At 70.8% G+C, this 115,343-nt stretch carries 104 protein-coding genes and 6 tRNA genes (1 of these 110 only partly in view); 26 read left to right on the top strand and 84 right to left on the bottom strand.

The window, feature by feature from the left end; translation table 11 throughout:
- Positions 1-186, bottom strand: the 5' portion of a protein-coding gene (locus P0L94_05445; protein ID WES65511.1) for a DUF308 domain-containing protein. 372 nt of this gene lie to the left of the window's left edge; 186 of the gene's 558 nt are visible here — the first part of the coding sequence; it begins with the start codon at positions 184-186; its stop codon lies off the left edge, out of view.
- A gap of 167 nt (positions 187-353) precedes the next feature.
- Positions 354-1,274, bottom strand: coding sequence for an AEC family transporter (locus tag P0L94_05440; protein ID WES65510.1), 921 nt, complete (start codon positions 1,272-1,274; stop codon positions 354-356).
- A gap of 90 nt (positions 1,275-1,364) precedes the next feature.
- Between P0L94_05440 and P0L94_05435 the strand changes: the two genes are divergently transcribed.
- Complete coding sequence (locus tag P0L94_05435; protein WES65509.1) at positions 1,365-1,619, top strand: type II toxin-antitoxin system VapB family antitoxin; 255 nt, start codon at positions 1,365-1,367, stop codon at positions 1,617-1,619.
- Between the two features lie 8 nt (positions 1,620-1,627).
- Positions 1,628-2,017, top strand: coding sequence for a type II toxin-antitoxin system VapC family toxin (locus tag P0L94_05430; protein ID WES65508.1), 390 nt, complete (start codon positions 1,628-1,630; stop codon positions 2,015-2,017).
- 162 nt (positions 2,018-2,179) lie between these two features.
- Here P0L94_05430 and P0L94_05425 read toward each other — a convergent pair whose 3' ends face one another.
- The 6 genes from P0L94_05425 to P0L94_05400 all read right to left on the bottom strand — a co-directional run bounded on the left by P0L94_05425 (position 2,180) and on the right by P0L94_05400 (position 7,267).
- Positions 2,180-2,938, bottom strand: coding sequence for an MBL fold metallo-hydrolase (locus tag P0L94_05425; protein WES65507.1), 759 nt, complete (start codon positions 2,936-2,938; stop codon positions 2,180-2,182).
- A 110-nt stretch (positions 2,939-3,048) separates the two neighbouring features.
- Positions 3,049-4,719, bottom strand: coding sequence for a SulP family inorganic anion transporter (locus P0L94_05420; GenBank protein ID WES65506.1), 1,671 nt, complete (start codon positions 4,717-4,719; stop codon positions 3,049-3,051).
- Complete coding sequence (locus tag P0L94_05415; GenBank protein ID WES65505.1) at positions 4,716-5,093, bottom strand: metalloregulator ArsR/SmtB family transcription factor; 378 nt, start codon at positions 5,091-5,093, stop codon at positions 4,716-4,718. Before P0L94_05415 ends, P0L94_05420 begins: the two co-directional genes overlap by 4 nt.
- A 79-nt stretch (positions 5,094-5,172) precedes the next feature.
- The gene (locus P0L94_05410; protein ID WES65504.1) at positions 5,173-5,919 is read right to left on the bottom strand and encodes an SUMF1/EgtB/PvdO family nonheme iron enzyme; all 747 of its coding nucleotides are present in this window, start codon (positions 5,917-5,919) and stop codon (positions 5,173-5,175) included.
- Positions 5,920-5,960: 41 nt separating this feature from the next.
- On the bottom strand, positions 5,961-6,938 hold the full coding sequence (locus P0L94_05405) for a cysteine synthase family protein (protein ID WES65503.1): 978 nt from the start codon (positions 6,936-6,938) through the stop codon (positions 5,961-5,963).
- Positions 6,939-7,003: 65 nt separating this feature from the next.
- Positions 7,004-7,267 carry a DUF6458 family protein gene (locus P0L94_05400; protein ID WES65502.1) on the bottom strand — a complete coding sequence of 88 codons (264 nt, stop codon included), beginning with the start codon at positions 7,265-7,267 and terminating at the stop codon, positions 7,004-7,006.
- Between the two features lie 174 nt (positions 7,268-7,441).
- Here P0L94_05400 and P0L94_05395 point away from each other — a divergent pair, with 174 nt between their 5' ends.
- From P0L94_05395 to P0L94_05385, 3 genes are all read left to right on the top strand, one after another.
- Complete coding sequence (locus P0L94_05395) at positions 7,442-8,356, top strand: pseudouridine-5'-phosphate glycosidase (GenBank protein WES65501.1); 915 nt, start codon at positions 7,442-7,444, stop codon at positions 8,354-8,356.
- Positions 8,353-9,189: a PfkB family carbohydrate kinase gene (locus tag P0L94_05390; GenBank protein WES65500.1), complete on the top strand. Its 837-nt coding sequence runs from the start codon at positions 8,353-8,355 to the stop codon at positions 9,187-9,189. The genes P0L94_05395 and P0L94_05390 overlap by 4 nt, the downstream gene beginning before the upstream one ends.
- 63 nt (positions 9,190-9,252) lie before the next feature.
- Positions 9,253-9,837 (top strand): dihydrofolate reductase family protein, encoded by a 585-nt coding sequence (locus tag P0L94_05385; GenBank protein WES65499.1) that lies wholly within the window; start codon positions 9,253-9,255, stop codon positions 9,835-9,837.
- On the opposite strand, the gene P0L94_05380 is transcribed toward P0L94_05385, so the two are convergent.
- Positions 9,807-10,574: an SGNH/GDSL hydrolase family protein gene (locus tag P0L94_05380; protein WES65498.1), complete on the bottom strand. Its 768-nt coding sequence runs from the start codon at positions 10,572-10,574 to the stop codon at positions 9,807-9,809. The two genes, P0L94_05385 and P0L94_05380, sit on opposite strands and share 31 nt — an antisense overlap.
- A gap of 90 nt (positions 10,575-10,664) precedes the next feature.
- Between P0L94_05380 and P0L94_05375 the strand changes: the two genes are divergently transcribed.
- Positions 10,665-12,776: a DEAD/DEAH box helicase gene (locus P0L94_05375; GenBank protein WES65497.1), complete on the top strand. Its 2,112-nt coding sequence runs from the start codon at positions 10,665-10,667 to the stop codon at positions 12,774-12,776.
- A gap of 40 nt (positions 12,777-12,816) precedes the next feature.
- Here the strand turns inward: P0L94_05375 and P0L94_05370 are convergent, their stop codons facing one another.
- Positions 12,817-13,062: a hypothetical protein gene (locus tag P0L94_05370; protein ID WES65496.1), complete on the bottom strand. Its 246-nt coding sequence runs from the start codon at positions 13,060-13,062 to the stop codon at positions 12,817-12,819.
- A gap of 226 nt (positions 13,063-13,288) precedes the next feature.
- On the opposite strand from P0L94_05370, the gene P0L94_05365 reads away from it, so the two are divergent.
- A complete protein-coding gene (locus tag P0L94_05365) occupies positions 13,289-13,912 on the top strand; it encodes a phosphoribosyltransferase family protein (GenBank protein WES65495.1) in 624 nt (207 codons plus the stop codon).
- A 19-nt stretch (positions 13,913-13,931) separates the two neighbouring features.
- Here the strand turns inward: P0L94_05365 and P0L94_05360 are convergent, their stop codons facing one another.
- Positions 13,932-15,605: a DUF885 domain-containing protein gene (locus P0L94_05360; GenBank protein WES65494.1), complete on the bottom strand. Its 1,674-nt coding sequence runs from the start codon at positions 15,603-15,605 to the stop codon at positions 13,932-13,934.
- A 47-nt stretch (positions 15,606-15,652) separates the two neighbouring features.
- Entirely contained in the window at positions 15,653-18,292 is a 2,640-nt protein-coding gene (gene polA, locus P0L94_05355) for a DNA polymerase I (protein ID WES65493.1), read from the bottom strand.
- 59 nt (positions 18,293-18,351) lie between these two features.
- Here polA and P0L94_05350 point away from each other — a divergent pair, with 59 nt between their 5' ends.
- Both P0L94_05350 and P0L94_05345 read left to right on the top strand, forming a co-directional pair.
- The gene (locus P0L94_05350; protein WES65492.1) at positions 18,352-18,777 is read left to right on the top strand and encodes a hotdog fold thioesterase; all 426 of its coding nucleotides are present in this window, start codon (positions 18,352-18,354) and stop codon (positions 18,775-18,777) included.
- A gap of 82 nt (positions 18,778-18,859) precedes the next feature.
- Complete coding sequence (locus tag P0L94_05345) at positions 18,860-19,315, top strand: hypothetical protein (GenBank protein ID WES65491.1); 456 nt, start codon at positions 18,860-18,862, stop codon at positions 19,313-19,315.
- A gap of 6 nt (positions 19,316-19,321) precedes the next feature.
- Here the strand turns inward: P0L94_05345 and P0L94_05340 are convergent, their stop codons facing one another.
- Positions 19,322-19,942 (bottom strand): response regulator, encoded by a 621-nt coding sequence (locus P0L94_05340; GenBank protein WES65490.1) that lies wholly within the window; start codon positions 19,940-19,942, stop codon positions 19,322-19,324.
- Positions 19,943-19,980: 38 nt separating this feature from the next.
- On the opposite strand from P0L94_05340, the gene P0L94_05335 reads away from it, so the two are divergent.
- Positions 19,981-20,063, top strand: a tRNA-Leu gene (locus tag P0L94_05335).
- 41 nt (positions 20,064-20,104) lie between these two features.
- On the opposite strand, the gene P0L94_05330 is transcribed toward P0L94_05335, so the two are convergent.
- From P0L94_05330 to pyrR, 28 genes are all read right to left on the bottom strand, one after another.
- Positions 20,105-20,293, bottom strand: coding sequence for a hypothetical protein (locus tag P0L94_05330; GenBank protein ID WES65489.1), 189 nt, complete (start codon positions 20,291-20,293; stop codon positions 20,105-20,107).
- Between the two features lie 93 nt (positions 20,294-20,386).
- A complete protein-coding gene (gene pyk, locus P0L94_05325; GenBank protein ID WES65488.1) occupies positions 20,387-21,829 on the bottom strand; it encodes a pyruvate kinase in 1,443 nt (480 codons plus the stop codon).
- Between the two features lie 51 nt (positions 21,830-21,880).
- A complete protein-coding gene (locus tag P0L94_05320) occupies positions 21,881-23,347 on the bottom strand; it encodes a glutamate synthase subunit beta (GenBank protein WES65487.1) in 1,467 nt (488 codons plus the stop codon).
- A complete protein-coding gene (gene gltB, locus P0L94_05315) occupies positions 23,340-27,860 on the bottom strand; it encodes a glutamate synthase large subunit (GenBank protein WES66294.1) in 4,521 nt (1,506 codons plus the stop codon). The genes P0L94_05320 and gltB overlap by 8 nt, the downstream gene beginning before the upstream one ends.
- A gap of 174 nt (positions 27,861-28,034) precedes the next feature.
- Complete coding sequence (lgt, locus tag P0L94_05310; protein ID WES65486.1) at positions 28,035-29,021, bottom strand: prolipoprotein diacylglyceryl transferase; 987 nt, start codon at positions 29,019-29,021, stop codon at positions 28,035-28,037.
- A 53-nt stretch (positions 29,022-29,074) separates the two neighbouring features.
- The gene (gene trpA, locus P0L94_05305; protein WES65485.1) at positions 29,075-29,869 is read right to left on the bottom strand and encodes a tryptophan synthase subunit alpha; all 795 of its coding nucleotides are present in this window, start codon (positions 29,867-29,869) and stop codon (positions 29,075-29,077) included.
- Positions 29,866-31,074 carry a tryptophan synthase subunit beta gene (gene trpB, locus P0L94_05300; GenBank protein WES65484.1) on the bottom strand — a complete coding sequence of 403 codons (1,209 nt, stop codon included), beginning with the start codon at positions 31,072-31,074 and terminating at the stop codon, positions 29,866-29,868. The genes trpA and trpB overlap by 4 nt, the downstream gene beginning before the upstream one ends.
- Positions 31,071-31,847, bottom strand: a complete 777-nt coding sequence (gene trpC, locus P0L94_05295) for an indole-3-glycerol phosphate synthase TrpC (GenBank protein WES65483.1) — start codon at positions 31,845-31,847, stop codon at positions 31,071-31,073. Before trpC ends, trpB begins: the two co-directional genes overlap by 4 nt.
- Positions 31,848-31,849: 2 nt before the next feature.
- Positions 31,850-32,080 (bottom strand): hypothetical protein, encoded by a 231-nt coding sequence (locus tag P0L94_05290; GenBank protein ID WES65482.1) that lies wholly within the window; start codon positions 32,078-32,080, stop codon positions 31,850-31,852.
- A gap of 42 nt (positions 32,081-32,122) precedes the next feature.
- Positions 32,123-32,722, bottom strand: coding sequence for a Trp biosynthesis-associated membrane protein (locus P0L94_05285; GenBank protein ID WES65481.1), 600 nt, complete (start codon positions 32,720-32,722; stop codon positions 32,123-32,125).
- On the bottom strand, positions 32,719-33,072 hold the full coding sequence (gene hisI, locus P0L94_05280) for a phosphoribosyl-AMP cyclohydrolase (protein ID WES65480.1): 354 nt from the start codon (positions 33,070-33,072) through the stop codon (positions 32,719-32,721). Before hisI ends, P0L94_05285 begins: the two co-directional genes overlap by 4 nt.
- Positions 33,069-33,842, bottom strand: coding sequence for an imidazole glycerol phosphate synthase subunit HisF (hisF, locus tag P0L94_05275; GenBank protein ID WES65479.1), 774 nt, complete (start codon positions 33,840-33,842; stop codon positions 33,069-33,071). The genes hisI and hisF overlap by 4 nt, the downstream gene beginning before the upstream one ends.
- Positions 33,842-34,684: an ATP phosphoribosyltransferase gene (gene hisG / locus P0L94_05270; protein ID WES65478.1), complete on the bottom strand. Its 843-nt coding sequence runs from the start codon at positions 34,682-34,684 to the stop codon at positions 33,842-33,844. Before hisG ends, hisF begins: the two co-directional genes overlap by 1 nt.
- A 40-nt stretch (positions 34,685-34,724) precedes the next feature.
- Positions 34,725-34,988 carry a phosphoribosyl-ATP diphosphatase gene (locus P0L94_05265; protein ID WES65477.1) on the bottom strand — a complete coding sequence of 88 codons (264 nt, stop codon included), beginning with the start codon at positions 34,986-34,988 and terminating at the stop codon, positions 34,725-34,727.
- 69 nt (positions 34,989-35,057) lie between these two features.
- Positions 35,058-35,750 (bottom strand): ribulose-phosphate 3-epimerase, encoded by a 693-nt coding sequence (gene rpe / locus P0L94_05260; GenBank protein ID WES65476.1) that lies wholly within the window; start codon positions 35,748-35,750, stop codon positions 35,058-35,060.
- Between the two features lie 35 nt (positions 35,751-35,785).
- Complete coding sequence (locus P0L94_05255; protein ID WES65475.1) at positions 35,786-37,156, bottom strand: transcription antitermination factor NusB; 1,371 nt, start codon at positions 37,154-37,156, stop codon at positions 35,786-35,788.
- Positions 37,153-38,076, bottom strand: coding sequence for a methionyl-tRNA formyltransferase (fmt, locus tag P0L94_05250; protein WES65474.1), 924 nt, complete (start codon positions 38,074-38,076; stop codon positions 37,153-37,155). The genes P0L94_05255 and fmt overlap by 4 nt, the downstream gene beginning before the upstream one ends.
- Positions 38,077-38,084: 8 nt before the next feature.
- Positions 38,085-40,046 carry a hypothetical protein gene (locus P0L94_05245; GenBank protein ID WES65473.1) on the bottom strand — a complete coding sequence of 654 codons (1,962 nt, stop codon included), beginning with the start codon at positions 40,044-40,046 and terminating at the stop codon, positions 38,085-38,087.
- 25 nt (positions 40,047-40,071) lie between these two features.
- Positions 40,072-41,265, bottom strand: coding sequence for a methionine adenosyltransferase (gene metK / locus P0L94_05240; GenBank protein ID WES65472.1), 1,194 nt, complete (start codon positions 41,263-41,265; stop codon positions 40,072-40,074).
- Positions 41,266-41,379: 114 nt separating this feature from the next.
- The gene (gene rpoZ / locus P0L94_05235) at positions 41,380-41,634 is read right to left on the bottom strand and encodes a DNA-directed RNA polymerase subunit omega (protein ID WES65471.1); all 255 of its coding nucleotides are present in this window, start codon (positions 41,632-41,634) and stop codon (positions 41,380-41,382) included.
- Positions 41,635-41,700: 66 nt separating this feature from the next.
- Positions 41,701-42,624, bottom strand: a complete 924-nt coding sequence (gmk, locus tag P0L94_05230) for a guanylate kinase (GenBank protein ID WES65470.1) — start codon at positions 42,622-42,624, stop codon at positions 41,701-41,703.
- Positions 42,617-43,477: an orotidine-5'-phosphate decarboxylase gene (gene pyrF / locus P0L94_05225; GenBank protein ID WES65469.1), complete on the bottom strand. Its 861-nt coding sequence runs from the start codon at positions 43,475-43,477 to the stop codon at positions 42,617-42,619. The genes gmk and pyrF overlap by 8 nt, the downstream gene beginning before the upstream one ends.
- Positions 43,474-46,761, bottom strand: a complete 3,288-nt coding sequence (gene carB / locus P0L94_05220; GenBank protein WES65468.1) for a carbamoyl-phosphate synthase large subunit — start codon at positions 46,759-46,761, stop codon at positions 43,474-43,476. The genes pyrF and carB overlap by 4 nt, the downstream gene beginning before the upstream one ends.
- Positions 46,754-47,911 (bottom strand): glutamine-hydrolyzing carbamoyl-phosphate synthase small subunit, encoded by a 1,158-nt coding sequence (gene carA / locus P0L94_05215; GenBank protein ID WES65467.1) that lies wholly within the window; start codon positions 47,909-47,911, stop codon positions 46,754-46,756. Before carA ends, carB begins: the two co-directional genes overlap by 8 nt.
- Positions 47,908-48,414, bottom strand: a complete 507-nt coding sequence (locus P0L94_05210) for a hypothetical protein (GenBank protein ID WES65466.1) — start codon at positions 48,412-48,414, stop codon at positions 47,908-47,910. Before P0L94_05210 ends, carA begins: the two co-directional genes overlap by 4 nt.
- A complete protein-coding gene (locus P0L94_05205; protein ID WES65465.1) occupies positions 48,411-49,721 on the bottom strand; it encodes a dihydroorotase in 1,311 nt (436 codons plus the stop codon). Before P0L94_05205 ends, P0L94_05210 begins: the two co-directional genes overlap by 4 nt.
- Positions 49,718-50,686: an aspartate carbamoyltransferase catalytic subunit gene (locus P0L94_05200; protein ID WES65464.1), complete on the bottom strand. Its 969-nt coding sequence runs from the start codon at positions 50,684-50,686 to the stop codon at positions 49,718-49,720. The genes P0L94_05205 and P0L94_05200 overlap by 4 nt, the downstream gene beginning before the upstream one ends.
- Positions 50,683-51,213 (bottom strand): bifunctional pyr operon transcriptional regulator/uracil phosphoribosyltransferase PyrR, encoded by a 531-nt coding sequence (gene pyrR / locus P0L94_05195; GenBank protein ID WES65463.1) that lies wholly within the window; start codon positions 51,211-51,213, stop codon positions 50,683-50,685. Before pyrR ends, P0L94_05200 begins: the two co-directional genes overlap by 4 nt.
- Positions 51,214-51,419: 206 nt before the next feature.
- Between pyrR and P0L94_05190 the strand changes: the two genes are divergently transcribed.
- Positions 51,420-52,067: a hypothetical protein gene (locus P0L94_05190; GenBank protein ID WES65462.1), complete on the top strand. Its 648-nt coding sequence runs from the start codon at positions 51,420-51,422 to the stop codon at positions 52,065-52,067.
- A gap of 88 nt (positions 52,068-52,155) precedes the next feature.
- Here the strand turns inward: P0L94_05190 and P0L94_05185 are convergent, their stop codons facing one another.
- The 15 genes from P0L94_05185 to P0L94_05115 form a co-directional block, all read right to left on the bottom strand.
- Entirely contained in the window at positions 52,156-53,709 is a 1,554-nt protein-coding gene (locus P0L94_05185; protein WES65461.1) for a Rieske 2Fe-2S domain-containing protein, read from the bottom strand.
- Between the two features lie 83 nt (positions 53,710-53,792).
- Positions 53,793-56,756 carry a DEAD/DEAH box helicase gene (locus P0L94_05180; GenBank protein ID WES65460.1) on the bottom strand — a complete coding sequence of 988 codons (2,964 nt, stop codon included), beginning with the start codon at positions 56,754-56,756 and terminating at the stop codon, positions 53,793-53,795.
- Positions 56,757-56,790: 34 nt separating this feature from the next.
- Positions 56,791-57,201, bottom strand: coding sequence for a transcription antitermination factor NusB (gene nusB, locus P0L94_05175; protein ID WES65459.1), 411 nt, complete (start codon positions 57,199-57,201; stop codon positions 56,791-56,793).
- A gap of 19 nt (positions 57,202-57,220) precedes the next feature.
- Complete coding sequence (gene efp / locus P0L94_05170) at positions 57,221-57,781, bottom strand: elongation factor P (protein WES65458.1); 561 nt, start codon at positions 57,779-57,781, stop codon at positions 57,221-57,223.
- A gap of 102 nt (positions 57,782-57,883) precedes the next feature.
- A complete protein-coding gene (locus P0L94_05165; protein ID WES65457.1) occupies positions 57,884-58,342 on the bottom strand; it encodes a 3-dehydroquinate dehydratase in 459 nt (152 codons plus the stop codon).
- Positions 58,339-59,415 carry a 3-dehydroquinate synthase gene (aroB, locus tag P0L94_05160; protein ID WES65456.1) on the bottom strand — a complete coding sequence of 359 codons (1,077 nt, stop codon included), beginning with the start codon at positions 59,413-59,415 and terminating at the stop codon, positions 58,339-58,341. The genes P0L94_05165 and aroB overlap by 4 nt, the downstream gene beginning before the upstream one ends.
- Positions 59,412-59,933: a shikimate kinase gene (locus P0L94_05155; protein ID WES65455.1), complete on the bottom strand. Its 522-nt coding sequence runs from the start codon at positions 59,931-59,933 to the stop codon at positions 59,412-59,414. Before P0L94_05155 ends, aroB begins: the two co-directional genes overlap by 4 nt.
- Positions 59,930-61,144 (bottom strand): chorismate synthase, encoded by a 1,215-nt coding sequence (gene aroC / locus P0L94_05150; GenBank protein WES65454.1) that lies wholly within the window; start codon positions 61,142-61,144, stop codon positions 59,930-59,932. The genes P0L94_05155 and aroC overlap by 4 nt, the downstream gene beginning before the upstream one ends.
- A gap of 4 nt (positions 61,145-61,148) precedes the next feature.
- The gene (locus tag P0L94_05145) at positions 61,149-62,036 is read right to left on the bottom strand and encodes a hypothetical protein (GenBank protein WES65453.1); all 888 of its coding nucleotides are present in this window, start codon (positions 62,034-62,036) and stop codon (positions 61,149-61,151) included.
- Positions 61,994-63,787 (bottom strand): endolytic transglycosylase MltG, encoded by a 1,794-nt coding sequence (mltG, locus tag P0L94_05140; GenBank protein WES65452.1) that lies wholly within the window; start codon positions 63,785-63,787, stop codon positions 61,994-61,996. Before mltG ends, P0L94_05145 begins: the two co-directional genes overlap by 43 nt.
- Positions 63,787-64,254, bottom strand: a complete 468-nt coding sequence (gene ruvX, locus P0L94_05135) for a Holliday junction resolvase RuvX (GenBank protein ID WES65451.1) — start codon at positions 64,252-64,254, stop codon at positions 63,787-63,789. The genes mltG and ruvX overlap by 1 nt, the downstream gene beginning before the upstream one ends.
- Positions 64,251-66,905 (bottom strand): alanine--tRNA ligase, encoded by a 2,655-nt coding sequence (gene alaS, locus P0L94_05130; protein ID WES65450.1) that lies wholly within the window; start codon positions 66,903-66,905, stop codon positions 64,251-64,253. The genes ruvX and alaS overlap by 4 nt, the downstream gene beginning before the upstream one ends.
- A gap of 57 nt (positions 66,906-66,962) precedes the next feature.
- The gene (locus P0L94_05125; protein WES65449.1) at positions 66,963-67,241 is read right to left on the bottom strand and encodes a hypothetical protein; all 279 of its coding nucleotides are present in this window, start codon (positions 67,239-67,241) and stop codon (positions 66,963-66,965) included.
- Positions 67,242-67,363: 122 nt separating this feature from the next.
- Complete coding sequence (gene rpsD, locus P0L94_05120) at positions 67,364-67,993, bottom strand: 30S ribosomal protein S4 (protein WES65448.1); 630 nt, start codon at positions 67,991-67,993, stop codon at positions 67,364-67,366.
- 194 nt (positions 67,994-68,187) lie between these two features.
- Complete coding sequence (locus P0L94_05115; protein ID WES65447.1) at positions 68,188-69,519, bottom strand: replication-associated recombination protein A; 1,332 nt, start codon at positions 69,517-69,519, stop codon at positions 68,188-68,190.
- 109 nt (positions 69,520-69,628) lie between these two features.
- Here P0L94_05115 and P0L94_05110 point away from each other — a divergent pair, with 109 nt between their 5' ends.
- The 3 genes from P0L94_05110 to P0L94_05100 all read left to right on the top strand — a co-directional run bounded on the left by P0L94_05110 (position 69,629) and on the right by P0L94_05100 (position 71,989).
- Positions 69,629-69,982, top strand: coding sequence for a hypothetical protein (locus tag P0L94_05110; protein WES65446.1), 354 nt, complete (start codon positions 69,629-69,631; stop codon positions 69,980-69,982).
- A gap of 96 nt (positions 69,983-70,078) precedes the next feature.
- Entirely contained in the window at positions 70,079-71,341 is a 1,263-nt protein-coding gene (locus tag P0L94_05105; protein WES65445.1) for a DUF349 domain-containing protein, read from the top strand.
- Positions 71,342-71,410: 69 nt separating this feature from the next.
- The gene (locus P0L94_05100) at positions 71,411-71,989 is read left to right on the top strand and encodes a type IV toxin-antitoxin system AbiEi family antitoxin (protein WES65444.1); all 579 of its coding nucleotides are present in this window, start codon (positions 71,411-71,413) and stop codon (positions 71,987-71,989) included.
- Here the strand turns inward: P0L94_05100 and P0L94_05095 are convergent.
- The 11 genes from P0L94_05095 to pdxS all read right to left on the bottom strand — a co-directional run bounded on the left by P0L94_05095 (position 71,959) and on the right by pdxS (position 82,609).
- Positions 71,959-74,205: a bifunctional (p)ppGpp synthetase/guanosine-3',5'-bis(diphosphate) 3'-pyrophosphohydrolase gene (locus P0L94_05095; protein ID WES65443.1), complete on the bottom strand. Its 2,247-nt coding sequence runs from the start codon at positions 74,203-74,205 to the stop codon at positions 71,959-71,961. The genes P0L94_05100 and P0L94_05095 overlap by 31 nt on opposite strands.
- Positions 74,206-74,256: 51 nt before the next feature.
- Positions 74,257-75,246 carry a protein translocase subunit SecF gene (gene secF, locus P0L94_05090; protein ID WES65442.1) on the bottom strand — a complete coding sequence of 330 codons (990 nt, stop codon included), beginning with the start codon at positions 75,244-75,246 and terminating at the stop codon, positions 74,257-74,259.
- On the bottom strand, positions 75,246-76,970 hold the full coding sequence (secD, locus tag P0L94_05085; protein WES65441.1) for a protein translocase subunit SecD: 1,725 nt from the start codon (positions 76,968-76,970) through the stop codon (positions 75,246-75,248). The genes secF and secD overlap by 1 nt, the downstream gene beginning before the upstream one ends.
- A 36-nt stretch (positions 76,971-77,006) precedes the next feature.
- The gene (locus tag P0L94_05080; protein ID WES65440.1) at positions 77,007-77,369 is read right to left on the bottom strand and encodes a preprotein translocase subunit YajC; all 363 of its coding nucleotides are present in this window, start codon (positions 77,367-77,369) and stop codon (positions 77,007-77,009) included.
- Positions 77,370-77,453: 84 nt separating this feature from the next.
- The gene (gene ruvB, locus P0L94_05075; protein WES65439.1) at positions 77,454-78,482 is read right to left on the bottom strand and encodes a Holliday junction branch migration DNA helicase RuvB; all 1,029 of its coding nucleotides are present in this window, start codon (positions 78,480-78,482) and stop codon (positions 77,454-77,456) included.
- On the bottom strand, positions 78,475-79,101 hold the full coding sequence (ruvA, locus tag P0L94_05070; protein WES65438.1) for a Holliday junction branch migration protein RuvA: 627 nt from the start codon (positions 79,099-79,101) through the stop codon (positions 78,475-78,477). Before ruvA ends, ruvB begins: the two co-directional genes overlap by 8 nt.
- 46 nt (positions 79,102-79,147) lie before the next feature.
- A complete protein-coding gene (gene ruvC / locus P0L94_05065; protein WES65437.1) occupies positions 79,148-79,723 on the bottom strand; it encodes a crossover junction endodeoxyribonuclease RuvC in 576 nt (191 codons plus the stop codon).
- 55 nt (positions 79,724-79,778) lie between these two features.
- Positions 79,779-80,543: a YebC/PmpR family DNA-binding transcriptional regulator gene (locus tag P0L94_05060; GenBank protein WES65436.1), complete on the bottom strand. Its 765-nt coding sequence runs from the start codon at positions 80,541-80,543 to the stop codon at positions 79,779-79,781.
- Between the two features lie 20 nt (positions 80,544-80,563).
- On the bottom strand, positions 80,564-81,085 hold the full coding sequence (locus P0L94_05055) for a hypothetical protein (GenBank protein WES65435.1): 522 nt from the start codon (positions 81,083-81,085) through the stop codon (positions 80,564-80,566).
- A 31-nt stretch (positions 81,086-81,116) separates the two neighbouring features.
- A complete protein-coding gene (pdxT, locus tag P0L94_05050; protein ID WES65434.1) occupies positions 81,117-81,710 on the bottom strand; it encodes a pyridoxal 5'-phosphate synthase glutaminase subunit PdxT in 594 nt (197 codons plus the stop codon).
- Between the two features lie 8 nt (positions 81,711-81,718).
- Positions 81,719-82,609 carry a pyridoxal 5'-phosphate synthase lyase subunit PdxS gene (gene pdxS, locus P0L94_05045; GenBank protein ID WES65433.1) on the bottom strand — a complete coding sequence of 297 codons (891 nt, stop codon included), beginning with the start codon at positions 82,607-82,609 and terminating at the stop codon, positions 81,719-81,721.
- Positions 82,610-82,727: 118 nt separating this feature from the next.
- Between pdxS and P0L94_05040 the strand changes: the two genes are divergently transcribed.
- Positions 82,728-84,092 carry an aminotransferase class I/II-fold pyridoxal phosphate-dependent enzyme gene (locus tag P0L94_05040; GenBank protein WES65432.1) on the top strand — a complete coding sequence of 455 codons (1,365 nt, stop codon included), beginning with the start codon at positions 82,728-82,730 and terminating at the stop codon, positions 84,090-84,092.
- A 7-nt stretch (positions 84,093-84,099) separates the two neighbouring features.
- Positions 84,100-84,951, top strand: a complete 852-nt coding sequence (pdxY, locus tag P0L94_05035; GenBank protein ID WES65431.1) for a pyridoxal kinase PdxY — start codon at positions 84,100-84,102, stop codon at positions 84,949-84,951.
- Between the two features lie 117 nt (positions 84,952-85,068).
- Here the strand turns inward: pdxY and P0L94_05030 are convergent, their stop codons facing one another.
- A complete protein-coding gene (locus P0L94_05030) occupies positions 85,069-85,569 on the bottom strand; it encodes an HIT domain-containing protein (GenBank protein ID WES66293.1) in 501 nt (166 codons plus the stop codon).
- Positions 85,570-85,652: 83 nt separating this feature from the next.
- Positions 85,653-87,677 carry a threonine--tRNA ligase gene (thrS, locus tag P0L94_05025; protein WES65430.1) on the bottom strand — a complete coding sequence of 675 codons (2,025 nt, stop codon included), beginning with the start codon at positions 87,675-87,677 and terminating at the stop codon, positions 85,653-85,655.
- 408 nt (positions 87,678-88,085) lie between these two features.
- Between thrS and P0L94_05020 the strand changes: the two genes are divergently transcribed.
- Both P0L94_05020 and P0L94_05015 read left to right on the top strand, forming a co-directional pair.
- Positions 88,086-89,084 (top strand): hypothetical protein, encoded by a 999-nt coding sequence (locus P0L94_05020; GenBank protein ID WES65429.1) that lies wholly within the window; start codon positions 88,086-88,088, stop codon positions 89,082-89,084.
- Between the two features lie 14 nt (positions 89,085-89,098).
- On the top strand, positions 89,099-90,550 hold the full coding sequence (locus P0L94_05015) for a hypothetical protein (GenBank protein WES65428.1): 1,452 nt from the start codon (positions 89,099-89,101) through the stop codon (positions 90,548-90,550).
- A gap of 40 nt (positions 90,551-90,590) precedes the next feature.
- Here the strand turns inward: P0L94_05015 and P0L94_05010 are convergent, their stop codons facing one another.
- The 3 genes from P0L94_05010 to P0L94_05000 all read right to left on the bottom strand — a co-directional run bounded on the left by P0L94_05010 (position 90,591) and on the right by P0L94_05000 (position 94,707).
- Positions 90,591-91,457, bottom strand: a complete 867-nt coding sequence (locus P0L94_05010; GenBank protein WES65427.1) for an alpha/beta fold hydrolase — start codon at positions 91,455-91,457, stop codon at positions 90,591-90,593.
- Between the two features lie 63 nt (positions 91,458-91,520).
- The gene (locus P0L94_05005) at positions 91,521-92,861 is read right to left on the bottom strand and encodes a cytochrome P450 (protein WES65426.1); all 1,341 of its coding nucleotides are present in this window, start codon (positions 92,859-92,861) and stop codon (positions 91,521-91,523) included.
- A gap of 37 nt (positions 92,862-92,898) precedes the next feature.
- A complete protein-coding gene (locus P0L94_05000) occupies positions 92,899-94,707 on the bottom strand; it encodes a peroxidase family protein (protein ID WES65425.1) in 1,809 nt (602 codons plus the stop codon).
- A gap of 278 nt (positions 94,708-94,985) precedes the next feature.
- Here P0L94_05000 and P0L94_04995 point away from each other — a divergent pair, with 278 nt between their 5' ends.
- Positions 94,986-97,394, top strand: a complete 2,409-nt coding sequence (locus P0L94_04995) for a GMC family oxidoreductase (GenBank protein ID WES65424.1) — start codon at positions 94,986-94,988, stop codon at positions 97,392-97,394.
- Positions 97,391-98,443, top strand: coding sequence for an alpha/beta fold hydrolase (locus P0L94_04990; protein ID WES65423.1), 1,053 nt, complete (start codon positions 97,391-97,393; stop codon positions 98,441-98,443). Before P0L94_04995 ends, P0L94_04990 begins: the two co-directional genes overlap by 4 nt.
- Before the next feature lie 33 nt (positions 98,444-98,476).
- On the opposite strand, the gene P0L94_04985 is transcribed toward P0L94_04990, so the two are convergent.
- The 7 genes from P0L94_04985 to P0L94_04955 all read right to left on the bottom strand — a co-directional run bounded on the left by P0L94_04985 (position 98,477) and on the right by P0L94_04955 (position 103,013).
- Complete coding sequence (locus P0L94_04985; protein WES65422.1) at positions 98,477-100,537, bottom strand: elongation factor G; 2,061 nt, start codon at positions 100,535-100,537, stop codon at positions 98,477-98,479.
- Positions 100,538-100,989: 452 nt separating this feature from the next.
- Positions 100,990-101,553 carry a hypothetical protein gene (locus P0L94_04980; GenBank protein WES65421.1) on the bottom strand — a complete coding sequence of 188 codons (564 nt, stop codon included), beginning with the start codon at positions 101,551-101,553 and terminating at the stop codon, positions 100,990-100,992.
- Between the two features lie 335 nt (positions 101,554-101,888).
- On the bottom strand, positions 101,889-102,545 hold the full coding sequence (locus P0L94_04975) for a DNA alkylation repair protein (protein ID WES65420.1): 657 nt from the start codon (positions 102,543-102,545) through the stop codon (positions 101,889-101,891).
- Between the two features lie 27 nt (positions 102,546-102,572).
- A tRNA-Gly gene (locus tag P0L94_04970) sits at positions 102,573-102,648 on the bottom strand.
- A gap of 55 nt (positions 102,649-102,703) precedes the next feature.
- A tRNA-Val gene (locus P0L94_04965) sits at positions 102,704-102,775 on the bottom strand.
- Positions 102,776-102,802: 27 nt separating this feature from the next.
- A tRNA-Cys gene (locus P0L94_04960) sits at positions 102,803-102,873 on the bottom strand.
- 67 nt (positions 102,874-102,940) lie between these two features.
- Positions 102,941-103,013, bottom strand: a tRNA-Gly gene (locus P0L94_04955).
- A gap of 155 nt (positions 103,014-103,168) precedes the next feature.
- Between P0L94_04955 and P0L94_04950 the strand changes: the two genes are divergently transcribed.
- A tRNA-Val gene (locus P0L94_04950) sits at positions 103,169-103,241 on the top strand.
- Between the two features lie 56 nt (positions 103,242-103,297).
- Here P0L94_04950 and P0L94_04945 read toward each other — a convergent pair.
- The 3 genes from P0L94_04945 to zapE all read right to left on the bottom strand — a co-directional run bounded on the left by P0L94_04945 (position 103,298) and on the right by zapE (position 106,060).
- Positions 103,298-103,486: a hypothetical protein gene (locus P0L94_04945; GenBank protein ID WES65419.1), complete on the bottom strand. Its 189-nt coding sequence runs from the start codon at positions 103,484-103,486 to the stop codon at positions 103,298-103,300.
- Between the two features lie 99 nt (positions 103,487-103,585).
- Entirely contained in the window at positions 103,586-104,809 is a 1,224-nt protein-coding gene (locus tag P0L94_04940) for an ammonium transporter (protein WES65418.1), read from the bottom strand.
- A gap of 216 nt (positions 104,810-105,025) precedes the next feature.
- The gene (gene zapE, locus P0L94_04935) at positions 105,026-106,060 is read right to left on the bottom strand and encodes a cell division protein ZapE (GenBank protein ID WES65417.1); all 1,035 of its coding nucleotides are present in this window, start codon (positions 106,058-106,060) and stop codon (positions 105,026-105,028) included.
- Positions 106,061-106,197: 137 nt separating this feature from the next.
- Here zapE and P0L94_04930 point away from each other — a divergent pair, with 137 nt between their 5' ends.
- Positions 106,198-106,638 (top strand): SufE family protein, encoded by a 441-nt coding sequence (locus P0L94_04930; protein ID WES65416.1) that lies wholly within the window; start codon positions 106,198-106,200, stop codon positions 106,636-106,638.
- A 25-nt stretch (positions 106,639-106,663) separates the two neighbouring features.
- Here P0L94_04930 and P0L94_04925 read toward each other — a convergent pair whose 3' ends face one another.
- Entirely contained in the window at positions 106,664-107,884 is a 1,221-nt protein-coding gene (locus P0L94_04925) for an alpha/beta fold hydrolase (GenBank protein ID WES65415.1), read from the bottom strand.
- 25 nt (positions 107,885-107,909) lie between these two features.
- Here P0L94_04925 and P0L94_04920 point away from each other — a divergent pair, with 25 nt between their 5' ends.
- The 4 genes from P0L94_04920 to P0L94_04905 all read left to right on the top strand — a co-directional run bounded on the left by P0L94_04920 (position 107,910) and on the right by P0L94_04905 (position 113,151).
- On the top strand, positions 107,910-108,497 hold the full coding sequence (locus P0L94_04920) for a DUF3000 domain-containing protein (protein ID WES65414.1): 588 nt from the start codon (positions 107,910-107,912) through the stop codon (positions 108,495-108,497).
- Positions 108,490-109,689, top strand: a complete 1,200-nt coding sequence (locus tag P0L94_04915; protein WES65413.1) for an HRDC domain-containing protein — start codon at positions 108,490-108,492, stop codon at positions 109,687-109,689. Before P0L94_04920 ends, P0L94_04915 begins: the two co-directional genes overlap by 8 nt.
- A gap of 73 nt (positions 109,690-109,762) precedes the next feature.
- On the top strand, positions 109,763-110,992 hold the full coding sequence (locus P0L94_04910; protein ID WES65412.1) for a thiolase family protein: 1,230 nt from the start codon (positions 109,763-109,765) through the stop codon (positions 110,990-110,992).
- Positions 110,989-113,151 (top strand): 3-hydroxyacyl-CoA dehydrogenase NAD-binding domain-containing protein, encoded by a 2,163-nt coding sequence (locus P0L94_04905; protein WES65411.1) that lies wholly within the window; start codon positions 110,989-110,991, stop codon positions 113,149-113,151. Before P0L94_04910 ends, P0L94_04905 begins: the two co-directional genes overlap by 4 nt.
- A gap of 91 nt (positions 113,152-113,242) precedes the next feature.
- Here P0L94_04905 and dxs read toward each other — a convergent pair whose 3' ends face one another.
- Entirely contained in the window at positions 113,243-115,204 is a 1,962-nt protein-coding gene (dxs, locus tag P0L94_04900; GenBank protein ID WES65410.1) for a 1-deoxy-D-xylulose-5-phosphate synthase, read from the bottom strand.
- Positions 115,205-115,343: the final 139 nt, after the last annotated feature.

The following is a 115,343-nucleotide window of genomic DNA, read 5'->3' as shown; positions in this document are numbered from 1 at the left end:
GAGTCCGGCATAGACCAGACCCGCGGCGATCGCGTAGATCGCGATGATCGCGGTGACCACCATGGCGGTCTTGCCGGGCCACACGAGGATGAGGATGCCGATGATGACGGCGAGCACGCCGCCGATGCCGAGAGCCGTCCGGACGGCGTTGACCGCGGACTTCTCGACCGAGGGTTCGGTGGACATGGGGGTCCTTTCTGAGAGTTCCCTGGGAATGATGCACTCGGAGTCTAGTGGCGCCCGGCACGCGAACGGGGGATCGAAGGTCCCGTGTCCTGTGTCGGGGCCGACGCGGCGGTGCCGGGGGAGCGGCTCGGGTGTCGCGGCGGGCCCCGCGGGGCGGACGACCGTGCTCATCCCAGCAGAACAGTGATCACGAGGATGACGGGAACGCACGCGATCGTCGTGAGGAAAACGGTATCCCGTGAGATCGTCTCGCCGAGGCCGTAGCGCTGCGAGTAGTTGAAGACGTTCTGCGCCGTCGGGAGGGCTGCGAGCACCGTCACGACGAGGGTGTCGTGGGCAGGCAGGCCGAAGATGAAATGCGCCACGGCCCACGCGACGAGGGGCATGGCGACGAGCTTGAGCAGGGTCGCCAGGACGATGTCGCGGCGTCGGCCGCTCGGGCCGAGCACGCGCTGGCCGTACAGCGACATTCCGTAGCTGATGAGCAGGACGGGCACGCACGCGTCGGCGATGAGCCGCAGCGGCTCGATGACGATCGGCGGGAACTCGAGCCCGCTCACCGACACGATCGCGCCGAGCGCGGAGCCGATCACGATGGGGTTGGTGACGGTGCGCACCAGCGTGCGGCCCGCAGATGAGCGCCCGAAGGCGACGGCGTCGAGCACCGCCATCGTGACGGGCGTGAACACCAGGAGCTGCATCAGGATGACCGGGGCCGGATATGCGGCGCTGCCGAGCAGATACAGCGACAGCGGGATGCCGATGTTGTTGGAGTTGACCTGGCCGGCGCTGAGCGCTCCGATGACGACGTCGCCGATCGACCGGTGCCACACGAAGCGCGCGACGACGATGAAGACGACGAAGGCCGCCACGGAGGCGATGAAGGACACCGGCAGCAGGGCCGAGAAGAGGGTGCGGACATCCGCCTCGGCGAGCACGACGAACAGCAGGAACGGCGACAGCACGAAGAACGTCAGGCGGGCCAGCACGGGACGCGCGTGCTCGCCGAGGAGATCGATGCGCCCGATGATGTAGCCCACGAGGATCGCGACACCGACCACGACGAAGCCGGTGAGCGAAGCGAGCATGCTCCGAGCCTAGAAGCCCGCGCGCGACGCCATCGCCATGAGTTTCTTCCTCAAGGGATGCTTTTCTTCCTCATCGGGTAGAATCTCGGCATGGCCCTCAACATCAAGGATCCGGAGACCGACCGGATCGCGCGCGAGCTTGCGGCTGCCACGGGGGAGAGCATCACCGTGGCGGCGCGCATCGCGATGGAGGAGCGGCTGCGCCGCGTGCGTGCGAGCGGCGCGGAGCAGGCTGTTCGCGATGAGCTCGATGCGATCATCGCGCGTGGGCGCAGCCGACGCAGTCTCGATGACCGCGGCGCGGATGAGATCGTCGGCTACGACGAGGATGGACTGCCGGCCTGATGGGCCTCGTGGCTGATACGTCCGCCCTCGTGGCCGTCGTCTTCGGCGAGGCCGACGCGCGCGCCTTCGCCTCGGTGCTCGCAGCCCACGCCGGTGACGTCAGCGTGAGCGCCGCCACCCTGGTCGAGGCGAGGATCGTCGTGGAGGGTCGGCAGGGCACGGAAGCGGCTGCCGACCTGGATCGGCTGCTCACGCGACTCGGCGCGCACGTGGTGGCGGTGGACGACGCGCAGGCTTCTCTCGCGACGTCGGCCTGGCGGCGCTTCGGGAAGGGCCGGCACGACGCGGGGCTGAACTTCGGTGACTGCTTCTCGTACGCGCTGTCCAAGCACCTCGACGTCCCGCTGCTGTACAAGGGCGACGACTTCTCGCGAACCGACGTCGCGTCGGCGATGTGAGCGCTCGAGAGGGATTCCCGCACGTGGCGCCGAAACCGCTGGAGCATGGTAATCGCCGATAATGCACATTATGTCAACTCGCGCCGGGAACCCGCGGCAGGCTCGCTCGCAGAGGGTTGCGAGCCCTCCCCTCGGCGCGTCCATCGCGTGCGCACGGCGCGTCTACCGGAGGTATTCCGCGATGAGTTCTCTCAGACGTCCTCCGCTGAAGCTCTCGCCGTGACCCGGATGCACGATGTCGACGTCAAGACGCGCCAGGCGGCGCATGCTCACCCGGTACTGGTCGACGTCGCTGCCGGCGAGGTCGTCGAGCAGGTCCTCGATCGGCTCGTAGACGACGTCGCCGGTGAAGAGGATGCGATTCCCTTCGTCCTGGAGTCCGATACTCCCCGGGGTATGACCGGGAAGGTGCAGAACGGTCAGGGTCCGCTCCCCCAGGTCGATCCGGTCGCCGTCCCGCAGGCGTCTCGTCGGGCGGACCGGGCGGAGCTCGTATCCGTCGATGTCGTAGCCGTCATGCGGAAGCGCCGTGAGCATGACCTCGGCCGGCCCGCCGTCACCCATCGCGTCCGTGCCGAGGATCTGCAGCAGACGGCTGCCGGAAAGCGTTCCCCGACCCGGCTCCTCGGTCGGCTCGCGCTCGTGCGCCCAGCACTCGGCGAACTCGTGGGCGGACCCCATGTGGTCGAGGTGAGCGTGGGACAGGATCGCCACGGGCTCCCGCCCGAACCGCGACACCAGTTCGTCGCGCAGCGAGAGCACTCCCAGGCCGGTGTCGAACACGACATCGACATCCCGCCCGCGCACGTGCCAGCTGTTCGCCGAGACCCACGGGTCGGCGTAGGGCTCCTCGATGCGCGTCACGCGGCTGTCGACGGGCGTCACCCGGAACCACGGTGAGACGACGGGGAGATCGCTCATCGTGTCCTCGTCCCCCGCAGATCGTCGTACGTCGACACGCAGTCATCGTGGCACACTCCGAGCGATGCCGCCGTCGGTCGTCGCCGTCGGCACCTCGCCGGACGCGGAGCTCAGGCCGCTTCGCGCTCGACGTGGCTGCGCGCGTGCGCGATCGCGTCCGGCAGCGTCGTGAACAGGTGCTTGTGGTGGCGCAGCGCGTCGAGGACGCCGACGGTGCGGAACAGCTCCTCATGGCCCTCGCGGACGCCCTTGATCAGCACGGTGACGCCGTCGCGCTCGAGACGCTGCACGATCTCGGTGAGGATGCGGGCGCCGGTGGCGTCGACGAGTTCGAGCTGCGACATCCGCAGGATCACGACCGACACTCCCCCGAGCGACGTGACCTCGCTCTCGACGCGGTCGGCGGCGGCGAAGAACAGGGGACCGTCCAGGCGCACGATCGCGATGCGCTCGTCCCCCGGCTGCGGCTCCCCCGCGATCTGCTCGCGGTGCACGCCGGTCGCCCGCGCCATGCTGCGGATCGCGAAGACGCCGGCGACAGCGATGCCGATCACGACGGCGACGATCAGGTCGACCGAGACGGTCACGATCGCGGTGATCACGAAGGCCGCGGCATCCGCCCTCGTCGACCGCAGGATCGACGACACCGTCGCCACATGCACCATGCGGACGGCCGTGACCATGAGGACGGCCGACAGTGCTGCGAGCGGGATCAGGCCCACCGGCTGCGCCACCGCGAGCACCACGATCAGCAGGACGAGCGCGTGCGTGACGGCGGCGATGCGCGTCCGGCCGCCGGCCCGGACGTTCACCGCCGTGCGGGCGATCGCGCCGGTGGCGGGCATGCCGCCGAACAGCCCCGCCGCGACCGACGCGAGGCCCTGCCCCACGAGCTCGCGGTCGGGGCTGTAGGGGCCGGTGTCGGCGAGGGATGCCGCCACCCGCGCCGACAGCAGCGACTCGATCGCCGCCAGCGCGGCGACGGTGACGGCGGGCAACGCGAGGGCCGAGAGGGTCGTGAGGTCCCACGCGGGGACCGCGGGTGCGGGCAGGGAGTGCGGCAGGTCGCCGATCACGCGCAGCGGCGACGGAACGACCAGCGAAAGCAGCGTCACCACGACGATGCCGACGAGCGACCCCGGGATCGCCCGATGCAGCCTCGGCAGCAGCAGCATGCACGCCGCCACGATCGCGACGGCGCCGAGCGACCACAGGAGGTACCCCGGATCGGCACCGACGACGGACTCCCCCGCTTCGACCGCGACGTTCGTGTGGGACGCACCGTGCGCCTCGGGGCTCGTGAGGGCGGGCACCTGCTGCAGGAAGATGATGACGGCGATGCCGAGGGTGAATCCCTCGATCACCGGCCACGGGATGAACGACACCGCCCGCCCCAGCCGGGTCGCGCCCGCCGCGAGGACGAGGATGCCGGCCATGACGCTCACGAGCGCGACCGCTCCCACCCCGTGCGACGCGACGATGGGCGCGAGCACGACCACCATAGCGCCGGTGGGACCCGACACCTGCACGTTCGAGCCCCCGAAGACGGCGGCGACGAACCCGGCGACGATCGCGGTGATGAGACCCGCCTCGGCTCCCGCGCCCGATGAGATCCCGAAGCCGAGAGCGAGCGGAAGGGCCACGATCCCGACCGTGACGCCGGCGATCAGGTCGCGGCGCCACGTCCGCTTCGCGGTGCGGTAGTCGTCGCCAGAGGGCAGCAGACTGCGCAGATGCGTGGCCATCCTGCGGACGGCCGAGGGCGCGGTGGCGTCCGTCACCGCGCCGGACCCGTGCCTGCGGCGATCTCCGGGAGCGATGCCGCATCCGCGAGCAGGCCCGTGTCGGCCTGCAGCAGGTCGATCAGAAGCCTGCGGGCGACGGCCAGAAGCTCGGCGACGTCCCGGTTCGCGAGCCGGTAGTAGACGTGGCTCCCCCGCCGCTCCGACGTGACCAGTCGGTGCCGCCGCAGGACCGCCAGATGCTGCGACAGGTGCGACGCCTCGAGACCGGTCTCGAGCTGAAGGTCGGCGACGCTGACCTCTGCCGCCGCGGAGAGCAGTTCGAGGATGCGGATGCGGAAGGGATGCGCGAGCCCCTTGAAGAGGTTCGCCTTGACCTCGTAGAGCGGGCGCTGCTCACTGCTGAATGGCATGATGAAGTCATCATATCGGGATCCCGGCGATCGGCCGCGCGTTCCTGAGTGCGGCGTCCCCCCCCCTGCGCGACGGCGGTCAGCGCTTTCGGGGCGTCCAGCCGGGCGGCAGCGGCGCCTCGGTCGCGGCCCGCTCGCGGTCGGCAGCCGCAGACCAGCCCTGGGCGGCATCCGTCGTGTCGAAACCGCCGCGGGCCAGCCGCACCCCGACGTCGTCGTGGTGCATGCGCGGCGCGCCGCCGCGTCGTGTCGATGCGCGGACGCTCCAGGCGTCGTCGGCGAACCCGCCGCCGCGGAACACGCGGTACTCGTCGTAGCGGGCGGGGTCGAGCAGGTCCCAGCACCACTCCCACACGTTCCCGAGCATGTCGAACACGCCGTTGAGATTCGGCAGCTTGCCCCCGACGGCCTGGGGCGACGTGACGCCGTCCGCGGCGGTCCACGCGACGTCCGGGAGCGGGCCGTAGTGCGCTCCCGTCGAACCGGCCCGGCACGCGAACTCCCACTCGGCTTCGGTCGGCAGGCGGAAGCCGTCGGCATCGACATGCCACGTCACGTCCTCGCCGTCGAACGTGTACGCGGGGTCGAGGCCCTCCCACTCCGAGGCCGCGTTGCACAGGTGCACCGCCCGCAGCCAGCTGACGTCGGTCGCGGGCTGGTTCGGATGCCGGGCCGATACGCCCAGCACCTCGGCGAGCTGCTCCTCGGTCACCGGGTAGACGCCGATCTCGAACGGCTCGAGGCTCACCGCCCGCCGCGTGCGGCGGCGGGCATCGTGCAGCGTCACCTCTCCCCCGGCGATGCGGGCCATCTCGAAGTCGGTCACCCGGGAACTCTAGTCGCCCGGGAACCGGCGGGCTCCGCGCGTCAGGGGTAGACCCGTCCGCCGAGGTACTTCAGCCCGCTGTCGCACGCGATGGTCACGACGCGGTGTCCCGGACCGAGCTCGGTGGCGATGTCGACGGCCGCCGCGACGTTGAGCCCGGTCGATGCGCCGCCGAAGATCCCCTCGGCGCGGGCGAGCAGCCGGCACATCTCGAAGGCGCGCTCCTGGTCGATCGTGCGCACCTGGTCGATCTGCTCCCGATCCACGAATGGCGGATCCGGGAAGACCGCGATCCCCTCCACCGCATGCGCGCCGCTGCGGCCCGTGGTCAGCAGGGGCGACTGCTCCGGTTCCAGCGCGACGACGGTGGGATCGATGCCGGCATCGCGCAGCCCTCCGAGGGTGCCCATGATCGCGCCGCCGGTGCCGACGGCGGCGCACAGCACGTCGACCGCGCCGTCGAGTGCGTCGGCGATCTCGGTCCCCAGGGGGCGGTATCCGCGGGGTACGTCCGATGAGCCGAACTGGTCGGCGTAGTGATGGCCCGGCTGCGCGGCGACCTCGTGGGCCCGCCGCCTCATCCGCTCCGCGAGCGCGGTCGAGATGAGCCCGTCGTCGCTGTGCTCGACGAGCACGGTCGCGCCGAAGGCCTCCATCGCCTGCTTCTTGCTCATGGAGAACGCGTCGGAGAAGATCGCCGTGAAGCCCATGCCCAGCACGCCGGCCACGAAAGCCAGCGATGTGCCGGTGCTGCCGCCGGTGTACTCGACGAGCGTGTCGCCGGGTGCGATCTCACCGCGGCCGAGCGCTCCCCGCACGAGCGACAGCGCCATCCGGTCCTTGTACGATCCCGTCGGGTTCGCCCCCTCGAGCTTGACCCAGACCTCCGCGGCGCCGGCCGGAACGACGGCGTCGAGCCGCACGATCGGCGTTCCTCCGATCGCCGAGAGCGCGCCCGGAAGCGCCGTCCGCCCGGCCGCCTGCTCCCCCACGTCGGCGACGCTACGGTACGCGGGCACGCCGCACAATGGCGGAGGGGCGGAGCCCGCAGGCCCCGCCCCTCCGTGTGGTCTTCGGTGCCGGCTCAGAGGCCGGCGGTGTCGTCCGTGGCGCTCGTGGACTGGCGCGTGACACGCTGGTTGCTGGCCGGGTCGACCTCGGTGCGCGTGACGGTCTCGCTCTGGCGGCGGCGGACCATGAGGACGATGCCGATCAGGAAGACGACGACCCCTGCGCCCATCAGGATGTAGCCGATCAGGTCGAGGTTGATCCACTGCACGTCCACGTTCACGGCGAACGCGAGGATGGCTCCGATGACGAACAGGACGATTCCGGTTCCGATGCTCATGCGAGGTTCCTTTCCGGGGCTGCGGGTGTGCTCCCCTGGGCTGGGGCGCTCGTGTGCGCCGCACAGCAGGATGCCAGGCCCGGTTCCGCCGGCCGCCGGGGGTTGACAAGTGGGCCGGGCCTGTGATCGCCCGACCGGTTCGTCGGTGGCACGCGGGTGCGGCAGGATGCATCTGTGAGCAGCCTTCATGTGTCCGACGAGGTGCGTGCGGCCGTCGCCGACGGCCGTGGCGTCCTCGCCCTCGAATCCACGATCTTCACCCACGGCCTGCCCCGGCCGCGCAACCTCGACGTCGCGCTGGAGGCCGATCGCCGTGTGCGCGATGCCGGTGTCGTCCCCGCCACCATCGGCGTCGTCGCCGGCGTGCCCACCGTGGGCATGACGACCGATGAGATCGAGCGGCTGTCGACCGATGACGACGTCGTGAAGGCCAGCGTGCGGGATCTGCCCGTCGCGATGGCCAAGGGACTGAGCGCCGGCACCACCGTGGCCGCGACGGCCTACCTCGCCCACCGCGCGGGGATCGAGGTCTTCTCGACGGGCGGGCTCGGGGGCGTCCACCGCGGCGCGGCCGAGACCTTCGACGAATCCGCCGATCTGCCCACGCTCGCGGGACTGCCCCTCGTCGTGGTCAGCGCGGGCGTGAAGTCCATCCTCGACATCCCGCTGACGCTCGAGCGGCTCGAGACCCTCGGCCTCACGGTGATCGGATACCGCACGACCGACTATCCCGGCTTCTACATCGCCGACTCCGGCTACGACATCGAGTACGCCGCCGACTCCCCCGAGGAGATCGCGCGCATGGTCAGGGCTCAGCACGAGCTCGGCCTGAGCTCGGCGATCCTCGTCGCCAACCCCGTCGGCACCGAAGCCCAGCTGCCCCCCGAGCTGCACGACGCCGTCCTCGAGCGGGCGCTGGCCGCTGCGGCAGCCGCGGGGGTGAGCGGGCACGACACGACCCCGTTCCTGCTCGAGACGATGCAGCGCGAGACCGGTGGGCGAAGCCTCGACGTCAACGTCGCCGTCTACCGGGGCAACGTCGGGCTGGGCACGCGCATCGCGCGCGCCCTCGCGGAGTCGCGAGGGTGATCGTCGTCGTCGGCGATCTGGTCGCAGATCTCGTCGTGCTCGGCCTCGGCCCGCTGGAGCGGGCCACAGACAACACCGCCCAGGTCACGCTGACCCGCGGCGGCAGCGCCGCGAACGTCGCGTCCGCGGTGGCGGCAGGCGGTGGCCGAGCGCGGTTCATCGGCCGTGTCGGCGGGGACCTGCTCGGCCGGATGCTGACAGAGGAGCTCGAGCGCGCCGGGGTGGACGTCCGGGTGCAGCGTTCGGGACGGACCGGCGCGATCGTCATCGTCGTCGACGACGACGGTGAGCGCACCATGATCACCGACCGCGCCGCGGCCGCCGAGCTCGAGGCGCTGGATGCGAGCTGGCTCGAGGGCGCCCGCTGGCTGCACGTGCCGCTGTACGGCATGCTGGCGCCCGCGTCGCGCACGGCGATCGCGCATGCCGTGGCGGCCCTCCCCGGCGACGTGCCGGTCAGTGTCGATCTGTCGAGCACGTCGACCCTGCGCGAGCTGGGCGCGGGCGCCGTCGCCGCCGCGGTCGACGACCTGCGTCCCTCGGTCGTGTTCGCCAATGCGGACGAGGCCGCGTGGATCGATGACGCCGATGTCGCGATCCCCGGCACGTTCGTCGTCAAGCGCGGAGCGGAACCGGTCCTGGTGCGCGAGGGCGACCACGTCGAGATGGTGCCCGTGCCCCCGGTGGACGGCATCGTCGACACGACCGGAGCCGGCGACGCCTTCGCGGCGGGCTACATCCTCGCCGCCGTCGAGGGGGCCGCTGCCCCCGAAGCGGTGCGCGCCGGCGCAGAGGGCGCCCGCGCAGCGCTGGTGCGCGCGGGCGCCCTCTGAGCCCTTTGCGGCCCATCGACAGCGGCCAGGGCGACGTCGCACCCGGCGCGTACGGTGGACGCCATGGACACCACACGACCCCAGGTCGTCTTCAACACCGCGACGACGCTCAACGGTTTCCTCGCCGACGACGGTGACTCCCTCGATTGGCTCTTCGCCGTGCCGGGCGCCGACGATGCCGAGAGCGGGTTCGCCGATTTCCTCGCCGGCGTCGGAACCTTCGTCATGGGCTCGGCCACGTACGAGTGGGTTCTCGCGCACGAGCGGCTGCTCCTCCGGCCCCAGCTGTGGCGCGACATGTACGGCGACCGCCCGGCCTTCGTGCTGTCCACACGCCCGCACGATGTGCCCGCGGACTGCGATATCCGCGTCCGTTCCGGGGCCGCTGCCGATCTGTGGCCTGAGATCGCCGCTGCGGCCGGCGACAAGACGGTGTGGCTCGTCGGCGGCGGCGATGTCGTCGGGCAGTTCGCCGACGCCGGTCTGCTCGACGAGGTGCGGCTGAGCGTCGCGCCCGTGACGCTCGTCTCGGGCAAGCCGCTGCTCCCCCGGGCCCTCGGCTCCGGACGGCTGCAGCTGACCGCCGCGCGCCAGGCGGGGCAGTTCGCCGAGCTCTCCTATGCCGTGGCTCCGCTCGGCACGACCTGATGCCACGCGCCGTACTTGGGCTCCCGGCCGTCGCCCGATGACGTGCCCGTGAGCCGTCGGCGCACCCACGGGCCGACGTGCTCGCGGTAGTACGACGCGCCGCGCATCCCGGCGACGGACAGCTCGGGCAGCGACCACCACTCCGCGGGCGGCTCGAACCCCAGCGCGGTCAGCACGCGCGCCGCGACCCGGTGGTGCCCCCGCAGGTTCATGTGCAGGCGGTCCTCCGACCAGTACGGGGGTGTCGAGAGCTCCCGGTCCGGCCAGTTGAAGGCGCGGATCACATCGGGGCGGTCCTTCAGCACCTCGGCGACCGCTGCGGAGAGCTGGTCGCCGCGGCGCTGGATGACCCGGCTGAGCGGAAGCTGCGGGGAGGGGTTGGCGCCCGACAGCACGATGAGCCGCACGCCCTCGTCGTCGCAGCGCGTGAGCACCCGCTCGAACGCCGTCGTCACCTTGGCGATGTTCGTCCGCGGGCGCAGCATGTCGTTCCCGCCGCCGTTGAACGACAGGTGGGTGGGGCCGAGGGCCAGAGCCTGCTCGAGCTGCTCGTCGACGATCGGCCACACGAGCCTGCCGCGAATGGCCAGATTGGCGTAGTCGACGCTGCCTGCCGTGGCATCGGCCCATCCCTGTGCGACGAGGTCGGCCCAGCCGCGCACGCGGCCGTCGGGAAGGTCGTCACCCACGCCTTCGGTGAAGGAGTCCCCGATGGCCACATAGCGGATGCTGCTCACTCCCCCACCCTACGGTCACCCGCCGCCGCATTCCCCGGCGGCTCGGACGGGCGCTTCGCGATGTCGGTGCCGTGAGAGAGGGTAGGTCGTATGCCGTCGTCGCTCGCCCCCCGCGCCCAAGCCCTCGACGCTCTGCGATCCCTCGTCGGCGCCGACGAGGTCGACTTCCACGACGGACAGTTCGAGGCGATCGAGGCGCTCGTCGAGGACCGGCGGCGGGCTCTCGTGGTGCAGCGCACGGGGTGGGGGAAGTCGGCCGTCTACTTCGTCGCGACGCTTCTGCTCCGCCGACGCGGTGCCGGGCCCACCGTTCTCGTCTCGCCGCTGCTGGCCCTCATGCGCGATCAGATCGCCGCCGCGCGGCGAGCCGGGGTGCGGGCGGTCGCGATCAACTCCACCAATTCGCACGAGTGGACCGACGTGATATCCCGACTCGACCGCGATGAGGTCGACGTGCTGCTGGTGTCTCCCGAACGGCTCAACAATCCGTCCTTCCGCGATGAGCAGCTGCCGCAGCTCGTCACGAGGATCGGGCTGCTCGTCGTCGACGAGGCGCACTGCATCAGCGACTGGGGGCACGACTTCCGTCCCGACTACCGACGCCTTCGCGACCTGATCGCGCGCATACCCGCCGGGGTTCCGGTGCTCGCGACGACCGCGACCGCGAACAGCCGGGTGGTCGCGGATGTCGCCGAGCAGCTGGGCGGGTTCGAGGGCGAGGCTTCCGAGGTCGTGATCATCCGGGGGCCGCTCGCGCGCACCTCGCTCCGGCTCGGCGTCCTGCGGCTGCGCGATGCGCCCGGCCGGCTGGCCTGGCTCATCAGCCACCTCGACGACCTGCCCGGTTCGGGCATCATCTACACCCTCACCGTCGCCGCCGCGAACGACATCGCACGGCTCCTGCGAGAGAGCGGGTTCGACGTGCGGGCGTACACGGGCCAGACAGACCCCGACGAGCGCGAAGAGTCCGAGGCGCTTCTCAAGGAGAACCGGGTCAAGGCGCTCGTCGCGACCAGCGCACTCGGGATGGGTTTCGACAAGCCCGACCTCGGCTTCATCGTCCACGTCGGTGCGCCCTCGTCGCCCGTGTCGTACTACCAGCAGGTCGGGCGCGCGGGACGTGCCACCGCCTCGGCCGACGTGCTCCTGCTCCCGGGCGTCGAGGATCGAGACATCTGGCACTATTTCGCCACCGCATCGATGCCCGACCGGGAGCGCGCCGAGCGCGTGATCACCGCACTGGCGGCCTCCGACGCGCCGCTGTCGACGCCCGCGCTCGAGGCGGCCGTCGACATCCGTCGCACTCCCCTGGAGCTGCTGCTGAAGGTGCTGGACGTCGACGGAGCGGTCGCCCGCGTGCGGGGCGGCTGGGTCGCGACGGGGCGGTCCTGGACCTACGACGAAGACCGCTACGAGCGGATCGCCGCCGAGCGCACCGCCGAACAGCAGCACATGATCGACTACGAGCAGACGCGCGGGTGCCGTATGGAGTTCCTTCAGCGCTCCCTCGACGACGACACGGCGGCGCCGTGCGGGCGGTGCGACAACTGCGCGGGTCCCTGGTTCCCGACCGCCATCGGCCAGGACGCGACGGAGGCGGCATCCACCGCTCTCGATCGCGTCGGCGTGCCCATCGAACCGAGACGTCAATGGCCGACCGGTGCGGACCGGCTCGGTGTGAGCGTGCGGGGCCGCATCCCCGCCGACGAGCAGGCGGACGAGGGCCGGTGCCTCGCACGGCTCAGCGATCTCGGATGGGGAGGAGCCCTGCGCGAGATCTTCGCGGCGGGCGCCGCGGACGAACCCGTCTCGGCGAATGTCCTCGCCGCATGTGTCCGCGTACTCGCCGACTGGGGGTGGGCCGAGCGTCCCGTCGCGGTCATCGCGATGCCTTCGCGGGCGAGGCCGCAGCTGGTCGGCAGCGTTGCGCGCGGCATCGCCGAGGTCGGGCGGATGCCGCTGCTCGGCAGCCTCGACCTCGTGGATGGTGGACCGACCGGACGCCCCGGCGGCAACAGCGCCTTCCGGCTCGCCGGCGTATGGGGGCGGATCGGCGCCGCGAACATCGATGTCCCGACCGGTCCCGTCCTGCTGGTCGACGACCTCGTCGACAGCAGGTGGACGATGACGGTCGCCACGCGCGAACTCAGACGAGCTGGTGCGACCCGCGTCCTGCCGTTCGCCCTCGCGATGCGCGGGTGACGCGGCGTCGACGACGGTCCTCCGTCAACGGGCGGTGCTCTCAGCGAGGACGAGGACGGCGCCGTGCCGCGGCCAGCGCCGCGACCCCCAATCCGAGCATCACGATCGCGATCAGGAACGACGTCACGGCTGGTCCTGCGTGATCGATGAACAGCACGCTGGCGGGCTCGCCCTGCACCGCAGTGAGCGCCCAGTAGCCGATCGACTGGACGGCCGCCAGCGCACCGATCGCGAGCGCCGCAGCCGCTGCCGCGTACCACCATCGACGTCCGCTCCGCGCATCCATGTCGCACCTCCACGTCGCCGCGCGCTTCCCTGTCGCCGAGCGCTCGGCGCCACGATAGCGGCGACCTGGCGGCCCGGAAAGGGTGTTCGCCGCAGATCCGATTGCGGGAACCCGGAAACCGGCGGTGCAGGCGGTTCAGCCGAGCGAGGAGGAAGCCCGCTGGCCGATGGCGGCGCGGAAGCAGGACCTCTCGTCGCCGGGCGGCCGGCGGCGTAACGTGGCCGTCATGGCGCTGTTCGCCGACCGGCGGGCCGCCGGGGACGACCTCGCCTCGGCGCTGACGTCGTGGCGCGGGTCCGACGCCGTGGTGTTCGGCATCCCCCGCGGCGGGGTGGTCGTCGCCGCGCGCGTCGCCGCCGCGCTCGGGCTGCCGCTCGATGTCGTCGTCGTGCGCAAGCTCGGCGCACCGGCGCACGAGGAGTACGCCGTCGGAGCCATCGCCGCGGGAGTCCGGGTCGTCGACGACCGGGCTGCCGGCGGTGTGAGCCAGAGCGACCTCGCCGCCGTCGAGGAAAGCGAGCGAAAGGAGCTCGCCCGACGGAGCACGGCGTTCCCGCGCCGCGTGGCCGATCTCGCCGGCCGCACCGCGCTCGTCGTGGACGACGGGATCGCGACCGGCGCCACCGCCACGGCGGCGTGCCTGGCGCTGCGCGCGGAGGGTGCGTCGCGCATCGTGCTCGCCTCCCCCGTCGCCCCCGCGGCATGGAGTCCGCCACCGGGCGCGGTCGATGAGTACGTGTGCCCGCATCCGATCGCCGATTTCTGGGCGGTCGGGCAGTTCTACGACGACTTCACCCAGACGAAGGACGAGGAGGTCATCGGACTGCTGTCCGACGACCTCCCCGCGTGAGCACGCGCGCCGAGGGGGCTCAGCCTGCCAGCGCCGCGCGCAGCGTGTCGAGGCCGACGCTGCCGAGGTCGAGCGCACGCTTGTGGAACGCCTTGATCGAGAAGTCGGCGCCTTCGCGCTCGGCGACCTCATCGCGCAGCTGCTCCCAGATGCGCTGGCCCACCTTGTAGCTCGGCGCCTGTCCCGGCCAGCCGAGATAGCGGTTGACCTCGAACCGCACGAACGCATCGGGCATGTTGACGTTGGCGCGCATGAACTCCAGCGCGTAGTCGGCATCCCACGTCCCCTTGCCGTCCGGACGCGGCTTGCCCAGGTGCACGCCGAGATCGAGCACGACACGGGCCGCGCGCATGCGCTGGCCGTCGAGCATGCCCAGGCGGTCAGCCGGGTCCTCCAGGTAGCCGAGCTGCTCCATGAGGCGCTCGGCATACAGGGCCCACCCCTCGGCGTGGCCGCTCGTGCCGGCGAGCAGCCGGCGCCACGAGTTCAGCTCGGCGCGGTTGTACACCGCCTGCGCGATCTGCAGGTGATGGCCGGGAACGCCCTCGTGATACACCGTCGTCAGCTCGCGCCACGTGTCGAACTCGGTCACGCCCTCGGGCACCGACCACCACATGCGGCCGGGGCGCGAGAAGTCGTCCGTCGGACCGGTGTAGTAGATGCCGCCTTCCTGCGTGGGGGCGATCATGCACTCGAGCCGGCGGATCGGCTCGGGGATGTCGAAGTGCGTGCGGCCGAGCTCTTCGATCGCGCGGTCGCTCGTCTCCTGCATCCACGTCCTCAGGGCATCGGTGCCGTGGAGCTTGCGCGACGGGTCGGCCTCGAGGAAGGCGACCGCCTCTTCGACCGACGCACCCGGCTTGATCTCGTTCGCGATCGCCTCCTGCTCGGCGACCATGCGCGCGAGCTCCTCGAGGCCCCACTCGTAGGTCTCGTCGAGGTCGACCGCGGCGCCGAGGAAGCGTCGGGAGTGCAGCGCATAGAGGTCGCGCCCGACGGCGTCCTCCTCGGCCGCCGCGGGGGCGAGCTCGGTGCGCATGATGTCGGCGAGACGTTCGTAGGCGACCCGCACCGCGTTGGCCCGGTCGGAGAGGTCGCGCGCGAGAGCGGCGGGCAGCTGCCCCTCTTTCGGCGCGGCGTTGCCGGCGAACTCCGCGAAGAAGCCCGACGAGGCGGTGTAGCGCTCGATCTGGGTGATGACCTCGAGCACCTGACGGCGCGCGGGCACGATCCCGGCGGCGATGCCGGAGCGCAGCGTCTCGACGTACCCGTCGAGGGCGGCCGGCACAGCGCCCAGGCGGGTCGCGATGACGGCCCAGTCCTCGGCGGTGTCCGTGGGCATCAGATCGAACACGCCGCGAAGGTCCTGGGCGGGGCTCGCGATGACGTTGACGTCGCGCAGGTCCCACTTCGACTCGTGCAGCTCGAGGGCGAGCTCGAGGTCGCGCGTCAAATCCGTCTTGGTGACCTCGTCGACCGCGTCGACCGCGGTGGCGCCGCGGAGGGCGGCGAGGGTGCGGCGCATCTCCTCGGCAACGCGCTCGTGTCCCTCGGGCGAGAGGTCTTCGAGTCGTCCGTTGTGCTCGGAGCGGCCGATGTAGGTCGCCACCGACGGCGCCAGGTCGGCGACGGTGTCGACCCAAGCGTCGGCGATCGTGTCGATCTGCGACGGAGTGCGGGGGGAATCGGTCATCCCTCCAGCTTATCCACCGCGGGACCTGGTCCCGGAATCCCTCGGACTCAGTGCGCCGCCTCGTCCCAGTCGCCGCCGCGCCCGATCTGGACGTCCAGCGGCACCGAGAGCTCGGCGGCGCCGCCCATGCGCTCGCGGACGATGCGTTCGGCCGCATCCCACTCCCCCGGCGCGACCTCGACGACCAGTTCGTCGTGGATCTGCAGCAGGACCCGTGAGTCCATTCCGGCCGTGAGGAACTCCCCATGGATGCGGAACAGCGCGATCTTCATGATGTCGGCGGCGCTGCCCTGGATGGGGGCGTTCAGCGCCGCGCGTTCGGCGTTCTCGCGCAGCACGCGGTTCGGGCTGCCGAGATCGGGGAACGGCCGGCGCCGCCCGAAGATCGTCTCGGTGTAGCCGTCGATGCGGGCCTGCTCGACCGACGAGCGCAGATAGTCGCGAACGGCGCCGAATCGCGCGAAGTACTCCATCATGAGCTGCTTGGCCTCGGACTGCTCGATGCGCAGCTGCTTGGACAGCCCGAACGCCGACAGGCCGTACACCAGGCCGTACGACATCGCCTTGACCTTCGTGCGCATCGCCGGCGTGACGTCCTCGGGGTTCACGCCGAACACGCGCGCGCCGACGAAGCGGTGCAGGTCCTCGCCGGAGTTGAACGCCTCGATGAGGCCCGGATCCTCCGACAGATGGGCCATGATGCGCATCTCGATCTGCGAGTAGTCGGCCGTCAGCAGCGTCTCGTAGCCCGAGCCCACCTCGAAGGCCGCGCGGATGCGGCGGCTCTCGTCGGTGCGGACCGGGATGTTCTGCAGGTTGGGGTCGGTGCTGCTGAGCCGTCCGGTCTGGCTGCCGGTCTGGACGTATGTCGTATGGATCCGGCCGTCCGATGCGATGGAGCCGTCCAGTGACTCGATGATCTGACGCAGCTTGGTCGCTTCCCGGTGCTGAAGCAGCAGATCGAGGAACGGATGCGGGCTCGACTCCTGCAGGTCTGCGAGCACCGCCGCATCGGTCGAGTAGCCGGTCTTGGTCTTGCGCGTCTTCGGCAGCCCGAGATCCTCGAACAGCACCTCCTGCAGCTGCTTGGGCGAGCCGAGATTCACCTCGCGGCCGATCGTGGCGAAGGCCTCCTGCGCGATGCCGTCGGCGCGCTGCGCGAGCTCGCCCGAGAACCCCGAGAGCTTCTCGTGCGAGACGGCGACGCCGGCCAGCTCCATGTCCGCAAGCGACTGCAGCGTCGGCAGCTCGATGTCGGTGAGCACGCCGGCGACCTTCGCCGGCAGATCGGCGCGCAGGGCGCCGGCCACGCGCAGTGCGAACCACGCCAGCTGGCCCGGCGTCGCACCCTCGGTCTCGGGTACGAGCTGGCTGGGATCGGCTTCGGGAAGCTTCTCGTCGAGGTACCGCTCGACGAGGTCGGCGAGGGTCTTGTCGGGGAAGCTCGGGCGCACGAGCCACCCGGCGATGATCGGGTCGAACGCCAGGCCGTCCAGCCGGACGCCGGCTCGTCGCAGGGCCTTCACGTGCGACTTGGCGTCGCTGACGACCTTCGGTGCGGGCGAGGACAGCCAGGGACCGAGGGCTTCGGCGACGTCATCCCCCCACGCCGCTTCGGCCGCGGCATCCGCCGTCGCGACGCCGAGGCGCACCGGCAGACCGCCCTCGATCACGATCGTGAGGCCGACGTCGCCGTCGGCGCCCTCGACGAACGCGCGCAACGCGGCAGGGTCGGGTTCGGCGGGCTCGGGCATGGTCACGGCGGGCGTCTGCGCGGCAGGGGCCATCGCCTCGTCGACACCGGCGGCCTCGAACACGCGCGGCAGCAGTGTGCGGAACTCGAGGCGCGCGAAGATGTCTCGCACGGCCTGCGCGTCCATCGGGCGGACCGCGAGATCGTCCACGCCCACCGGCAGCTCGACGTCGCGCAGCAGCGCGTTCAGGGAACGGTTGCGGCGCACGTCGTCGAGGTGCTCGCGAAGGTTGCCGCCGACGACTCCCTTGATCTCGCCCGAGCGCTCGAGCAGCTCGTCGAGCGTGCCGAACTGCGTCAGCCACTTCACAGCGGTCTTCTCGCCGACCTTGGGCACGCCCGGCAGGTTGTCGCTGGTCTCGCCGACGAGCGCCGCGATGTCGGGGTACTGCGCGGGCGGGAGCCCGTACTTCTCGACCACCGCGTCCGGGTCGTAGCGCTTGAGCTGCGACACGCCCTGCACGTTGGGGTAGAGCAGCGTGATGTCGTCGTCGACGAGTTGGATCGTGTCGCGGTCCCCCGAACACACCAGCACCTCGTACCCGCGCTCGGCGCCCTGCGTCGCGAGTGTGGCGAGGATGTCATCGGCCTCGATGTCCTCCTTCTGGAGCACCGTGATGCCCATCGCCGCCAGGCAGTCCTGGAGCAGGGGGATCTGCCCTTTGAACTCGGCCGGGGTCTCGGAACGGTTCGCCTTGTACTCGGCGTACTCCCGCGTCCGGAACGACTGACGCGACGTGTCGAACGCGACGGCCATGTGCGTCGGCTTCTCGGCCTTGATCAGGTTCACGAGCATCGCCAGGAACCCGTAGATGCCGTTGGTGTGCTGGCCGTCCTTGGTCGAGAAATTGTCGATCGGAAGCGCGTAGAACGCCCGATACGCCAGCGAATGGCCGTCGACGACCAGGAGGGTAGGCTTTGCGGAGTCCGTCACCCCGACAGCCTAGTCGCGGCCGCGGACACTCCCCCCGCGTCACGTACGAGAGGTCGCCCATGCCCGAGCAGCTGCCGGATCCGGATACCGACGGACTCGCGTGGGTCGCCAACCGTGGGATCGGTGCGCTCGCGGAGCGGATGGGCATGCGCTTCACCGAGTTCACCGTCGAGCGCAGCGTCGCGACGATGCCCGTCGAGGGCAACACCCAGCCGGTCGGGCTCATGCACGGCGGCGCCTACGTCGTGCTCGGCGAGTCTCTCGGCTCGATGTCGGCGAATCTCTATGCCGGCCCGGGCCGCCTCGCCGTCGGCGTCGACATCAACGCCACCCATACACGCTCTGCCACCAGCGGACACGTCACCGGCACGTGCACGCCGGTGCACCTGGGCCGGTCGGTCACCGTCCACGAGATCGTCGTGACCGACGATCACGGTCGGCGCTGCTCGACCATCCGCATCACGAACATGATCAAGGACCTCTGACCCCACCGGTCCGCCGGCCATCACCACCCGGCGGGACCTCCGGCTCTGGCGCTCGGACGCCGGGATCGCTGGGATCGGTTCCGTGGACACCGACGAGACGATCTACGTCGTGAGCGCGCTCGGGTACCAGACCCTGCTGCTCGTCCACTTCGCCGTGCGATGGCGCCGACGGGACCTGGCCATCCGCTTCGGGTGGATCGTCTATGCCCTCGCGGTGCCCGCGGCGATCGGCAGCGCCGTGCTCGTGGCGTCGGGGGCGTCGTGGTCGTTCGCCGCGGCGGGGCTGCTCTATCTGGCGTGGGCAGCGTACGGCGCCGTGGTCGAATACGCGATGCGGATCCGCTGGCGATCGCCGATCCGCTGGAGCGTGTTCGTTCCGTACACGGCGCTGTACCTCGCGACGTCGATGTTCTTCTGGTGGCCGCTCGCTGAGGTCGGCCGTCCGCTGTGGTACATCGCCGGCGCGCTCTTCGCGGGTTCGACGCTGCTCAACGTCGCCTCCCACCGTCCTCGCGGATCGGCGGGAGAACGAGCGTGAGGCGCCTCAGCCCTTCTTGGGCGCGAGCTGCTCGATGATCGCCTTGGCGACGTCCTGCATCGTCAGGCGGCGGTCCATGGACGCCTTCTGGATCCAGCGGAACGCCTCCGGCTCGCTCAGACCCATCTTCTCGTTGAGGAGGCCCTTGGCGCGGTCGACGAGCTTGCGGGTCTCGAAGCGCTCGACCATGTCGGCGACCTCGGCCTCGAGCGTGATGATCTGCTCGTAGCGGGCCAGGGCGATCTCGATGGCCGGCAGCAGGTCGTTGGGAGTGAAGGGCTTCACGACGTAGGCCAGGGCGCCGGCCTCGCTGGCACGCTCGACGAGCTCCTTCTGGCTGAAGGCGGTCAGGAGGACGACCGGGGCGATGTGGCTCTTGCTGAGCTTCTCGGCGGCCGAGATGCCGTCCAGCTGGGGCATCTTCACGTCCATGATCACCAGATCGGGGCGCAGCTCGGTGGCGAGGGCGACGGCGGTCTCGCCATCGCCGGCCTCGCCGACGACGTCGAATCCGTTGTCGCGGAGGATCTCCACGATGTCCAGACGGATCAGCGACTCGTCCTCGGCCACGACGACGCGACGAGGGGTCGAACTGGTTGCGGCGGCGTTCTGCTCTTGCTCGGTCACCTTAGAATCCTACGGTATCGTCGTTCGCGCACGTGCCCGCCGGTGTGGCGGAATGGCAGACGCGACCGACTCAAACTCGGTTGCCCGCGAGGGCGTGTGGGTTCGACTCCCACCATCGGCACGTGAGCGGGCGGTCGCGCGGGCGTGGCCGCCCGTCGGCGTTCAGCCGCCGAAGTGCGGGTTGCCCAGGGCCTTGCTCGTGAGAGCCTCGAACTCTCCCTGGCTGATGGCGCCCGCATCCAGCAGGTCTTCGGCCCGTGCGATGTCCGCCGCCGGGTCGGCCGAGGCCACGCGACGGCACTCGTCATCTGCGGTCGCCCGGGCGTGTCCCGCGCCGGCTCGCTGCGCCATGCCCGCGCCGCGGGCGATGATCGGCGAAGACGGCGGCGGTCGCTCTCACCGTCGTGGAGCGGCCGCCGCCGTCTTCAGGTCCGCGGACGGGGCCTACTCGCGGTAGACCGGCGCGTTGCCGTGAACCGCGTCGCCGACGCGGTGGATGCGGATGTCATTGGTCGAGCCGATGATGCCGGGGGGCGATCCCGAGATCACGACGACCTTGTCGCCGACGGTGGCCAGCTCGTTCGTGAGCAGGTAGTCGTCCACCTGGATGAACATGCGGTCGGTGTGCGACACCGGCTGCACGAGCGTCGAGCGCACGCCCCACGTGATGGCCATGCGGCGTCGGATCGCCGGGTCGGTCGCGAAGCCGATCGTCGGGATGGCGGGCCGAAGGCGCGACATGCGGCGCGCGGTGTCGCCCGACTCGGTGAAGATGCACAGGTACTTCGCCTCGACGAACTCGGCGACCTCCATCGCGGCGAGCGTGATGGCGCCGCCCTGCGTGCGCGGCTTGGCGGTGAGCGGTGCGATGCGCTCGAGGCCGTGCTCCTCGGTCGACTCGATGATGCGCGCCATCGTCTCGACGACGATGGTCGGGTACTCCCCGACGCTCGTCTCGCCCGACAGCATCACGGCATCGGCACCGTCGAGCACGGCGTTGGCGACATCCGATGTCTCGGCGCGCGTGGGGACCGGGCTGTGGATCATCGACTCGAGCATCTGCGTGGCGACGATGACCGGCTTGGCCATGCGGCGGCACAGCTCCACGGCGCGCTTCTGCACGATCGGCACCGCTTCGAGCGGAAGCTCGACGCCCAGGTCGCCGCGGGCGACCATGATGCCGTCGAAGGCGTCGATGATCTCCTCGAGGTTGTCGACGGCCTGCGGCTTCTCGATCTTGGCGATGACGGGGATGCGGTGCCCTTCCTCGGCCATGATGACGTGGACGCGCTCGACGTCCTTCGCGCTGCGGACGAAGGACAGCGCGATGAAGTCGGCGCCGGCGCGCAGCGCCCACCGCAGGTCGGCCTCGTCCTTCTCGCTGAGGGCGGGCACGTTCACGGCGACGCCGGGGAGATTGATGCCCTTGTTGTCCGAGACCGGACCGCCCACGATGACCTTGGTCGTCACGACCGTGCCGTCGGTGGAGATGACCTCGACGCGGACCTTGCCGTCGTCGATCAGCAGCATGTCACCGGGCTCGACATCCTGGGGCAGGCCCTTGAATGTCGTGCCGCAGATCTCCTTGGTGCCGGCGATGTCCTCGACGGTGATCTTGAAGATGTCACCCTCGGCGAGTTCGTGGGGGCCGGCGGCGAACTTGCCGAGCCGGATCTTCGGGCCCTGGAGGTCCACCAGCGCGGCGACCGAGCGACCGGCGTCGTCGGCAGCCTTGCGCACGTTGGCGAAGTTGTTCTCGTGGACGGAGTAGTCTCCGTGGCTCAGGTTGAACCGGGCGACGTCGACACCGGCGTCGATGATGGCTCGCACCATCTCGTACGTCGAAGTCGCAGGTCCCAGTGTGGCGACGATCTTGGCGCGTCTCATCCCGTGCTTTCTGTGTGAATGAATCCCAGTGGCCGCGAGGCCCTCGCAAGCCTACGCGTGCCCCACCCCGATCGCGACATCCGTCGGGCGGACGGGCGCGGGCAGCTGCGTCTCCCCCATCAGGTACTCGTCGATGCGCGCGGCCGCGGCTCGGCCCTCGGCGATCGCCCACACGATGAGCGACTGTCCGCGGCCGGCGTCGCCGGCGACGAACACGCCCGGCGTCACGGTCTGGTAGTCGTCCTCGCGCTGCACGTTGCCGCGGCCGGTGAACCGCGTGCCGAGCTGGTCGCCCAGGTGGGCCTGCTCGGGCCCCGTGAAGCCCATGGCGATGAGGACGAGGTCGGCGGGGATCTCCCGCTCGGTGCCGCTCTTGGGCACGCGGCGGCCGTCGACGAACTCGGTCTCGGCGACGCGCAGCGCGCGCACCTCGCCGGCGTCGTTGCCGAGGAACTCGACGGTCGACGCCAGGAACGCCCGCTCGCCGCCCTCCTCGTGCGCTGACGAGACCTCGAACACACGCGGCGACATCGGCCAGGGCTCGTGCTCGGGACGGTCCTCGGGCGGACGCTTGCCGATGGCGAGGTTGGTGACGCTCAGCGCCCCGTGGCGGTGGGCGGTGCCGATGCAGTCGGCCCCCGTGTCGCCGCCGCCGATGACGACGACGTGCTTGCCCTCGGCCGTGATCTGGTTCGACACGGCGTCGCCGGCTGTCGCGCGGTTCGACTCGACGAGGTACTCCATCGCGAAGTGGACGCCGGCCAGGTCTCGACCGGGCAGCGGAAGCTCGCGCGGCACCGTGGCTCCGGTGGCGATGAGCACCGCGTCGTAGCGGGCGCGCAGATCGTCCCACGAGATGTCGGTGCCGATCTCGACGCCCGCGCGGAAGCGGGTGCCCTCGTCGCGCATCTGGCGCAGGCGCGACTCGAGGTGGCGCTTCTCCATCTTGAAGTCGGGGATGCCGTAGCGCAGCAGGCCGCCGATGCGGTCGTCGCGCTCGAACACCGCCACCGTGTGACCGGCCCGCGTGAGCTGCTGGGCGGCGGCGAGGCCCGCCGGGCCCGATCCCACGACGGCGACGGTCTTGCCGGTCAGACGCCCGGGCGGTTCGGGCTCGACCCAGCCGTTGGCGAACGCCTCGTCGATCGTCGAGACCTCGATCTGCTTGATCGTCACGGGCGGCTGGTTGATGCCCAGCACGCACGAGTCCTCGCACGGGGCGGGGCACAGCCGTCCGGTGAACTCGGGGAAGTTGTTCGTCGCGTGCAGCCGCTCGATCGCCGCGCGGCCCTCGCCGCGCCACGTCAGGTCGTTCCACTCGGGGATGAGGTTCCCCAGCGGGCAGCCCTGATGGCAGAACGGGATGCCGCAGTCCATGCAGCGTCCGGCCTGACGGCGCAGAACCCCGGCGTCGCCGTGTTCGTACACCTCTTTCCAGTCCATGATGCGGACCGGCACGGGCCGCCGAGCGGGCAGCTCCCGCTCGGTGACCTTCAGAAAGCCCTTCGGGTCAGCCACCCGTCACCTCCAGGATCCGGCTCCAGACGACGTCGCCGTCGGGGTCCAGCCCCTCGGCGACCGCGGCCTGGCGCGTCTGCAGAACGGCCGCGTAGTCGCGCGGGAGGACCCGCACGAACCGGCCGATCACGTTGTCGAAGTCGTCCAGCATCGACTGCGCGAGCGTCGAGCCGGTCTCGGCCACATGACGTTCGAGCAGGTCGTGCAGGATCTCGGCGTCGCCCGAGCCGAGCGCCGACAGCTCCAGCTCCCCCGCCGCGAGGGCCTCGCGGTTGACGAGGTCGGGGTCGAGCGCGTGGATGTACGCCGTGCCACCGGACATGCCGGCGCCGAGGTTGCGGCCGGTGCTGCCGAGGATCACGGCGAGCCCGCCGGTCATGTACTCCAGGGCGTGGTCGCCGACCCCTTCGACGACCGCCGTCGCACCGGAGTTGCGCACGAAGAACCGCTCTCCCACCACACCGCGCAGGAACATCGTGCCCTGCGTGGCGCCGTAGCCGATGACGTTGCCGGCGATGACGTTCTTCGACGCGTCGAAGGTCGCACCGCGCGGCGGCCGCACCACGATCTGCCCGCCCGACAGACCCTTGCCGACGTAGTCGTTCGAGTCGCCCTCGAGGCGCAGTGTGATGCCCGCGGGCAGGAACGCTCCGAAGGACTGGCCGGCCGACCCCGTCAGGGTGATCTCGATCGAGCCGGATGGCAGGCCGTTCTCGCCGTGAGCGCGCGTGACGTGATGACCGAGCATGGTCCCCACCGCGCGGGCGGTGTTGCGGATCGGCAGATCCAGCTCGAGGTGTCCGCCGTGGGCGACCACGTCCTGAGCGTGCTCGAGGAGCGACACGTCGAAGTGTTCGTCGAGCTCGTGGTCCTGCCCGCGCGTGTTGCGGCGCGCCTCGTGCTCGGCGAACACCGGGCCGGCGAGCACGGGTGTGAGGTCCAGTCCGCCGGCCTTCCAGTGGTGGATGGCGCCGTCGACGTCGAGGAGATCGGCGTGGCCGATCGCCTCGTCGAGCGAGCGGAACCCGAGCTCGGCGAGGTACTCCCGCACCTCCTGGGCGATGAACTCCATGAAGTTCACGACGAACTCCGGCTTGCCGCTGAAGCGCGAGCGCAGCACCGGGTTCTGGGTGGCGACGCCCACCGGGCACGTGTCCAGGTGGCACACGCGCATCATGATGCATCCCGAGACCACCAGCGGCGCCGTCGCGAAGCCGAACTCCTCGGCGCCCAGGAGCGCGCCGATGATGACGTCGCGGCCGGACTTCATCTGACCGTCGACCTGGACCACGACGCGGTCGCGCAGGCCGTTGAGCATGAGCGTCTGCTGCGTCTCGGCCAGGCCCAGCTCCCACGGTGTGCCCGCGTGCTTGAGCGAGTTCAGCGGGCTCGCGCCCGTGCCTCCGTCGTGCCCCGAGACGAGGATGACGTCGGCGAGCGCCTTGGCGGTGCCGGCGGCGACGGCGCCGATGCCCGACTGGCTCACGAGCTTCACGTGCACGCGTGCACGCGGGTTCGCTCGCTTGAGGTCGAAGATGAGCTGCTTGAGGTCCTCGATCGAGTAGATGTCGTGATGCGGCGGCGGCGAGATCAGGCCGACGCCGGCCGTCGCGTGACGCGTGCGGGCGACCCACGGGTACACCTTGGTGGGCGGCAGCTGACCCCCCTCGCCGGGCTTGGCGCCCTGCGCGAGCTTGATCTGGATGTCGTCGGACTGCGTGAGGTACATGCTCGTCACGCCGAAGCGTCCCGAAGCGACCTGCTTGATGGCGCTGCGGCGCTCCGGGTCGAGCAGCCGGTCGACGTCTTCGCCGCCCTCGCCGGTGTTGGACTTGCCGCCGATGCGGTTCATCGCGATGGCGAGCGTCTCGTGCGCCTCCCTCGAGATGGAGCCGTAGCTCATCGCGCCCGTCGAGAATCGCTTGACGATCGCGGAGACCGGCTCCACCTCGTCGATGGGCACCGGAGTGCGACCCTCGGTCTTGAGGCGGAACAGACCGCGCAGCGTCTTCAGCTCGTGCGCCTGGTCGTCGACCATCTTGGTGTACTCGCGGAAGATGTCGTACCGCCGGGTCCGCGTCGCGTGCTGGAGCCGGAACACCGTCTCGGGGTTGAACAGGTGAGGCGAGCCGTCGCGGCGCCACTGGTACTCGCCACCGGTCCACAGCCGCTCGTGGGCGCGCACCGCGGCGTCCTCGGGGTAGGCGTAGCGATGGCGCTCGGCGTTCTCGGAAGCGATGACGCGGATGCCGACGCCCCCGAGCTTGGACTCGGTGCCCGTGAAGTACGCGTCGATGAACGACTGCGACAGGCCGACGGCCTCGAACACCTGCGCGCCGGCGTACGAGGAGACCGTCGAGATGCCCATCTTGGACATGATCTTGAGCACGCCCTTGCCGAGGGCCTTGATCAGGTTCGCGACGGCCTTCTCGGGGGTGACGCCGGTGATGAACCCGGCGCGCACGAGGTACTCGACCGTCTCCATCGCCAGGTACGGGTTGACCGCAGACGCGCCGAAGCCGATGAGCGTCGCCACGTGGTGCACTTCGCGCACGTCGCCGGCCTCGACGACGAGGCCGACCTTCATGCGGGTCTGGTTGCGGATGAGGTGGTGGTGCACCGCCGCGAGCATGAGCAGCGACGGGATCGGCGCGAGGTCCTTGTTGGAGTCGCGGTCGCTGAGCACCAGGAACTCGGCGCCGTCCTCGATGGCCTGGTCGGCCTCGGCGCACATCTGCGCGAGACGCTTCTCCATGCCCTTGTGGCCGGCCTCGACACGATACAGACCGCGGATGGTGACCGAGCTGCGCCCGGGGAGGGCCGTGTCGATGTGCTGGATCTTCGCCAGTTCGTCGTTGTCGATCACCGGGAAGTCGAGCGTGACGGTGCGCGTGTGGTCGGGGCCCCACGCGAGCAGGTTGCGCTCGGGGCCCAGTCCCAGCGACAGCGAGGTCACGACTTCTTCGCGGATGGAGTCCAGCGGCGGGTTCGTCACCTGTGCGAACTGCTGCGTGAAGTAGTCGAACAGCAGCCGGGGACGGTCGCTCAGGACAGCGACCGGGGTGTCGCTCCCCATGGCGCCGAGCGGCTCGGCGCCGGTCTGTCCCATCGGGGTGAGGAGGATCTTCACCTCTTCCTCGGTATAGCCGAACGTGCGCTGGCGACGCGTGATCGAGGCGATCGGATGCACGATGTGCTCGCGCTCGGGAAGGTCGGCGAGCTTGACGCGCCCGGCGTCCAGCCACTCCTGCCACGGGTGCATCGTGGCGAGATCGCGCTTGATCTCGTCGTCCTCGATGACGCGGCCCTGGGCCGTGTCGACGAGGAACATGCGTCCGGGACGCAGACGTCCGCGGCGCTTGATGCGCGCGGGCTCGATGTCGAGAACGCCGGTCTCGCTGCCGATGACGATCAGGCCGTCCGTGGTCTCGGTCCAGCGCCCGGGGCGCAGTCCGTTGCGGTCGAGCGTGGAGCCGACGAGGGTGCCGTCGGTGAAGATGAGCGCGGCGGGGCCGTCCCACGGCTCCATCTGACCCGAGTGGTACTCGTAGAAGGCGCGCAGGTCGGGGTCGATCGTGGCCTGCTTCTCGTAGGCCTCGGGCACCATCATCATGATGGCGTGGGGCAGGCTCCGTCCCGTCAGCGTGAGGAGCTCGAGCACCTCGTCGAACGAGGCCGAGTCGCTCGCGCCCTCGGTGCAGATGGGCAGCATCGGGGCGATGTCGCCGATCAGCTCCGACTCGAGCTGCGACTGCCGAGCGCGCATCCAGTTGCGGTTGCCGTTGACGGTGTTGATCTCGCCGTTGTGGGCGAGCATGCGCAGCGGCTGCGCGAGCGGCCACGAGGGGAACGTGTTGGTGGAATAGCGAGAGTGCACGACCGCGAGCTCCGAGGCGAAGCGCTCGTCCTGCAGGTCGGGGTAGAACGGCTCGAGCTGCAGCGTCGTGACCATGCCTTTGTAGCCGATGGTGCGCGACGACAGCGTGACGAAATAGGCACCGAGCTCGGTGCGCGAGCGCTTGCGCAGACGGTACGTGCGGCGGTCCAGGGCGATGCCCGACAGCGCGGCGGCGTCGCCGACGGCGGGGCGCGACACGAACAGCTGCTCGAACGCGGGCCGCGCGTCGTGGGAGAGCTTGCCGAGGTGCTCGTCGGCCGTCGGCACGTCGCGCCAGCCGAGCACGACGAGGTTCTCGGACTCGGCGATGTGCTCGATGCCGGCCTTCTGCGCGGCGCGAGCCTCGTCGTCGCGCGGCAGGAAGATCATGCCGGCGGCGTACTCGCCCATGGGCGGAAGATCGAAGTCGACGACCTCACGGAAGAACGCGTCGGGCATCTGCGTGAGGATGCCCGCCCCGTCGCCCGTGCCGGCATCCGACCCGATCGCGCCGCGGTGCTCGAGGTTGCGCAGCGCGGTCAGCGCGAGGTCGATGATGTCGTGACCGGCGTGTCCGCGCAGCGTCGCCACCATGGCGAGACCGCACGCGTCCTTCTCGAAGGCAGGGTTGTACATCCCCTGCTTCTCGGGGAACGAGTCCAGCCGGTGCTGCGGGGTGGTCGCCTCGGCAGAGGCGCTGCGACGGGGGCTCGAAGCCATACCTACCGTCCTCACGTTGATGCTCAAGATGGGACGACGTCGGCCCAGTGGGTGATGCTTGCGGAGCGTGCGTTACTTCCGGAGCGTGCGTTACTTCTTCGTGGCGACAGTGCTTGTGGCGTTCGCTGTGACTTCCTCGGCCGCCGGCGGTTCGCTGACGTCGACGTAGTCGTCGGTGTCCTGAGATTGTACAGGTCCGTCCGGGCGCCATTCGCGGCCCGGAGAATACGGCGACGCCTCGATCCCCGGGTGCCTCCGCGTCTGCACGACGATGATGACGAGACCGAGCAGGACGCCGATGATGGCGGCCCACACGTTGGTGCGCAGGCCCAGGATGATCTCGCTCGGATCGATGCGGATGGACTCCCACACGACGCGGCCCGCGCTGTACCAGATGAGGTAGAGGGCGAAGAGCTTGCCCCACTGGAGCTTGAGGGCGCGACCGGCCCACAGCAGCACCAGCACGCCGAGCGTGTTCCAGAGGACCTCGTACAGGAAGGTCGGGTGGAACAGCGTTCCGGGCTCGAGCCCCGGCGGGAAGGCGGGGTTGTCGCTGTCGATCTCGAGGCCCCACGGCAGGTCGGTGGGAAGCCCGAACAGCTCCTGGTTGAACCAGTTGCCGAAGCGTCCGATGGCCTGTGCGAGCAGGATGCCCGGTGCCAGGGCGTCGGCGAACGACCAGAAGCGGATGCCGGTCCAGCGGCATCCCAGCCACGCGCCCACGGCGCCGCCGATTAGCGCGCCGTAGATGGCGATGCCGCCCTCCCAGATGTAGAGCGCGGTGAGCGGGTCGGCGCCCTCGCCGAAGTAGAAGCTCCAGTGCGTGAGCACGTGGTAGATGCGCGCCGTGATGATGGCGAGCGGGACGGCGATGAGGGCGATGTCGATGACCACCCAGGGCTCCGCCCCGCGCTTGGTGAGGCGGTGGTTGGTCATCAGGACCGCGACGATGATGCCCGTGATGATGCACAGCGCGTAGATGTGGACGCGCAGCGGCCCCAGGTCGAAGTAGCTGATCGACGGGCTCGGGATGCTGGCGACGAGGGTGTTCGTGAAGCTGTGCGCGGCATGGATCATGTGCGATCGGGTCCTTGCTGGTGGGTGTGCCGGGGATTGCCGACGTGTGAAGTCTAGATCGAGTGGAGCGCTGTGCCACCGGCGAGGTCGCGTGCGGCGGCCGCGAGACCCTCGAGGCCGCCGTCGCGCAGGGCGCGGACGAGGGCTGTGCCGACGATGGCGCCGTCGGCGTACTCGAGCACGCCGGCGACCTGCTCGGCGTTCGAGATGCCGATGCCGACGCAGGCGTGGCCGGCCCCGTGCTCGCGCAGCCGGGCGACGAGCGTGCGCGCGGCGGCGTCGAGCTGCGCCCGCTCCCCCGTGATGCCCATCGTCGAGACGGTGTACACGAAGCCGGTGGAGTTCTCGACGATCATCCGGAGCCGGTCTTCGGTGGAGGTCGGGGCCGCCAGGAAGACCCGGTCGAGCCCGGTGCGCGTGCTCGCGGCGACCCACTCCCCCGCCGCGTCCGGCGTGATGTCGGGGGTGATGAGGCCGGCGCCGCCCGCGGCGCTGAGCTCGTCGGCGAACCGGTCCACGCCGTACTGGAGCACGGGGTTCCAATACGTCATGACGAGCACGGGCACGTCGACGCGCCGTACGATCTCGCGCACCGCGGTGAAGGTGTCGCGCAGCTTGAAGCCGGCGGCGAGGGCCGCCGTCGTGGCCTCCTGGATGATGGGGCCGTCCATCACCGGATCCGAGTACGGCGGGCCGAGCTCGAGGATGTCCGCGCCGTTCTCGGCGAGCGTCACCGCCGCCTCGATGCTCGTCTGCAGGTCGGGATAGCCGATCGGCAGGTAGCCGACGAACGCTCCGCGCCCCGCGGCGCGCGCGGCGTCGATGGCGGCCGACACGCGCGAGGTCATTCGGTGGCTCCTTCGTCGTACAGCCCGAAGTAGCGGGCGGCCGTGTCCATGTCCTTGTCGCCGCGTCCCGACAGCGAGACCGCCAGCACGGCGTCCGGGCCGAGCTCGCGTCCGATGCGCAGGGCGCCGGCGAGGGCGTGCGCGGATTCGATGGCGGGGATGATGCCCTCGGTGCGCGACAGCAGGCGCAGCGCCTGCATCGCCTCGTCGTCGGTGGCGGGGATGTAGGTCGCGCGCCCGATCGAGGCCAGCCACGCGTGCTCGGGTCCGACGCCCGGGTAGTCCAGTCCCGCCGAGATCGAGTGGGACTCGACGGTCTGGCCGTCCTCGTCCTGCAGCACGTAGGTCTTCGCGCCGTGGAGGACGCCGGGCCGGCCGCGCTCGATCGACGCCGCGTGGCGGGGCGTGTCGACGCCGTCGCCGGCCGCTTCGACGCCGTAGAGGGCGACGCCGGAGTCGTCGAGGAACGCGTCGAACATGCCGATCGCGTTGGAGCCGCCGCCCACGCACGCGATGACCGCGTCGGGCAGCCGCCCGATCTCGTCCAGCAGCTGGGCGCGGGCCTCCTCGCCGATGATCTTCTGGAAGTCGCGCACCATCGCCGGGAACGGGTGGGGACCCGCGGCCGTGCCGAAGATGTAGTTCGTCGTCTCGACGCTGGCGACCCAGTCCCGGTAGGCCTCGTTGATCGCGTCCTTGAGCGTCCGCGATCCCGTCGTCACCGGCACGACCTCGGCGCCCAGGAGCCGCATGCGAGCGACGTTCAGCGCCTGGCGCTCGGTGTCGACCTCGCCCATGTAGATGGTGCACTCGAACCCGAACAGCGCCGCCGCGGTCGCCGTGGCGACGCCGTGCTGGCCGGCGCCGGTCTCGGCGATCACGCGCGTCTTGCCCAGGCGCTTGGTCAGCAGCGCCTGGCCGATGACGTTGTTGATCTTGTGCGAGCCGGTGTGATTGAGGTCCTCGCGCTTGAGGAACACGCGCGCGCCGCCCGCATGCTCGGCGAAGCGCGACACCTCGGTGAGGGCAGACGGCCGTCCGGCGTACGAGCCGAGCAGTCGCAGGAACTCCGCCTGGAACTCGGGGTCGGCCTTGGCCGATTCGTAGACCTCGGTCAGCTCGTCGATCGCCGCGATGAGCGACTCGGGCATGTAGCGGCCGCCGAACTCGCCGAAGAACGGTCCGGTCACCTCGCGAAGACTCATGCGCCTGCCTCCAGGAACGCGTTCAGGGTGGCGACGGGGTCGCCGGTCACCAGCGCCTCGCCGATCAGGACCACATCGGCTCCCGCCGAGCGGTAGTGGGTGACGTCCGCCGGCGTCAGCACGGCCGACTCCGCGATCCGGACCGCATCCGCGGGGATGCGATCGGCGAGCCGGCCGAACAGATCGCGGTCGAGCTGGAACGTCGTGAGGTCTCGGGCGTTGACGCCGATGAGGCGTGCGCCGACGTCGGCGGCGCGATCCACCTCTTCGGCGGAGTGCGTCTCGACCAGCGGGGTCATCCCGAGCGAGAGGATGAGGTCGTGCAGCCGGGCCAGCGTGGGCTGGTCGAGGGCCGCGACGATCAGCAGCACGAGGTCGGCGCCCGCCGCTCGCGCTTCGAGCACCTGGTACTCCGTGGCGATGAAGTCCTTGCGCAGCACCGGCAGCGACACACGGGCCTTCACGGCCTCGAGGTCGGCGAGGCTGCCCTTGAACCTGCGCCCCTCGGTCAGCACCGAGATCGCCGACGCTCCGCCCTGCTCGTAGAGCGAGGCCTGGAGAGCCGGGTCCGGGATCGCGGCGAGGTGGCCGCGCGAGGGACTCGCGCGCTTGACCTCGGCGATGATCTTCACGCGATCGGCCGGTGCCAGCGCGCTCAGGGCGTCGCGAGCGGGCGTCTGCGCCGCTGCCGCGGCCTCGACGACCGCGAGAGGCTGCTCGATCGCGCGAGCCTCGGCATCCTCAACCGCGCCGGCCGTGAGGTCGGCGAGCATGATCAGTGCGCTTTCGGCGTGTACTTCGGGCCGTTGACGCCGTAGCCGGCCCTGGCCATGGCCCAGCCGACGACGATGCCGACGACGATGAACGCGGCCGAGACCCAGACGAGCCAGGTCATCTCGAAGAAGAAGGCGACCGTGCCGACCGTGATGGCCAGCAGCATGATCACGACAGCGGTCCAGGCGGCGGGCGAGTGTCCGTGGCCGGGATCGCCGATGGGGTTGCTCATGGATCTCCTCCGGAAGTGCGTGGGCCTGGTCAGTCTAGCGGCTCACTCGGTGGGATCCTCGCCCCGTGACAGCTCGTCCCACGAATCGATGGCGTCGTGCGGCCGCGTGCGCGACCCGGCGCCCGCCTCCGCCCGCGCGGCGTCGGTGCGGTAGCGGCGGTCCCCGGCACCCCACCGGCGGGCCGTGACGAGCACGAAGACCCCCGCCGCGAGCATGACGACCCACCCGGCGAGCGTCACGGCGGGCCACGGCGTCGGCGTGATCGACACCACGAGTTCGGCGATCGCGCCGGCTCCGCTGATGCCGGTGGCATCGGTGACCGCGGACGTCACGGCGTCGATGGGCTGGTCGGCGGCGACGCGCCACGTGAGGACGAGCAGGACCGAGCCGATCGCGACCGTCAGAACCCCGAACGCATAGCGGAGCACGAGGCCGACGATGCTGAGCGCGGCCCCCAGGGCGAGCGCCGCGAGGCTCAGCGGGGTCAGGAGGACGACGGCGTCGGCACCGGCGACGGTGAGGGGCTCGGCGGCGCCGTCGGCGAGCGTGACGTCGAGCCACACCTGCGTCGATGCGATGACGCCGAGCGCGCCCGACGCGAGGACGGTCAGGACGCTCAGCAGCCGGGCGCGGCGGATCACGGGGCGACCGCGGGTGCCAGGTCGTCGGCGTCGAAGCACGTGCGCGTCCCGGTGTGGCACGCCGGGCCGACCTGCTCGACCGTGATCAGGACCGCGTCCCCGTCGCAGTCGAGGCGCGCGCCCCGCACGAGCTGGATGTTGCCGGACGTGTCCCCCTTGCGCCAGTACTCCTGGCGCGACCGCGACCAGAACGTCACACGGCCCTCCGTGAGGGTCCGCCGCAGAGCCTCGGCGTCCATCCAGCCCAGCATGAGGACCTCTTTGGAATCCCACTGCTGGATGATCGCCGCCACGAGGCCGTCGGGGTTGAACGCGACCCGGTCGATGCGCTCCTGGGCGCTCTCGCTCACGCGTGAACCTCCCGCACCTCGATGCCGTCCGCGGCCATGACCGCCTTGACGTCGCCGACCGTCAGCTGGCCGGAGTGGAAGACGGATGCCGCGAGGACGGCGTCGGCACCGGCGGCGATCGCGGGGGCGAAGTCCTCGGCCTTGCCCGCGCCCCCCGAGGCGATCACGGGGACGCTCGAGATCTCGCGCATGAGGGTGACGAGTTCGAGGTCGAACCCCTCTTTGGTGCCGTCGGCGTCGATGGAGTTCACCAGCAGCTCGCCCGCGCCCCGGTCGATGGCCTCCCGCGCCCACGCCAGGGCGTCCAGGGAGGTCTCGGTGCGCCCGCCGTGCGTCGTCACGACGAAGCCGGACTCGGTGTTCGGCGAGCGCTTGACGTCCAGCGAGAGGACGAGCACCTGCGCGCCGAAGCGGTCCGCGATCTCATCGAGGAGCACCGGCCGGGCGATGGCGGCGGAGTTGACGCCGATCTTGTCGGCGCCGACCGAGAGCAGGCGCGCGACGTCGTCGGACGTGCGGACGCCTCCCCCGACGGTCAGCGGGATGAAGACCTCTTCGGCAGTGCGCTGGACCACGTCGTACGTCGTCGCGCGGTCGTCGACCGTCGCGGTGACATCGAGGAACGTCAGCTCGTCCGCACCCTGGCGGAAGTACTCGCGGGCGAGCTCGACGGGGTCGCCCATGTCGCGCAGGTTCTCGAAGTTGACGCCCTTGACCACGCGTCCGGCGGCCACGTCCAGGCATGGGATGACACGGCAGACGAGGCTCATCACAGCCTCGCGTTGTGGATCGCGGTGACGAGGATCGCGCGCGCGCCGAGCGCGTACAGCTCGTCCATGACCTTGTTCACGGTGGTCCGCGCCACCATCACGCGCACGGCGACCCAGGACGGGTCGCGCAGCGGCGAGATCGTCGGCGACTCCACGCCGCCCGCGATCGCGACCGCCTGATCGACCAGGTCGGCGGGCAGGTCGTAGTCGACCATGACGTAGCGGCGCGCGACCATGACGCCGCGCAGGCGCCGCAGCAGCGTCTCGGTGCCGGGGGCGTCGTCGGGTCCGGTGATCAGGACGGCCTCGGACTGCAGCAGGGGCGGTCCGAAGACCTCCAGACCCGCCTGACGCAGCGTCGTGCCCGTCTCCACGACGTCGGCGACGGCGTCCGCGACGCCCAGCCGGACGGCGGATTCCACCGCGCCGTCCAGCGGGACGAGGTCGACGGCGACGCCGTGGGTGTCGAGGAACGAGTCCACGAGCCCCGGGTAGGACGTCGCGATGCGGACCCCCTCGAGGTCGGCGAGGTCGGCGTACGTCCCCGGCGGGGCCGCGAAGCGGAACGTCGATCGCCCGAAGCCGAGGGCCTCGATCTCGCGCGCTCCCGGCATCCGGGCGTCCATGAGCAGGTCGCGGCCCGTGATGCCGACGTCCAGCGCGCCGGAGCCGACGTAGGTGGCGATGTCCTTGGGACGCAGGTAGAAGAACTCGACGTCGTTGGCGTGGTCGACGACGTGGAGGTCCTTGCTGTCGCGACGGCCGGTGTATCCGGCCTCGCGCAGCATGTCGGAGGCGGTCTCGCTCAGCGAGCCCTTGTTCGGCACGGCGATGCGCAGCATGGGATGGCTTTCTGAAGTCGCGGGAAGGGTCGGGGCCGGCTCAGAGATGTCGGTAGACGTCCTCGAGCGTCAGCCCCTTGGCGAGCATCAGGACCTGCAGGTGGTAGAGCAGCTGCGAGATCTCCTCGGCTGCCGCCGCGTCGGACTCGTACTCGGCGGCCATCCAGACCTCGGCCGCCTCTTCGACGATCTTCTTGCCGATGGCATGCACGCCGGCGTCCAGCTGGGCCACCGTCCCCGAGCCCTCGGGGCGCGAGGCCGCCTTGGCGGCGAGTTCCGCGTACAGAACGTCGAACGTCTTCACCCTGCAAGGGTATCGTCCGGGCAGGCCCCGGATGTCCGCGTGACATCGCGCGGCCGTGCATGCGCGGGCTCAGTGCACGTGCGGGTGCGCGGCGGCGGTGGCGCGGAGCCCGGCGATGGCCGCACCGGGGTCGCCGGCGCCGAAGACCGCGGAGCCCGCGACGAACGTGTCGGCCCCCGCTTCGGCGGCCTGCTCGATCGTCGCCGCAGAGATGCCGCCGTCGACCTGGAGCCACACCGACGAGCCCCGCCTCCGCGCCTCATCGGCGAGCCTGCGCAGCTTCGGCATGGTCTCGGGCATGAAGGACTGCCCGCCGAATCCGGGTTCGACGGTCATGACGAGGATCTGGTCGAAGTCGTCGAGGAGGTCGAAGAGGCCCTCGACGCCGGTGGCGGGCTTGACCGCGACACCGGCACGGCTGCCGATCGCGCGCAGTCGCCGGGCGAGGGCGACGGGCTCGTTGGCGGCCTCGAGGTGGAATGTGACGCTCGCCGCGCCGATCTCGGCGTAGCCGGGCGCCCATCGGTCCGGGTCGTCGATCATGAGGTGCACGTCCAACGGAACGGGGCTGGTCGCCTGGATCCGCTCGACCATCTGCGGGCCGAACGTCAGGTTCGGCACGAAGTGGTTGTCCATGACGTCGACGTGCACGAAGTCCGCGGCCGCGATGCGCGCGAGCTCGGTCTGCATGTTCACGAAGTCCGCCGCCAGGATGCTGGGGTTGATGCGGATGCCGGGGGCCGGGGCGTCGCTGTGGGGCACGTCCCCATTATGGCGGTCGCCCCGCCGGCACCCGGCTACACGCGGCGCAGCAGCGAGATCGACATGGCGTCGGTGCCGTGGCGGTGCGGCCACAGCTGTGCGCGTCCGGAGCCGTCGGACTGCGCGGCCAGCTGCGGATCGACCTGGCTCACCGCGGTGACCGCGTCGCGCGCGGACAGCTCCTCGATCGCCTCTCCCCACTCGCGCTTGACCTCGGCGACCACGCCGGCGGTCTCGGCCAGATGCGGCGAGCACGTGACGTACGCCACGACGCCGCCGGGCTTGAGGGCGCCGAGCGCCGAGCTCAGCAGCCCGGTCTGCAGCGACGTCAGCTCCGGGATGTCTGCGGGCGACTTGCGCCAGCGGGCCTCGGGGCGGCGGCGCAGGGCGCCCAGCCCGGTGCAGGGCGCATCGACGAGGATGCGGTCGTACCGGCCGGCGCTCTCGGCGGCGCGCGCGCGTCCGTCCTCCTCGCTGACGGGGACGTCCGACGGGACCCCGGCGACCGCGCGCCGGACCAGACCGGCGCGGGCAGGGGAGATCTCGTTGGCCTCGAGGTGCGCGCCGTGGGCCAGCGCCTCGGCGGCGAGGACCGCGGTCTTGCCGCCGGGGCCTGCACACAGGTCGAGCCAGCGCTCCCCCTCCCGCACCGGCGCGTGCCGGGTGAGCGCGAGCGCGGCCAGCTGGGACCCCTCGTCCTGCACGCGGACGCGTCCGCCGGATTCGGTCACGATGCGGTCGGGGTCGCCGCCGTCGAGGCGGAAGCCGAACGGCGAGTAGGAGGTGTGCGCGGCGTCCGCCGGGACGTCGGCCAGGCCGGGGAGCGCGGCGAGCGTGACGCGCGGTGAGGCGTTGTCGGCGCTCAGGAGCTCCTCGAGCTCGTCGGCGCGGCCCTCGGCGGCGAGGGCGCGGCGCATGGCCCTGACGACCCACACCGGGTGGGAGTGGATGAGGCCGAGGCGCTCGTCGTTCGAGCGCGCGGACTCGGCCACGCGGGTCATCCACTCCCCCGGAACGTCTCGTGACACCCGTCGCAGAACGGCGTTGGCGAATCCCGCCGGGCCGCGCCCGCCCACCGATCGCGCCAGTTCGACGGACTCGTTCACCGCCGCGTGGCTGGCCACGCGCGTCGACAAGAGCTGATGCACGCCCAGCCGCAGGGCGTCGAGCACGCCCGGGTCGATGCGGTGCACGGTGCGGTCGGCGGCGATCTCGATGACCGCGTCGTAGGTGCCCTGGCGACGGAGTGTGCCGTACGCGAGCTCGGTGGCCAGTGCCGCATCTGCGCTGCCGAGCTGAGCGCGCTCGATCGCCTTGGGCATGAGCAGATTCGCGTAGGCATCGGATTCGTGCACCGCGCGCAGGACGTCGAAGGCGACCTGCCGGGCCGGCGTGACGCGGCTCACCGTCCCGCCACCGCATCGGTCTCGCGCAGGCCCCGCCACCAGTCGGCGGCGCGCATGGCGCCCTTGCCCGCCGGCTGGACGGTGTCGAGCCGCACGGCGTCGGTGCCCGTGCCGACCACGACGTCGCGACCGTGCAGGGCCAAGTGCCCGGGCTCGAGGCGCGGCGCGTCGTCGGCCGCGGCGGCCGCCGCCTGGATCTTCAGCCGCGCGCCGGCGACGGTCGTGTGGGCCCCGGGCTCGGGTGTGACGCCGCGGATGCGGGCGAGGACGGCCTCGCGCGGGTCCGTCCAGCGGATGCGCCCGTCCTCGAGCGTCAGCTTCGGCGCGTAGCTCGGCTCCCCCGTCTGCGGCACGGCGACCGCGGTGCCCTCGGCGATGGCGTCGACGACGCCGGCGAGCTGATCGGCGCCTGTCTGCGCGAGCTGCTCGAGCAGCCCGCCGGCGGTCGCGCCCGGAGGCATCGGCAGCGCGTCCTCGGCGAAGACGTCGCCGGCATCCAGGTCCGGCACGAGCTGGAAGACCGTCGAACCCGTCCGATCGTCGCCGGCGATGAGCGCGCGCTGCACGGGGGCGGCCCCGCGCCACCGCGGCAGGAGCGAGAAATGCAGGTTGATCCAGCCGTGGGCGGGGGCCGACAGCAGCGGCTCGCGGACGAGTCCGCCGTAGGCGACGATGACCCCCAGGTCGGGATCGCGCCCGAGGATGCGGGCGGTCGCGTCCGCGTCCAGCCGGTCGGTCTTGATGACCGCCAGTCCGAGGTCGTCCGCCGCCGCGGCCACCGGCGACGGCGTGAGCACGCGCTTGCGGCCGAGGGGGGCATCGGTGCGCGTGACCACGGCGACGACCTCGTGGGTCGAGGCCGCGAGCAGTCGCAGGGAGGGGACGGCCGCTTCGGGCGTCCCCGCGAACACGAGTCGCATGGGGCTCCTCACACGTCGAGGTCGGGCAGGTCGACCCGCACTCTGAGTGTATTCCGGGGTGGATTCCGCACGCCGGGGCGACCAGAGCCGCGGCGCGATGACAGGGCGGACTGGACGACCGAGGCGCGCAGGGTCGACGTCACACGTGCCCCCGACGAGTAGTCGAACCGCAGCAGTGCGCGCACCGCCTCGTCGGCTGCGGGCACCGGGCCGAGCACGGCGGCGGCGTCGAGCTGAGGGACCTCGGCGCGCACCGTGCGCAGCACCTCGTCGACGAGGCGTGAGGGGCCCTCGATCGCGGCGACGCGCACCGCGGGGGGCATCCGCAGCTCCGCGCGGTCGGCGAGCTCGGCGGCGGCGTAGGCCGGCTGCGTCCAGGTCGCGAGCGCCCGGGCCACCGCCCCGGTCACCCCGACCAGGTGAACGGGCGCACCGGGTGCCGCCAGCGCGGCGGCGTTCGACCACCAGCGCAGGCACGACTCGCCGATGCGGAGGTCCTCGGCCAGCAGCATCCGCTCGCCGTCCAGCAGGACCACGGCGCGGTACCCGCCCGCTGCGATCGGCTCGGCCCCTCGGGTGGCGACGACCAGAGCGGGACGCTCGTCGACGTGGGAGACGGGGTGCTCGCCGTCGGCGACGATGACACGGGTGTCGGGGAACGCCCGCCCGAGTTCGTCCGCCGTCCGCTCGCTCCCCGACGATGCCATCCGCACCCGCGTGGAGGAGCAGTGGGGACAGGCCCATCCACCGGCTTCGCGCCCGCACCAGGCGCACGTGGGAACGGCCCCCTGCCGCGCCGCGTGGAGCGGGCCGGCGCAGTGGGTGCAGCGCGTCGGGCGCCGGCACTCCGCGCACACCAGGACGGGCGCGTAGCCCGGCCGGGCCACCTGCACGAGTACGGGACCGGATGCGAGGGCTTCGCGGGCAGCGGCGAAGGCGCTCGAGGGGATGCGCACGGCGCGCGTCTCGCCTTCGTGCGTCGCGCTGAGGACGATGCGCGGCGTGTGGCGCCGGGCGGCGTGGAGCTCGGCGACCCAGCCGATCGAGACGAGCCGCTGCACGTCCGTCGTGCGCGTATGCCCCATGAGCAGCAGGGCCGAGCCTTCGACGCCCTGGCGGACGAGGGCGGCGTCTCTGGCGTGCACCCCGGGGCTGAGCGGCTCGGCCAGGAGTCCGTCCCCGTCGTCCCATATCGCCACGAGCCCGCAGTCATGGGCCGGCGCGTAGACCGTGGAGCGGTTCCCGATGACGATGCACGGCTGCTCGGCGAGGATGCGCAGATAGGCCGCGTAGCGGGCCGGACCGCTCTGGGCGGCGTCGTCGCGGATCACCGACCCGGCCGGCGCGCGCACGGTCAGCGCCGCCTCCAGCTGGGCCAGGTCGCGATGATCCGGCACGGCGACGACCGCGCTGCGTCCGCGGGCGAGCGTGTCGACGGCGGCCGCGGCCAGCAGCTCCGCCCAGCCGCCCACGTCGACGCCGTCGGGCGTGCGCGCCGGACGCGGCGGAGCGTCGAGCGCGATCCGACCGCCGTCCTCGAGCGCTTCGGCCAGACCCGGGAAGTCCGCCAGGGCGCCGCGCGCCCACATCGCCGTCGCCTCCTCCACCCGAGGGGCGTCGGGCGGTCCTGCCGCCAGCCACGCCTTCTCGGCCCGGACCATGCGCTTGGGGATCGCCAGGCGCAGGATGTCGCAGGCCGATCCGGCGGCGCGGTCTGCCACGCGACGCGCGAGGTCGTGGAGCCTGGCGGGAAGCACGGGAACCGACGACACGACCGCCTCGAGATCCGACAGCGGTCGCGGAACAGGCTCCTCTTCCGCCGTCTCGACGATCCAGCCCTCGACGACGCGACCGGCCGAGCGCAACGGCACCTTCACACGCACTCCGGCGGCCGCCGAATCCCGCAGCTCGTCGGGGACGGCGTAGTCGAAGAGGCGATCGAGCTGCGGAAGCGGGGAATCGATGAGCACCCGCGCGACGCGCCGCGCGGGCACGTCAGAGCCCGGCGGCGGCGCGCAGGTCCTCGACGCGGTCGGTGCGCTCCCACGTGAAGTCGGGCAGCTCGCGCCCGAAGTGGCCGTACGCTGCCGTCTGGCGGTAGATGGGGCGCAGCAGGTCGAGCTGGTCGATGATGGCGCGCGGGCGCAGGTCGAAGACGTCGCGGATGGCTCCGGTGATCACGTCGTCCGACACGTGACCGGTGCCGAACGTCTCGACGTAGAGCCCGACGGGGTGGGCCTGCCCGATGGCGTATGCCACCTGCAGCTCCAGCCGGTCGGCGAGGCCGGCGGCGACGGCGTTCTTGGCGACCCATCGCATGGCGTACGCGCCGGAGCGGTCGACCTTGGAGGGGTCCTTGCCGCTGAACGCCCCGCCGCCGTGGCGCGCCGCTCCGCCGTAGGTGTCGATGATGATCTTCCGGCCGGTCAGCCCGGCGTCGCCCTTGGGTCCGCCGATGATGAACTCGCCGGCCGGGTTCACGATGGCGTCGAATCCGGCGTGGTCCAGGCCGGTCTCGGCGAGCACCGGCTCGATCACCTCGGCGACGACGGCGGCCTTGAGTGCCGCGTGGGTGATTCCCGGGTTGTGCTGGGTCGAGAGCACGACCGTCTCGATCGTGCGGGGCACGGAGCCCTCGTAGCCGACGGTGACCTGCGTCTTGCCGTCCGGTCGCAGGAACGGCAGCGCGTCGGTGCGGCGGGCGTGCGCGAGGCGCTCGGCGATGCGGTGGGCCGTCCAGATCGCGATCGGCATGAGCTGCGGCGTCTCGTTCGTGGCGTAGCCGAACATGATGCCCTGATCGCCCGCGCCGAGTCGGTCGATCGGATCGGTCGAACCCCCCTCGCGCACCTCGCGCGAGGTCTCCACCCCGTCGGCGATGTCGCTGGACTGCTCGCCGATCGAGACGCTGACGCCGCACGAATCGCCGTCGAAGCCCTGCTCGCTGGAGGTGTAGCCGATCTCGTTGACGACGCGGCGCACGGTGCCCGGGATGTCGACGTAGCCCTCGGTGCGCACTTCGCCCGCGACGTGCACGAGGCCCGTGGTGACGAGCGTCTCGACGGCGACGCGACTGTTCGGGTCCACGGCCAGCAGCGCATCGAGGATGCTGTCGGAGATCTGGTCGCAGATCTTGTCGGGGTGGCCTTCGGTGACGGACTCCGAAGTGAACAGGCGCAGCGCGGTCATCGAGTCTCCCAGGGCGAGGCGAAGCGGTTTCGGGCGGGCACCAGTATGCCCGTGACATGCGACACCGCCGGGACCGCGCGCCTCACGGCGCCACGGATCCGGCGGCGTGCGGGATCACTCGGCGCTGCGCAGGCGCAGCTTGTCCTCGTGGATCTCGTGCATCGCGATCGTGAGGGGCTTGTCCTCGACGGTCGAGTCCACGAGCGGACCGACGTTGTCGAACAGGTTCCCCTCGTGCAGGTCGGAGTAGTAGTCGTTGATCTGGCGCGCGCGCTTGGCCGCGTAGATGACGAGCTGGTACTTCGAGTCGACCTTCTCGAGCAGGCTGTCGATGGGGGGCTCGATGATCCCCTGGTTCGTTCCGGCCATGGCGAAACCTCCTGGTCATGACGCCCGCGCAGAGGGCGGGTGTCGGTGGGACGGCGGCGGCGTGATTCAGACGCGCGAAAGCGGACGCGCGGGCGCCTGCACCAATTCTACGACCTCTTCGGCCGCCGAGGCGACGTTCTCGTTCACGACGCGGTAGTCGAACTCGCTCTGGGCGGCCAATTCGACCTTCGCGGTGCGCAGGCGCCGGGCCCGTTCCTCGGCCTCCTCGGTGCCGCGCCCGACCAGGCGCTGGACCAGCTCGTCCCAGCTCGGCGGCAGCAGGAACACCAATGTGGCCGACGGCTCGGCGGCGCGCACCTGGCGTGCGCCCTGCAGGTCGATCTCCAGCAGCACGGTGCGCCCATCCGCGAGAGCCTCCTCGATCGGCCGGCGCGGCGTGCCGTAGCGGTGGGCGTTGTGCACCGTCGCCCACTCGAGCAGCTCGCCGCCCGCGATCAGACGGTCGAACTCCGCGTCGTCGACGAAGTAGTAGTGCTCTCCCTCGACCTCGCCGGGGCGGGGCGCGCGCGTGGTCGCCGACACCGACAGCTTGATCTCGGGGTGGTGCTCCTTGATGTAGGCGGCCACGGTGCCCTTGCCGACGGCGGTGGGCCCGGCCAGCACGACGAGCCGGCTGCGTCCCGCGCGCGGCCCGGCCTCGGGCCAGCGCTCGTCGAGGAAGCGCTCGAGCGCGATGCGCTGACGGGAGCCGAGGCCGCCCAGGCGCTTGACGGGCGAGATGCGCAGCTCCTCGAGGATGCGGTCGCGCTTGCCCTCGCCGATCGCGGGGATGCTGGTGAGGAATTCGGTGATGCGCATCGCGCCCGCCGGGGCGGCGGGCTCCGCGGTCGCGCGTCGCAGCAGCTCCTGCGGCGTGATGACGCGCATCGCGACGTCCTTCTTCAGCGCGGCGCGCTCGCGGCGCGCGGCGACGGCTCGACGCGATGCCGAGGCGCGATCGACCTCGGGAGGGGTTCGGGAGTCACTCATGGGAACCTTCACGGTACATCGCCGCGCGCTCGTCGATGCGCGCGGCCAGAAGGGCGGGGCCGGCGGCGAGCACGCTGCGGCTCTCGCTGGCGATCACATGCGACGACACGTCGCCGAACAGCCGGGGCAGATCGGCGGGAGCGGCGCCCTGCGCGCCGAATCCGGGCGCGAGGATGGGTGCGCCGCGGAGCACGTCGTCGGTCAGGCCGAACGCCTGGCGGTCGATGGTGGCGCCCACCACGAGGCCGACCGGCCCGAGCCCGCCTCCGAAGGCCGCCGACGAGTTGACCCACTGGATGTCGGCGGCGACGCGCTCGGCCACGGTCTGGCCGTCCGTGGCGGCGACGTCGACGGTCTGAGCCGTCTGCACCGCTGCCGCCTCGGGATTGCTCGTCGCCGCGAGGACGAACACGCCCTTGTCGTGGCGGATCGCCGTCGTGAGCGTGCTGCGCAGCGACTCCGGTCCGAGGTACGGGCTGACGGTGAGCGCATCCGCTTCGAGCGGAGCGCCGGGGGTCAGCCACGCAGCGGCGTAGCCGTCCATCGTCGTGCCGATGTCACCGCGCTTGGCGTCGGCGATCACGATCAGTCCGGCTCCCCGCGCGGAGGCGAGGACGTCCTCGAGGGCGGCGAACCCGGCCGAGCCCCAGCGCTCGAAGAACGACACCTGGGGCTTGACGACGCCGACGCGGCCGGCCGCTGCCTCGACGGTTCGCAGTCCGAACTCGCGCACGCCGGCCGCAGAGGGCTCGAGCCCCCAGCCTGCGAGCAGATGCTCATGGGGGTCGATGCCGACGCACAGCGGACCGTGGGCGTCCAGCGCCGCACGCAGGCGCGCGCCGAAGCCCGTCACGCGTCGCCTGCCCGGTCGGCGGCGTACTCCTGCAGGCTCCGCACCTCGAAGCCCTTCTGCAGCACCGGGAGCGCGCTGACGGCGGCGCCGAGCACCGCCATCGTGGTGAACAGCGCCTTGTCGCCGGCGACGGCGGCGGCGCGGATCTCGTACCCGTCCGCGCGCGCGCTCCCGCCGGAGGGCGTGTTCACGATGATGTCGATGTCGCCGGCGTTGATGAGATCGACGATGTTCGTCTCCCCCGTCGCCTGCGTCGCCGAGTACTTGTTGACGACGGTGACGTCGATGCCGTTGCGGGCGAGGATCTCCGCCGTGCCCTCGGTCGCCACCAGATCGAACCCGAGCTCGCGCAGGCGGTGCGCGGGCAGGATCACGGCGCGCTTGTCGGCGTCCGCGACGGAGATGAAGACGGTGCCCGACTGGGGCATGCCGCCGTACGCGGCATCCTGCGACTTCGCGAAGGCCGTCGGGAAGTCGCGGTCGATGCCCATGACCTCGCCGGTCGAGCGCATCTCGGGTCCGAGCACCGAGTCGACCGTCTGGCCGTCGGCGGTGCGGAACCGCTTGAACGGCAGCACGGCCTCCTTCACGGCGACGGGGGCGTCCAGCGGCACGCGCGAGCCGTCCGCCTCGGGCAGCAGCCCCTCCGCCTTCAGCTCGGCGATGGTCGCGCCGGCCATGATGCGGCTCGCGGCCTTGGCGAGCGGGATGCCGAGTGCCTTCGACACGAACGGCACCGTGCGGCTGGCTCGGGGGTTCGCCTCGATGACGTAGAGCACGCCGGCCGAGATCGCGAACTGCACGTTCAGCAGGCCGCGCACCCCCACGCCCTCGGCGATGGCGCGCGTGGCCTCTCGGACGCGATCGACGTCGGTGCGGCCGAGACTGACCGGCGGCAGCGTGCACGACGAGTCGCCGGAGTGGATGCCGGCCTCCTCGAGGTGCTCCATGACGCCGCCGATGTACAGCTCCGCGCCGTCGTAGAGCGCGTCCACGTCGAGTTCGATCGCGTCGTCGAGGAACCGGTCGACCAGCAGCGGCAGGCCGGGTCCGATGATGGCCTCGCCGGCGACCCGTACGAAGTAGTCGCGCAGCGCCTCGGTCGAGTACACGATCTCCATGCCGCGGCCGCCCAGGACGAAGCTGGGACGCACCAGGACCGGGTAGCCGATCTCCTCGGCCACGGTCACGGCGCCCTCGACGTCGATCGCCGTGCCGTTGCGCGGGGCGACGAGGCCGGCATCGTCGAGCAGGCGGGCGAACAGCTCGCGCTCCTCGGCGAGGTCGATCGCCGCGGGCTTGGTGCCGAGGATGTTGTACCCCGCGGCCTCGATTCCCTTGGCGAGCCCGAGCGGCGTCTGACCGCCGAGCTGGCAGACGACGCCGAGGATCGTGCCGGACTGCGCTTCGGCGTGCAGCACCTCGAGGACGTCCTCGAGGGTCAGCGGCTCGAAGTACAGGCGGTCGGACGTGTCGTAGTCGGTCGAGACCGTCTCGGGGTTGCAGTTGACCATGACGGTCTCGAATCCGGCGTCCGACAGGGCGAACGACGCGTGCACGCACGAGTAGTCGAACTCGACGCCCTGCCCGATGCGGTTCGGGCCGGAGCCGATGATGACGACCTTGGTGCGGTCGGACGGCGTCACCTCGGTCTCGCTGTCGTAGCTCGAGTAGTGGTACGGCGTGAGCGCGGGGAACTCCCCCGCACACGTGTCGACCGTCTTGTAGACGGGGCGCACGCCCAGTCCGTGACGGACGCCGCGGACCTCGGCCTCGGTGTCGTCGCGGAGCTCGGCGATCTGGGCGTCGCTGAAGCCGTGCTCCTTCGCGACGCGCAGGACGTCGGCGGACAGCTCGCCGGCGGTGCGGATGAACTCGGCCACCTCGTTGATGAGCGCGATCTGGTCGAGGAACCACGGGTCGATCTTCGTGGCCTCGAACGCCTGCTCGATCGTGGCGCCCTTGCGCATGGCCTGCTGCAGCACGACGATCCGTCCGTCGGTCGGCGTCCGCGCGATCTCGAGCAGCTCGTCGACCGAGCGGTCCTCGTCGCCCCAATGGAAGCTCGATCCCCGCTTCTCGAGCGACCGCAGCGCCTTCTGCAGCGCCGTGGCGTAGTTGCGGCCGATCGCCATCGCCTCGCCCACCGACTTCATGGTGGTGGTGAGCGTCGTGTCGGCGGCGGGGAACTTCTCGAAGTTGAACCGCGGCACCTTCACCACGACGTAGTCGAGCGTCGGCTCGAAGCTCGCCGGAGTCGCCTGCGTGATGTCGTTGGGGACCTCGTCGAGGCGGTACCCGATCGCGAGCTTGGCGGCGAGCTTCGCGATCGGGAAGCCCGTCGCCTTCGACGCGAGGGCGGACGAGCGCGACACGCGCGGGTTCATCTCGATGACGATGATGCGGCCGGTGGCGGGGTCGACGGCGAACTGGATGTTGCAGCCGCCGGTGTCCACGCCGACGGCGCGGATGATGTCGATGCCGATGTCGCGCAGCTTCTGGTACTCGCGGTCGGTGAGCGTCAGCGCCGGCGCGACCGTGATGGAGTCGCCGGTGTGGACGCCCACGGGGTCGACGTTCTCGATCGAGCACACCACGACCGTGTTGTCGGACGTGTCGCGCATGAGCTCGAGCTCGTACTCCTTCCAGCCGAGGATCGACTCCTCGAGGAGCACCTCGTGCGTGGGCGAGTCGTGCAGGCCGGCACCGCCGATGCGGCGCAGGTCCGCCTCATCGTAGGCGAAGCCCGAGCCCAGTCCGCCCATCGTGAAGCTCGGGCGCACCACGAGCGGGTACCCGAGCTTCTCGGCCCCGGCGAGCAGCTCTTCCATCGAGTGGCAGATGACCGATGCCGCGACGTCGGCTCCCGCCTCGAGGACGAGGTCCTTGAAGATCCAACGGTCCTCGCCCTTGCGGATGGCGTCGACCTTCGCGCCGATCAGCTCGACGTCGTACTTCTCGAGGATGCCCCGGTCGTGCAGCGCCATCGCGGCGTTGAGCGCCGTCTGGCCGCCGAGGGTCGGAAGGATCGCGTCGGGCTTCTCCTTGGCGATGATCGTCTCGATCACCTCGGGGGTGATCGGCTCGATGTAGGTCGCGTCGGCGAAGTCGGGGTCGGTCATGATCGTCGCCGGGTTCGAGTTGACGAGGATGACGCGCACGCCCTCCTCGCGCAGCACGCGGCAGGCCTGGGTGCCGGAGTAGTCGAACTCGCACGCCTGGCCGATGACGATCGGCCCGGAGCCGATGACGAGGACGCTGTTGATGTCGTCGCGCTTAGGCATTCTTCTGGGTCTCCTGGGTCGCGACGACCAGGTCGCGGAAGCGGTCGAAAAGGTAGTTGGCGTCGTGGGGCCCCGCGGCGGCCTCGGGGTGGTACTGCACCGAGAAGGCCGGGATGTCGAGTGCGCGCAGGCCCTCGACGCAGTCGTCGTTGAGGCCGACATGGCTGACCTCGACGCGGCCGTAGCCGTGGGGGCTGTCGACGACGCCGTCGGTGGGCGCGTCGACGGCGAAGCCGTGGTTGTGCGCGGTGATCTCCACGCGGCCGGTCTGCTTGTCGCGCACCGGCTGGTTGATGCCGCGGTGCCCGAAGGGCAGCTTGTAGGTGCCGAAGCCCAGTGCGCGTCCCAGCAGCTGGTTGCCGAAGCAGATGCCGAAGAACGGCAGCCTGCGGTCGAGCACCGAGCGCAGCAGCTCGACGTGCGCGTCGGAGGCCGCCGGGTCGCCCGGGCCGTTGGAGTAGAAGACGGCGACCGGGTCGATCGCGAGGATGTCGGCGATCGTCGAGGTCTGCGGCATCACGTGCACGTCGAAGCCGCGCGCGGCGAGGTTGTCGACCGTCGCCTGCTTGACCCCCAGATCCAGCACGGCGAGGCTGCCGAGCCGCTCCCCCGTCGCCGGGGTGACCTGCGGGGCGTCCACCGACACCTGGCCGGACAGGTTCTGCCCGGCCATCTCGGGTGCCTCGCGCACGAGGCGCAGCTGCTCGTCCTCGGCCAGCGATGCGGCCTCGCCCGAGAAGACGCCGCCGCGCATGCTGCCGTCGGAGCGGATGCGTCGTGTGACGGCTCGCGTGTCGATGCCGGAGATGCCGACGATGCCGTCGCGGGTGAGCGCGTCGTCCAGCGACTCGTCGGCGCGCCAGTTCGACACGACGCGCGAGGGATCGCGCACGATGTAGCCCGCGACCCAGATGCGGCGGGACTCGGGGTCCTCGTCGTTGACGCCGGTGTTGCCGATGTGGGGCGCGGTCTGCAGCACGATCTGGCCGGCGTAGGACGGGTCGGTGAGGGTCTCCTGGTAGCCGGTCATGCCGGTGGCGAAGACGACCTCGCCGAGCGTGGTGCCCCGCGCGCCGTAGGCGCGGCCGTGGTAGCGGGTGCCGTCCTCGAGGACGAGCACGGCGGGGTCGGACTGGAACTGGAATGTCATGCGTCGTGTCCCGTCGGGATGGGGAGGATGCCGCTCAGGGCGTCCGCGAGAGCGCGTGCCGAGGCATCCTGAGGTCGGAAGTAGGAGTCGACGACCGTCTCGTCGTCGATGCGCCACGCGACGCGCACGAGGCCGTCGCGCTCGACCACGCGGTCGATGGCGACCGTCGCCTGTGCGACGTCGTCGAGACGCGACGCGGCGAAGAAGAGCCGCGGCTTGCCCGTGAGGTCGAGGGCGAAGCCGGCGTCGGTCACCGTGAACGTGGCGCGTGAGCGGAAGGCGAGGCCCCCGATCGCCAGACGCTCGAGCGGCTCGCCGTGGCGCGTCGTGGCCACGTAGAGGGTCTCGAAGACGGCGCTCTCGCGGGCTCCGGCGGGGATCTCGCCCGCCGGCGCCGTCCAGACCGCGTCTCGCCGCGTCCGGCGCCACCATGCCCAGGCGAGGACCGCGAGCAGGACGACGGTGACGGCGGCGACGACCAGGAGGGCGCCTTCGCGGGTCATGCGCGCACCCCGGGCTCGTCGAGGAGCGCTCCGTCGGCGACGGTCGGCACGCCGGCGTGCAGCGTCCAGCGGACCTCTCCGGGAAGCTCGCGCCCGACGTACGGCGAGTTGGCGCTGCGGCCGCGCAGGTCGTCCGCGCCGAACGTGCGGACCGGCCGCGGGTCGTAGAAGGTCAGCGAGGCGGGCTGTCCCTCGGTCAGAGGTGTGCCGTGGCCGTCCAGGCGTCCGATGCGGGCGGGCTCGCGCGACATGACGCGCGCGACGTCGCCCCACGTGATCAGGCCGGTCTCGACCATCGTGGCGTGCACGATGCGCAGCGCGCTCTCGAGTCCCACCATGCCGTTGGCCGCCGCCTGCCATTCGCAGGCCTTCGCCTCGGCCGGGTGCGGCGCGTGGTCGGTGGCGACGATGTCGATCGTTCCGTCGGCCAGGCCCTCGCGGACGGCCATGACGTCCTCCTCGGTGCGCAGCGGGGGGTTCACCTTGAACCGGGGGTCGTAGCCGCGCACGAGCTCGTCGGTCAGCAGCAGGTGGTGAGGCGTCACCTCGGCGGTGACGTCGATTCCGCGCTTCTTGGCCCAGCGGATGATGTCGACCGACCCCGCCGTCGAGAGGTGGCACACGTGCAGGCGCGATCCGACGTGCTCGGCCAGCAGCACGTCGCGGGCGATGATCGACTCCTCGGCGACAGCCGGCCATCCGGCGAGGCCGAGCTCGGCCGACACCGGACCCTCGTTCATCTGCGCGCCCTCGGTCAGGCGCGGGTCCTGCGCGTGCTGCGCGATGACGCCGTCGAACGCCTTCACGTACTCCAGCGCCCGGCGCATGATGAGCGGATCCCACACGCAGAAGCCGTCGTCGCTGAAGACGCGCACTCGCGCGCGGGACTCCGCCATCGCGCCGAGCTCCGCGAGGCGCTCGCCCTTCTGCCCGACCGTGACCGCGCCGATCGGCTGCACGGTGGCGAAGCCCGCCGCCTCGCCGAGCGCGAGCTCCTGCTCGACGACGCCGGCGGTGTCGGCGACCGGCGACGTGTTGGGCATGGCGAACACGGCCGTGTACCCGCCCGCGGCGGCGGCGCGCGTTCCGGTGAGCACCGTCTCGGACGCCTCGTAGCCGGGTTCGCGCAGGTGCGTGTGCAGATCGACGAGGCCGGGCAGGACCAGCAGCCCGTCGGCGTCGACGACCGTCGCGCCCGCGCGGCCGGCATCCGGGCCGACCGCGGCGATCCGGCCGTCCTCGACGAGGATGTCGGCGGCGGCAGAGCCTTCGATCTGGGCTCCTCGGAACAAGAGGACCTCGGTCATCGTGCGTCCTCCTTCTCATCGCGCGGGTCCGAGCCCGCCAGCAGCAGATACAGCACCGCCATCCGTACCGAGACGCCGTTCGCCACCTGCTCGAGGACCGTCGAGCGCGGCGAATCGGCGGCGTCGGCGGAGATCTCCAGGCCGCGGTTCATCGGGCCGGGGTGCATGACAATGCTATCCGGGCCGAGGGTGTGAAGTCGCCGGGCGTCGAGGCCCCAGCGGCGCGAATACTCCCGTTCAGTAGGGAAATACGCGGCGTTCATGCGCTCCAGCTGGATGCGCAGCATCATCAGGACGTCGGGGCTCGCCTCGAGGGCCTCGTCGAGGTCGTAGACGACGGTCACCGGCCACGCCGACACGTCCTGCGGCACGAGCGTGGGCGGGGCCACCAGCGTGACGTCGGCGCCGAGGGTGTTCAGCAGCCAGACGTTGGAGCGCGCGACCCGCGAGTGGAGGATGTCGCCCACGATCGTCACGTGCTGGCCCGCCAGGTCGCGTCCGCGGCTGGCGTCGCCGAACCGGCGCTTGCGCATCGTGAAAGCGTCCAGCAGTGCCTGCGTGGGATGCTCGTGGGTGCCGTCGCCGGCGTTGACGACGCCGGCGGTGATCCAGCCGCTGGTGGCGAGGGTCCGGGGTGCGCCGGAGGCGCCGTGGCGGATGACGACGGCATCCGCCCCCATGGCCTGGAGCGTCTGCGCGGTGTCCTGAAGGGACTCGCCCTTCGAGACGCTCGAGCCCTTGGCCGAGAAGTTGATGACGTCGGCGGACAGGCGCTTGGCGGCCGCCTCGAACGAGATCCGCGTGCGCGTGGAGTCCTCGAAGAACAGGTTCACGACGGTCTTGCCGCGCAGCGTCGGAAGCTTCTTGACCTCGCGACGCTGCGTGTCGGCCATGTCCTCGGCGACATCGAGGATGCCGATCGCGTCGTCGCGCGAGAGCGTGCGGGTGTCGAGCAGGTTCTTCATGCGCCGATCGTCACCTCCTCGACGCCGTCGACCTCGGCGAGGCGCACGTTGACGCGCTCCTCGCGGGCGCTCGGGAGGTTCTTGCCGACGAAGTCCGGCCGGATCGGCAGCTCGCGGTGGCCGCGGTCGATGAGAGTCGCCAGGCGCACCGCGCGTGGGCGGCCGATGTCCTTGACGGCGTCCAGCGCCGCGCGGATGCTGCGACCCGAGAACAGCACGTCGTCGACGAGGACGACGACCTTGCCGTCGATCCCGCCCGCGGGGATCTCGGTCGGCTGCGGCGTCCGGGTCGGATTGCGATGCAGGTCGTCGCGGTACATGGTCACATCGAGCGAGCCCACCGGGACGGCCATGCCGCCGAACTCGGTGACGAGCGCCGCGATGCGATGGGCGAGCGTGACGCCGCGAGTGGGGATGCCGAGGATCACCAGATCGTCCGGGCCTTTGTTGGACTCCAGGATCTCGTGCGAGATCCGAGTCAAGGCGCGGGCGATGTCGGCCTCGTGCAGCACGGTTCGCGTGCTCATCCGCCGCTCCCTTCTCCGCCTCACGGGACGGGGTTAAAGGTTGCTGTGGTACTCCCAGCGTACCCGACCCGACGACCGTCGCGGCGTCTCTTCCTCGTCGTGTCAGCCGGGTCTATTCTGTGGTCGAAGGTGCCGCGTGGCGCGGCACGGAGCCGAGTCGGGCTGATGGCGCAACGGGGGCCCGGCGAGCCTGAGGAGGATGGGCGATGGTTCATCTGCTCGCTCGAATGCTGCCCTGGTTCAGCATCGCCTCGAGTCTGGCGTGGCTGCTCATCACGGGGATCTGCGGGTACGCGCTCGCGACCGGCAGCCCCACCATCGACGAGATCGGCGCCGCAACCGTGAGCGGTGCCCTCGCGGTCGCGATCCTGCTGACAACCGCGGTCCTGGTCGGTGCCGTCGGGCTCGGAGCGCCCGTCGACGAGGAGGGCTCGCCCGGTTACACCATGGTGGGCTTCTTCGCCGCAGAGCTGCCCGTTCGAGAGGGTACGCACGCCGTGCCCCGCGGTCCCGCGCTGCTCGGAGTCGCCGCGGCCCTGGCCGCCTTGCTGTTCGTGTGGTTCGTCCCGGTCTGGGCGGGCCTGTTCGTCTGGGCGATCGTCGCGTCGGTCATGCGCATACGCCGCTCCGACCTGATGTCGCCTGCCATGCGCGTCGTCGTGTTCGTCGCTCTCGGGCTGTTCGCGGCCGGCATGATCGTCGCCGGCCTGCTGGCGACCACGATCCAGGCCGTCGGCATGATCCTCTGGACCTCGCTGGGAGCCATGGCGCTCGCCCTCACCGCGTGGCATGTCGAACTAGGGGTCAGGGCGACCCGCCGACGCGCGCCTCATCCCCCTGCACCGCCGGTGTGAGGTCTGCTCAACGCCGGTCTGCCCGAATCGACGAGGTTCGTCGACACGCTCGATCGCGCGCCGCGCGTGTGACCGCGCCGCCTCGCCGTCAGCGCGTGGGCGCGGGCTCGGCAGCGGTCGAGCGGATCTCGTGCCCTTGCGATGTCAGGCACTTGCCGCTTCGGAGGTCCCACTTCCAGTCGTGGAGGCTGCAGGTGAGGACGCCGTCCTCGATCTTGCCGGTCTTGCTGAGGTCGGCGCGCAGGTGCGGGCAGCGGCGCTGCACCACCCAGTCCTCGAGCTGGACGTCCTCGGTCTGATCGGTCTGCTCGGAGTACCAGTTCTCGACGTACTCGATGCGGTCCCGCGACAGGCACTTGAGGAAGGTCGTGAGGAACTCGTTGAACTTGCCGCTACGCCCGACCTCGAACTGCATCGACAGGAAGATCGAGTTCGACCAGTCGATCTCGTGGTCGGAGATGTTCGTCGAGACGAGATCCGCGGGGATCGTGTACCAGTACACGCACTCCTCGCCGGCGTACTCGCGGACCTTGGCCCTGGGGAAGTCCACGACCATGTCGAGCTCGCCGATGCGGAAGCGCACGTTGCCGCCGACGCCGTTCCGGATCGTCCGGGCGCGCCGCAGCAGCGGCTCCCACCAGTCCTTGATGGCGGCGAGCATCTCGGCCGGCGGCAGCACCTCGGCGCGCGTGGCCTCCTCGGCGGTGATCTCGTCCTGGCGCGTGTCGCGCTGCTCGGCGAGATAGGTCCACTTGTCCCGGTAGATGCGCTCGATGTCGGCATCCGAGTACAGCGTCTGCGTGACGGTCAGCTCGCCGGCGTTCATGTCCACGACCGTGCCGGGGATGAACAGGTGCCCAGCCTGCTCCGGGCGCTGCTCGGCCATGTGCTCGAGGAACTGCATCGAGTCGGTGAAGATCGAGTCGTCCTCCAGCCCGAAGCCGTTGTAGCGGAACAGCTCTTCGCGCAGGAACATCGGCGGGCCCGCCATCGGGAACACGTGGGGGGCATCGACCTTCTCGATGTAGTACATCGCGCGCTTGTTCTGCGCGTCCCGCTTGAGCTTCGCGAAGTTCTGCTTCGCGTCGTGCGGCAGATCGTAGACCATGGGCCACCAGATCGCCCCGGAGGTCTGGGTGAAGTACGCCTCGGGCTTCGAGAACGACAGCAGCTTCTCGAGGTCCAGCGGGTGCGAGTCGTTCTGGTTGAGGATGCTCGCCGTGCCGTCGTCCACCGACAGCGACGAGTCCCCGATCGGGCCGTCCGACGGTGCTCGCAGCGGCGTCACCATGATCTTCAGGTCGCCGTACTCCAGCGGCACCCCCGCCTGGGTGTAGACGATGTTGTCGTAGCCGAGCGCGCGGAGGTCCTGCTCGAGGTCGTCGGTGGGGTACTCCGGCAGCAGCACCTTGACGTCCTTCGACACGTACGTCTCGAGGAACCACGGGTCGAAGTGGTCGCGGTGGCGGTGCGATATGTAGAGGAAGTCGGCCGCGCCGAAGCGTTCCCAGTCGAGGGCGCGATTGTCGGGGAAGACGAACCACGAGCCGAAGAACGACGGCTTGACGACCGGGTCGCACAGGATGCTTCCGCCGGCCGTCTCGATGAACATCCCGGCGTGCCCGAGGCCCGTGATCCGCATGAAAATCCTCCTGTGTCGAACCGTGGACGATTCTACTGGGGCTCCGGGCGACGACCCGGAGCCCCGCCCGCGCGCCCCGCGCGTCAGAGCGCGAACAGCTCCCGCACGTCCTCCGCGGTGAGCGACCGGGCGAGCAGATCGTCGTCGTCCATCACGGACTCGATCAGCCGCGCCTTCCGCTGCTGCAGCGCGAGGACCTTCTCCTCGATCGTGCCGGCGGCGACGAGGCGGTACACCATCACCGGCGAGGACTGTCCGATCCGGTGCGTGCGGTCGATCGCCTGCGCCTCGGCGGCGGGATTCCACCACGGATCCAGGAGGAACACGTAGTCCGCCTCGGTGAGGGTGAGTCCGACGCCGCCGGCTTTGAGGCTGATCAGGAACACCGGCGCGTCGCCGTCCCGGAAGCTCGAGACGACGTCGTCGCGTCGCCTGGTCGAGCCGTCCAGGCGCACGGAGGCGAGCCCTTCGGCGGCGAGGCGGCCCTGCACGATGTCGAGGTAGGACGTGAACTGGCTGAACACGAGCGCGCGGTGCCCTTCCGCCGCCAGTTCGACGAGCCGGGCGGTGAGGGTGTCGAGCTTCGCCGAGCGGATGCCCGCATCGCCGGCGTCGACGAGCTCGGGGGCGAGGCTCAGCATGCGCAGGAGCGTCAGCGACCGGAACACGATGAACCGGTTCCGGTCGAGGTCGGCCACCAGACCGAGGACCTTCTGCCGCTCGCGCTGCAGGACCGTGTCGTAGACCGCCCGATGCGCGGCGCTCAGCTCCACGTGGACGACCTGCTCCTGCCGCGGCGGCAGTTCGGCGGCGACGCGCTCCTTGGTGCGACGCAGGACGAAGGGCCGGATGCGGCGGCGCAGCCGCGCCAGTCTCGCGGCGCGGAACGGCCCGCCCTCGACGTTCTCGGGGACCTTGCCGTTCTCGATGGGGCCGATGAAATCGCGCCGGAACCGCGGCGCCGACGGGAAGAGGCCGGGCGAGGTCAGTGACAGCAGCGCCCACAGATCGGCGAGCGTGTTCTCCAGCGGCGTCCCGGTGAGGGCGAACACGGCGTCGGCGCGCAGGGCGCGGGCAGCGCGGTGCACGCGCGTGGCCGGGTTCTTCACCGACTGCGCTTCGTCGAGGACGACGGCCGCCCAGTCCACGTCCGCGTACGCGGCCTCGTCGAGCCGCAGCACCGCGTAGGAGGTCACGATCACGTGCGCGTCCCGCGCCGCCGCGGCGAGCTCCGTCGATGCGCGGGCCTGCGTGGACGCGGCGACGTGGACGCGGAGGCCGGGCGTGAAGCGTCCGGCCTCATCGCGCCACGTGCCCAGAACGCTCGTGGGGGCGACGACGAGGATCGGCCGGGTCTCCCCCGCCTCGCGGGTGTGCGCGGCCAGCGCCAGCGCCTGGAGCGTCTTGCCGAGCCCCATGTCGTCGGCGAGGATGCCTCCGAGGCGACTGCGCCACAGGAAGGCGAGCCAGTCGAAGCCGACCTTCTGGTACGGGCGCATGACGGCGTGCAGCGCCTCCGGCGCGGGCGTCTCGGGGATCGCCTCGAGGTCGCGCAGCCCCTCGATCGTCCGTCGCCACGACACGGCCGGCTCGGCCTGGTCGGCGAGGTCCTCGAAATCGGCCCAGACCGCGAGCTGATGCCGGTCGACCCTCGCGCCCTCCGGCTCCCACTCCACGACGTCGGCCGCCTCGTCGATGAGGTCCCGCAGCCGGTCGAGCGCGGGGTGCGCGAGCGAGAAGTGCGCGCCGTCGGAGAGCATCATGCGCCGCCGTCGCATGCTGAGGGCCGTGAAGAGGGCGCCGAAGGGGATGCGGCGGCCGTCGATAGTGACGACGACGCCGAGATCGAACCAGTCGGGCTCGGGGCTCTCGACGGCGGTGACCGAGATCTCGGGGACGCCGTCGAGTTCGCGGTACCGCGGCGCGGGCCCGGACGTCTCGATGCGCACGCGGTCGAGCGCGGTGAGGGCGGGCAGGATCTCGGTGCCGAACGCGAGCGCGTCCTCGCCCGTGAGCGTGAGCGGGGCGTGGGCGATGCCCGGCGGCGGGTCCCACAGCGGACGGATCCGCTCCAGCGTCGCCGCCTCCGCCGCGGCGTCCCGGTCCGACGAGCGCTCCCCCGCCGCGAAGGGCAGCCGGCCGAGCCCGGCGTACTCCCACGCCGCGCCGACCGTCGTGCGGTCGGGATCGGCGTACGTCACCGCGACGACGAGCACGGGGGGCGGCGGTGCCGGGATCGACACGCCGGGTCCCGGCGTCACGCGCTCCCGGCGCGCCAGGCGCGGAGCGTGGCCGGTGAGGAACTCCGTCGCCTCGGACCCCGGCACCGACACGGGCGATCGGGCGGTGAGCAGCCGGCGGGCGGTCTCCCCCAGCGCCGCGCGGGCGAGTGTCACGTGCACCGCCTCGCCCTCGAACCGGTGGACGTGGATGCCCGAGTCGCCGATCGGCCGCGTGCGGGCGGCATCCGCGACGGCGCCGTCGATTCGCACGAGCGGGGCGAGCACGTAGCCGCCGCCCGCGCGCGCGTCGACGGCGACCGCCACGTCGGCCTCGCGCGCCACGCCCACCGTCGTGTTCCGGCGCACGCCGACGAGGTCGACGCCATGGTCGCCCGCGCGCTCGAGATGCGCCCACAGCAGGTCCGAATCGACGGTGTCGAGGACGAGCCAGTCGGACAGGTCGGAGTACGTCGCAAGGCTCCGCATCTCGCGGGCGATGCTGTGCAGCTGCGCGAACCAGCGCGCCGGGGCCGTGGCGAAGCGGTCGCCCGGGCGCCGCACCGCGTCCCATGACGCATCGCCCTTCACCCACGTCCCCGTCGAGGCCCCGGGAACCATGGGCCGCACTCCGAGCACGACGTCCTCGGGCGCACGATCCGCCGCGCGCGCGGTCGCGGGGGTCAGACGCCGCGGCGCCCAGGCGGAACCGTCGCGTGCGCGCACCAGCAGGTCGACGCCGAGCGCGAGGGGCACGCCCTCGTCGGCGTGCACCCGCGGCGACACGATGCTGCGCCACGCGGTGGCGTCGGCGTCGTCGGCGCGCATGGGCTCCATCCTGGCGGACGTCCCGGACGTCGGGTCAGGAGGCGCGGGCGATGCGGGCGAGGACGCCGTGCACGAAGGCGCCGGACTCCTCCGTCGAGAACTCCTTCGCCAGCTCCACCGCCTCGTCGATCGCGACCGCGGTGGGCACGTCCTCGTTGTAGAGGATCTCCCACGCGCCCACGCGCAGCAGCGCGCGGTCCACAGCAGGCATGCGCGCGAGCGACCAGTCCTTGGCGAACGTCGTGATCTGCTCGTCGATCGCCTCGCGGTTGTCGACGATGCCGTCGATGATCTCGCGCGCGTAGAGCCACGACGCTTCGCGGGAGGGCTCGCCCGCGGCGCGCTTGGCCTCCGCGGCGAGGATCGCCGGCAGCTCTTCGCCGCGGACGTCGGCCTGGAACAGGATGTCGAGCGCGCGCTTGCGCGCCTTCGTGCGGGCACTCATGGGCGGAGTGGGGGCGCGATCAGTTCACACGGCCGAGGTAGTCGCCCGTGCGGGTGTCGACCTTGACCTTGGTGCCGGTCTCGAGGAACAGCGGGACCTGGATCTCGTAGCCGGTCTCGACGGTGGCGGCCTTGGTGCCCGCAGACGAGCGGTCGCCCTGCAGGCCCGGCTCGGTGTACGTGATCTCGAGGACGACCGAGGCCGGCAGGTCGAGATACAGCGGGTTGCCGTCGTGCAGGGCGATCGTGACGTTCTGGTTCTCCAGCATGAAGTTCGCCGCGTCCCCGACGACGGACGCGGGCACGTTGATCTGGTCGTAGTCGTCCAGGTCCATGAAGACGAAGCTCTCGCCGTCGTTGTACAGGTACTGGTAGTCGCGACGGTCGACGTTCTGGATGTCGACCTTGGCGCCGGCGTTGTACGTCTTGTCGACGACCTTGCCGCTGATGACGTTCTTCAGCTTCGTGCGGACGAACGCCCCGCCCTTGCCCGGCTTGACGTGCTGGAACTCCACGACGCTCCAGAGCTGTCCGTCGATGCTGAGGACGACGCCGTTCTTGATGTCTGCGGTGGAAGCCATGGAAGGGATGATCCGTTTCGTGTCGGGGACAGCGTGCGCGACGGGCGGCGTGGCGCACGCCCGACGTTCCATCGTAAGGGATGCCGGGGTCGGACGCCGGATTCAGCCGTCGGCGGCCCCCGTGACGACCTCGATGAGCCGGGTCGTCGCGGTGGCGTATCCCGGCACGCCCTCGCCGATGACGTGCACCGCGGCGACGTCCCTGACATACGAGAAGTGCCGGAACGACTCCCGCTCGTACACGTTCGAGATGTGGATCTCGGCCACCGGCAGCGCGACGCCGGAGAGGGCGTCGCGCAGGACCACCGACGTGTGCGTCAGGCCGCCGGGGTTGATGACGATGCCCGCGCAATCCTCGCGCGCGGCGTGGATGGCGTCGATGAGCACACCCTCGTGGTTGCTCTGGACCGACCGCACCTCGAAGCCGTGGGCGGCCGCGGTCTCGTGAACGAGGCGCTCGACGTCGGCGAGCGTGTCCGCCCCGTAGATCCCGGGCTCGCGCGTCCCGAGCAGATTCAGATTGGGCCCGTTGACCAGCAGCAGGCGACGCGGCGCGCTCATCCGGCGACCTCCTGATAGGCGGCGAACAGGAGCGACTCGTCGGGGGCCTGCAGCACCGTGGGCTTGGCGATGTCGTCGAGCACGATGAAGCGCAGCATCCCGCCGCGGCTCTTCTTGTCGCGCTGCATCGTGGCGAGCAGCTGCGGCCAGCCGCCCGGGCGGTAGGTGGTGGGCAGCCCGAGGCTCTCGAGGATGTCCCGGTGGCGCGCGGCGGCGTCGTCGGAGAGTCGTCCGGCCAGCCGCGACAGCTCGGCGGCGAACACCATCCCCACCGAGACGGCCGCACCGTGGCGCCAGCGGTACCGCTCGGCGTGCTCGATGGCATGGCCGAGGGTGTGACCGTAATTGAGGATCTCGCGCAGCCCGGCCTCGCGCAGATCCTCACCCACGACGCGGGCCTTCATGGCGATGGCGAGTTCGATGCTCCGCCGGAAGGCGTCGCTGCGCGGCTCGGTAGCGTCCTCCGGATCGGCCTCGACGAGGTCGAGGATCTCGGGCTCGGCGATGAAGCCGGCCTTGACCACTTCGGCGTAGCCCGCGACCCGCTCATTGCGCGAGAGCGTGTCGAGCAGGTCGAGATCGCACAGCACGGCGCGCGGTGCCCAGAAGGCGCCGACGAGGTTCTTGCCCTCGGCGGTGTTGATGCCGGTCTTGCCGCCGACGGCGGCGTCCACCATCCCGAGCACCGTGGTGGGCACCTGGACGACGTCGACGCCGCGCAGCCATGTCGCGGCGACGAAGCCCGCGAGGTCGGTGACCGCTCCCCCGCCGAAGCCGACGACGGCGTCGGTGCGGGTGAAGTCGGCCTTGCCCATGACCTGCCAGCAGAACGCGGCGACCTCGACGCGCTTTCCCGCCTCGGCATCCGGGATCTCGGCGAGCAGCACCTCGCGGTCGCCCACGAGGCCCTCGCGCAGCGACTCGGCCTGCGCCGCGAGCGTCGGCGGATGGATCACGAGGACCTTGCGCGCCGCCGGAGGCAGCGCCGCGCCCAGGGTCGAGAGGATGCCGCGGCCCACCGTGATGTCGTACCCGGCGTCGCCGGTCACGCTGATCGTCGTCTGCTCGGTCACGATGCCTCCTCGTCTCGTCGCACCCACGCGACGATGTCCTCCACCACGCGCTGGAGCGGTCCGCTGGATGTGTCGAAGGTCACGTCGGCGAGGCCTTCGTAGATGGGCCGGCGCTGCGCGTAGATCTCGTTCCACCGGGCCATGGCGTCGCCGCCGTCCGCCAGGAGCGGCCGGGCCGATCCTCGGACCCGCGAGGCCACGATGCGCGGCTCGATCGTCAGGAGCACGACCCGATGACCCGCCAGGTCCCGGCGGGTGGCGGGGTCCAGCACGGCGCCGCCGCCGAGCGAGACGACGCCGCCGCCCTGGAGCGCGCGCTCGACGGCGGCGCGCTCGATCTGCCGGAAGCGCGTCTCGCCCTGCGCGCGGAAGATCTCCTCGATGGGGCCGTGCTCGCGCACCACGGCGGCATCCGTGTCGGCGAACTCCAGGCCCAGGGCCTTGGCGACACGACGACCGACGCTGGTCTTGCCCGCGCCCATGGGGCCGATGAGGACGATGGCGCCGCCGTCGCTCATGCTCCGAGCGTCGCGTCGCTGGCGGTGGCCGTGCGCAGGGTCTCCGGGATCGCGTCGAGGTAGCCGCGCAGGTTGCGGGCGGTCTCGCCGACGCTGTCGCCGCCGAACTTCTCCAGGATCGCCTCGGCCAGCACGATGGCGACCATGGCCTCGGCGACGACGCCCGCGGCGGGCACGGCGCACACGTCCGAGCGCTGGTGGTGCGCGGCGGCCGTGTCGCCGGTCGCGACGTCGACGGTCCGCAGCGCGCGGGGAACCGTGGCGATGGGCTTCATGCCCGCGCGCACGCGCAGGACGGTGCCGGTGGACATGCCGCCCTCGGTTCCGCCGGCCCTGTCGCTGGAGCGCGAGATGCCGTCGTCGGTGGCGAACAGCTCGTCGTGGGCGGCGGACCCGCGGCGCCGGGTCGTCTCGAACCCGTCGCCGACCTCGACGCCCTTGATCGCCTGGATGCTCATGAGCGCCTGCGCGAGCCTGCCGTCGAGGCGCCGGTCCCAGTGCACGTGGGAGCCGAGGCCCGGGGGAAGCCCGTACGCGAGCACCTCGACGATGCCTCCGAGCGTGTCGCCGTCCTTGCGCGCCGCGTCGACCTCGGCGACCATGCGCTCCGAGGTCCCGGGGTGGAAGCAGCGCAGCGGATCGGCGTCCAGCGCTTCGACGTCCTCGGGCGCCGGGAGCGGCGCATCCTCGGGCGCGCGCACCGGGCCGATCGAGAGCGTGTGGCTGACGAGCCGGATGCCCAGTTCGCTCAGGAACGAGCGCGCGACGGCGCCGAGAGCCACGCGCGCGGCCGTCTCGCGGGCGCTGGCGCGCTCGAGGATGGGGCGGGACTCGTCGAAGTCGTACTTCTGCATGCCGACGAGGTCGGCGTGCCCGGGGCGCGGCCGTGTGAGGGCGGCGCCGCGGCCGCGAGAGCGGTCCGAGAGCTCGGTGGGCTCGGGGCTCATGACCTCGACCCACTTGGGCCATTCGGTGTTGCCGATGCGCAGGGCGATCGGGCTGCCGAGGCTGAGCCCGTGGCGGACGCCGCCCGAGATCGTCAGCTCGTCCTCCTCGAACTTCATGCGCGAGCCGCGGCCGTAGCCGAGCTTGCGACGCGCGAGGTCCGCCTGGATGGCGGCGCGCGAGACCGGGACGCCGGCGGGCAGTCCCTCCATGATGGCGACGAGTTCTGGGCCGTGCGATTCGCCGGCCGTGAGCACGCGGAGCATTCGTCTAGTCTCCCATGCCCTCCGCGAGCGCTCCGCGCATCGCGGTGAGTATGACGTCCTCGTGGTCGAGAGGAGCCTCGGCGTCGCCGTTCGCGAAGACCCTCACCTGCAGCAGCGCCTGATGGAGCAGCATGCCGAGCCCGGAGACCGCGGTCAGGCCGGCCGCCGCCCACGCGCGGGACAGCGACGTCGGCCAGTGGCCGTACACGACGTCCATGAGAAGTCCGCCGCCCGCCGCCAGCGCCGCCGTCGCCGCCGCCGGCAGGCGGGCGTCCCCGGGGATCGTCGAGACGGTGAGCGGAACGGGAGCGTGTGCGGGCGCGCTCAGGGGCATCGGGACGACCGTGACGCCCAGGCGATCGCCGAGGGCGACCAGCGGCGCGGCGGCGGGCGGGCGCCGGGCGATGACTTCGATCCGCCGCGCGCCCATCTCGGCGAGGGCGACGAGCGCGGATGCCGCCGTGGCTCCCGCCCCGACGATGCGCGATTCGATCAGCCCGTCGATCCCCTCGTCGTGGAGGGCCCGGACGATGCCGCCGACATCCGTGTTGAAGCCGACCCGCCCCTCCGGCTCCAGGAGCAGCGTGTTGACGGCTCCGGTCAGCTCGGCGCGGCGGTCGCGGACGGCGGCGGCCGCATAGGCCCGTCCTTTCAGCGGCATCGTGCACGAGAGCCCCCGCCACGTGCCGTCCAGCCCCGCGAGGGCGGAGGCGAACTGCTCCTCGCCCACCTGGCGTCGCTCGTAGGTCCAGTCCAGCTCCAGGACGGCATACGCGGCCGCGTGCAGCCGCGGCGAGCGGCTGTGCGCGATGGGGTCTCCCCACACCGCCAGCCGCGTCGCGCTCTCGCTCAGCACCCCGAGTCCGGGTTCGCCGCGCACCAGTCCTGCCATTGCGCCACGGCGCGGTTGTGGTCGGCGAGGTTCGTCGTGAAGACGGTCTCCCCCGTGTCGAGGTTCACCGTCACGAAGTACAGCCAGTCGCCGTCCGCCGGGTGCATGGCGGCGTCGATCGCCGTGTCCCCGGGGTTCGCGATCGGGCCGACCGGGAGCCCGGGGTTCACATACGTGTTCCACGGGTTGTCGTCCTCGAGCGCCTCGGCCGACGAGCTGACGGTGCCGTCGTGCATCTCTCCGTAGCCGTACTGGGCGGTCGAGTCCATCTGGAGCAGGCCGAACGTCTCCTGGTTGTTCGGGTCCATGCGGTTCTCGATGACGCGGGAGACCCGGTAGAAGTCGTCTTCGAAACGCGCCTCGCGCTGGATGATCGAGGCGATCGTGAGGATGCGCTGGCGGTCGGCCTCCGGCACGCCGGCGGCGTCGAGCGACTCGACGGTGCGGTCCACCATCGCCTGGATGACGCCCGTCGCGGTGATGCCCGGGTCGAACGTGTACATCGCCGGGAAGAGCCAGCCTTCGAGGCTGTCGGCCGAGACGCCGAACTGCGACGGGTCGCCCACAGCGCTGGTGAAGTCCTCGAGCGGCAGTCCGAGCCCCTCGGCGAGGATCGGGAGGGTCTGGTCCACCGTGAGCCCCTCGCGCAGCAGCGCGGAGTTCTCGAGCTTGTTGGCGGGATCCTGCAGCATGTCGAGCGCCGCTGCCGAGGTCATCCGCTGCTGGAGCCGGTAGACGCCGGGATAGAACGTCGGGTTCTGACCCGTGTCGATGAGGTGGTCGTAGAAGGCCTCGGGGGTCTTGGTGACACCCGCTTCGAAGAGCGACTGCGAGATGTTGGAGGGGACATCGCCCGAGCTGATGGTCAGCAGGGCCTCGCCGGTGGCCTGGCCCGCCTCGTAGTCCTGGGGCTCCTCCCAGCCCATGACCGACCGGATCTGCTCCTCGTACGTGTTCCACACCCACAGTCCGCCGGCGCCGATGCCGCCGAGGATCACGAGCACGACGCCGAGGGCGATCCATCCGCCGATGCGGCGCTTGCGCTTGTTCTTGGGCGGGGGGACGGCGCCCATCTCGTCGCTCGAGCTGGCGCCCGAGAAGAGGTCCTCCAGGCTGGGCTCGCGCGGCGCCTGGGCTGTCGCCTCCGGCGTCGCGGGCTCCTCCGCGGTGGGAGTCGGTCCCGTCGTGCCGGTGCGGCTGTACGGCAGCGCCGGTGTGGTCGCTGCCTGCGCGGTGCCGATGAAGCCGGCCCACGCGTCTTCCTCGGCCGCGTCCGCGTGGTCGTCCTGGGCGACGACGGTGCGTCGCGGAGCCGCGAGCAGGGCCGTGTCGTCGACCGGCTCGGAGGCGGTGCGGTCGACCGCCGATGCCGGCGCGGTATGCCACTCCGGCTCGGTGCTCGCCGCCTGCGGGGCGGCCGCGGCGCGCGGTGCCGACTCGTTCGGCGCCGTTGCCGGCCGGGCGGGGGCGGCCGCACGGGGAGCGGCCTGGGGCGCCGGCGCGGACGGCCGGGCGGGGCTCGCCTGAGCCGGGGAGGCCGCCGCCGGCTGCTGCGCGGCGGCGGCGCGTGCCGCCGCTTCGCGCGCCTCGCGGCGGGTCATGGGGGCGGCAGCGGCCGCCGGGGTCTCCGACGAGCTCCTCGTCGGCGGCTGCGTGGGCTCGGACCTCTCGGCTCGCCGGCTGTCGGCGGCCGGCCGGGAGGGGCGGCCGAACAGATCCGCGAAGGGGTCGTCGAACGAATCGGGTGTCATCAGGCGGGCTCCTGGGGGATGGAGGATCCGGCCGGTTTCCCCGAGCTCTTTTCGACATCCAATGCCTGCTGCAGGAGGACCACGGCCGCGACCTGATCGACAATGCTACGTGAACGTCGCTGGGTTCGCCCCGCATCACGCAGCGCGGCGTGCGCCGAGACGGTGCTCAGGCGCTCGTCGACGAGCCGCACCGTGCGTCCGGATGCCGCCTGCAGCGCGGCCGCGAACTCGCGCGCGTCGACCGTCGAGGCGGTGTCCTCACCGCGCAGGTTGACGGGAAGTCCGACGAGGATCTCGAGTGCGTCGTGCTCGTCCGCCAGCGCCGCCACGCGTGCGGTCGCCTCGTCGTTGCGCGGCACGGTCTCGAGGGGCGTGGCGAGCAGGCCGTCGGGGTCGCAGCGGGCGACGCCGACGCGGGCCCTGCCGACATCGACGCCCAGCCGCACTCCCCGACGGAAACCGCTCACGCCGCCAAGGCCTCCGAAATCGACGTCAGCGCGGCGGGCATCGCCGAAACGTCGGTCCCGCCTCCCTGGGCCACGTCGTCGCGGCCGCCGCCGCCGCCGCCGAGCACGCCCGCGGCGACCTTGACGAGCGCGCCCGCCCTGGCGCCCGCCGCGCGTGCGGCCTCGTTGGCGGCCACGACCACGATCGCGCGTCCGCCGACGTCGGCGCCGAGCGCGACGACGCCCGCGTCGGACCCGAGGCGGTCGCGCACCTGGAGTGCGACGGTACGCACGTCGTCGGCCGAAGCCGCCGTGCCGAGCGACTGGGCGACGACACGGTACGGTCCGGTCGTGGTCGCGGTCGCCGCCAGTGCGGGGGCGCGGTCGGCGAGGGCCTGCGCCTCGAACGCGGCGATCTTCTTCTCGGCCGCCTTCAGGCTCGCCGTGAGCTCGGCGATGCGCGCGGGCAGCTGGTCGCGCGGGGTCTTCAGGGTCGAGGTCAGCTGCGACACCAGCGCACGCTCGGCGGCGAGGGAGCGGAAGGCGTCGAGCCCGACGAGCGCCTCGACGCGGCGGTTGGAGGCGCCGACGCTCGACTCGCCGACGAGGCTGATCAGGCCGACCTCGGCGCTCGTGGCGACGTGCGTCCCGGCGCACAGCTCGCGGGACCACGGGCCGCCGATGTCGACCATGCGCACGGTCTCGCCGTACTTCTCGCCGAACAGCGCCATCGCGCCGAGGGACTTGGCCTCATCGAGGGCCAGCACGCGCGTGGTCACCTCGAGGTTCTCGCGCACCGCCGTGTTCGCGATCTCCTCGATCTCGGTGCGCGTGTCCTCCGACAGCGCCTGCGACCACGCGAAGTCGAATCGCAGATAGCCGGCGCGGTTGAGCGATCCGGCCTGGGTCGCCGTCTTGCCGAGGGTGTCGCGCAGGGCGGCGTGGACGAGGTGGGTCGCCGAATGCGCCTGGCGTGCCTGGCGGCGGTTCTGCGCGTCGACGACCGCGCGCGCGGCCTGTCCGACGCCGACCTCCCCCGACGTCACCTCGACGGTGTGGCTGACGAGCCCGGGAACGGGCTTCTGCACGTCGAGCACCTCGAGTTCGAACCCGGGCCCGACGATGACGCCCTTGTCGGCGACCTGGCCGCCGGACTCGGCGTACAGAGCGGTCTCGGCGAGGATGACCTCGGCGATCTCGCCCTGCGTCGCGCGGTCGGCGGCACGACCGTCGATGAGGATCCCGAGCACGCTGGATTCGGTCTCGAGATCGGTGTAGCCGGTGAAGACCGTCTCGCCGTGTGCGCGCAGCTCACGGTACGCCGCGGGATCGGCGAGGGCGCGCTTGCGCGACTTCGCGTCGGCCTTGGCCCGCGACCGCTGCTCCTGCATGAGGGTGTCGAACGCGGCCCGGTCGACGCTGAGGCCCGCCTCCTCGGCGATCTCCAGCGTGAGGTCGATCGGGAACCCGTAGGTGTCGTGCAGCAGGAACGCCTCGGCGCCCGCGATCGAGGTGCCGCCGGCGTCCTTCGTCTTCTCCACCGCCAGATCGAGGATCGTCGAGCCCGATGCGAGCGTGCGCAGGAACGTCTCCTCCTCGGCGAACGCCGACCGCGAGATGCGCTCCCAGTCCTCGGTGACGACCGGGTAGGCCGACGACATCGCGTCGCGCGACGCGGTGAACAGCTCGGGGAAGGTCGCCACGTCCACGCCGAGCAGACGCATCGAGCGGACGGTCCGGCGCATCAGGCGCCGCAGGATGTAGCCGCGACCCTCGTTGGAGGGGGTGACGCCGTCGGAGAGCAGCATGAGCGACGAGCGGACATGGTCGGCGATGACGCGGAAGCGGACGTCGTCCTCGTGGTTCGCGCCGTAGGCGCGCCCCGAGAGGTCGACGGCGCGGTCCAGCACCGGACGGACCTGGTCGGTCTCGTACATGTTCTCGACGCCCTGCTTGATGAACGCGACGCGCTCGAGGCCCATGCCGGTGTCGATGTTCTTCTGCGGAAGCTCGCCGACGACGTCGAACTCCGTCTTGGAGCGCACGTTGGTGATCTCGTACTGCATGAACACGAGATTCCAGATCTCGGTGAACCGGTCGTCGTCCACCGCCGGCCCGCCGTCGCGGCCGTACTTGGGCCCGCGGTCGAAGTAGATCTCGGAGCACGGGCCGGCAGGTCCCGGCTGGCCCGTCGACCAGTAGTTGTCGGCGGCGCCGAAGCGCTGGATGCGCTCCTCGGGCAGACCGATCCCACGCCACAGGCCGAAGGCCTCGTCGTCGTCCTCGTAGACGGTGACCCACAGATCACGTTCGTCGAAGCCGAGCCCGCCCGAGGCCTCGGGGGCGGTCAGCAGCTCCCACGCGTACTCGATGGCGCCCTGCTTGAAGTAGTCGCCGAAGGACCAGTTGCCGAGCATCTGGAAGAACGTGCCGTGGCGTGCGGTCTTCCCGACCTCTTCGATGTCGTTCGTGCGGATGCACTTCTGCACGTCCGCGGCGCGCGGATACGGCGCGGGGACGGTGCCGTTGAGGTAGGGGATGAACGGCACCATGCCCGCGATCGTGAACAGGATCGACGGGTCGGGGCTCACGAGCGAGGCCGACGGGACGATGGTGTGGTCGTTCTTCTCGAAGTAGTCGAGGTAGCGCTGCGCGATCTCAGCGGTCTTCATTGCGGTCCTTGCGGTGGGCGGTCTTCTCCCCCGTGAGGGGGAGGCTGTGCATGGGGGTCAGTCGGCGGACTTCGCCGCGGCGGCGTCGGCGACGGCCTCGGCGGCCGCCTCGCGTGCGGTCTGCACGGCGCCGGCCGCGGCATCCTTCACCTCGTCGGCGAGTCCGGCGATGCGCGACTCCTGCTCGCGGTACGCGTCGCCGATGCGGTCGGTGAACTGCCCGATGCGGGCGTCCACCTCGGCCAGCAGCTCGTGTCCGCGGGGGTCCTTGTTGACCAGGTGCGCGAGTACGAACCCGCCGGCAATGCCCAACAGGAACCACAGCAGATTCTTCATGTCACCACTTCCTCGACCGCGGGCGCGGCATCTGACCATCGTAGGCGCAAACGACGAAGGGCGCCGGGAAACCCGGCGCCCTTCGGCCCCGCTCGGCGAGCCGGCGAGGCGAGACGACGCGCTCAGCGAGCGGCGTAGTACTCGACGACGAGCTGGACCTCGCAGGTGACCGGAACCTCGGCGCGCTTGGGACGGCGCACGAGGCGGGCCTGCAGCTTGTCGAGCTCGACCTCGAGGTAGCCCGGAACGGGGGGCAGGACCTCGGCGTGGCCGCCGGCGGCCGCCACCTGGAAGGGCTCGAGAGTCTCGCTCTTGGGCTTGACGTGGATGAGCTGACCCGGCTTCACACGGAACGACGGGCGGTCGACGAGCTGGCCGTCCACGAGGATGTGGCGGTGCACGACGAGCTGGCGCGCCTGCGCGGTGGTGCGGGCGAAGCCGGCACGCACGACGAGGGCGTCCAGACGCATCTCGAGCTGCTCGACGAGGTTCTCACCCGTCAGGCCGTCCTTGCGGCGGGCCTCCTCGAACTGGATGCGCAGCTGCTTCTCGCGAATGCCGTACTGCTCGCGCAGACGCTGCTTCTCGCGGAGGCGGACGGCGTAGTCGCTGTCGGCCTTGCGCTTGGTGCGGCCGTGCTCGCCGGGGGCGTACGGGCGCTTCTCGAGGTAGCGGGCGGCCTTCGGCGTCAGGGCGACGCCGAGGGCGCGGGACATGCGGACCTTGCGGCGGTCCTGGGACTTCGTTGCCACGAAGCATTCCTTCCGATGACGTGGCCGCGACTTTCGCGGCTCACGGACGTATCTCCCCGACTCCGCCCTCCCGGTCCGCACGCCGGGGCGATACCGAAAGGTGGATGAAGAAGAAGGGGGATGCCCGAAAACCCGGTTTCGAGCCGGTCCATGCTACCAGACGCGTCCTGGCGGGCCGCTGAGGCGTCGGCGGGTCAGCCGTCGGGGTCCAGGATGCGGCGGATCTTCGCCAGCCGCGCCTGGACCTCGCGCTCCTGCCCGCGGGCCGTCGGCTCGTAGTACCGGCGTCCGCGCAGATCGTCGGGCAGGTACTGCTGGGCGACCACGCCGACGTCGGCATCGTGCGGGTAGACGTATCCCTTGCCGTGGCCCAGCCGCTTCGCTCCGGGGTAGTGCGCATCGCGCAGGTGCGCGGGCACGCGGCCGAAGCCGCCGGCCCGCACATCGGCGATGGCGGCGTTGATCGCGTTGTACGCGGCGTTGGACTTCGCGGTCGTGGCGAGGTAGACGGTGGCCTCGGCCAGGGGGATGCGCCCCTCGGGCATCCCGATCATCTGCACCGACTCCGCCGCGGCGACAGCCAGCGGGAGCGCGTGCGGATCGGCGAGCCCGATGTCCTCGGCGGCCGAGATGATCAGGCGACGCGCGATGAACCGGGGGTCCTCCCCCGCCTCGATCATGCGCGCGAGGTAGTGGATCGCCGCGTCCGGGTCCGATCCGCGGATCGACTTGATGAAGGCGCTGATGACGTCGTAGTGCTCGTCGCCCTGGCGGTCGTAGCGCAGCAGAGCGCGGTCCACCGCCTGCGCGACGTGATCCGCGCCGATCTCGGGCACGGAGTCGGGGTCGTCGGCCGGGGGCGCGAGCGAGGCCGCGGCCTCGAGGGCCGTCAGCGCGCGCCGCGCGTCCCCCGACGCCAGACGGACGAGCGCCTCCCGCGCCTCGTCGCCGAGCGACACGGAGCCGGCGAGCCCCCGCGCGTCCGTGACGGCGCGGTCGATGAGCACGCGCAGATCATCGTCGGTGAGCGGTTGCAGCGTCAGCAGCAGCGACCGCGAAAGCAGCGGCGCGATGACGGAGAACGAGGGGTTCTCGGTCGTGGCCGCGATCAGGACGACCCAGCCGTTCTCGACGCCCGGAAGCAGGGCGTCCTGCTGGGCCTTGGTGAACCGGTGGATCTCGTCCAGGAACAGGATCGTCGACTGCCCGTACAGGTCGCGCTGATCGAGGGCCTCCTGCATGACCTCGCGCACATCGCGCACGCCCGCCGTGATGGCCGACAGTTCGACGAAGCGCCGCCCCGACGATCGGGCGATCGCCTGCGCGAGAGTCGTCTTGCCGGTGCCCGGCGGACCCCACAGGATCACCGAGGTCGCGGTGGTGCGTGCATCGGCATCCGCCAGCGCGACCAGCGGCGAGCCGCGACGCAGGAGGTGCGCCTGCCCGGCCACCTCGTCGAGCGACGTGGGACGCATGCGCACGGCGAGCGGGGTCTGGCCCGCGAACAGCGCGCTCGGTGTCGTCACGCCATCCAGGCTAGCCGCGCCCCGCGACCCGAGAGTGCGGTTTGGGCCCGGCTCTCGGGTCGATCTAGGATCGACCCGCCCGGGAGCCGCCCGGGTCGAAGGGGGTGCCGTGTCGAAGGCAGGCAAGGATCCGGCCGCGCGCGCCGCGCGGGAGCGCACGCGGCTGTACCAGGCGCGGCGCGACTTCCACGCGGGCCTCGCGCGTCGTCGCACGCGGGACAACGTCATCGCCTGCGTCGCCGGCGGGCTGATCGTCATCGGGATCGGAGCCGTGCAGGTCGCCTACTTCACCGTCGGACCGGCCGGCACCGGCGCGGAGCCCTCGGCCACCGTCGCCCCCCTCCCGACGACGACACCTACGTCGACCCCGTCCCCCTCGGCGTCGGGTTCGCCCGCGCCCACGGCATCCGCATCCCCGACGCCCACGGCATCCGCATCCCCGACGCCCACACCCGAGCCCTGATCCCCGTCGCGACCGCGGTCGATCCGCACGCGGCGTACTAGGCTTGGCCCCGTCCAACCCCCCACAGGCGGCGAGAGCCGCGATGAGGTGCAATCCGTGACTGCCGACGCAGAAACCACTCCCGAGTCCACCACCGACGAGCCCTGGGGCCGCGTCGACGACGACGGCACCGTCTCGGTGCGCGAAGCGTCCGGCTGGCGCGTCGTGGGTCAATACCCCGACGGGTCCCCGGAAGAGGCCCTGGCGTATTTCGAGCGGAAGTACGCCGATCTCGCCGGCGAGGTCGGACTCCTCGAGGTGCGGCACCGTCGTGGCGGCGCGTCCGCGGCAGACCTGCGCAAGGCGTCGCGCGCCGTCGCCGACAAGGTGACGGGAGCCGCCGCCGTGGGCGATCTCGAGGCGCTGCTGGCCCGCATCACCGCACTGACCTCGATGCTCGAGGCCGAGAGCGAGACCGAGGCCGCCGCAGCACGCGAGGCCGTCGACGAGGCGGTGCGCGAGCGCACCGCGCTGGTCGAGAAGGCCGAGGCCCTCGCCGCCCGCGACCCCGAGACCGTGCAGTGGAAGCAGGCGTCTGCCGAGATGTCGGCCCTGTTCGACCAGTGGCAGGCGCACCAGCAGAACGGGCCGCGCCTGCCCCGCTCGACCGGGCAGGCGCTGTGGAAGCGATTCCGCGATGCGCGCGGCATCCTCGACAAGAATCGCCGGGAGTTCTACGCGCAGCTCGACGAGCAGCACAAGGTCGTGCGCGACCGCAAGACGCGCCTGGTCGAGCGGGCCGAGGCGCTGGCTCCGCAGGGCGAGGACGGCATCGGCGCCTACCGCGATCTGCTCGAGCAGTGGAAGGCCGCCGGCCGCGCCGGCAAGAAGGCCGACGACGCACTGTGGGCGCGCTTCAAGACCGCCGGCGACGCCCTCTACTCCGCGCGCACCGCGCGCGAGGCCGCCGACGCCGAGGCGTCCCGCGAGAAGATCGAGATCCGCAAGGGCCTGCTCGAGCAGGCGCGCGGCATCGCCGATGTGAAGGACCTCACGGCGGCTCGTTCGCAGCTGACCGCGATCCAGCGTCAATGGGACGACGTCGGCCGGATCTTCCCGCGCGACGTGGAGCGCTCGCTCGACGACGATCTGCGCAAGATCGAGAATGCGCTGCGCTCCCGGGAGGACGCGGACTGGAAGCGCAACGATCCCGAGACCAAGGCGCGCGCCAACGACATGACGCGGCAGCTGACCGACGCCATCGACAAGCTCGAGCAGGAGCTCGTCGAGGCCGAGGGGCGCGGTGACAAGAAGGCGATCGCGGCGGCGAAGGAGGCGCTCGAGGCGCGCAAGGCCTGGCTGCGCGCGCTGGGCGGCTGAGTCCGCGAGGTTTCCACAGACTCCGCGGCACCCGCGGCGGAGCCGGGGCGCATGCGGCACACTGCCGACATGTCGTCGCCTTTCCTCTTCTTCGCCGAAGACCGGCTCTCGACCGCGGAGCTCGCCGCGGCGCGGCTGGACGGGCTGCTCGTCGAGCTCGGCGAGGCGTACATCCCGGCCGACGCCGTCGAGACGGCGGCCCTGCGCGCAGGCTCCCTCGTCCGCCTGCTCGGTGACGCACGTGCGGCGTCCCACCTGAGCGCGGCCTGGATCCACGGCGCCCTCGACGGCCCGCCCGCCCGTCACACCGTCCAGCGGGCCGTCCCCCACCGCCTGCACGCGTCGTTCGATCGCCGGTTCGTCTACCGCGACCCCGCGATCCCGCCTCACGACCTCGTGATGGTGGGCGGGGTGCACGTGACGTCGCCGATGCGCACGATCGTCGACCTCGCGCGCACCCCCGACCCCGCGCACGCCGAAGCGGCGCTGCGCATGGCCCGCTCGGAGCCGCGCCTGGCCGGCGAGGCGCTCGCGCGCGTCACGGCATCGGGACCGTTCCCCCGCAAGCGCGCGGCGGTCATGCTGCTGCGCGAACTCACGGCCACCGCCGCGGGCGGTCAGGACGAGGTCACGCGGTACACGTCGTAGACCGCGTCGATGCGGCGGACCGCGTTGAGCACGCGATCCAGGTGCACGATGTCGCCCATCTCGAAGACGAACTTGCTGATCGCGAGGCGGTCGTTCGAGGTGGTGACGGTGGCCGACAGGATGTTGACGTGGTGCTCGCTGAGGACCCGCGTCACGTCGCTGAGGAGCCTCGAGCGGTCGAGGGCCTCGACCTGGATCTGCACCAGGAACACGCTCTTGCTCGTCGGAGCCCACTCGACCTCGATGAGTCGCTGCGGGTCCTGCATGAGCGACTTCACGTTGGTGCAGTCCGAACGGTGCACCGACACTCCGCTGCCGCGCGTGACGAAGCCCATGATCTCGTCTCCGGGCACGGGCGTGCAGCACTTGGCGAGCTTGACCAGGATGTCGGGGGCGCCCCGCACCAGGACCCCGGAATCGCCGCCGCGCGGGGCACGCGAGCGCCCGACCTCGGGCAGGTCGATCGGCCCGGTGGCGGTCTCGCTCGCGCGCACGAGCGCCGTGACCTTCTCGATCACCGACTGCGTCGACACATGGCCTTCGCCGATTGCCGCGTACAGCGCCGAGACGTCCTCGTAGCGCAGCTCGTGGGCCACCTCGCTGAAGGAGTCCTGGCTCATGAGGCGCTGCAGGGGTAGGTTCTGGCGGCGCATGGCACGCGCGATGGCGTCCTTGCCCTGCTCGATCGCCTCTTCGCGACGCTCCTTGGTGAACCAGCCGCGGATCTTGTTGCGCGCGCGGGTCGATTTCACGAAGCCCAGCCAGTCCTGGCTCGGGCCGGCATCCGGATTCTTCGAGGTGAAGACCTCGACGACGTCGCCGCTCTTGAGCTCGGACTCCAGCGGCACCAGGCGGCCGTTGACCTTGGCGCCCATGGTGCGGTGTCCGACCTCGGTGTGCACCGCGTAGGCGAAGTCCACCGGCGTGGCCCCCGCGGGAAGGCCGATGACCTTGCCCTTGGGCGTGAAGACGTAGACCTCCTTCGCGCCGATCTCGAACCGCAGCGAATCGAGGAACTCGCCGGGGTCGGCGGTCTCGGCCTGCCAGTCCGAGATGTGCGCGAGCCACGCCATGTCGGTGTCGATGGCCTTGGAGTCGGACTTGCCGCCGGCCATCTGCTCCTTGTACTTCCAGTGCGCCGCGACGCCGTACTCGGCCTGCTGGTGCATCTCGTGCGTGCGGATCTGGATCTCGACGGTGCGCCCGCCGGGACCGATGACCGTCGTGTGCAGCGACTGGTACAGGTTGAACTTCGGCGTCGCGATGTAGTCCTTGAAACGCCCGGGCAGCGGCGTCCACCGTGCGTGGATCGACCCGAGCACCGCGTAGCAGTCGCGGACGCTGCCGACGATGATGCGGATGCCGATGAGGTCGTAGATGTCGTCGAACTCGCGGCCGCGGACGATCATCTTCTGGTACACCGAGTACAGCTGCTTCGGACGGCCCATGACGCGACCGCGGATGCGCAGCTCGCGCAGGTCGGCGTCGACGGCGTCGATGACGTTCTGCACGTACTGCTCGCGCTGCGGCGTGCGCTGCTTGACCAGGCTCTCGATCTCGGCGAAGAGCTTGGGGTGGAGCACGGCGAACGACAGGTCCTCGAGCTCGGACTTGATCGTCTGGATGCCGAGCCGGTGCGCGAGCGGCGCGTAGATCTCGAGTGTCTCGGTCGCCTTGCGCTTGGCGCTCTCGGCCGGAACGAAGCCCCACGTGCGGGCGTTGTGCAGGCGGTCGGCGAGCTTGATCAGCAGCACGCGGATGTCCTTGGACATCGCGACGATCATCTTGCGCACCGTCTCGGCCTGCGCGCTCTCGCCGTACTTGACCTTGTCGAGCTTGGTCACGCCGTCGACGAGCATGGCGACCTCGTCGCCGAAGTCCGCCGTCAGCTGATCGAGGCTGTAGGACGTGTCCTCGACGGTGTCATGCAGCAGCGCCGCGGCGATCGCGCGTGGACCGAGCCCGAGATCGGCGAGGATCTGCGAGACGGCGAGGGGATGCGTGATGTACGGCTCGCCGCTGCGCCGGGTCTGCCCCGCGTGCGCCTGTTCGGCGGTCTTGTAGGCGCGCTCGACGATCGCGAGGTCGCCGCGCGGGTGATGCGTGCGCACGGTGCGCAGCAGCTGCTCGACATCGTCTCGCCGGGCCGAGCGCGAGAAGATGCGCGGGACCAGACGACGCAGCGAGGTCGGCCCGGGAGGAACCGTTTCGGACATGTGCGATACCCCCTCCCGGATCAGACCATCGTACGCCCCGTACGGGGCGGGTCAGACCGGCTGGCCCGCCCGCTCCCGGGATTCGAGCACCCGCGCGTTCCGGGTCTGGATGCCGGGCTCGCGCTCGCGGAACAGCGAGTACAGGGGCGCGGCGACGAACAGCGTCGAATAGGCCGCGACGATGATGCCCACGAAGATCGCGAGCGAGATGTCGCTGAGCGTCTGAGCACCGAGCCAGAATGCTCCGATGAACAGGATCGCGCCGACCGGCAGGATCGCCACGACCGTCGTGTTGATCGAGCGCACCAGGGTCTGGTTGACGGCGAGGTTGACCGACTCGCCGAACGTCCGCCCCGATATCTCGCCGTCCTCGGCCGTGTTCTCGCGGATCTTGTCGAAGACGACCGTCGTGTCGTACAGCGAGTACGCCAGGATCGTCAGGAATCCGATGACCGCTGCGGGCGAGATCGGGAACCCGGCGAGGGCGTACACGCCGACCGTGATGATCAGCACGTCGACCAGGCCGATGATCGCCGCCGCCGACATCTTCCAGGTGCGGAAGTACAGCGCCAGGATGATGAACGTCAGGGCGAGGAAGATCGCCAGGCCCCACAGCGACTGCCGCGTCACATCGGCTCCCCAGCTGGGGCCGATGAACGACGACGTGACCTCGGAGGTCGGCACGTCGTACACGTCGGCCAGCGACGCACTCACCTCGCGGGTCTCGGCGTCGGTCATCTGGTCGGTCTGGACGCGGACGGCCGAGTCGCCGACGGTCGTCACCCGCGTGTCGGCGTTCGGCACGACCGACTGCACCGCGTCGGTAGCCAGCGACTGGTCGGGGCTGCTGAGCCCGGTCACCGTGAACTGGGAGCCCCCGGTGAACTCGATCGAGAACTGGATCGGCCGCACGAGCGGCACCAGCACCGACCCGATCACCAGGACGGCGGCGATGATGAACCACAGTCGCCGGCGTCCGACGAACGGGAATGAGATCTTGCCGGAGTACAGGTCGTTGCCGAAGCGGCTCATGGCGCCCATCAGCGCTCCCCCTCCTGGGTCGTGCTTCCCGGTTTGCCGGTCGACGGGCGGGACGCCGCCAGCTCCTGCGCCTGCTTGCGCTCGGCGATGGTCTGGCGTCGCTGCGCCTCGCCGCGCGCCCGGGCGGATCGGCCCTTGGCGGTGGCCTCGGCCGGCGCGCGGAACTGCGCACGACCGCGGTAGACGGCGCCGAGCGCGTCGGGGTCCAGCCCCGACAGCGGGTGGCCGGAGCCGAAGAAGCGCGTGCGCGCGAGCAGCTGCATCACCGGGTGCGTGAAGATGATGAAGATCATGATGTCGATCGCCGTCGTGAGGCCCAGCGTGAACGCGAAGCCCTTCACCGTGGCGTCCGCGAGGATGTAGAGCACGACGGCGGCGAGGATGTTGATCGACTTGGAGATGTAGATCGTGCGCTTCGCTCGCGCCCAGCCGTCCTCGACGGCGCTCGTGATCGACTTCCCGTCGCGAAGCTCGTCGCGGATGCGCTCGAAGTACACGATGAACGAGTCCGCCGTGAAGCCGATGGCCACGATCAGACCGGCGACGCCGGCCAGTGACAGGCGGAAGCCCATGCGCCACGCGAGGATGCAGATGACCACGTAGGTCAGCACCGCCATGACGCCGAGCGACGCGATGATCACCGTGCCCAGCGCCCGGTAGACCACGAGCGAGTACACCGCCACGAGCGCGAGGCCGATGAGGCCGGCGATGAGGCCGATCTGAAGCTGCTGCGAGCCGAGGGTCGCCGAGATCGTGTCGGAGCTGACGACCTCGAAGCTCAGCGGCAGCGCGCCGTACTTCAGCTGGTCGGCCAGGACCTGCGCGGTCTCCTGCGTGAAGGAGCCGGTGATGCTGGGTCGGCCGTCGAGGATGACGCCGTTCATCGACGGCGCCGACAGCACCGAGCCGTCGAGCACGAACGCGAACTGGTTCAGCGGCGGCGTGGCGCCGTACAGGCGCTGGCTGATCTCGCCGAAGATCTGGGTGCCTTCGGAGTCGAAGGTCAGGTTGACGGCCCACACGCCGTTGGTCTGCTGGAGTCCGAACGTCGCGTCCGAGATCGACGAGCCGTCCAGCTCGACCGGGCCGAGGATGTACTTGACCGAGCCGTCGGCCTCGCACGTGATCAGCGGCTCGTCGGCCGGGGCGCCGGCGGGATCGTTGGCCGGGTCGGCGCAGTCGTACGCCAGGTACTCGGCGAACAGCGCGTCCGTGATCCACGCCTGATCGCTGCCGTCGGTCGGCTCCGTGGTCGGCGTCGCATTGAGCGTGGGGTCGGGCGACGGATACGGCGTCTCCATCCCGTCCTCGCCGACGAACGTGTTCGCGGGCTGCCCGGCGTACAGCACTGCGCGCAGCTGCAGCTGGGCGGACGCCTCGATGCGCTCGCGCGTCGCCTCGTCGGCCTCACCGGGGATCTGCACCACGATGTTGTTGCCGCCCTCGGTGGTGACGTCGGCCTCGCCGACGCCCGACGCGTCCACGCGCTGCCGGATGATCGTCACGGCCTGGTTCATCTGGTCCGTCGACGGAGCCGCGCCTTCGGTCTGCGCCTCGAGGATGATCTGCGTGCCGCCCTGCAGGTCGAGGGCCAGAGACGGCGCCCACGAACTCTGCTGGAAGACATACACGCCCAGGGCGTTGATGCCGAACAGCACGGCGGTGATCACGAGGAGTCCGGTCAGTGCGCGCCAGGCGCGCCGGACGGGGGTAGGGGTCGCCACAGGTCAGCTCTTTCCGGTGCCCGAATGGGCGGTTGTTCAGGCGTTCGGCTTGTCGTCCGCGTCGGCGTCCGAGGCGTCGTCCGCGATCTCCTCGGCCTCGTCGACGGGGTTGGGGCCGACCACGCGCAGGATGGCCTGGCTGTGCACCTTGATCTCGACGCCGGGCGCGATCTCCACGAGTGCCGGCTGATCGAGGTTGTCGGCGTCGTAGCTGACGATCGTGCCGTACAGCCCGCCCTGCATCAGGACCTCCGCCCCGGGGACGGTCTGGCGCGCGCGCTCCTCCTGCTCGTGCTTCTGCTTCTGCATGCGCCGGCGCGAGCTCCAGAACATGAAGACCAGAAGTCCGGCCAGCAGGACGATGAGGCCGTACTGGCCGATGAATTCCTCGAAGCTCATGGAAGAGTTGGCGCCTTTCGGGTGCGGCCCGCGCCAGAGCGGCGCTGCCGGGGAGGGAGGTGTTCAGGCGAAGGCCTCCAGCGATTATAGGTCATCGAGTTCCAGCACCGAGTCGGCGACGGGTGCGCCGAGGTGCCGGTAGGCGTCGCGCGTGGCGATCCGCCCACGGGGCGTGCGCCCCATGAATCCGATGCGCACGAGGTAGGGCTCGACCACGGACTCGATCGTCTCCGCCTCCTCGCCGACGGTGACCGCCAGGGTTCCGAGTCCGACGGGGCCGCCGCGGAAGCGGCGCACCAGCGCGTCCAGGACCGCGCGATCGAGCCGATCGAGGCCGATGGCGTCCACGTCGTACAGATCCAGGGCCGCGTCCACGTCGGCGGTGTCGGCCGCATGACCGTCGCCGTGCACGATGAGATAGTCGCGCACGCGCCGCAGCAGCCGATTGGCGATGCGGGGCGTGCCGCGGGAGCGCCGGGCGATCTCGGCGCGTGCGTCGGGTGGGACCTTCACGCCCAGCATCGCGGCAGACCGCTCGATCACGCGCTCGAGTTCGACGGGCTCGTAGTACTCGAGGTGCGCGGTGAAGCCGAACCGGTCGCGCAGAGGATTCGGCAGCAGGCCCGACCGCGTCGTGGCTCCCACCAGCGTGAAGGGCGCCAGATCGAGCGGGATGCTCGTGGCTCCCGCGCCCTTGCCGACCATGATGTCGATGCGGAAGTCCTCCATCGCGAGATACAGCATCTCCTCGGCCGAGCGCGCCATGCGATGCACCTCGTCGATGAACAGCACCTCTCCGGGTGTCAGGCTCGACAGCAGCGCGGCGAGGTCCCCGGCGTGCTGGATGGCGGGACCGCTCGACAGGCGCAGCGGACGCTCGCTCTCGTGCGCCACGATCATCGCCAGCGTCGTCTTCCCGAGCCCTGGCGGGCCGGACAGCAGGATGTGGTCCGCCGGCCGCTGCTGGATGCGGGCCGCGTCGAGCAGGAGCTGCAGCTGGCCGCGCACCTTCTGCTGGCCGACGAAGTCGGTCAGAGAGGTCGGACGCAGGGCTCCCTCGATCGCGAGCTCGGTGTCGTCGACGGCGTCGCCGACCTCGCGCGCGTCAGCCACCGACGGTCTCCTTGCGGGCCGGTCCGAGCTCCGCGAGCGTCAGCCGCAGCAGCGCCTGAACCGATGCGCGATCCACCGGCGACGCGCCCTCGGCGACGCCGGCGACGGCCTCAGCGGCGACGCGCTCGGTCCAGCCGAGACCCGTGAGGGCCACGACGACCTGCGACGACACGTCGGACCCCGCTCCGGTGGCGGCCGAAGCCGTGGCCGAGGGGCCGGCCGAGGGGAGCTTGCCCGCCAGCTGCACGACGATGAGCTTGGCCGTCTTCGGCCCGATGCCCGACACGCGGCGGAAGGGCGCATCGTCGTCGGCGGCGACCGCGTCGGCGATCTGGCCGACCGTGAGGGACGACAGCACGCCGAGCGCCGACTTCGGCCCGACGCCGGTCACCCCCAGCAGCAGCGAGAACACCGTCAGCTGTCCGCGCTCCTCGAAGCCGTACAGCGACAGCGCGTCCTCGCGCACGATGAGGCTCGTGTGCAGCGTGATCTGGTCGCCGACATGCGCGCTGCGGGCGATCTGCGGCGGGACGGCGACGGACAGGCCCACTCCCCCGACGTCGACGACGACGGCGTCGGATTCGAGGTGGAGGACGGCGCCTCGGACTGACGAGATCATGCTGCGAGCCTACGGCCCGCTTCGGATGTTTGTTCGAGCGACACGCTCAGCGCCCCACGCCGCGCTCGGCCTGGGCCCACGCGCGCTGGGCGGGCGTGAGCGCCACCCCCGTCGGCGCCTGGGCACCGCGCCCGCGCCACGCGTGGCAGAGGGCGAGCGCCAGAGCGTCGGCCGCGTCGGCCGGGGACGGCAGCGTGTCCAGTCGAAGGATGCGCGCGACCATGGTCTGCACCTGGCGCTTGTCGGCCGAGCCGTAGCCGGTGATGGCCGCCTTGACCTCGCTGGGTGTGTGCGTGGCGGCGGGGATCCCGCGTTCGCCCGCGACGAGGAGGGCCACGCCGCTGGCCTGCGCCGTGCCCATGACGCTTCGGCGGTTGTGCTGCGCGAACACGCGCTCGACGGCGACCACGTCGGGGGCGTGGAGATCCGCGACATCGCGGATCCCACGCGCGATGGCCGCGAGGCGGTCTTCGATCGGGGCGTCCGGAGCCGAGCGCACGACGCCGACGTGCACGAGCGTCGCGGTGCGGTCGGGGCGGACGTCGACGACCCCCACACCGCACCGGGTCAGGCCCGGGTCGATGCCGAGCACACGCTGGATGCCGTCGCGGGAGGAACTCACCACTTCACGCTAGGCGGACGCGCGGGCCCGCCGGTGAAGGCGCGCCCGCGCAGGGTCACTCGTCGCCGTCGTCCTCGAGTTCGGCCTGGACCTCGGGCGAGAGGTCGAAGTTGCTGAAGACGTTCTGCACGTCGTCGCTGTCCTCGAGCGCGTCGATCAGACGGAAGATCTTGCGCGCGGTGTCGGCGTCGATCTCGACCTTGAGGTTCGGCACGAACTCCACGTCGGCGGACTCGTAGTCGATGCCGGCGTCCTGCAGGGCGGTGCGCACCCCGACCAGATCGGTCGCCTCGGTGATGACCTCGAAGCCCTGCGCGTGCGGCTCGACCTCTTCGGCGCCCGCCTCGAGGACGGCCAGCATGACGTCGTCCTCGGTGGTCTCCTCGCCCGACACGACGATGACGCCCTTGCGCGTGAAGTTGTAGGCGACGCTGCCGGGGTCGGCGAGCGTGCCGCCGTTGCGGGTGAGGGCGGTGCGCACTTCGGCCGCGGCGCGGTTCTTGTTGTCGGTCAGACACTCGATCATGAGCGCCACCCCGTTGGGGCCGTAGCCCTCGTACATGATCGAGGTGTACTCGACGGCTTCGCCGCCGATGCCCGCACCGCGCTTGATGGCGCGGTCGATGTTGTCCTTCGGGACCGACGTCTTCTTCGCCTTGAGCACGGCGTCGTAGAGGGTCGGGTTGCCCGCGAGATCGGGGCCGCCGAGCTTCGCAGCCACTTCGATGTTCTTGATGAGCTTGGCCCACGACTTGGCACGGCGCGCGTCGATGACGGCCTTCTTGTGCTTCGTCGTGGCCCACTTGGAGTGTCCGGACATGCGTTCCAGTCTATTCGCCGTCAGAGGGCGAACTCGAAGCCGAAGCGCGACGACAGCAGCGCCACCAGGTCGCGCGGGAGCTTGGCGATGTACGCCGGGGCGGGGGCGAGCGTGTCGGGCGATCCGATGAAGGGGAAGTACACCGGCCCGTCGGTGAGCGCCTCGACGTCGTCGCGGATCGCGACGATCTCGTTGCCGATCCGCCTCAGGGCCGGCAGCGTGATGGGCGAGGCGAGCCGCAGCGTGTCGCTCACCGGCATCCGCCACTGGAGCACCTCTTCGCCGCGGCGCGTCGCGGTCGTCTGCGTCAGCGGGCCGAGGATGCGGCCCCATGCGCCGATGCCGGGGACCGGGAGCGTGCGATCCCACACGAACAGCGTGTCTCCGGGCTCGGTGAACCCGACCATCTCGTGGGACCACTCGAAGCGCCGGTCATCCGCGGCGACGGGTGCCATGAGAGCATCGCCCACGATGCCGCGGGAGGGGGCGATCATCCAATAGCGCTCTTCGGGCCGATCACGCCACCAGTCGTTGATCGTCATGCACCGAATCTACCGGCCGACGGGACGCGTCTCAGACCGAGCGCACCGTGTCGAGGAAGAGCGCGTGGAATCGGTGCTCCCCCGTGACCTCGGGATGGAACGAGGTGCCCAGGAGGTTCCCCTGCCGCACCGCGACGACGCGACCGTCGTCGAGGACGGCCAGCGGCTCGGCATCCGGGCCCGCCGTCTCGACGAGCGGCGCGCGGATGAACACCGCGTGGACGGGCGGATCGCCGAGCACCGGGACGTCCAGGTCGGTCTCGAACGAGTCGACCTGACTGCCGAAGGCGTTGCGGCGCACCGTGGCGTCGATGCCGCCGAACGTCTGCTGACCGGCGATGCCGTCGACGATGCGGTCTGCCAGGAGGATCAGGCCGGCGCATGTGCCGTACACGGGGAGCCCGGCGGCGATCGCGTCGCGGATCGGCTGCTGCATGCCGAACGCGCGCGACAGCTTGTCGATGACGCTCGACTCCCCGCCGGGGAGCACGAGACCGTCGATCTGGGCGATCTCCGACGGGCGGCGCACGGGCTGGGCGTCGGCGCCCAGGTCCGTGAGCACGCGGAGGTGCTCACGGACGTCGCCCTGGAGGGCGAGGACGCCGACGCGGGGGCGGGTCGCCATAGACGCCGCTACCAGCCGCGCTCGGCGAGGCGGTGCGGAGCAGGGAGGTCGGCGACGTTGATGCCCACCATGGCGTCGCCGAGGCCGCGGGAGACGTCCGCGACGACCTTGGCGTCGTCGTAGAACGTCGTCGCCTTGACGATGGCCGCGGCGCGCTCGGCGGGGTTGCCGGACTTGAAGATGCCCGAACCGACGAACACGCCGTCCGCGCCCAGCTGCATCATCATGGCGGCATCCGCGGGCGTGGCCACGCCGCCGGCGACGAACAGCACGACGGGGAGCTTGCCGGTCTCGGCGATCTCGGCGACCAGCTCGTAGGGCGCCTGCAGCTCCTTGGCGGCGACGTACAGCTCGTCCTTGGTCATCGAGCGCAGCACGTTGATCTCGCTCGTGATCTTGCGGATGTGCTTCGTGGCCTCGGAGACGTCGCCGGTGCCGGCCTCGCCCTTGGAGCGGATCATCGCCGCGCCCTCGTTGATGCGGCGCAGCGCCTCGCCGAGGTTGGTGGCGCCGCACACGAACGGCACGGTGTAGCCCCACTTGTCGATGTGGTTGACGTAGTCGGCGGGCGAGAGGACCTCGGACTCGTCGATGTAGTCGACGCCGAGCTCCTGGAGCACCTGAGCCTCGACGAAGTGCCCGATGCGGGCCTTGGCCATGACCGGGATCGAGACCGACGCGATGATGTCGTCGATGAGGTCGGGGTCGCTCATGCGCGCGACGCCGCCCTGGGCGCGGATGTCGGCGGGAACGCGCTCGAGCGCCATGACGGCGACGGCGCCGGCGTCCTCGGCGATCTTCGCCTGCTCGGCGGTGACGACGTCCATGATCACGCCGCCCTTCAGCATCTCGGCGAGGCCGCGCTTGACGCGGCTCGATCCGGTCTCGGCTGTGCTCACGGGTTCTTCCTTCGGGGACGGTGTCGCACACACTGGCGCGAACAATCGCGGTTTTGGCCTAGGCCAAAAGATAGCATGGTCTCGCACCCCCGACGGAGTGCGGAAAGGCAGGCGCGTCATGGAGGTTCACATCCGCGGCGGATCAGCGTCGGAGATCGCCGACAGTCTGCGCGAGATCATCGAGCGCGGTGATCTGCGGCCCGGCGACGCGCTGCCCTCGGTGCGGGCTCTCGCGGAGAGCCTCGGCGTCAACCGCAACACCGCCGTCGCCGCCTACCGGCACCTCACGCAGGCCGGCGTCCTGGTGACGCTCGGCCGCGGCGGCACGCGCGTCGCCGACCGGGCCCCGGTCGCGCAGGAGGGCTACGCGCCCGACAGCGTGCTCCGCGACATCGGCACCGGCAACCCCGACCCTTCGCTCATCCCCGACCCCTCCAGCGCGCTGGCGGGCATCGTCGGGCGCCCGGTCCTGTACGGCGAGCCCGTCATCGACCCGGGACTGGAGGAATGGGCGCGCACCTGGATGGGTTCGGGCCCCGCGCACGAGGACGCCGCACGGCTGACCGTCACCAGCGGCGCCGCCGACGCCGTCGAGCGACTGCTCGGCCAGTCGCTCACGCGCGAGGACGCCGTGGCGCTCGAGGATCCGTGCTTCCTGTCGAGCATCCACACCGTGCGCCTCGCGGGCTATCGCCCGGTGGCCGTGCCCGTCGACGACGAGGGGATGACCGTCGCGGGGCTGCGCGCCGCGCTCGAGGAGGGCGTCCGCGCCGTCGTCTGCACGCCGCGCGCCCAGAACCCGACGGGAGCGTGCCTGTCGGCAGAGCGGGGGGCCGCCCTGCGGGACCTGCTGGCGGAGCATCCGTACGTGCTCGTCATCGAGGACGACCACTTCTCGGCGCTGTCGCAGCGGCCCTTCCACTCGATCATCGGTCCGGCGCACCGCCGCTGGGCGCGCGTGCGCTCGGTGTCGAAGTTCCTCGGCCCCGACATGTGCCTGGCCGTCACGGCATCCGATCCCGAGACGGCCGACCGCCTCGCGATGCGCCTCACACCCGGCACGACGTGGGTCAGCCACCTGCTCCAGCGCCTCACGCACGCGCTCATGAGCGACCCCGACGTGCTCGCGCGCATCGAGGCGGCCGGCACGCACTACGCCGAACGCAATGCGGCCTTCGCGCGGATGCTCCGTGCGCGCGGGCTCGAGGTCGCCGACGGCGACGGCCTGAACGTGTGGGTCGGGCTGCCGGTCGCGGCGCGCGACGTCACGCCGCTGCTGATGCGGCGCGGCTGGCTGGCGCGCGGGGGCGATGAGTTCCAGCTCGCGGGCGACGACGCCCGTCGGCGCCTGCGTCTGACGGTGCACGACCTCGACGACCGCGACCTCGAGCGGCTCGCCGACGATCTCGCGGCGGCCGTCGACACCGCCGCCGGAGCGCCGTCGCGCACCGATGGCGGGGCCGAGCTCACCGGGATGCGATGATCGTCCGATGAAGATCCTCTCCATCCAGTCCGCCGTCGCCTACGGCCACGTCGGCAACTCCGCCGCCGTGTTCCCGCTGCAGCGCATCGGAGTGGAGGTGCTGCCGGTCTACACCGTCAACTTCTCGAACCACACCGGCTACGGCGCGTGGCGCGGGCCGCTCATCGCGCCGGACGACGTGCGGGACGTCATCCAGGGCATCGAGGACCGCGGCGTGCTGTCGCAGATCGACGTCGTCCTCAGCGGCTACCAGGGCGGCGAGGGCATCGGCGACGTCATCCTCGACGCGGTCTCGCGCGTCAAGCAGGCCAACCCCGACGCGGTGTACGCGTGCGACCCGGTCATGGGCAACGCCAAGAGCGGATGCTTCGTCGCCCCGGCCATCCCGGTGCTGCTGCGCGAGCGCGTCGTCCCCGCGGCCGACATCATCACGCCGAACCAGTTCGAGCTCGGATTCCTCACCGGCACCGAGCCGGACGATCTGGAGTCCACGCTCGCCGCGGCCGACCGCGCGCGCGACATGGGCCCGTCGACCGTGCTGGTCACGAGCGTCGAGCGTCCCGACCGCCCGGAGGGCACGATCGAGATGCTCGCTGTGACCGGCGACGGGGCCTGGATCGTGCAGACCCCGCACATCCCCATGAAGGCGAACGGATCCGGCGACGTCACGGCCGCGCTCTTCACGGCGCACTACCGTGCGACCGGCGATGCCGCCGACGCGCTCGCCCGCACGACCTCGAGCGTGTTCGACCTCCTCGCACGCACCCACGAGTCGGGCGAGCGCGAGCTGCAGCTGGTGGAGTCGCAGGAGGCCTACGCCCACCCGCGCATGCAGTTCGCCGTGACGAAGGTCCGCTGAGCCGGATGGTCGCGGCGCCGCCGCGCCGCAGCAGGTGATCTCGCGAGAACAGGTGATCTCGCGGACATGTCTCCTGTGTCTGCGAGATCTCCTGTTCCGAGGAGGGCGTGCGCGGCGTCAGTCGCTCGGCCAGGCGTGCGCGACGGCCTCGCGCACTTCGCCGAGCAGCTGCGGCAGTGCCTTGGTCCGGGCGATGATCGGGAAGAAGTTCGCGTCGGAGCCCCAGCGCGGCACGACGTGCTGGTGCAGGTGCTCGTCGACGCCCGCACCGGCCACGGCCCCCTGGTTCATCCCGATGTTGAAGCCCTCGCACCGCGACACCTGCCGCAGCACGCGCATCGCCGTCTGGGTGAGCGCGCCGATCTCGGCGACCTCTTCGTCCGTGGCCTGGTCGTACGTCGCGATGTGACGGTACGGGCACACCAGCAGGTGGCCGGAGTTGTAGGGGAACAGGTTCAGCAGCACGTAGGCGGTGCTCCCCCGGTGCACGATCAGACCGTCGGGATCGTCCTTGCCCGGTGCCGCGCAGAACGGGCAGTCCGCCCGCATCGCGTCCGCGCCGGCGCGGATGTAGGCCATGCGGTGCGGCGTCCACAGGCGCTGGAACTCGTCGGGCACACCGGCGAACGAGGCCGCGTCGGCGAGTCCCGGCTCCCCCCGGACCCCGTCGCCGGGGGCGCCGGCGGAGCCCTGCGGGCTGGTCACGCCAGGTCCTCGGCCGTGTCGACCAGGGCCTTGCCCTCGATCGCGCCGAGGATCAGCGCGATCGCGTCGTCGACGGGGACGCCGTTGGTCTGCGTCCCGTCGCGGAAGCGGAACGACACGGTGCCGCCCGAGCGGTCCTGCTCCCCCGCGATCAGCTGGATCGGCACCTTCTGGGTCGTGTGGGTGCGGATCTTCTTCTGCATGCGGTCGTCGGAGTGGTCGACCTCGGCGCGCACGCCGCTGGCGCGGAGGCGGGCGACGATGTCGTCCAGGTAGTCCGCGTACTCCTCCGCGACGGGGATGCCCACGACCTGCACGGGCGCGAGCCACACCGGGAAGGCGCCCGCGTAGTGCTCCACGAGGATCGCGAAGAAGCGCTCGATCGAGCCGAAGAGCGCGCGGTGGATCATCACGGGACGGTGCTTCGCGCCGTCGGGGCCGGTGTACTCGAGCTCGAAGCGCTCCGGCTGGTTGAAGTCCAGCTGGATGGTCGACATCTGCCACGTCCGCCCGATCGCATCGCGCGCCTGCACGGAGATCTTGGGACCGTAGAACGCCGCTCCGCCCGGGTCCGGCACGAGCTCGAGTCCCGACGCCTCGGCCACCTCGCGCAGCGTCTGGGTCGCGTCGGCCCACAGTTCGTCGGCGCCGATGAACTTCGGGTTGCCCTCCTCCTTGTCGGACAGCTCGAGGTAGAAGTCGTTCAGGCCGTAGTCGCGCAGCGTCTGGAGGACGAAGTCGAGGCTGCGGGTGAGCTCGTCCTTGACCTGGTCGGGCGTGACGTAGATGTGCGTGTCGTCCTGCGTCATGCCGCGCACGCGGGTCAGGCCCGACAGCGTGCCGCTCTTCTCGTAGCGGTACACCGACCCGAACTCGCTCAGGCGCAGCGGCAGCTCGCGGTAGCTGCGGCCGCGCGAGCGGAAGATCAGGTTGTGGAACGGGCAGTTCATCGGCTTGAGGTAGTAGTCCTGCCCCTGGCGCGTGACATTGCCCTCGTCGTCGTGGAGGGCGTCCAGGTGCATCGGAGGGTACATGCCGTCGGCGTACCACTGCAGGTGCCCGCTCGTCATGAACAGGTCGCCCTTGGTGATGTGGGGCGTGTTGACCACGTCGTAGCCGTTGGCGAGCAGCTGCTCGCGCATGTAGCGCTCGATCTCGTAGCGGATGATGCCGCCCTTGGGGTGGAACACGCTCAGGCCGGGACCGATCTCGTCCGGGAACGAGAAGAGGTCCAGTTCGAGGCCCAGCTTGCGGTGGTCGCGCTTGGCGGCCTCCTCGAGGCGGGTCTTGTAGGCGCGCAGCTCGTCCTTCGTCGGCCACGCGGTGCCGTAGATGCGCTGGAGCTGGGGGTTCTTCTCGCTGCCGCGCCAGTACGCGCCGGCGACGCGCGTGATGTCCCAGCCGTTGCCGATCATGCGGGTGCCGGGTACGTGGGGACCGCGGCAGAGGTCCCGCCACACCGTCTCGCCGTCGCGGTTGACGTTGTCGTAGATCGTCAGCTCTCCCGCGCCGACCTCGACCGAGGCGCCCTCGACGTTCGAGACGCCGCCCGAGCCCGCCGCCGGGCTCTTCAGCCCGATCAGCTCGAGCTTGAACGGCTCGTCGACCAGCTCGGCGCGAGCCTCTTCGTCGGTCACGACGCGGCGGACGAAGCGCTGCCCTTCGCGGACGATGCGCTCCATCTCCTTCTTGACCGCTTTGAGGTCGTCGGGGGTGAAGGGGTCGTCGACGCCGAAGTCGTAGTAGAAGCCGTCCTGGATCGGCGGGCCGATGCCGAGGTTGGCCTGGGGCCTGATGCGCTGCACCGCCTGGGCGAGCACGTGCGCTGTCGAGTGGCGCAGGATGTCCAGACCGTCGGCGCTGCCGACGGTGACGGGCTCGACGGCATCCGTCTCATCGACGACGGTGGCGAGGTCCTTCAGCGCGCCGTTCACGCGCAGCGCGACGACGGAGCGGTCGGGGAAGAGGGCGAAGCCGTCGGCGGGGTAGGACACGTCCGACGGGATGGCGACGTCAGTCAAGGGAACTCCTGGGGATGGCTCGGATCAAGGCTACCCGGGCGCGCGCGCGGCGATCGGCGCGCGAGCGCGGTTCGTGCTCAGCTTCGGACGCTGCTGGCGTCCCGCCCGCTCAGGCGCCGAGCGTTCGCGTGCCGGTGACCGCGACGACGACGGTCGCGAGAGACATCCGGCCCGGTTCCATGCGCACAGTCTAGTGGCGTCGACGGCGATGTCGCGCCGGACCGGTGACGCGGCGAGGGTGCCTGCAATATGCTGAGCCCAACCCGAGCGCCGGGGAGCCTCGGGGGCACTGCACGCGAGCACGACAACCAGGTGGGGGTCGACATGGGCGATGGAGTAACCGGGACTTCGGTCCCGCCCGGAACGACCGAGCGGGTTCGGCGCCCGCTGCGGTGCGGCGAACCAACGGTGTACGACATCGTCACCGAGGACGACGTCACCGTGCGGCTGACCCGGTTCGAGGGAGGCACGCGCGGTCCCGTCATCCTGACGCCGGGCTTCGGGACGTCCGCGGTGGCGTACACGCTCGACACCACCGACACGAACTTCCCGGAGTACCTGTACGAGCACGGGTACGACGTGTGGATCTTCGAGTACCGCGCGAGTCCGCATCTGGCCTCGGCGAGCACGCAGTTCTCGCTGGACGCGATCGCGCAGTACGACTACCCGGCGGCCGTCGCGAAGGTCCGCGAGATCACCGGCGCGGAGTCGGTGCAGGTCGTCGCCCACTGCATCGGATCGCTCACGCTGCTGATGTCGCTGGGACTGGGTCTGCAGGGCGTCCGCTCCGCCGTGGCCTCGCAGGTCACGCTGCACCCCCGCGGCGGCGCGCTGAACGAGTTCCGCTCCGGCATCTACGCCGCCAGCGTCATGAAGGCCCTCGGCATCGACACGCTCACCACCGAGGAGGACGACGACCCGTCGTGGCTCGACAAGCTGTACGAGAGGGCGCTGGCGCTGTATCCGGCCGGCGAGGAGGAATGCGAGCGACCGTTCTGCCGGCGGGTCATGTTCATGTACGGCGAGGTCTACGACCACGACCACCTCAACGAGGAGACGCACGCGCATCTCGACGAGGCCTTCGGGGTGGCGAACATGACGACGTTCCGGCAGATCACGAAGATCATGCGCGAGGACCACGCGGTGAGCCTCGACGGCGAGCACGACTACCTCGACGACGTCACCGGGCTCGCTCTGCCCATCTCGTTCATCCACGGCGAGCACAATCGGCTCTTCGTCCCCGAGGGCAGCCGCCTCACGTACGAGTTCCTGCGCGAGCGCAACGGTCCGGAGTTCTACACCCGGCACGTGATTCCGGGGTACGCGCACATGGACTGCTTCATCGGGAAGGATGCCGCGCGCGACGTCTACCCCCTCATCACCGCCGAGCTCGATCGCTTCAACTGATCAGGAGAGTGCACATGACCACCGTCGATGAGCCGTCCGGCGCGACCGCGACGCAGGATCCGGCGCTTGCGGATCTGTTCAGCTACCCCCTGTTCTCGGCGCTGACAGAGCGACGCACCCGCAGGATTCCGAGAGGCTTCTCGGTCGACGCAGGTCCGGTGGGTCATGTGAGCCACAATGAGCCGGCGCCGCTGACGAAACTCGAAGAAGCGATCCTGGTTACCGTCATCGCGGGCATCACCGGCTCGACGACGCACGACGGCCCCCTGACGAAGCCGAACGGGGCCCCCGAACTCGGAACGCCCTTCCTGAACATCCTGGCGCGGACGGCCAGCAGCGCGGACAACGCGCAGGCGACGTCCTTCTTCATGATCAACGACGACGGGATCTTCCTGATCAAGACCCCCACCCCGCAGCGGGCCCTCGAGCTCGCCGCCGAGCTGCCGCCGTCCTGGTCGCAGTGGACCGAGGCCGACTGGCTCACGGCGGCCGACGAAGCCCTCGTCCGCGTCTCGGACAAGCGGCTGGAGTTCCCGCGCGAGTGGCCGTACTACCTGGGGTGGAACGCGCAGGCGTCGAACGCGCCCGGGACGACGGTGTTCTTCCCGGTGGTCGACTGCACGTGGCAGTACATCAACGCGCTGATCATCCTCGCGTGTGAGCCGGACGGGAAGCGGCCGATCTTCCTCGACGACTGGCAGCCCTTCCGGCCGAAGGGTCTCGTGGAGTGGGCCGCGAAGATCGGCGGTGGCCTCGGGCTGACCGAGAAGATCCCGTACCAGCCGGTCGGCGGCCTCAAGTGGGTCCGCAACGGCTTCGTCAGCCCGGCGAGCAGCGCTCCGCTCGGCTTCGGCGGCGCCCTGCGCACCGACTACGAGGCGTTCTTCTACTTCCAGAACCTCATGCTCGCGGGTCAGGCGATGGGACTGGGCGGCTGGATCCACGGCTCGGTGTTCCCGCCCTACATCTGGCAGCGGAACCCGTCCAAGGGCTGGCACGGTCTCGGGTTCCGCATGGAGGAGCCCAAGAAGCACCGGTCGTGGCCGCCCGTGCCCGCTTCGCAGCCCAACCCGGTCGGGATCGATGGCATCCTCGAGAGCCTGACACCGCCCTACGTCGCATCGATGGACGAGGCGGTGGATCGCGTCGTCGAGATGAAGTACGGGCAGAGCGGCCCGGGCTACGGGAACGAGGAGATCTGGGCGCGCTCGTACCGGGATCGTGCCGACGCCAGGGCATACCTCGAGCAGGGGACCAAGTTCGGCCCGAAGCCGATCCAGTACGTCAAGGACACGTGCAACTACATCTGGGACACGTACGGGCGGTTCCCTGCGCACGTGGACGCGTTCTACAGCCCGGGGATGTTCCTGCAGTTCTCCCACCTCGAACTGGAGTACTACGACCGCTACTTCGATCCGAAGCAGTACAGTCGTCAGGCTGCGCACGACGCGCTCTGGCACCCCTGAGCCGGGGTGGTGCGGCTCGGCGCGCGGCCGAAGGGGGACGTCAGACGTACCGGCGGAAGAACTCGACGACGTCGTCGGTATGGGTGTTGATGTACTGATAGCCGCCGTAGCGCTCTTCGGAGGGGTAGGCGATGATGCCCAGCGATCGGGGCGTGGCCGCTTCCATGCGCTCCACGTCGGCCATCGTGCCCCACTGGTCGCCGGTGCCCTGCACGTACTGGACCACGGTGTCGCCGAGGTCGCGCGCGGGAACGGCCGGGTCGTGTTTCCCGGGCGACGGCGCGCCGCGCAGCCAGTACAGCACCGACAGGGTGCGCGCGAAGACGGGTCCGATGCCGCCGAGCAGATCCCGCGCGAGGTTGTCGCGGAACACCCGCACCGTCGTCGGCTGGACCACCAGCAGCGCGCCGATGGGCTGGACGGCGGCGGTTCCATACAGCACCGTGCTGCCGCCGGCCGACGTCCCGATCGCGCCGATGCGGTCCGAGACGACCTCCTCGCGTGCGCGGAGGAAGGCCATCGCCCCGGCCACGTCGCGCGACTCCCATTCGCCGTAGGTGAGCGGCGGCCGCGCGTCACTCTCACCGTGGTTGGCGAGGTCGAACATCAGCACGTTGAACCCGCCGTCGTGCAGGCCTCTGGTGCACGGCAGGAAGTCGACGTCGCGATCGGACCAGGGCACCTGGCCGGCCACATTGCCGAGCCTGTTCCACGGCCAGCCGTGGACCCACACGACCGTCGGCGCCGGCGTGACGTCCGCGGGGATGAACCAGCCGCGCAGCATCACCCCGTCGGTCGCCGGGAACGCCACGTCCTCGTACTCCAGGCCGACCTCGGCGGGCGTTCGGGTGATCGCCTGCCTGACACCGGAGTACTGGACCCGGGCGAGTTCGATCAGATTGACCATGATGCCTCCCGACGGTTGACGGATGCCGAGTGAAGTCCTGGCCCGGCCGCCGTGGTGTGCATGTCACTCCCCCACGGTCGCCGGGACTTCGTGCGTGAATGTGGCCCGCAGTCCGCTCTCGGGCAGCGGGAAGAGCTCGTTGGTGAGCGTGAGGTCCTGGTCGGGGATGCTCCACGTCGCCTGGCGCAGGAGCAGTGTCAGATACAGCTTCGTCGCCACGGTGACGATGTTCTCGCCGGGGCAGCGGTGGTGCGTCGCCTGGCCGTCGCCGTGCGGAACGTAGCTGCCCGGCTCGAGGGCGGCCTCGCGGGCCGGCTCGAACCGGTCGGGATCGAACCTCTCGGGATCGTCGAAGACCTCGGGGCTGCGCATGTTGACGTGGATGGCGCCGATCGCGCCCCAGCCCTTCGGGATCCGGAACCCGCCGACCTCCATCTCGTCGGTCACGCGTCCGAAGAATGTGGCGGAGTTCATGGCGAAGTAGCGGCGGACCTCCTTTGAGATCTGCTCGAGGTACTCCATCCGCTCGATCTGGTCCATCGTGACGGGCCCCTCGGGCGAGATCGCCGCGACCTCGGCGCGCGCCCTCGCCATGAGGTCGGGGCGCTGGCCGAGGATCATCGTGGTGAGCGTCAGGGGCACGAAGAAGCCGCCCTGGCCGGCGAACATGAGATGACGGATATCGCCGCGCAGGTCGTCGACGGGGACGCCCGCCTCCTGCGCCGCTGCGATCATGCGCGAGACGATGTCGTCGTACCCGCCGTCGAGGTGGCGGCGCAGCGCGTCGTCGATGATCTCGTCGACGCGCTTGCGCCCCGCGATCGCCTTGCCGTACTTCGTGCCGGGGATCGGGATCGGGAGCGTCATGAAGGCCTCCCGCATGTCGGCGAGCCGCTCGTCGAGCTCCTGCACGGCGGCGTCCGACTCGTCTCCGGTGTAGAGGGCTGCGGTGAGACGCGCGGCGAAGCGCTGCAGGTCGTCCTTGACGGTGGCGCTGCCCGTCGTCGTCCAGCGGTCGACGGTCTCCTGCATCAGCTCCTGCATGCGCGGCAGGTACGAGCCGATCGCCGACCGATAGCCGACGGCGCGCAGCATCAGCGCCTTGCGGAGATGGTGCTCCTCGCCGTCGATGAGCGCGAGCGAGTGGATGAAGATCTGCTCGGCCGACACCGGGTCCGCGTCGCCGCGGACGATGCGCGGGTCGGTGGCGAAGGTGTGGAACGCCTCGTGCCCCGAGAAGATGACGAAGTCGTTTCCGAACAGGCGCGTCTTGAAGATCGGCCCGTACGCGGCCACGCGGTCCTTGTAGAACCCGTGGTTGCTGCGCACGATCGCGAGCGTCTCGCCGAGCCACGGCAGGCCGAAGCGGCCGGGCGGCAGCGGCTTGCGGCGGCGGGCCATCATCGCGCTCTCTCGCTCGCGGTCATCTCACTCCTTCTCGTCAGCGTGAGCCGCCGACGTTCTTCCACGGGGCGAAGGCGTTCGTCGCGCCTTCGAGCGCGGGCGCGAGCTCAGGGAAGTGACGCAGGATCACGGAGATCATCGTGTTGTCGGCGATCCAGTCCAGACCCGTCTGGGTGTAGTACTCGGGCGTGAAGCACTCGGTGAGGAACCGGTCGCTCTTCAGGCGCCGGCTGGCCATCAGGATGAACACCCGGAACGCGGTGTCGCTGAACCCGAACCCGGGCGGCGGGGTCTCGGCGTGCATGCCGACCTGCAGATCGACCAGCTCAACGTCGCCGTACATCTCCTTCAGCTGAAGCGCCCACACCGGGTCGTCGGTGAGCTCGTCGAATGACGCCGCGGGCCTCAGGTGCAGCTGTCGGCGGAACTCGTTGTAGCGGGGCACCCCGCGCTCGCGGTCGCGCAGGATGTCGAGGGCCGCGAGGTCCAGGCGCGTCCCGTCGGGGAGCGTGATGTCCTGCATCCAGCGCGGGAAGTTGTGGAGCTGGACCGCGCCCGGATGCTGCGTGCCGAACGAGTACCACAGGTCGGCGACGTCCTGCTCCCCCTGGAGCACGCGCTGGGCGTTGAGCAGGATGATCTCCTGGAACTCCATCTCGTCCAGCAGTCGGTCGTCGACGCGCGAGCGAACATCCAGCCGTTCCGGAAGGAGCGGATGCAGGCGGTACACCGCCGCGAACTCCTCGGTGAGCTGATACGGCGCACCGTGATGATCGTGCTCGGAGCCGGGGATGCCGCTGATCACGTCGCTCTTGCTGAGCCTTCCGAACCGGCGGCTGATGCGCTCCCCCGCGAGCCCCCACCAGTTCGCGCGCATGGCCGTGTTCATGACCGGTGTCGCGATGATCGCGGGTGTCCACTCGACGGTGTGGATCTTCGCGAGCAGCGCCGAGACGATCAGCTGCGCCGTTCCGAACAGCTCGTCCTCGGTCATGTCGGGGTGGGCGGCATGGAGGGCGTCGCAGATCGCATTGTGCTCGAGGGTGAACAGCGTGTGGAGCATGCCGAGCCCCACCCACCAGTTCTCGTTGAACCCGGTCATCGCCACGCCCGACGCCGGGTCCAGCGGGAGATGCCCGTCCTGCAGACGGAGCTTGCCGCCGATGTGGCTGCGGACCTGGCTGCGGCGCGTCTCCGAGCTGCCGTAGATGGCCGAGGCATCCCACCAGTGCGACTGGCTGTTGATGTACGTCGGCGGCAGATGCGCGTCGGCGGGCGTGCGCGTGGTGTCCTGCTTCGTCCGCGGAATCCGCATGGGATCCTCGAACCAGCCGTCGTGCGGCGGCAGGGGGACCTCGAGGGGATCCTCGTCTTCGCGCCCGTGGGCGAACCAGTCGTGCGTCTGGAACTGGATCCACGCCGCCGCCAGCAGATTCAGCGACGTCGCCGGCGTGAAGCTGTCGCGGCGCATGAGCTTCTGGCTGATCTCGCGAGGATTCGGCGTGAGGAGGTGCTCGGTGTCGGGCCACGCGCGGTCCAGAGCGACGTTGCGGGCGAACCGGGTGCCCGCCCGCCCCATGTCGGGATCGGACAGATCGTTGTAGGCACCGTCGGCGTTGCGGAACCGGCGGTCCGATTCCTGGGCGTCCTCGAGCGTGGTTCCCGGCGTGCGCCCGGTGTCGCCGGGTGTCCGGGTGTCCACGAGGTTGTCGGCTCGGAGCTGGTCGCGCAGCGCGATGAGGTTGACGATGCTCACCACGAAGGGAAGCCGGAACCACGGGGTCTTCCGATTGACGCGACTGTAGTAGCGGATCAACGCGCGGGCCAGGCCCGATGGATTGCTCACTTCCCGCTCCGTTCGGTTGAGGAATGCCCCAGTGTCTTGCCCGCATCATAGTGAAGCCATCGCGGCCGGGGCCATCCTCTTCGCCAGATGCGCGCGAGCATGTCCGGATCGGCATCTCCGTCAGCTCGGACTCGGATCGGTCCATTGCGGCCGGTCCCCCGCCTGGATAGCGTGAGGTCAGGCACGGATCGACGGTCGCGGGATCCAGCACCCGTCCGCTGGGGGTTCGTGCCCAGTGCTTCGCCGGGTACCACCACCCCGAAGGAGGGCCGCAACCCGTGAATGCAGCCAGACACGAGCACGTCGACGCGGTCGTCGTGGGATCCGGATTCGGGGCCTCCGTGTCCGCATACCGCCTCGCGGATGCCGGCCGGTCGGTCGTCGTCCTCGAGCGTGGCAGGGCGTATCCGCCCGGCAGCTTCGCCCGGAATCCCTACGAGATGAGCCGGGCGTTCTGGGAGCCCAAGGACGAGCTGTTCGGCTTGTTCGACATCCGCTCGTTCCGCAAGATCGAGGCGATCGTCTCGTCGGGGCTCGGGGGTGGATCGCTCATCTACGCCAACGTGCTGCTGCGCAAGGACGAGCGGTGGTTCGTCCACGACTCGCCGCTGCCGGGCGGCGGCTACGAGAACTGGCCGATCGGCCGCCACGACCTCGACCCGCACTACGACGCGGTCGAGGCGATGATGACCCCGACGCCGAACCCGTACCCCGATCTGCCCAAGTCCCGCGCCCTGCACGACGCCGCCGCCGCGGCCGGTCTCCAGGCGTTCTCCCCGCCGCTGGCGGTGTCCTTCTCACCGCGTCCGGGGGCCCCCGCCGAGCCCAAGCAGATCATCGACGACGCGCCGTACGGCAACATCCACGGCGCCACACGACTGACGTGCCGGCTGTGCGGCGAGTGCGACATCGGGTGCAACGAGGGGTCCAAGAACACCCTCGATCACAATTACCTGTCGGCCGCGAAGGCCAAGGGCGCAGACATCCGCACGCTGGCCGACGTCTACGGCATCACGCCTCTCGACGGCGGCGGCTACGAGGTGCGGTACCTGCAGTACGGCACCGAGGCCGAGGCGGACGGCAATCGCACGCGCGAGCAGGTCACGGTCACGTGCAACGAGCTGTATCTCGGAGCCGGGACGTTCGGGACGACCTCGCTGCTGCTGCGCAACCGGATCGGTCTGCCGGCGCTCGGCAGAGCGCTGGGCAGCCGGTTCAGCGGCAACGGCGATCTGCTCACGTTCTGCTTCGACGCCAAGACCGTCACAGACCGCGGGCACGTGCGCGTCATCGACGCGGCACATGGCCCCGTCATCACGACGGCCATTCGCAAACCCGACGGGATGGACGAGGCCGGAGCGGGCCGCGGCTTCTATGTTCAGGAGGCCGGCTTCCCGGAGTTCACGAACTGGCTCATCGAGACCGCGCAGGTGACGTCCTCGATCAAGCGCGCCGCGTCCGTCGTGCGCCAGATCATGGCGTACCGCATGTCCGAGCGCAATGAGTCGACGATCTCCGCCGAGGTGGCGGGCCTCATCGGCCAGGGGCAGCTGACGTCGAGCTCTCTGCCGCTGCTGGGAATGGGGCGCGACACGCCGGACGGCCGCATCACGCTCGCCGACGGCGAACTCGACGTGGAGTGGACCACGGCGACCAGCGCGGCGTACTTCGATGCCATGCGCGCCACCATGCAGCAGCTCACCGAGAACCTCGGCGGCCGGTTCCGCGACAACCCGCTGTGGTGGACCAAGCGCGTCGTGACGGTCCATCCGCTCGGCGGCGCGCCCATGGGTCGCCATGTCGGAGAGGGCGTCGTCGACGCGTGGAACGAGTCGTACGGCCACCCCGGCCTGTACGTCGTGGACGGCGCGGGCGTGCCGGGACCCGTCGGGCCGAACCCGTCGCTGACCATCGCGGCCATGGCCGATCGCGCCGTCGAGCATGCGCTCGAGAAGCCCAAGCCCCGGCGCCGCCGTGCGGGCGAGCCGGTGGCACCGCCGCCCCCCGCGCCGGACGTGGCCGACCCGGTCTCGGGACGCGGCATGGAGTTCACCGAGAAGATGCGGGGGTTCGTGGCTCTCGGCCACAGCGACCCGATGTCTGGCTGGGAGCACGGACGGCAGCTCGCACAGCGCTTCATGTTCAAGCTCACCATCACGGCCCCCGACGTCGAGCGGTTCGTCGCCGGCGAGGACCACACCGCGACCGCCGAGGGCTATGTCGATTGCGACCTGCTCGGCGGTCAGCTGCCCGTCGTGCGCGGGTGGGCCAACCTGTTCGTGGCCGCCGGCGAGGACACGCGCGAGATGCGCTACCGCCTGTGGTTCCACGACGTCTCGGGAACACCCCTGACGATGTACGGCTTCAAGGTCGTGCGCGACGATCCGGGCTTCGATGTGTGGACCGACACCTCCACGCTGTACATCACGATCATGAAGGGCCACGTCGCTCCCGGCGAAGCAGGAGCCGACGACGGCTCGGGCGAGGTCGTGGGTGCGGGCATGCTGCGCATCCTGCCACTGGACTTCGCGCGCCAGCTCACGACCTTCAAGGGCGCAGGCCAGGGCGGGATCGGCTCGATCGCCCGCTTCGGCGCCTTCTTCGCCAAGTCGGTCAAGGACGCGTACCTCAAGCCGGCGCCGCAGCGCGCGGCCGTCGGCGCACGCGCGGACGGAGCGGGCCGATGAGCACGTCCGCGTCGCCGACGACGCGCAGCACGCATCGGGACGAGGTCGACTTCGTCCTGACCGATGACGGCACGATCATCACGCTCATCCGTGTGCGGGGTGCGGGGGCGCCCACCCGCGGTCCTGTCCTGCTCGCACACGGCGCCGGGATGCGGGCGGAGTCGTTCCGTCCGCCGGCGATCCGATCCCTCGTGGACGTCCTCGTCGACGACGGCTGGGACGTCTGGATGCTCAATTGGCGCGGCTCGATCGATCTCCCCGCGGTGCCGTGGACGATCGACGATGTCGCGCTGTACGACATCCCCGCCGCCGTCCGCCACGTCACCGGCGTGAGCGGCTCCGACACGGTCAAGGTCATCGGCCACTGCCAGGGCGCGGTCGCGCTCAGCGTCGCCGCCGCCGCAGGTCTCGTCCCCGAAGTGGACGTCATCGTCGCGAACTCGGTGTCGCTGCATCCGGTTCTGCCGCTCTTCGCCCGCGTGAAGCTCGGTCTGCTCCTGCCCATGTTCCGCACCGGTGAGCCCTACGTCGACATCGCGTGGGGCGACGGCCCCGAGAAGGGCGTCCCCCGTGTCACCCGGAACGCCGTGCGACTGGCGCACCCGGAGTGCAGGAACCCCGGCTGCAACATGGCCAGCTTCGCTCTGGGATCGGGACACCCCGCGGTGTGGCGCCACGAGAACCTCGACAGCGCGACGCACGACTGGCTCGAGCACGAGTTCGGGAAGATCCCCCTCAGCTGGTACGCGCAGATGTCCATGTCGTCCCGCGAGGGGCGGTACGTGATGGTGCGCGGCTACGAGGGACTCCCCCACCGCGTCGGCGATGCGGCGCCTCGGACCGAGGCCCGGTTCGCTCTGCTGACCGGCGACGACAACCGGGCGTTCCTTCCGGAGAGCCAGCGGCGGACCTTCCGCTTCCTCGAGGACGCCCAGCCGGGACGACACTCTCTCACCGAGATCCCGGGGTACGGGCACGCCGACGTGTTCGTCGGTCGACGCGCGCACGTCGACGCCTTCCCGTACATCCGCTACGCGCTGGGGCGCTGAGCTCCCGGGACGCGCGGTCGCGCCCTGGGCGGTTCAGCGCGCACCGGCACCGCCGTGCGGCACGGGCTCATAGCGGTCGGGCGTGATCGCTACCTGCCCCCGGCCCGCGGTGAGCGATCGCAGATCGAGCACGTACCGGGTCAGCTCCGCGTCCGGCACGGCCGCGGTCAGTCGGACCAGACGGTCATCGATGGTCTCGGTCGCGCTCACCCGACCGCGACGGCCCGACAGATCGGTCAGGACGGCACCCTGCAGCTCGGTCGGAACGGTCACGACGACGATGGAGACCGGCTCCAGCACGACCGTCCCCGCCTCCGTCAGCGCGGACGTGACGGCGAGGGATGCCGCGACGCGGAATGCCATGTCCGAGGAGTCGACGGAATGCGCCTTGCCGTCGAGCAGCTCGACCCGTGCATCCACGACGGGATGGCCGTGCGGGCCACCGGCTTGCAGGGCCTCGAGTGCGCCCTTCTCGACCGCGGCGACGTAGGCCTTCGGCACCGCTCCGCCGACCACCGAGTTCGCGAACTCGTACCCGGCGTTCGCCGGCAGCGGCGAGACCGCGAGCTGCACGAGCGCGAACTGGCCATGTCCACCGGACTGCTTCTTCACCTTGCCCTCCGCGGTCGCGGGGCGCATGATCCGCTCCCGGTACGCGATGGGGGCGGGACCCGTCGTGACGTGGACCCCGAGGACCCGCGCCATGCGCTGCACGGCGACCTCCACGTGGGCCTCCCCCAGGCCCCGCAGGACCGTGGCACCGCCGGATCGGTCCACCACGAGTGTCGGATCCTCCGACACGAGGCGGGCGAGCGCAGTCGACAGCTTGGCGTCGTCGGCCTGCGAGACCGGCTCGACGCTGACCGCGAACAGCGGCTGACGCTCCGGCAGGGGAAGCGGGCGGGCCGCACCGGTCGACCGGGTCCACAGCAGCGAGCCGGACGGCGTGCCGGTCAGCTTCGCGACCGCGCCGACGTCGCCCGCGCGCAGCGATTCCGCCGGCACGTGATCCGCGCCGCGGAGCCGGAACAGGCCCGTGAGGCGCTCCTCGACGCCGGTGGTGGCGTTGCGCAGTCTGTCGTTCGGGTGGAGCGCCCCGGAGAGCACCTTGAGCATCGACACCTGCCCCACGAACGGGTCGGCGATCGTCCGGAACGCGTGCACGAGTGTCTCGCCCCCCGGATCGCACGCCACGTCCACCCGGGTGCCGGGACCGTCCGCACCCAGGACGATGCGCGAGTCGTGCGTCTGCGCCGACGGTGCGAGCGTGCACACGAGATCGAGCAGACGCTCGACCCCGGTGCCCGTGACGCCCGAGCACACGACGACGGGCACCGCCTCGCGGGCGGCGACCTCATCGGCGAATGTCCGCGCCAGATCCGCGGCCGTCGGCTCGCGGCCTTCGAGGTACTCCTCCAGCTGCGCGTCGTCGTGCGAGACGATCTCCTCCACGACGGCGACGTGCGCATCGTGCTCCTCCCCCTGCACCTCGGCGGGCAGCTCGCCGGAGATGTGACCGCCCGATCCGTCGTCCTCGAGCGCCCGCTCGGTGAGGATGTCGGCGACCCCGTGGAACGCGTGCTCCTCGCCGAGCGGAAGCTCGATCGGCCAGACGACGTCGCCGAGAAGCTCACGGAGGCCCGCGACGACCGTGCGGAAATCGGCGCGCGCCCGATCCTCCTGCGTCACGACCGCGATGAGCGGCACCTGCGCGCTCTCCGCCGCGGCGGCCGCGGTGCGCGTGCCCGCGACGACGCCGTCGAACGAGTTCAGCACGAGCAGGCCGACATCCGCGACGGCCAGCGCGGCATCGACCGCCCCCCCGAAATCGGGATGCCCCGGCGTGTCCGCGACGGTGAGCGCGTGCACGCCGTCATCGGTCGTCCACTCGAAGGCCGCGAGCGACAGGTTGAGCGAGTGACCGCGCGCGATCTCCTCCGGCTCGTGATCCGAGACCGTGGATCCTCGATCGACGCTGCCCGGTCGTGAGATGGCGCCCGCTCGGTGCAGGATCGCCTCCAGGAGGGTCGTCTTCCCCGAGCCTGCGGCGCCGATCAGCGCGATGGTCCGGACGGATGTCTCTCTCGCGGCCATGGGCCTCCCCCACGACGGTGCGGACGGTGGCTTCCATCGTGCCCGCCGGGAGCGTCGGCCGCTACAGGGCTGCTCGGATCGTCGTGTGCCTCAGGCGGTCCGACCGGTGTCCCGCCCGGACCTGAGACGCCTGAGCAGCCGGCCCAGCCCGGTTCCGCGGCGCGCTGCCGGCTGTGTCGGTTGGTGGACGGGGCCTGTCGTCACCAGCGCGGCGCCCCAGCCGTTCCCGACGGTGGAGACAGGACGATGTGTCGCGGTCTCCCATGGATTCGGCGCAGTGTACATGTCAGTCCTCCTCGACCGTCGGCGCGTGCCGACACTGCGGTTCCATTATCCCGCTGCGGGGGCGATCGGGACGGTGACCGACGAACGGCGCTGATCGGGCATGAGAGGCCCGGACGCACCGCGGCGCCCCGGCCGGCAGGTCGGGGCGCCGCGGACTGCGATGGAGGTCAGAGCGGCGAACCGCAGGGCGTCGGATCGAAGTCCGCGTCGAAGTGCACGGGCTCCTCCCCGGGCAGGACGTAATACCACTGGGACGTGGATGCGGTGAAGGCGTCCAGGATCGCGATGGTCCGGCCGGGCGCCCACCCGATGGCGTATCGAGGGAACTCGGGCTCCCCCCACGTGGTCCTGAACTGCAGGACGACCGGGTCGGTGTCGATGGTCGCGGCGACCGTGACCGTCGAACCGAGCGGCACGAAGCTCGGGTCGATCTCGAACACCGCCATGCAGAAGCCGCTCTCGAGCATCTCGAGACGCACGTATCCGTGGTCGTCGGGCGTCTCGACGACCTCGCCGCCCCTCGCGCCGTACGTCGTGCAGTCCGGCTGGGAGTCGAACCCGGCCCAGCGGCTCTCCACCGGCGAGGATTCCTCCCAGCCGCCCTGCTGACACATCTTGGCGTTCGGGCTGTTGCCGCCGGCTGCACCGGTCAGCGGCACGGCGAGGAGGAGCGCGACCATGATCGTGAAGATCGCGAGGACGGGTCTGGGCAGGCGGAGCGTGGCGTTCATCGGTCGATCTCCTTCGGCGAGAGTGCGGGGCCGGGAGCCGTGCGGGCGGTGCGCCCGTGCGCCGTGCTCGCCCGGTCTCCCCTGCGCCAGTCCTATCAGCTGTGTGAATGCTGTGTCTAGAGGTGACAAAGTGATTATCGAGACAAAAGTGTTGTATCGGGCCCATGTGGCTTGTGTGAACAACGTGATCGTCGAGCGCACATCGACGGTGGACGCCGCTGCCCGGCCGAGCAGAGAAAGTGCGCCGAAGAACCACGAGACCCCGACGCTCGTAGGCCACCGCTCCCGCGTCGTGTGACCTCGCTCACCACGATGTGTGGCGCGGGCCGGACAGGTCAGAGGTGCCGGAGGGCCTCGCGGCGGCTGAGGGGACTCAACTCATGCGCGTCGACGTACGAGCGCACCCAGTCGGGCGCGGCGCGGGCGTAATCCCGGAGCGCCCAGCCGACGGCCTTTCGGATGAAGACGTCCGAGTCGCCCAGGTTCGGCTCCAGGACGTCGGCGAGGAGGACCGCGTCGGTGCGGTCCCGGCGTCCGAGCTGCGAGATGATCGCGAGGCGGCGCATCCACAGGTCGTCGTCGACGCTCCAGCCCCGGATGAGCCGCGCCGTCTCGCCGGGTGCCGCGTCGAGCAGGTCGCGCACGCGATGCGCCGCGTCGTCGGTGATGTCCCACCACCGCCCGGAGCGCACCATGTGCTCGATCAGCGGCACGACGCGCCGGTCGCCGCGCAGCCGCCGGTGCGCGATGATCGCGAGGGCGGCGTAGCGCTCCTCGCGGTACGCCGCGTCGTCCCACAGGTCGGTGGCGGCGTTCAGGAGAGCCTCGGGCTCAGGGCGGTCCGGCAGCGCGTGCTTCGCGATGGTCCGCACATCGGGCAGGCGCACGCCGCGGAAGCGCATGGCGGAACGCATGTAGGCCTGCTGGCCGGCCGCGCGGTCCGGATCGCCGGCGGCGGCGAGGCGTTCACGGATCGTGTCGGCGATCGACATGAACGCTCCCGTCGGCAACAGGAAGAGTGGAGCGGATGACGAGACTCGAACTCGCGACCCTCACCTTGGCAAGGTGATGCGCTACCAACTGCGCTACATCCGCGCATCGGGCGGCTGCGCCGTCCGATGAGAAAGCCCCCGTTGAAGGGGGCTGTCCGTGCGCGATACTGGGATCGAACCAGTGACCTCTTCCGTGTCAGGGAAGCGCGCTACCGCTGCGCCAATCGCGCCTGTGAAGGCTGTTCAGTTGTGAAGTGAGGTGGCGACGGGATTCGAACCCGTGTAAACGGCTTTGCAGGCCGGTGCCTAGCCGCTCGGCCACGCCACCGTGTGTGGTTCGACCCACGTGTCGTGATCGGCTTTCGGAATTCTCCGTGTGGCGATCCCCGCACTCGAGCGGATGACGAGACTCGAACTCGCGACCCTCACCTTGGCAAGGTGATGCGCTACCAACTGCGCTACATCCGCATTTTCGCCCCCGAGATCTCCCCGGCGACTTGATCGACTTTAGCCGATCGGAGCGCATCCGCCAAACCGGCGCGGGCCCGCGCGTGTCTCGGTTCTCGATTCGTCGCAGCGTCCCGCATCCGCTAACATCGTTACTCGGCCCCCTCGCGGGGCGAGGGCGATTGGCGCAGTTGGTAGCGCGCTTCCTTCACACGGAAGAGGTCATCAGTTCGAGTCTGGTATCGCCCACTGCAAGACCCCCGGTTCGCCGGGGGTCTCGTCGTTTCGGCGCCCGCCTGCGTGGATCAGCGGCCGTCGCGCTCGCGTCGGGCGCGATGGCGCGCCAGCACCTCCTGCGTGGTGACGATCAGGCCGGCGGCCGCGAGGATGTAGGCCCCGTAGACGAAGAACGGGGCCGCCGGCTCACCGGCGAAGCCCCACGACACCACCGCGAGCACCAGCAGCCCTCCGAGCAGCAGCCAGGGTCCTTTCACGGTCACAGACTAGCCGCGCTCCCCCGGAAGGCGACGCGCGGACATGCGGAAGGGCGCCGCGGCCGAAGCCACGACGCCCTTCCGTGCTGTGAGAGAGGATCAGACCCGCTCGTCGAGGAGGTAGCCCTCCTCGCCGTGGACGACCGTGTCGACGCCGGCGATCTCGTCCTCGTTCTTGATGCGGAATCCGAGGGTCTTCTCGATGGCGAAGCCGACGATGAACGCGACCACGAACGAGTAGACCAGGACGCCGGCGGCGGCGATGAGCTGCAGCACGAGCTGCTCGTAGTTGCCACCCAGGAAGAGGCCCGTCTCGGTCGCGAAGAAGCCGAGGTAGAGCGTACCGATGAGACCACCGACGAGGTGGATGCCCACGACGTCGAGCGAGTCGTCGTAGCCGAGCTTCCACTTCAGCTCGATCGCCAGGGCGCAGACGGCACCGACGACGACACCGAGCAGAAGAGCCCAGCCGGGGGTCAGGTTGGCGCACGCCGGGGTGATGGCGACGAGACCGGCGACAGCGCCCGAGCCGGCGCCGACCGAGGTGGCCTTGCCGTCCTTGAGCTTCTCGACGATCAGCCAGCCGATGATGGCGGCGGCGGTCGCGCCGAGGGTGTTGATGACGATCAGACCGACGACCGAGTCCTCGGTGCCCAGGGCACCCAGGCCCTCGGCGCCGCCGTTGAAGCCGAACCAGCCGAACCACAGCAGCGACGCGCCCAGCAGGACGAGCGGCACGTTGTGGGGCTTCTGGATGCCCTTCTGGAAGCCGATGCGCTTGCCGAGGACGAGCGCGAGGGCCAGGGCCGCAGCACCGGCGTTGATGTGCACGGCGGTACCACCGGCGTAGTCGATGACCTCGGTCGAGAAGCCCATCTCGGTGCCGAGGTTGTAGATCCAGCCACCGCCCCAGACCCAGGCCGCGACCGGGAAGTAGACCAGCGAGGCCCAGATGCCGGCGAAGATCATCCACGCGCCGAACTTGGCGCGGTCAGCGATCGCGCCCGAGATCAGGGCGACCGTGATGATCGCGAAGGTGGCGCCGAAGAGCGCACCCACGTAGTCGTCGCTCGACAGGCCGCCGATGCCGAAGTCCGAGAAGGGGTTGCCGGCGAAGGACCAGGTGCTCTCGACCGCGCTCATGTTGAATCCGTAGAGGATCCAGAGAACGCTGATCAGCCCCAGGGCGCCGAAGCTCATCATCATCATGCTGACGACGCTCTTGGCCTTCACGAGGCCGCCGTAGAAGAACGCCACGCCGGGCGTCATCAACAGCACGAGCGCAGACGCGGTGATAAGCCACGCAAGATTTCCGCTATCCATGAGATTCCTCATCCATGTGTCGTGTTACTCGAGGTGCCGAAGCCGCCGCTGAGTCGGGTCGCGGCCGTCCAGGCGAAGCCAGTCTCGCGAGCCGGGGTTTCGTGCGGCGTGCGTGTCGTGTTTCGTGAGTGTTACGACGGCCGCATCTGTGTAAACATCAGGTTTCGGCCAGACGCGAACGAACCGTGAACAGGCGACCCCGTGACGTGCCGGCGATCAGGCGAGAGTAGAAGCGACCAGGCGCGAGATCGCACGCAGATACTTCTTGCGGTAGCCGCCGGCGAGCATCTCCTCGCCGAACACACTGTCGAGCGACTCTCCGGTGGCGCGGATCGGGATCTGGGCGTCGTAGACCCGGTCGATGAACGCGACGAACCGCAGCGCGGCCGACTGATCGTCGAACACCGTCACGTCGCGCAGGCCGAGGACGCCGACGTCGTCGAGCAGTCGGATGTAGCGCGACGGGTGCACGCGCGCGAGATGGGTCACGAGCGAGGTGAAGTCGTCGTCCGAGACGAGGGCGGTCCCGGAAGCCGCCGCGATCGTCTCGGCGTAGGCCTGGTCCGACAGTGTGGCCGCGTGTCCGTCGACGGCGCGATGGCGGTAGTCGGTGCCGTCGATGCGGATGGTCTGGAAGCTCGCGGCCATCGCGTGGATCTCGCGCAGGAAGTCCTGGGCGGCGAAGCGTCCCTCGCCGAGGGCGTTCGGGGGCGTGTTGCTGGTGGCCGCCAGACGCGTGCCCGAGGCGACCAGCTCGCCCAGCAGCCGTGTCATCACCATCGTGTCGCCGGGGTCGTCGAGCTCGAACTCGTCGATGCAGAGCAGGTCAGAGCCGCGGAAGAGGTCGACGGTGCTCTTGTAGCCGAGCGCACCCACGAGCGCGGTGTACTCGATGAAGGAGCCGAAGTACTTCCGGCGCGCAGGCATCGCGTGGTAGATCGATGCGAGCAGGTGCGTCTTCCCGACTCCGAAGCCGCCGTCGAGATAGACGCCGGGCTTGAGTTCGGGCTCGCGCTTGGCGCGTCGGAACAGCCCGCCGCGGGGCGCGGGGGCGCCCGGCCCGGCGAAGCGCGCGAGCAGATCCTTCGCCTCCTGCTGCGACGGATAGTCCGCATCCGCCCGGTAGGAGTCGAACGACGCCGTGGCGAACTGCGGCGGCGGTGTCAGGGCCGCGACCATCTCGGCGCCCGAGAGCTCGGGCGATCGCTCGGTGAGATGGACGATTCCGGTGAGGGCAGAGGTCGGGGTCATCCTGGTCCTGTGGGTTCGCCGGTGCGGTCGGGGGGCGCACGTGCCCCGGAGATCACCGGCGCTGCGGGCTCCTCCAGCCTATTGCGTCCGCCCGGCGAGGGATGCCCGGCGGCCGCGGTCTCTGCGAGGATCGCCTCATGACGGCATCGGCCCTCCCTCCGCAGCTCGCCGAGATCCGCCACGACTTCCTGGAGCTGGACCTCCCCGAGAGGCTCGGCCTGCTCGCGGAGTTCGCCGCCGGTCTGCCCGAGCTCCCGCCCGAGTACGCCGCGCACCCGGACCGGCTCGAGCGCGTGACCGAATGCCAGTCCCCCGTGTTCATCGCCCTCTCCGTCGACGTCGACGGCGGCGTGGCGCTGCACGCGCGCGTCCCGGAGGAGGCCCCGACGACACGGGGCTTCGCCGCCGTGCTCGCCGAGGGGCTCGCGGGCATCGCGGTGGACGACGTCGAGGCGGTGCCCGACGACCTCGCCCGCGATATGGGCCTGGACCGGGCGGTCTCGCCGCTGCGTCTGGCGGGCATGGCCGGCATGATCCGTCGCGTCAAGCGTCAGGCGCGCACGGCGCGCGAACGCTGACGCGCGGGACCGTGCCGCGGGCGCGTCACGCCTCGAGAGAGGACTCGGCGCCCGCGAGACCGTGGGCGCCGACCCACGCGGTGATGCTGTCGCTCCAGCGATCCTGGTCGTAGTTCCACAGCTTCGTGTGGCGTGCCACGTCGAAGACCTTCATCTCGACCAGGTCCGGCCGGGCGACCACCAGATCGTGCGATGCATCCGAGGGGACGAAGCCGTCGTCGTCGCTGTGGAGGATCAGGATCGGATGCCGCAGCTCGCCGGCCCGCGCGACGATGTCGAGCCTCTCGAACGGAATGGGCGCGCCGGCGCCCGCGAGGGGGCTGGCCCAGTCGGACTTCAGAGCGCGGATCGCGAGGGAGGTGACGGTGGCGGGGACGTGCATGAGGCCGGCCTGATAGCCGAGCACGACGCGCCAGTCGACCACGGGCGACTCGAGGATGAGACCCGCGATGGTGTCGCGGTGCGCCGAGTGCAGCGACAGCTGCAGCGCGATCGCGCCTCCCATCGACCAGCCCATGAGGATCACGCGCCGCGCGCCGCGCCGCCGCGCGAAGCCGACCGCGGCGTCGACGTCGCGCCATTCGGTGGCACCGAGGGTGTAGGTGCCGGCGCGACTGCGCGGCGCTTCGCCGTCGTTGCGGTACGAGACCACGAGCGACGTGATGCCGAGAGCGTGGAAGACCGGGACGGCGCGGAGGCACTCGGCGCGCGTCGTCCCGCGGCCGTGCACCTGGATGACCCAGACATCGCCGTCGCCGGCGGGGAAGAGCCAGGCCGGGCAGGGGCCGATCGCCGAGCCGATGAGCTCGGGCGTGAACGGCAGGTGGAGCTGCTCGGGACGGTCGAAGTACCAGCCGCTGAAGGCCGCGTCCGAAGAGATCCGCGCCGTGTCGGGGACGTGCGTCAGCAGCTTGCGGGTGACGGACTCCTGGTCTTCGGCGAGCACGGAGCCGAGCTTGACATAGTCGGTCGTGCCAGACGTGAACAGCCCGTAGCGTCCGGGAAGCTCGGTGTCCGGCGTCCGGGCCAGCGTGATGGTCTGCGCGTTCGTGTCGAGCGCGAGGATCCTGGTGTCGGCCAGGCGCGGCGACGGCTTGACGACCTTGCGCGCCATGTGGAGCGACGCGAAGCCGAGGGCTGCCAGCGCCCCGGCGAGGGCGGCGGTGAGCATCGTCAGCGCGGCGCGGATGCCGGTGACGAGAGAAGGAGATGCACCGGTCCGCCCGGCGCGCCTGGAGTCGACCATCGACGGACCACTCTAGTCTGTCGGCGTGGCCGACCTCCCTCCCACGCAGGCTCCGTCGTCGTTCGCGGACGCGGCCGCGCAGGTGCGCGCCACCGACTTCCGTGACGACCTGACGGTGCACGAGATCGCCGCCCCGACCGGTCTCGCGCCGAACGCGCTCGCCTTCGCCGGGGACGTCCGCCCGGAATCCGGTGAGGAGTCGCTGTACGGCACCGGGCGCTTCGTCCTGCTGCACGACGACTCCGAACCCGGCGCGTGGAACGGCCCGTGGCGCATCGTGTGCTTCGCCCAGGCTCCGCTCGAGCCCGATCTGGGCGTCGACCCGCTCGTGGCCGATGTCACCTGGTCGTGGCTCATGGACGCGCTGGAGTCGCGGTCGGCGGGATTCCACTCGGCGTCGGGCACGGCCACCAAGACCCTGTCGAAGGGCTTCGGCGCGCTCGCCGACGAGGGCGAGGGCGCTCAGCTCGAGCTGCGGGCGTCCTGGTCGCCCGAAGGTGCGCTCGGGCCGCATGTGCAAGCATGGGCGGAGCTGGTGTGCATGCTCGCCGGGCTCCCGCCCGGCTCGGAAGGGATCGAGATGCTCGGTACGCGCAGGACGCGACGTGGCTGAGTACGTGGTGATCGCGGATGCCGAGGGGCTGGCGTCCGCCGCGGCGGAGCTCGCCGCGGGCGAGGGCCCCGTGGCCGTCGACGTCGAGCGCGCATCCGGCTTCCGCTATTCCCAGCGCGCCTATCTCATCCAGGTCTTCCGCCGCGGCGCCGGCGTGTATCTGTTCGACCCGCCGCCCATCGCCGAGTTCGCGGCGCTCCAGGCCGCCATCGGCGATGCCGAGTGGGTGCTGCACGCGGCCAGCCAGGACCTGCCGAGCCTGCGCGAGCTCGGACTCGACCCGTCCGAGATGTTCGACACGGAGCTGGCCGCGCGCCTCCTCGGCCACGAGCGCGTCGGCCTCGGCGCGGTGGTGGAGCAGACGCTCGGCATCTCGCTGGCGAAGGCGCACTCCGCCTCCGACTGGTCGACGCGACCCCTCCCCCAGGACTGGCTCGAGTACGCGGCCCTCGACGTGCTCCACCTCGTCGACGTGCGCGACGCTCTCCACGCCGAGCTCGAGGAGCAGGGCAAGACCGTGTTCGCGCGACAGGAGTTCCACGACGTCCTGATGCGCCCACCCAAGCCCCCGCGCGAGGATCCGTGGCGCCGGCTCAGCGGTCTGCACACCGTGCGCGGGCGACGCGCCCTTGCCGTCGCACGGTCGCTGTGGACGGCGCGCGAGGACTACGCCCGTCAGGTCGACGTCGCGCCCGGCCGCCTCGTCCCCGATCGTGCGCTCGTGGCCGCCGTCCTGGCCGACCCCGCCTCGAAGCAGGCGCTGGCCGGTGTCAAGGAGTTCACGGGACGCGCCAGCCGCACCGAGCTCGATCGCTGGTGGGAGGCGATCGTGGAGGGCCGCGCCAGCGCGGACCTGCCACCCGAGCGCCTGCGCGGGGGCGATTCGCTGCCCCCGCCGCGCGCCTGGCCCGATCGCAACCCCGACGCGGACGCTCGGCTGAAGGCCGCCCGTCCGGCCGTCGAGCAGCGGGCTTCCGAGCTCTCGATGCCGACCGAGAACCTTCTCACGCCCGATCTGCTGCGCCGCGTCGCGTGGTCGCCACCGACTCCCACCACGGCCGAATCGGTGGGCACGGCGCTGAGCGATCTCGGTGCGCGACCATGGCAGGTTTCACAAACCGCACAGTTGATCGCGGATGCCTTTGTCGATTCCGTGCAAGCGGCGTCGGAGGGCGCGGAGGCGGCTTCGTAGGTTCGGGCCAACCGATTCCGGCCGTCCGTCGGCGGCTTCCTAGTCTGACGGCATCCCAAACATTGGAGGCAGAGTGGCCGAGCTTTCGGACGTCTTCTTCGTCGATGGAATGCGCACCCCGTTCGGGCGCGCCGGCGAGAAGGGCATGTACTGGAACACCCGCGCGGATGATCTCGCCGTCAAGGCGACGATCGGCCTGATGGAGCGCAATCCGGCGGTCCCGAAGGAGCGCATCGACGATGTGGCGATCGCCGCGACGAGTCAGACCGGCGACCAGGGCCTCACGCTCGGCCGCACGGTGGGCATCCTCTCGGGCCTCGGCCTGAGCGTGCCCGGTCTCGCCATCGACCGCATGTGCGCGGGCGCCATGACCAGCGTCACGACGATGGCAGGATCCATCGGCATCGGCATGTACGATCTCGCCCTCGCCGGGGGCGTCGAGCACATGGGCCGTCACCCCATCGGCTCGAACGCCGACCCCAACCCGCGCTTCGTCGCCGAGAAGATGGTCGACCCGGGCGCGCTGAACATGGGCGTCACGGCCGAGCGCCTCTTCGACCGGTTCCCGCACCTGACCAAGGAGCGCTCCGACCGCTTCGGCATGCTGAGCCAGCACAAGGCGCAGGCCGCGTACGACGCCGGCAGGATCCAGCCCGACCTCGTCTCGGTCGCGATCAAGGACGCCGACGGCGCGTGGGGCCTCGCGACGGAGGACGAGGGGCGCCGCCCGCAGACCACCATGGCGGACCTGGCGGGCCTCAAGACCCCGTTCCGCCCGCACGGGCGCGTCACCGCGGGCACGTCCTCGCCGCTCACCGACGGCGCGACCATGTCGCTCCTGGCCGGCGGGGGCGCCGTGAAGGAGCTGGGCCTGAAGCCCAAGATGAAGCTCGTCTCGTTCGCCTTCGCGGGCGTGCAGCCCGAGATCATGGGCATCGGACCGATCCCCTCGACCGAGAAGGCGCTGGCCAAGGCAGGCCTCACGATCGACGACATCGGCCTGTTCGAGCTGAACGAGGCCTTCGCCGTCCAGGTGATCTCGCTTCTGGACCACTTCGGCATCGCCGACGACGACCCGCGTGTGAACCAGTGGGGCGGCGCGATCGCGCTCGGCCACCCCCTGGCGGCATCCGGCGTGCGCCTCATGATCCAGCTCGCGGCGCAGTTCGCCGAGCGCCCTGACGTCCGCTACGGCCTCACCGCGATGTGCGTCGGCCTCGGACAGGGCGGTTCGGTCATCTGGGAGAACCCGCACTACGACGGCCCTGGCGCCCGCGGCAAGAAGAACACCGGGAAGAAGTGAGCACCGCCACGATGACGAACTACGACGAGATCGACTTCTCGCCCATCCTCGCCCTCACCGACGACGAGGTCGTCACGCACTCCAGCGTGCGCGACGTCCGCCTCCCGTCCGGCAAGACCCTCGCGCTCATCACCCTCGACAACGGTCGCGACCACACCCGTCCGAACACGCTGGGCCCGGCGACCATGCACGAGCTCGGGCAGACGCTCGAGGGCCTGAAGGCCCGCGCCGCGGACGGGGAGATCGACGCGGTCGGCATCACCGGCAAGCAGTACATCCTCGCCGCCGGCGCCGACCTCAGCGACATCACGAAGGTCGGCTCCAAGGACAACGCGCGCCTGGTGGCGCAGCTCGGCCACAAGGTGCTCGGAGCGCTCGGCGAACTCGGGGTGCCGTCGTTCGCATTCGTGAACGGGCTGGCACTCGGCGGCGGTCTCGAGATCGCTCTGAACTCGACCTACCGCACCGTGGACGCCTCGGCCGCGGCGATCGCACTGCCCGAGGTCTTCCTCGGCATCATCCCCGGCTGGGGAGGCGCCTACCTGCTGCCGAACCTCATCGGCATCGAGAACGCCCTCGAGGTCATCATCTCGAACCCCCTCAAGCAGAACCGCGTGCTCAAGCCGAAGCAGGCGTTCGATCTGGGGATCATGGATGCGATCTTCCCGGCGGCGAACTACCTCGAGGATTCGCTGCGCTGGGCCGACGGCGTGCTCACGGGCGACGTGAAGGTCGACCGCAAGAACGAACCGGGCAAGATCGAACGGCTCACGAAGTGGCCGATCGCGATCAAGATGGCGCGCGGCATGCTCGAGTCCAAGATCGGAACGGTGCCGCGCTCCCCTTACGCTGCGCTCGACCTGCTCGAGCGGGCCAAGAGCGGCACGAAGGCCGAAGGGTTCGCCCGGGAGGACGAGGCGCTGGCCGAGCTCGTCACCGGCGACCAGTTCGCGGCCTCGATGTACGCCTTCGACCTCGTGCAGAAGCGCGCGAAGCGGCCCGTCGGTGCGCCCGACAAGGCCCTTGCCAAGAAGGTGCAGAAGGTCGGCGTCATCGGCGCAGGCCTCATGGCCAGCCAGTTCGCGCTGCTGTTCCTGCGCAAGCTCCAGGTGCCGGTGCTCATCACGGATCTCGACCAGGGGCGCGTGGACAAGGGGATCGCCTACATCCACGGCGAGATCGCCAAGCTCGAGGCGAAGGGCCGTCTGGATGCGGACGGCGCCAACAAGCTGCGCGGTCTGCTGCGCGGGACGACCGACAAGACCGAGTACGCGGACTGCGACTTCGTCATCGAGGCGGTCTTCGAAGAGGTCGGCGTGAAGCAGCAGGTGTTCGGCGAGATCGAGGGCATCGTCGCCGAAGACGCGATCCTGGCCACGAACACGTCGTCGCTGTCGGTCGAGGAGATCGGCGCGAAGCTCGCTCACCCGGAGCGGCTCGTCGGCTTCCACTTCTTCAATCCCGTTGCCGTCATGCCGCTCATCGAGATCGTCAAGACGCCGACCACGACCGACGCGGCGCTGTCGACGGCCTTCGTCGTGGCCAAGGGACTCGGCAAGAACGGCGTGCTGACCGCAGACGCGCCCGGGTTCGTCGTCAACCGGCTCCTGGCCAAGGTCATGGGCGAGGCGGCGCGTGCGGTGTACGAAGGCACGCCGGTGGCCGAGGTCGAGAAGGCGTTCGCGCCCATCGGCCTGCCGATGGGGCCGTTCCAGCTGATCGACCTGGTCGGATGGAAGGTCGCCGCACACGTGCAGGACACGATGGTGCGGGCCTTCCCCGATCGCTTCTACGCCAACGAGAACTTCCACGCGCTCGCCGAGCTGGATGCGGTCGTCGAGAAGGACAAGGGTGGACGCGTGGTCGGCTGGACCAAGGCCGCCGAGAAGGCGCTCAGGCCCGCTGTCGGCTCCGAGCCCGCGACGCCCGAGACGATCCTCGCGCGCGTGCAGGACGGCCTCGCGCAGGAGATCCGCATCATGCTCGACGAGGGGGTGGTGCCCGAGGTCGAGGACATCGACCTGTGCCTCATCCTCGGTGCCGGCTGGCCGTTCATCGACGGCGGGGCCTCGCCCTACCTCGACCGCGAGGGCGCGTCCGAGCGCGTGTTCGGCGACACGTTCCACCACCCGCCGATCCGCGGGGTCGAGGCAGGCTGAGCCCACGGCATGAGAGCAGCCCCGGACGCCACCGTCCGGGGCTGCTTCCGTCGGCGCCCTGTGCCGCAGCGCGGAGGCTGCGGGGGTCGGATCAGCCGCGCGCGTCGCGCGCGCGAGCCGTATCGGGCACGATGAGCGAGCCGGTGTCGGTCGTCGGTCGCGCGATCGGGATGCGGGTGCCGAGCACCTGGGCCACGACGTCCTGCGCGATCTTGGCGGCCGTCAGCCCGGCGTCCTCGAGGATCTCGTCGCGCGAGGCGTGGTCGATGAACTCGTCGGGTACGCCGAGTTCGTCCACGGCCGTGTCGATGCCCGCCTCGCGCAGCACCTGGCGCACGCGCGTGCCGATGCCGCCGACGCGGATTCCGTCCTCGATGGTGATCACGAGCCGGTGGGAGGCTGCGAGCGTCGTGATCGAGGGCTGCACCGGGATCGCCCAGCGCGGGTCGACCACCGTCGCTCCGATCCCCTGTGCGCGCAGACGTCCGGCGACGTCGACGGCGAGGTGCGCCATCGAGCCGATGCCGACGATCAGCACGTCCTCGGCGCCGGCTCGGTACAGGACGTCCGTGCCGTCCTCGAGACGCTCGACCGCGGGAAGCTCGGCGGCGACCGAGCCCTTGGGGAAGCGCACCACGGTGGGACCGTCCTCGACCGCGACGGCCTCGCGCAGCTCTTCTCGCAGACGCTCGGCGTCGCGGGGCGCCGCGATGCGGATGTTGGGCACCAGCTGCAGCAGCGCCAGATCCCATATGCCGTGGTGGCTCGGGCCGTCCGGGCCGGTGACGCCCGCTCGATCGAGCACGAAGGTCACGCCTGCGCGGTGCAGGGCGACGTCCATCAGAACCTGGTCGAACGCACGGTTCATGAACGTGGCGTAGATCGCCACCACCGGGTGCAGTCCGCCGAAGGCGAGACCTGCGGCGGACGCGGCCGCGTGCTGCTCGGCGATGCCGACATCGTAGACGCGGCTCGGGAACCGCTCCGAGAACCGCTGGAGCCCGACCGGCCGGAGCATCGCCGCGGTCATCGCGATGACGTCGTCACGGTCCTCGCCAACGCTGACCAGCTCGTCCGCGAAGACGTCGGTCCAGGCCTGAGCGCCGCCCCCGCCGCCGAGCGACCGCCCGGTGACCGGGTCGATCTTGCCGACGGCGTGGAACTGATCGGCCTCGTCGTCGCGCGCCGGCTGGAAGCCGCGCCCTTTCTCGGTGATGGCGTGGACGATGACGGGCGAGCCGAACTGCTTCGCCAGTTCGAGCGTCTCGATGAGACTGCCCAGATCGTGGCCGTCGATGGGGCCGAGGTACTTGATGTCGAGGTTGGAGTACAGGTCGGCGTTGTTGGTGAACCGCGACAGGAAGCCGCGCGTTCCGCCCCGGACGCCGCGGTAGACCGCCCTGCCCACCGGTCCCAGCTTCGCGAACAGGCTCGCAGAGCCTCGGCGGAGGTTCCGGTACGTGTCGGCGGTGCGGACGCGGTTGAGGTAGCGCGCCATCCCGCCGATCGTCGGGGCGTACGAGCGGCCGTTGTCGTTGACGACGATGACGAGGTTGCGGTCGTTGTCGTCGGAGATGTTGTTGAGCGCCTCCCACGTCATCCCGCCGGTGAGCGAGCCGTCGCCGACGACCGCGACGACATGGCGATCATGGCGACCGGTCTGGGTGAGCGCGCGGGAGACGCCGTCGGCCCAGCTGAGCGAGCTCGAGGCGTGGGAGGACTCCACGACGTCGTGCACGCTCTCCGAGCGCTGCGGATAGCCGGCCAGGCCGCCCCGGGCACGCAGACGCGAGAAGTCCTGCCGGCCGGTCAGCAGCTTGTGGACGTAGGACTGGTGTCCCGTGTCGAAGATGATGGGGTCATTGGGCGAGTCGAAGACCCGGTGCAGCGCGATGGTCATCTCGACCACGCCCAGATTGGGTCCCAGATGACCGCCGGTGCGCGCAACGTTCTCGATCAGGAACGCGCGGATCTCGTCGGCGAGATCGTCCAGCTGTTCGAGCGTGAGCGAGTCCAGATCGCGTGGGCCGACGATCGAGTCCAGCAGCGCCATCAGTCTCCTTCTGCCCCCGCAGGCGTGGGAGCGCGGTCTCGGTCAGTCCCCCGATTCTACCCGGGGCCGGTCGCGACCAGCCGGATCGGCGGGAACGTCCGAGGGCCCGGGATGTGGATCCCGGGCCCTCGGACGGATG

The organism is Microbacter sp. GSS18, from assembly GCA_029319145.1.
Classification (GTDB): domain Bacteria; phylum Actinomycetota; class Actinomycetes; order Actinomycetales; family Microbacteriaceae; genus Microbacterium.
Note: the sequence above shows the minus strand (reverse complement) of the source record. Positions and strands in the feature narration are given on the sequence as shown.

Coding starts and splice junctions, on each gene's coding strand:
- P0L94_05440 (WES65510.1), bottom strand. CDS start 1,274: ATGCTCGCTTCGCTCACCGGCTTCGTCGTGGTCGGTGTCGCGATCCTC.
- P0L94_05435 (WES65509.1), top strand. CDS start 1,365: ATGGCCCTCAACATCAAGGATCCGGAGACCGACCGGATCGCGCGCGAG.
- P0L94_05425 (WES65507.1), bottom strand. CDS start 2,938: ATGAGCGATCTCCCCGTCGTCTCACCGTGGTTCCGGGTGACGCCCGTC.
- P0L94_05415 (WES65505.1), bottom strand. CDS start 5,093: ATGCCATTCAGCAGTGAGCAGCGCCCGCTCTACGAGGTCAAGGCGAAC.
- P0L94_05400 (WES65502.1), bottom strand. CDS start 7,267: ATGAGCATCGGAACCGGAATCGTCCTGTTCGTCATCGGAGCCATCCTC.
- P0L94_05385 (WES65499.1), top strand. CDS start 9,253: ATGGACACCACACGACCCCAGGTCGTCTTCAACACCGCGACGACGCTC.
- P0L94_05375 (WES65497.1), top strand. CDS start 10,665: ATGCCGTCGTCGCTCGCCCCCCGCGCCCAAGCCCTCGACGCTCTGCGA.
- P0L94_05370 (WES65496.1), bottom strand. CDS start 13,062: ATGGATGCGCGGAGCGGACGTCGATGGTGGTACGCGGCAGCGGCTGCG.
- P0L94_05365 (WES65495.1), top strand. CDS start 13,289: ATGGCGCTGTTCGCCGACCGGCGGGCCGCCGGGGACGACCTCGCCTCG.
- P0L94_05360 (WES65494.1), bottom strand. CDS start 15,605: ATGACCGATTCCCCCCGCACTCCGTCGCAGATCGACACGATCGCCGAC.
- P0L94_05350 (WES65492.1), top strand. CDS start 18,352: ATGCCCGAGCAGCTGCCGGATCCGGATACCGACGGACTCGCGTGGGTC.
- P0L94_05330 (WES65489.1), bottom strand. CDS start 20,293: ATGGCGCAGCGAGCCGGCGCGGGACACGCCCGGGCGACCGCAGATGAC.
- pyk (WES65488.1), bottom strand. CDS start 21,829: ATGAGACGCGCCAAGATCGTCGCCACACTGGGACCTGCGACTTCGACG.
- gltB (WES66294.1), bottom strand. CDS start 27,860: ATGTACAACCCTGCCTTCGAGAAGGACGCGTGCGGTCTCGCCATGGTG.
- lgt (WES65486.1), bottom strand. CDS start 29,021: ATGATCCATGCCGCGCACAGCTTCACGAACACCCTCGTCGCCAGCATC.
- trpA (WES65485.1), bottom strand. CDS start 29,869: ATGACCTCGCGCGTGTCGGCCGCCATCGACGCCGCGCGCGCCGCGGGG.
- trpB (WES65484.1), bottom strand. CDS start 31,074: ATGAGTCTTCGCGAGGTGACCGGACCGTTCTTCGGCGAGTTCGGCGGC.
- trpC (WES65483.1), bottom strand. CDS start 31,847: ATGCTCGCCGACCTCACGGCCGGCGCGGTTGAGGATGCCGAGGCTCGC.
- P0L94_05290 (WES65482.1), bottom strand. CDS start 32,080: ATGAGCAACCCCATCGGCGATCCCGGCCACGGACACTCGCCCGCCGCC.
- hisF (WES65479.1), bottom strand. CDS start 33,842: ATGAGCCTCGTCTGCCGTGTCATCCCATGCCTGGACGTGGCCGCCGGA.
- hisG (WES65478.1), bottom strand. CDS start 34,684: ATGCTGCGCATCGCCGTGCCGAACAAGGGCTCGCTGAGCGAGACCGCC.
- fmt (WES65474.1), bottom strand. CDS start 38,076: ATGCGACTCGTGTTCGCGGGGACGCCCGAAGCGGCCGTCCCCTCCCTG.
- metK (WES65472.1), bottom strand. CDS start 41,265: ATGACCGCGCTGCGCCTGTTCACTTCGGAGTCCGTCACCGAAGGCCAC.
- rpoZ (WES65471.1), bottom strand. CDS start 41,634: ATGGCCGGAACGAACCAGGGGATCATCGAGCCCCCCATCGACAGCCTG.
- gmk (WES65470.1), bottom strand. CDS start 42,624: ATGAGTGACTCCCGAACCCCTCCCGAGGTCGATCGCGCCTCGGCATCG.
- carB (WES65468.1), bottom strand. CDS start 46,761: ATGCCTAAGCGCGACGACATCAACAGCGTCCTCGTCATCGGCTCCGGG.
- carA (WES65467.1), bottom strand. CDS start 47,911: ATGACATTCCAGTTCCAGTCCGACCCCGCCGTGCTCGTCCTCGAGGAC.
- P0L94_05210 (WES65466.1), bottom strand. CDS start 48,414: ATGACCCGCGAAGGCGCCCTCCTGGTCGTCGCCGCCGTCACCGTCGTC.
- P0L94_05205 (WES65465.1), bottom strand. CDS start 49,721: ATGACCGAGGTCCTCTTGTTCCGAGGAGCCCAGATCGAAGGCTCTGCC.
- P0L94_05200 (WES65464.1), bottom strand. CDS start 50,686: ATGAAGAACCTGCTCGACACCCGCACGCTCTCGCGCGACGACGCGATC.
- pyrR (WES65463.1), bottom strand. CDS start 51,213: ATGAGCACGCGAACCGTGCTGCACGAGGCCGACATCGCCCGCGCCTTG.
- P0L94_05190 (WES65462.1), top strand. CDS start 51,420: ATGGTTCATCTGCTCGCTCGAATGCTGCCCTGGTTCAGCATCGCCTCG.
- P0L94_05185 (WES65461.1), bottom strand. CDS start 53,709: ATGCGGATCACGGGCCTCGGGCACGCCGGGATGTTCATCGAGACGGCC.
- P0L94_05180 (WES65460.1), bottom strand. CDS start 56,756: ATGCGCGCCGACGACGCCGACGCCACCGCGTGGCGCAGCATCGTGTCG.
- nusB (WES65459.1), bottom strand. CDS start 57,201: ATGAGTGCCCGCACGAAGGCGCGCAAGCGCGCGCTCGACATCCTGTTC.
- efp (WES65458.1), bottom strand. CDS start 57,781: ATGGCTTCCACCGCAGACATCAAGAACGGCGTCGTCCTCAGCATCGAC.
- P0L94_05165 (WES65457.1), bottom strand. CDS start 58,342: ATGAGCGCGCCGCGTCGCCTGCTGCTGGTCAACGGGCCCAATCTGAAT.
- P0L94_05155 (WES65455.1), bottom strand. CDS start 59,933: ATGAGCGACGGCGGCGCCATCGTCCTCATCGGCCCCATGGGCGCGGGC.
- aroC (WES65454.1), bottom strand. CDS start 61,144: ATGCTCCGCGTGCTCACGGCCGGCGAATCGCACGGCCCAGAACTCGTC.
- P0L94_05145 (WES65453.1), bottom strand. CDS start 62,036: ATGGCAGGACTGGTGCGCGGCGAACCCGGACTCGGGGTGCTGAGCGAG.
- mltG (WES65452.1), bottom strand. CDS start 63,787: ATGACACCCGATTCGTTCGACGACCCCTTCGCGGATCTGTTCGGCCGC.
- alaS (WES65450.1), bottom strand. CDS start 66,905: ATGAAGACCGCTGAGATCGCGCAGCGCTACCTCGACTACTTCGAGAAG.
- P0L94_05125 (WES65449.1), bottom strand. CDS start 67,241: ATGAAGAATCTGCTGTGGTTCCTGTTGGGCATTGCCGGCGGGTTCGTA.
- P0L94_05100 (WES65444.1), top strand. CDS start 71,411: ATGTCGTCGCCTTTCCTCTTCTTCGCCGAAGACCGGCTCTCGACCGCG.
- P0L94_05095 (WES65443.1), bottom strand. CDS start 74,205: ATGTCCGAAACGGTTCCTCCCGGGCCGACCTCGCTGCGTCGTCTGGTC.
- secF (WES65442.1), bottom strand. CDS start 75,246: ATGGGCGCCATGAGCCGCTTCGGCAACGACCTGTACTCCGGCAAGATC.
- P0L94_05080 (WES65440.1), bottom strand. CDS start 77,369: ATGAGCTTCGAGGAATTCATCGGCCAGTACGGCCTCATCGTCCTGCTG.
- ruvA (WES65438.1), bottom strand. CDS start 79,101: ATGATCTCGTCAGTCCGAGGCGCCGTCCTCCACCTCGAATCCGACGCC.
- P0L94_05060 (WES65436.1), bottom strand. CDS start 80,543: ATGTCCGGACACTCCAAGTGGGCCACGACGAAGCACAAGAAGGCCGTC.
- P0L94_05055 (WES65435.1), bottom strand. CDS start 81,085: ATGACGATCAACGACTGGTGGCGTGATCGGCCCGAAGAGCGCTATTGG.
- pdxT (WES65434.1), bottom strand. CDS start 81,710: ATGGCGACCCGCCCCCGCGTCGGCGTCCTCGCCCTCCAGGGCGACGTC.
- P0L94_05040 (WES65432.1), top strand. CDS start 82,728: ATGGAGGTTCACATCCGCGGCGGATCAGCGTCGGAGATCGCCGACAGT.
- pdxY (WES65431.1), top strand. CDS start 84,100: ATGAAGATCCTCTCCATCCAGTCCGCCGTCGCCTACGGCCACGTCGGC.
- P0L94_05015 (WES65428.1), top strand. CDS start 89,099: ATGACCACCGTCGATGAGCCGTCCGGCGCGACCGCGACGCAGGATCCG.
- P0L94_05010 (WES65427.1), bottom strand. CDS start 91,457: ATGGTCAATCTGATCGAACTCGCCCGGGTCCAGTACTCCGGTGTCAGG.
- P0L94_05005 (WES65426.1), bottom strand. CDS start 92,861: ATGATGGCCCGCCGCCGCAAGCCGCTGCCGCCCGGCCGCTTCGGCCTG.
- P0L94_04990 (WES65423.1), top strand. CDS start 97,391: ATGAGCACGTCCGCGTCGCCGACGACGCGCAGCACGCATCGGGACGAG.
- P0L94_04985 (WES65422.1), bottom strand. CDS start 100,537: ATGGCCGCGAGAGAGACATCCGTCCGGACCATCGCGCTGATCGGCGCC.
- P0L94_04980 (WES65421.1), bottom strand. CDS start 101,553: ATGAACGCCACGCTCCGCCTGCCCAGACCCGTCCTCGCGATCTTCACG.
- P0L94_04975 (WES65420.1), bottom strand. CDS start 102,545: ATGTCGATCGCCGACACGATCCGTGAACGCCTCGCCGCCGCCGGCGAT.
- P0L94_04940 (WES65418.1), bottom strand. CDS start 104,809: ATGGATAGCGGAAATCTTGCGTGGCTTATCACCGCGTCTGCGCTCGTG.
- zapE (WES65417.1), bottom strand. CDS start 106,060: ATGACCCCGACCTCTGCCCTCACCGGAATCGTCCATCTCACCGAGCGA.
- P0L94_04930 (WES65416.1), top strand. CDS start 106,198: ATGACGGCATCGGCCCTCCCTCCGCAGCTCGCCGAGATCCGCCACGAC.
- P0L94_04925 (WES65415.1), bottom strand. CDS start 107,884: ATGGTCGACTCCAGGCGCGCCGGGCGGACCGGTGCATCTCCTTCTCTC.
- dxs (WES65410.1), bottom strand. CDS start 115,204: ATGGCGCTGCTGGACTCGATCGTCGGCCCACGCGATCTGGACTCGCTC.